118 protein-coding genes, 2 tRNA genes and 4 pseudogenes (2 of these 124 running past the window's edge) are annotated in these 111721 nt (G+C 61.6%); 49 read left to right on the top strand and 75 right to left on the bottom strand.

Translation table 11 applies throughout. From position 1 onward, the window contains the following. Positions 1-343, bottom strand: the start of a protein-coding gene (locus JEY66_RS04575) for a c-type cytochrome (protein ID WP_016845363.1). It extends 962 nt beyond the left edge of the window; only the first 343 of its 1305 coding nucleotides appear in the window; it begins with the start codon at positions 341-343; its stop codon lies beyond the left edge, outside the window. A gap of 390 nt (positions 344-733) precedes the next feature. Between JEY66_RS04575 and JEY66_RS04570 the strand changes: the two genes are divergently transcribed. Together JEY66_RS04570 and JEY66_RS04565 are read left to right on the top strand one after the other, a co-directional pair. Further along, on the top strand, positions 734-1942 hold the full coding sequence (locus JEY66_RS04570; protein WP_018269007.1) for an MFS transporter: 1209 nt from the start codon (positions 734-736) through the stop codon (positions 1940-1942). Positions 1943-1992: 50 nt separating this feature from the next. Further along, positions 1993-3117, top strand: a complete 1125-nt coding sequence (locus JEY66_RS04565; RefSeq protein ID WP_050994241.1) for an alkene reductase — start codon at positions 1993-1995, stop codon at positions 3115-3117. A gap of 39 nt (positions 3118-3156) precedes the next feature. On the opposite strand, the gene JEY66_RS04560 is transcribed toward JEY66_RS04565, so the two are convergent. Both JEY66_RS04560 and JEY66_RS04555 read right to left on the bottom strand, forming a co-directional pair. Then, positions 3157-4425, bottom strand: a complete 1269-nt coding sequence (locus JEY66_RS04560; RefSeq protein ID WP_016845367.1) for an adenylate/guanylate cyclase domain-containing protein — start codon at positions 4423-4425, stop codon at positions 3157-3159. Position 4426: 1 nt separating this feature from the next. Continuing rightward, the gene (locus tag JEY66_RS04555) at positions 4427-5332 is read right to left on the bottom strand and encodes a LysR family transcriptional regulator (RefSeq protein WP_016845368.1); all 906 of its coding nucleotides are present in this window, start codon (positions 5330-5332) and stop codon (positions 4427-4429) included. A 127-nt stretch (positions 5333-5459) separates the two neighbouring features. Between JEY66_RS04555 and JEY66_RS04550 the strand changes: the two genes are divergently transcribed. Next, entirely contained in the window at positions 5460-6398 is a 939-nt protein-coding gene (locus JEY66_RS04550) for a ring-cleaving dioxygenase (protein WP_016845369.1), read from the top strand. Then, on the top strand, positions 6395-7030 hold the full coding sequence (locus JEY66_RS04545; protein ID WP_016845370.1) for an alpha/beta hydrolase: 636 nt from the start codon (positions 6395-6397) through the stop codon (positions 7028-7030). The genes JEY66_RS04550 and JEY66_RS04545 overlap by 4 nt, the downstream gene beginning before the upstream one ends. Before the next feature lie 388 nt (positions 7031-7418). On the opposite strand, the gene JEY66_RS04535 is transcribed toward JEY66_RS04545, so the two are convergent. Genes JEY66_RS04535 through JEY66_RS04505 form a run of 7 tightly spaced genes read right to left on the bottom strand, consistent with a single transcriptional unit; the run spans position 7419 to position 13789 of the window. Further along, complete coding sequence (locus tag JEY66_RS04535; RefSeq protein ID WP_026191910.1) at positions 7419-8099, bottom strand: YoaK family protein; 681 nt, start codon at positions 8097-8099, stop codon at positions 7419-7421. A gap of 1 nt (position 8100) precedes the next feature. Further along, positions 8101-9522 carry an alginate export family protein gene (locus JEY66_RS04530; protein WP_016845372.1) on the bottom strand — a complete coding sequence of 474 codons (1422 nt, stop codon included), beginning with the start codon at positions 9520-9522 and terminating at the stop codon, positions 8101-8103. 15 nt (positions 9523-9537) lie between these two features. Continuing rightward, positions 9538-10470: a VOC family protein gene (locus JEY66_RS04525; protein WP_018269010.1), complete on the bottom strand. Its 933-nt coding sequence runs from the start codon at positions 10468-10470 to the stop codon at positions 9538-9540. Further along, positions 10467-10934, bottom strand: a complete 468-nt coding sequence (locus tag JEY66_RS04520) for a DoxX family protein (RefSeq protein ID WP_016845374.1) — start codon at positions 10932-10934, stop codon at positions 10467-10469. The genes JEY66_RS04525 and JEY66_RS04520 overlap by 4 nt, the downstream gene beginning before the upstream one ends. Position 10935: 1 nt before the next feature. Continuing rightward, the gene (locus JEY66_RS04515) at positions 10936-12822 is read right to left on the bottom strand and encodes an amidohydrolase (RefSeq protein WP_018269012.1); all 1887 of its coding nucleotides are present in this window, start codon (positions 12820-12822) and stop codon (positions 10936-10938) included. Continuing rightward, positions 12819-13112, bottom strand: coding sequence for a XapX domain-containing protein (locus JEY66_RS04510; RefSeq protein WP_016845376.1), 294 nt, complete (start codon positions 13110-13112; stop codon positions 12819-12821). Before JEY66_RS04510 ends, JEY66_RS04515 begins: the two co-directional genes overlap by 4 nt. A 26-nt stretch (positions 13113-13138) precedes the next feature. After that, a complete protein-coding gene (locus JEY66_RS04505; RefSeq protein ID WP_026191911.1) occupies positions 13139-13789 on the bottom strand; it encodes a hydrolase in 651 nt (216 codons plus the stop codon). A gap of 312 nt (positions 13790-14101) precedes the next feature. Here JEY66_RS04505 and JEY66_RS04500 point away from each other — a divergent pair, with 312 nt between their 5' ends. The 3 genes from JEY66_RS04500 to JEY66_RS04490 are packed head-to-tail and all read left to right on the top strand — an operon-like array spanning position 14102 to position 15562. After that, complete coding sequence (locus JEY66_RS04500; RefSeq protein ID WP_026191912.1) at positions 14102-14917, top strand: alpha/beta fold hydrolase; 816 nt, start codon at positions 14102-14104, stop codon at positions 14915-14917. Between the two features lie 13 nt (positions 14918-14930). After that, complete coding sequence (locus JEY66_RS04495) at positions 14931-15254, top strand: cysteine hydrolase family protein (RefSeq protein WP_244620908.1); 324 nt, start codon at positions 14931-14933, stop codon at positions 15252-15254. Further along, positions 15200-15562, top strand: a complete 363-nt coding sequence (locus tag JEY66_RS04490; protein WP_338075589.1) for an isochorismatase family protein — start codon at positions 15200-15202, stop codon at positions 15560-15562. The genes JEY66_RS04495 and JEY66_RS04490 overlap by 55 nt, the downstream gene beginning before the upstream one ends. 20 nt (positions 15563-15582) lie before the next feature. On the opposite strand, the gene JEY66_RS04485 is transcribed toward JEY66_RS04490, so the two are convergent. Together JEY66_RS04485 and JEY66_RS04480 are read right to left on the bottom strand one after the other, a co-directional pair. Next, positions 15583-16224 (bottom strand): helix-turn-helix domain-containing protein, encoded by a 642-nt coding sequence (locus JEY66_RS04485; RefSeq protein ID WP_244620909.1) that lies wholly within the window; start codon positions 16222-16224, stop codon positions 15583-15585. A 268-nt stretch (positions 16225-16492) separates the two neighbouring features. Next, a complete protein-coding gene (locus JEY66_RS04480) occupies positions 16493-16768 on the bottom strand; it encodes a hypothetical protein (protein ID WP_125459185.1) in 276 nt (91 codons plus the stop codon). A 3-nt stretch (positions 16769-16771) separates the two neighbouring features. Here JEY66_RS04480 and JEY66_RS04475 point away from each other — a divergent pair, with 3 nt between their 5' ends. Further along, positions 16772-17761, top strand: coding sequence for a LysR family transcriptional regulator (locus JEY66_RS04475; protein WP_016845381.1), 990 nt, complete (start codon positions 16772-16774; stop codon positions 17759-17761). Here JEY66_RS04475 and JEY66_RS04470 read toward each other — a convergent pair. Then, a complete protein-coding gene (locus tag JEY66_RS04470) occupies positions 17695-18618 on the bottom strand; it encodes a ring-cleaving dioxygenase (RefSeq protein WP_018269013.1) in 924 nt (307 codons plus the stop codon). The two genes, JEY66_RS04475 and JEY66_RS04470, sit on opposite strands and share 67 nt — an antisense overlap. Positions 18619-18918: 300 nt before the next feature. On the opposite strand from JEY66_RS04470, the gene JEY66_RS04465 reads away from it, so the two are divergent. The 3 genes from JEY66_RS04465 (at position 18919) to JEY66_RS04455 (ending at position 22599) form a co-directional block, all read left to right on the top strand. Beyond that, entirely contained in the window at positions 18919-19782 is an 864-nt protein-coding gene (locus JEY66_RS04465; RefSeq protein WP_026191914.1) for an alpha/beta fold hydrolase, read from the top strand. Between the two features lie 62 nt (positions 19783-19844). Then, positions 19845-20861, top strand: coding sequence for an MBL fold metallo-hydrolase (locus tag JEY66_RS04460; protein WP_016845384.1), 1017 nt, complete (start codon positions 19845-19847; stop codon positions 20859-20861). 82 nt (positions 20862-20943) lie between these two features. After that, positions 20944-22599 carry an MFS transporter gene (locus tag JEY66_RS04455; protein ID WP_016845385.1) on the top strand — a complete coding sequence of 552 codons (1656 nt, stop codon included), beginning with the start codon at positions 20944-20946 and terminating at the stop codon, positions 22597-22599. 276 nt (positions 22600-22875) lie between these two features. On the opposite strand, the gene JEY66_RS04450 is transcribed toward JEY66_RS04455, so the two are convergent. The 6 genes from JEY66_RS04450 to JEY66_RS04425 all read right to left on the bottom strand — a co-directional run bounded on the left by JEY66_RS04450 (position 22876) and on the right by JEY66_RS04425 (position 27690). Further along, a complete protein-coding gene (locus JEY66_RS04450; RefSeq protein ID WP_016845387.1) occupies positions 22876-23310 on the bottom strand; it encodes a DUF2721 domain-containing protein in 435 nt (144 codons plus the stop codon). Between the two features lie 28 nt (positions 23311-23338). After that, positions 23339-24355, bottom strand: a complete 1017-nt coding sequence (locus tag JEY66_RS04445; protein WP_018269014.1) for a SphA family protein — start codon at positions 24353-24355, stop codon at positions 23339-23341. Positions 24356-24570: 215 nt separating this feature from the next. Further along, entirely contained in the window at positions 24571-26004 is a 1434-nt protein-coding gene (locus tag JEY66_RS04440; RefSeq protein WP_018269015.1) for a DUF1254 domain-containing protein, read from the bottom strand. A gap of 92 nt (positions 26005-26096) precedes the next feature. Further along, a complete protein-coding gene (locus JEY66_RS04435) occupies positions 26097-26438 on the bottom strand; it encodes an HdeA/HdeB family chaperone (protein ID WP_016847530.1) in 342 nt (113 codons plus the stop codon). Between the two features lie 105 nt (positions 26439-26543). Next, entirely contained in the window at positions 26544-27212 is a 669-nt protein-coding gene (locus tag JEY66_RS04430) for a hypothetical protein (RefSeq protein ID WP_210291241.1), read from the bottom strand. A 106-nt stretch (positions 27213-27318) separates the two neighbouring features. Then, positions 27319-27690: a helix-turn-helix transcriptional regulator gene (locus JEY66_RS04425; RefSeq protein ID WP_240536801.1), complete on the bottom strand. Its 372-nt coding sequence runs from the start codon at positions 27688-27690 to the stop codon at positions 27319-27321. 219 nt (positions 27691-27909) lie between these two features. Here JEY66_RS04425 and JEY66_RS04420 point away from each other — a divergent pair, with 219 nt between their 5' ends. Further along, positions 27910-28959, top strand: a complete 1050-nt coding sequence (locus JEY66_RS04420; protein WP_018269016.1) for an AraC family transcriptional regulator — start codon at positions 27910-27912, stop codon at positions 28957-28959. A 347-nt stretch (positions 28960-29306) separates the two neighbouring features. After that, complete coding sequence (locus tag JEY66_RS04415; RefSeq protein ID WP_307724586.1) at positions 29307-30005, top strand: hypothetical protein; 699 nt, start codon at positions 29307-29309, stop codon at positions 30003-30005. Between the two features lie 823 nt (positions 30006-30828). Here JEY66_RS04415 and JEY66_RS04410 read toward each other — a convergent pair. The 8 genes from JEY66_RS04410 to JEY66_RS04375 form a co-directional block, all read right to left on the bottom strand. Beyond that, a complete protein-coding gene (locus tag JEY66_RS04410) occupies positions 30829-31191 on the bottom strand; it encodes a Rossmann-fold NAD(P)-binding domain-containing protein (RefSeq protein ID WP_240536799.1) in 363 nt (120 codons plus the stop codon). Continuing rightward, positions 31188-31766 (bottom strand): NAD(P)H-binding protein, encoded by a 579-nt coding sequence (locus JEY66_RS04405; protein ID WP_240536798.1) that lies wholly within the window; start codon positions 31764-31766, stop codon positions 31188-31190. Before JEY66_RS04405 ends, JEY66_RS04410 begins: the two co-directional genes overlap by 4 nt. A gap of 88 nt (positions 31767-31854) precedes the next feature. After that, a complete protein-coding gene (locus JEY66_RS04400) occupies positions 31855-32676 on the bottom strand; it encodes an alpha/beta fold hydrolase (RefSeq protein WP_016847957.1) in 822 nt (273 codons plus the stop codon). Positions 32677-32810: 134 nt separating this feature from the next. Further along, on the bottom strand, positions 32811-33821 hold the full coding sequence (locus JEY66_RS04395) for a nitrilase-related carbon-nitrogen hydrolase (RefSeq protein WP_016847956.1): 1011 nt from the start codon (positions 33819-33821) through the stop codon (positions 32811-32813). A 117-nt stretch (positions 33822-33938) separates the two neighbouring features. Beyond that, the gene (locus JEY66_RS04390) at positions 33939-34337 is read right to left on the bottom strand and encodes an AIR synthase-related protein (RefSeq protein WP_016847955.1); all 399 of its coding nucleotides are present in this window, start codon (positions 34335-34337) and stop codon (positions 33939-33941) included. Between the two features lie 163 nt (positions 34338-34500). Beyond that, entirely contained in the window at positions 34501-34875 is a 375-nt protein-coding gene (locus JEY66_RS04385) for a hypothetical protein (RefSeq protein WP_016847954.1), read from the bottom strand. A 42-nt stretch (positions 34876-34917) separates the two neighbouring features. Next, positions 34918-35352 carry a hypothetical protein gene (locus tag JEY66_RS04380; RefSeq protein ID WP_240536803.1) on the bottom strand — a complete coding sequence of 145 codons (435 nt, stop codon included), beginning with the start codon at positions 35350-35352 and terminating at the stop codon, positions 34918-34920. Between the two features lie 32 nt (positions 35353-35384). After that, positions 35385-36257 carry an alpha/beta fold hydrolase gene (locus tag JEY66_RS04375; protein ID WP_077231036.1) on the bottom strand — a complete coding sequence of 291 codons (873 nt, stop codon included), beginning with the start codon at positions 36255-36257 and terminating at the stop codon, positions 35385-35387. Positions 36258-36402: 145 nt separating this feature from the next. Here JEY66_RS04375 and JEY66_RS04370 point away from each other — a divergent pair, with 145 nt between their 5' ends. Together JEY66_RS04370 and JEY66_RS04365 are read left to right on the top strand one after the other, a co-directional pair. After that, positions 36403-37359, top strand: a complete 957-nt coding sequence (locus JEY66_RS04370) for a GlxA family transcriptional regulator (RefSeq protein WP_016847951.1) — start codon at positions 36403-36405, stop codon at positions 37357-37359. Positions 37360-37529: 170 nt separating this feature from the next. Beyond that, on the top strand, positions 37530-38561 hold the full coding sequence (locus JEY66_RS04365) for a GlxA family transcriptional regulator (protein WP_016847950.1): 1032 nt from the start codon (positions 37530-37532) through the stop codon (positions 38559-38561). On the opposite strand, the pseudogene JEY66_RS04360 reads toward JEY66_RS04365, so the two are convergent. After that, a pseudogene (locus JEY66_RS04360) lies at positions 38558-39915 on the bottom strand (tyrosine-type recombinase/integrase). The gene JEY66_RS04365 and the pseudogene JEY66_RS04360 sit on opposite strands and share 4 nt — an antisense overlap. 132 nt (positions 39916-40047) lie before the next feature. Here JEY66_RS04360 and JEY66_RS04355 point away from each other — a divergent pair. Beyond that, positions 40048-40140, top strand: a pseudogene (locus tag JEY66_RS04355). A 220-nt stretch (positions 40141-40360) separates the two neighbouring features. Here JEY66_RS04355 and JEY66_RS04350 read toward each other — a convergent pair. From JEY66_RS04350 to JEY66_RS04330, 5 genes are all read right to left on the bottom strand, one after another. Continuing rightward, positions 40361-41056, bottom strand: a complete 696-nt coding sequence (locus tag JEY66_RS04350; RefSeq protein WP_026191915.1) for a VIT1/CCC1 transporter family protein — start codon at positions 41054-41056, stop codon at positions 40361-40363. A gap of 49 nt (positions 41057-41105) precedes the next feature. After that, positions 41106-41660, bottom strand: a complete 555-nt coding sequence (locus JEY66_RS04345) for a cytochrome b (protein ID WP_026191916.1) — start codon at positions 41658-41660, stop codon at positions 41106-41108. A gap of 145 nt (positions 41661-41805) precedes the next feature. Continuing rightward, entirely contained in the window at positions 41806-43194 is a 1389-nt protein-coding gene (locus JEY66_RS04340) for a sensor histidine kinase (RefSeq protein ID WP_016847943.1), read from the bottom strand. After that, a complete protein-coding gene (locus JEY66_RS04335; RefSeq protein WP_016847942.1) occupies positions 43191-43856 on the bottom strand; it encodes a response regulator transcription factor in 666 nt (221 codons plus the stop codon). Before JEY66_RS04335 ends, JEY66_RS04340 begins: the two co-directional genes overlap by 4 nt. Next, positions 43857-44186 carry a PepSY domain-containing protein gene (locus tag JEY66_RS04330; RefSeq protein ID WP_016847941.1) on the bottom strand — a complete coding sequence of 110 codons (330 nt, stop codon included), beginning with the start codon at positions 44184-44186 and terminating at the stop codon, positions 43857-43859. A gap of 150 nt (positions 44187-44336) precedes the next feature. On the opposite strand from JEY66_RS04330, the gene JEY66_RS04325 reads away from it, so the two are divergent. Next, a complete protein-coding gene (locus JEY66_RS04325; RefSeq protein WP_016847940.1) occupies positions 44337-44576 on the top strand; it encodes a hypothetical protein in 240 nt (79 codons plus the stop codon). A gap of 116 nt (positions 44577-44692) precedes the next feature. Here the strand turns inward: JEY66_RS04325 and JEY66_RS04320 are convergent, their stop codons facing one another. Together JEY66_RS04320 and JEY66_RS04315 are read right to left on the bottom strand one after the other, a co-directional pair. Continuing rightward, positions 44693-45229 carry a Spy/CpxP family protein refolding chaperone gene (locus JEY66_RS04320; protein WP_016847939.1) on the bottom strand — a complete coding sequence of 179 codons (537 nt, stop codon included), beginning with the start codon at positions 45227-45229 and terminating at the stop codon, positions 44693-44695. Positions 45230-45326: 97 nt separating this feature from the next. Next, positions 45327-45896 (bottom strand): cytochrome b, encoded by a 570-nt coding sequence (locus JEY66_RS04315; RefSeq protein WP_016847938.1) that lies wholly within the window; start codon positions 45894-45896, stop codon positions 45327-45329. A gap of 127 nt (positions 45897-46023) precedes the next feature. Between JEY66_RS04315 and JEY66_RS04310 the strand changes: the two genes are divergently transcribed. From JEY66_RS04310 to JEY66_RS04285, 6 genes are all read left to right on the top strand, one after another. Next, positions 46024-47166 (top strand): AI-2E family transporter, encoded by a 1143-nt coding sequence (locus tag JEY66_RS04310; RefSeq protein WP_016847937.1) that lies wholly within the window; start codon positions 46024-46026, stop codon positions 47164-47166. Positions 47167-47233: 67 nt separating this feature from the next. Next, entirely contained in the window at positions 47234-47410 is a 177-nt protein-coding gene (locus JEY66_RS04305; protein ID WP_157183400.1) for a hypothetical protein, read from the top strand. A 220-nt stretch (positions 47411-47630) separates the two neighbouring features. Beyond that, positions 47631-48464 carry a universal stress protein gene (locus tag JEY66_RS04300; RefSeq protein ID WP_016847936.1) on the top strand — a complete coding sequence of 278 codons (834 nt, stop codon included), beginning with the start codon at positions 47631-47633 and terminating at the stop codon, positions 48462-48464. 11 nt (positions 48465-48475) lie between these two features. Beyond that, complete coding sequence (locus tag JEY66_RS04295; protein ID WP_016847935.1) at positions 48476-49111, top strand: hypothetical protein; 636 nt, start codon at positions 48476-48478, stop codon at positions 49109-49111. 25 nt (positions 49112-49136) lie between these two features. Beyond that, positions 49137-51689, top strand: a complete 2553-nt coding sequence (locus JEY66_RS04290; protein WP_026191917.1) for a cation-translocating P-type ATPase — start codon at positions 49137-49139, stop codon at positions 51687-51689. Between the two features lie 268 nt (positions 51690-51957). Further along, positions 51958-52548 carry a tetratricopeptide repeat protein gene (locus JEY66_RS04285; RefSeq protein WP_018269020.1) on the top strand — a complete coding sequence of 197 codons (591 nt, stop codon included), beginning with the start codon at positions 51958-51960 and terminating at the stop codon, positions 52546-52548. A gap of 44 nt (positions 52549-52592) precedes the next feature. On the opposite strand, the gene JEY66_RS04280 is transcribed toward JEY66_RS04285, so the two are convergent. The 8 genes from JEY66_RS04280 to JEY66_RS04245 all read right to left on the bottom strand — a co-directional run bounded on the left by JEY66_RS04280 (position 52593) and on the right by JEY66_RS04245 (position 63424). Continuing rightward, positions 52593-52916 carry a DUF3240 family protein gene (locus JEY66_RS04280; RefSeq protein WP_016847931.1) on the bottom strand — a complete coding sequence of 108 codons (324 nt, stop codon included), beginning with the start codon at positions 52914-52916 and terminating at the stop codon, positions 52593-52595. Beyond that, positions 52913-55990, bottom strand: a complete 3078-nt coding sequence (locus JEY66_RS04275) for an efflux RND transporter permease subunit (RefSeq protein ID WP_016847930.1) — start codon at positions 55988-55990, stop codon at positions 52913-52915. The genes JEY66_RS04280 and JEY66_RS04275 overlap by 4 nt, the downstream gene beginning before the upstream one ends. 2 nt (positions 55991-55992) lie before the next feature. After that, positions 55993-57111 (bottom strand): efflux RND transporter periplasmic adaptor subunit, encoded by a 1119-nt coding sequence (locus JEY66_RS04270; protein ID WP_018269021.1) that lies wholly within the window; start codon positions 57109-57111, stop codon positions 55993-55995. Between the two features lie 261 nt (positions 57112-57372). Next, entirely contained in the window at positions 57373-58968 is a 1596-nt protein-coding gene (locus JEY66_RS04265; protein WP_018269022.1) for an MBL fold metallo-hydrolase RNA specificity domain-containing protein, read from the bottom strand. Beyond that, the gene (locus tag JEY66_RS04260; protein WP_018269023.1) at positions 58965-59885 is read right to left on the bottom strand and encodes a ribose-phosphate pyrophosphokinase; all 921 of its coding nucleotides are present in this window, start codon (positions 59883-59885) and stop codon (positions 58965-58967) included. Before JEY66_RS04260 ends, JEY66_RS04265 begins: the two co-directional genes overlap by 4 nt. Beyond that, entirely contained in the window at positions 59882-61423 is a 1542-nt protein-coding gene (locus JEY66_RS04255) for a thymidine phosphorylase family protein (protein WP_026191918.1), read from the bottom strand. Before JEY66_RS04255 ends, JEY66_RS04260 begins: the two co-directional genes overlap by 4 nt. 83 nt (positions 61424-61506) lie before the next feature. After that, positions 61507-61890 (bottom strand): DUF302 domain-containing protein, encoded by a 384-nt coding sequence (locus JEY66_RS04250; RefSeq protein WP_026191919.1) that lies wholly within the window; start codon positions 61888-61890, stop codon positions 61507-61509. A gap of 175 nt (positions 61891-62065) precedes the next feature. Beyond that, the gene (locus tag JEY66_RS04245; RefSeq protein ID WP_018269025.1) at positions 62066-63424 is read right to left on the bottom strand and encodes a tyrosine-type recombinase/integrase; all 1359 of its coding nucleotides are present in this window, start codon (positions 63422-63424) and stop codon (positions 62066-62068) included. A gap of 585 nt (positions 63425-64009) precedes the next feature. Here JEY66_RS04245 and JEY66_RS04240 point away from each other — a divergent pair. Next, positions 64010-64492, top strand: a complete 483-nt coding sequence (locus tag JEY66_RS04240) for a hypothetical protein (RefSeq protein ID WP_157183401.1) — start codon at positions 64010-64012, stop codon at positions 64490-64492. Between the two features lie 536 nt (positions 64493-65028). Here the strand turns inward: JEY66_RS04240 and JEY66_RS04235 are convergent. After that, positions 65029-65223: a hypothetical protein gene (locus tag JEY66_RS04235; protein ID WP_018269027.1), complete on the bottom strand. Its 195-nt coding sequence runs from the start codon at positions 65221-65223 to the stop codon at positions 65029-65031. Positions 65224-65412: 189 nt separating this feature from the next. Here JEY66_RS04235 and JEY66_RS04230 point away from each other — a divergent pair, with 189 nt between their 5' ends. The 3 genes from JEY66_RS04230 to JEY66_RS04220 all read left to right on the top strand — a co-directional run bounded on the left by JEY66_RS04230 (position 65413) and on the right by JEY66_RS04220 (position 66492). Next, the gene (locus JEY66_RS04230) at positions 65413-65628 is read left to right on the top strand and encodes a DUF6894 family protein (RefSeq protein ID WP_026191920.1); all 216 of its coding nucleotides are present in this window, start codon (positions 65413-65415) and stop codon (positions 65626-65628) included. Between the two features lie 362 nt (positions 65629-65990). After that, positions 65991-66257, top strand: a complete 267-nt coding sequence (locus tag JEY66_RS04225; RefSeq protein ID WP_016841185.1) for a hypothetical protein — start codon at positions 65991-65993, stop codon at positions 66255-66257. Next, positions 66250-66492 (top strand): hypothetical protein, encoded by a 243-nt coding sequence (locus JEY66_RS04220; protein WP_075969383.1) that lies wholly within the window; start codon positions 66250-66252, stop codon positions 66490-66492. The genes JEY66_RS04225 and JEY66_RS04220 overlap by 8 nt, the downstream gene beginning before the upstream one ends. Here the strand turns inward: JEY66_RS04220 and JEY66_RS04215 are convergent. Both JEY66_RS04215 and rpsU read right to left on the bottom strand, forming a co-directional pair. Further along, the gene (locus JEY66_RS04215) at positions 66461-66697 is read right to left on the bottom strand and encodes a DUF6894 family protein (protein ID WP_016841186.1); all 237 of its coding nucleotides are present in this window, start codon (positions 66695-66697) and stop codon (positions 66461-66463) included. The genes JEY66_RS04220 and JEY66_RS04215 overlap by 32 nt on opposite strands. Before the next feature lie 479 nt (positions 66698-67176). Beyond that, positions 67177-67446, bottom strand: a complete 270-nt coding sequence (gene rpsU / locus JEY66_RS04210; protein WP_018269030.1) for a 30S ribosomal protein S21 — start codon at positions 67444-67446, stop codon at positions 67177-67179. A gap of 423 nt (positions 67447-67869) precedes the next feature. Between rpsU and JEY66_RS04205 the strand changes: the two genes are divergently transcribed. Then, entirely contained in the window at positions 67870-68079 is a 210-nt protein-coding gene (locus JEY66_RS04205; protein WP_026191921.1) for a cold-shock protein, read from the top strand. 16 nt (positions 68080-68095) lie between these two features. On the opposite strand, the gene JEY66_RS04200 is transcribed toward JEY66_RS04205, so the two are convergent. After that, positions 68096-68308 (bottom strand): hypothetical protein, encoded by a 213-nt coding sequence (locus JEY66_RS04200; RefSeq protein ID WP_157183402.1) that lies wholly within the window; start codon positions 68306-68308, stop codon positions 68096-68098. Between the two features lie 166 nt (positions 68309-68474). Between JEY66_RS04200 and JEY66_RS04190 the strand changes: the two are divergent. Next, positions 68475-68698: pseudogene (locus tag JEY66_RS04190) on the top strand (hypothetical protein). Positions 68699-69626: 928 nt separating this feature from the next. Here the strand turns inward: JEY66_RS04190 and JEY66_RS04185 are convergent. The 9 genes and pseudogenes from JEY66_RS04185 to JEY66_RS04145 all read right to left on the bottom strand — a co-directional run bounded on the left by JEY66_RS04185 (position 69627) and on the right by JEY66_RS04145 (position 75685). After that, positions 69627-69857, bottom strand: coding sequence for a DUF6894 family protein (locus JEY66_RS04185; protein ID WP_018269033.1), 231 nt, complete (start codon positions 69855-69857; stop codon positions 69627-69629). A 296-nt stretch (positions 69858-70153) separates the two neighbouring features. Then, a complete protein-coding gene (locus JEY66_RS04180) occupies positions 70154-70885 on the bottom strand; it encodes a hypothetical protein (RefSeq protein WP_018269035.1) in 732 nt (243 codons plus the stop codon). Positions 70886-71014: 129 nt separating this feature from the next. Continuing rightward, positions 71015-71195, bottom strand: a pseudogene (locus JEY66_RS45345) (ABC transporter transmembrane domain-containing protein); the annotation flags it as partial. A 272-nt stretch (positions 71196-71467) separates the two neighbouring features. Next, complete coding sequence (locus tag JEY66_RS04170) at positions 71468-71965, bottom strand: Hsp20/alpha crystallin family protein (RefSeq protein ID WP_026191922.1); 498 nt, start codon at positions 71963-71965, stop codon at positions 71468-71470. Between the two features lie 84 nt (positions 71966-72049). After that, positions 72050-72499: an Hsp20 family protein gene (locus tag JEY66_RS04165; protein WP_016844156.1), complete on the bottom strand. Its 450-nt coding sequence runs from the start codon at positions 72497-72499 to the stop codon at positions 72050-72052. 489 nt (positions 72500-72988) lie between these two features. Further along, positions 72989-73624 carry a MarC family protein gene (locus JEY66_RS04160; protein ID WP_016844155.1) on the bottom strand — a complete coding sequence of 212 codons (636 nt, stop codon included), beginning with the start codon at positions 73622-73624 and terminating at the stop codon, positions 72989-72991. A 37-nt stretch (positions 73625-73661) separates the two neighbouring features. Further along, positions 73662-73883, bottom strand: coding sequence for a hypothetical protein (locus JEY66_RS04155; RefSeq protein ID WP_016844154.1), 222 nt, complete (start codon positions 73881-73883; stop codon positions 73662-73664). 461 nt (positions 73884-74344) lie between these two features. Further along, positions 74345-74908 carry an NADH dehydrogenase ubiquinone Fe-S protein 4 gene (locus tag JEY66_RS04150; protein ID WP_075968948.1) on the bottom strand — a complete coding sequence of 188 codons (564 nt, stop codon included), beginning with the start codon at positions 74906-74908 and terminating at the stop codon, positions 74345-74347. 510 nt (positions 74909-75418) lie between these two features. After that, positions 75419-75685 carry a hypothetical protein gene (locus tag JEY66_RS04145; protein ID WP_075968947.1) on the bottom strand — a complete coding sequence of 89 codons (267 nt, stop codon included), beginning with the start codon at positions 75683-75685 and terminating at the stop codon, positions 75419-75421. Between the two features lie 1009 nt (positions 75686-76694). On the opposite strand from JEY66_RS04145, the gene groES reads away from it, so the two are divergent. Beyond that, entirely contained in the window at positions 76695-77009 is a 315-nt protein-coding gene (groES, locus tag JEY66_RS04140; RefSeq protein ID WP_016844152.1) for a co-chaperone GroES, read from the top strand. Positions 77010-77057: 48 nt separating this feature from the next. Further along, positions 77058-78680 (top strand): chaperonin GroEL, encoded by a 1623-nt coding sequence (gene groL / locus JEY66_RS04135; RefSeq protein ID WP_018269037.1) that lies wholly within the window; start codon positions 77058-77060, stop codon positions 78678-78680. 927 nt (positions 78681-79607) lie between these two features. Here the strand turns inward: groL and rpoH are convergent. Next, positions 79608-80552 (bottom strand): RNA polymerase sigma factor RpoH, encoded by a 945-nt coding sequence (gene rpoH / locus JEY66_RS04130; RefSeq protein ID WP_018269038.1) that lies wholly within the window; start codon positions 80550-80552, stop codon positions 79608-79610. A 725-nt stretch (positions 80553-81277) separates the two neighbouring features. Between rpoH and JEY66_RS04125 the strand changes: the two genes are divergently transcribed. From JEY66_RS04125 to JEY66_RS04100, 6 genes are all read left to right on the top strand, one after another. Continuing rightward, the gene (locus JEY66_RS04125; protein WP_018269039.1) at positions 81278-81733 is read left to right on the top strand and encodes an Hsp20 family protein; all 456 of its coding nucleotides are present in this window, start codon (positions 81278-81280) and stop codon (positions 81731-81733) included. A gap of 404 nt (positions 81734-82137) precedes the next feature. Beyond that, on the top strand, positions 82138-82452 hold the full coding sequence (locus JEY66_RS04120) for a hypothetical protein (RefSeq protein ID WP_041482610.1): 315 nt from the start codon (positions 82138-82140) through the stop codon (positions 82450-82452). Next, entirely contained in the window at positions 82449-82628 is a 180-nt protein-coding gene (locus JEY66_RS04115; RefSeq protein ID WP_018269041.1) for a hypothetical protein, read from the top strand. Before JEY66_RS04120 ends, JEY66_RS04115 begins: the two co-directional genes overlap by 4 nt. Before the next feature lie 16 nt (positions 82629-82644). Beyond that, positions 82645-82836, top strand: a complete 192-nt coding sequence (locus JEY66_RS04110; RefSeq protein ID WP_018269042.1) for a hypothetical protein — start codon at positions 82645-82647, stop codon at positions 82834-82836. Next, positions 82833-82973 carry a hypothetical protein gene (locus JEY66_RS04105; RefSeq protein WP_157183403.1) on the top strand — a complete coding sequence of 47 codons (141 nt, stop codon included), beginning with the start codon at positions 82833-82835 and terminating at the stop codon, positions 82971-82973. The genes JEY66_RS04110 and JEY66_RS04105 overlap by 4 nt, the downstream gene beginning before the upstream one ends. Positions 82974-83006: 33 nt before the next feature. Then, entirely contained in the window at positions 83007-83228 is a 222-nt protein-coding gene (locus tag JEY66_RS04100; RefSeq protein WP_016845482.1) for a hypothetical protein, read from the top strand. A gap of 639 nt (positions 83229-83867) precedes the next feature. Here JEY66_RS04100 and JEY66_RS04095 read toward each other — a convergent pair. The 12 genes from JEY66_RS04095 to JEY66_RS04040 form a co-directional block, all read right to left on the bottom strand. Beyond that, positions 83868-83943: transfer RNA gene (locus JEY66_RS04095), tRNA-Phe, on the bottom strand. Between the two features lie 139 nt (positions 83944-84082). Continuing rightward, positions 84083-84277: a DNA gyrase inhibitor YacG gene (gene yacG, locus JEY66_RS04090; protein WP_016841323.1), complete on the bottom strand. Its 195-nt coding sequence runs from the start codon at positions 84275-84277 to the stop codon at positions 84083-84085. Positions 84278-84646: 369 nt separating this feature from the next. Beyond that, positions 84647-85276, bottom strand: a complete 630-nt coding sequence (locus JEY66_RS04085; protein ID WP_018269043.1) for a Maf-like protein — start codon at positions 85274-85276, stop codon at positions 84647-84649. Positions 85277-85474: 198 nt separating this feature from the next. Then, entirely contained in the window at positions 85475-85939 is a 465-nt protein-coding gene (locus JEY66_RS04080) for an arsenate-mycothiol transferase ArsC (RefSeq protein WP_016841325.1), read from the bottom strand. 54 nt (positions 85940-85993) lie between these two features. Next, positions 85994-86500: a UPF0262 family protein gene (locus JEY66_RS04075; RefSeq protein WP_016841326.1), complete on the bottom strand. Its 507-nt coding sequence runs from the start codon at positions 86498-86500 to the stop codon at positions 85994-85996. Next, on the bottom strand, positions 86497-87792 hold the full coding sequence (hisD, locus tag JEY66_RS04070; RefSeq protein ID WP_018269044.1) for a histidinol dehydrogenase: 1296 nt from the start codon (positions 87790-87792) through the stop codon (positions 86497-86499). The genes JEY66_RS04075 and hisD overlap by 4 nt, the downstream gene beginning before the upstream one ends. Positions 87793-87913: 121 nt before the next feature. Beyond that, positions 87914-88342 carry a DUF2948 family protein gene (locus tag JEY66_RS04065; protein WP_016842465.1) on the bottom strand — a complete coding sequence of 143 codons (429 nt, stop codon included), beginning with the start codon at positions 88340-88342 and terminating at the stop codon, positions 87914-87916. Positions 88343-88587: 245 nt separating this feature from the next. Beyond that, positions 88588-89412: an alpha/beta fold hydrolase gene (locus JEY66_RS04060; RefSeq protein ID WP_018269045.1), complete on the bottom strand. Its 825-nt coding sequence runs from the start codon at positions 89410-89412 to the stop codon at positions 88588-88590. A gap of 126 nt (positions 89413-89538) precedes the next feature. Next, complete coding sequence (locus JEY66_RS04055; RefSeq protein WP_038376924.1) at positions 89539-90039, bottom strand: hypothetical protein; 501 nt, start codon at positions 90037-90039, stop codon at positions 89539-89541. Positions 90040-90219: 180 nt separating this feature from the next. Beyond that, positions 90220-90528: a UBP-type zinc finger domain-containing protein gene (locus tag JEY66_RS04050; protein WP_016848445.1), complete on the bottom strand. Its 309-nt coding sequence runs from the start codon at positions 90526-90528 to the stop codon at positions 90220-90222. 167 nt (positions 90529-90695) lie between these two features. Beyond that, complete coding sequence (locus JEY66_RS04045; protein WP_016848446.1) at positions 90696-92393, bottom strand: FAD-dependent oxidoreductase; 1698 nt, start codon at positions 92391-92393, stop codon at positions 90696-90698. 40 nt (positions 92394-92433) lie between these two features. Further along, on the bottom strand, positions 92434-92841 hold the full coding sequence (locus JEY66_RS04040) for a hypothetical protein (protein WP_016848447.1): 408 nt from the start codon (positions 92839-92841) through the stop codon (positions 92434-92436). 101 nt (positions 92842-92942) lie between these two features. Here JEY66_RS04040 and JEY66_RS04035 point away from each other — a divergent pair. After that, positions 92943-93017: transfer RNA gene (locus JEY66_RS04035), tRNA-Thr, on the top strand. Positions 93018-93072: 55 nt separating this feature from the next. Here the strand turns inward: JEY66_RS04035 and JEY66_RS45030 are convergent. Then, positions 93073-93198 (bottom strand): hypothetical protein, encoded by a 126-nt coding sequence (locus JEY66_RS45030; protein ID WP_256521266.1) that lies wholly within the window; start codon positions 93196-93198, stop codon positions 93073-93075. A 202-nt stretch (positions 93199-93400) separates the two neighbouring features. Here JEY66_RS45030 and JEY66_RS04030 point away from each other — a divergent pair, with 202 nt between their 5' ends. The 6 genes from JEY66_RS04030 (at position 93401) to JEY66_RS04005 (ending at position 103514) form a co-directional block, all read left to right on the top strand. Continuing rightward, the gene (locus JEY66_RS04030) at positions 93401-93721 is read left to right on the top strand and encodes a hypothetical protein (RefSeq protein WP_016848449.1); all 321 of its coding nucleotides are present in this window, start codon (positions 93401-93403) and stop codon (positions 93719-93721) included. Between the two features lie 226 nt (positions 93722-93947). Beyond that, positions 93948-94694 carry an outer membrane protein gene (locus JEY66_RS04025; protein WP_018269046.1) on the top strand — a complete coding sequence of 249 codons (747 nt, stop codon included), beginning with the start codon at positions 93948-93950 and terminating at the stop codon, positions 94692-94694. 251 nt (positions 94695-94945) lie between these two features. After that, positions 94946-97090, top strand: coding sequence for a methyl-accepting chemotaxis protein (locus tag JEY66_RS04020; protein WP_018269047.1), 2145 nt, complete (start codon positions 94946-94948; stop codon positions 97088-97090). Between the two features lie 321 nt (positions 97091-97411). Continuing rightward, positions 97412-98476 (top strand): MBL fold metallo-hydrolase, encoded by a 1065-nt coding sequence (locus JEY66_RS04015; RefSeq protein WP_026191925.1) that lies wholly within the window; start codon positions 97412-97414, stop codon positions 98474-98476. A gap of 184 nt (positions 98477-98660) precedes the next feature. Then, positions 98661-99890 carry a 5-aminolevulinate synthase gene (hemA, locus tag JEY66_RS04010; RefSeq protein WP_018269049.1) on the top strand — a complete coding sequence of 410 codons (1230 nt, stop codon included), beginning with the start codon at positions 98661-98663 and terminating at the stop codon, positions 99888-99890. 114 nt (positions 99891-100004) lie between these two features. After that, positions 100005-103514, top strand: a complete 3510-nt coding sequence (locus tag JEY66_RS04005) for a PAS domain-containing hybrid sensor histidine kinase/response regulator (RefSeq protein WP_018269050.1) — start codon at positions 100005-100007, stop codon at positions 103512-103514. 71 nt (positions 103515-103585) lie between these two features. Here JEY66_RS04005 and JEY66_RS04000 read toward each other — a convergent pair whose 3' ends face one another. Together JEY66_RS04000 and JEY66_RS03995 are read right to left on the bottom strand one after the other, a co-directional pair. Then, a complete protein-coding gene (locus JEY66_RS04000; RefSeq protein ID WP_050994283.1) occupies positions 103586-104764 on the bottom strand; it encodes a YncE family protein in 1179 nt (392 codons plus the stop codon). Positions 104765-104957: 193 nt separating this feature from the next. Next, positions 104958-105632 carry a response regulator gene (locus JEY66_RS03995; protein WP_016847047.1) on the bottom strand — a complete coding sequence of 225 codons (675 nt, stop codon included), beginning with the start codon at positions 105630-105632 and terminating at the stop codon, positions 104958-104960. A gap of 350 nt (positions 105633-105982) precedes the next feature. Here JEY66_RS03995 and JEY66_RS03990 point away from each other — a divergent pair, with 350 nt between their 5' ends. After that, positions 105983-107608, top strand: coding sequence for an MFS transporter (locus JEY66_RS03990; RefSeq protein WP_172649017.1), 1626 nt, complete (start codon positions 105983-105985; stop codon positions 107606-107608). A gap of 93 nt (positions 107609-107701) precedes the next feature. On the opposite strand, the gene JEY66_RS03985 is transcribed toward JEY66_RS03990, so the two are convergent. From JEY66_RS03985 to JEY66_RS03975, 3 genes are all read right to left on the bottom strand, one after another. Continuing rightward, a complete protein-coding gene (locus JEY66_RS03985) occupies positions 107702-108175 on the bottom strand; it encodes a secondary thiamine-phosphate synthase enzyme YjbQ (RefSeq protein ID WP_016847049.1) in 474 nt (157 codons plus the stop codon). A gap of 78 nt (positions 108176-108253) precedes the next feature. Further along, the gene (locus tag JEY66_RS03980) at positions 108254-108766 is read right to left on the bottom strand and encodes a hypothetical protein (RefSeq protein WP_016847050.1); all 513 of its coding nucleotides are present in this window, start codon (positions 108764-108766) and stop codon (positions 108254-108256) included. Between the two features lie 30 nt (positions 108767-108796). Beyond that, positions 108797-109420, bottom strand: coding sequence for a 2-hydroxychromene-2-carboxylate isomerase (locus JEY66_RS03975; protein WP_016847051.1), 624 nt, complete (start codon positions 109418-109420; stop codon positions 108797-108799). A 274-nt stretch (positions 109421-109694) separates the two neighbouring features. On the opposite strand from JEY66_RS03975, the gene JEY66_RS03970 reads away from it, so the two are divergent. The 4 genes from JEY66_RS03970 to JEY66_RS03955 form a co-directional block, all read left to right on the top strand. Continuing rightward, on the top strand, positions 109695-110066 hold the full coding sequence (locus tag JEY66_RS03970) for an AtpZ/AtpI family protein (RefSeq protein WP_026191926.1): 372 nt from the start codon (positions 109695-109697) through the stop codon (positions 110064-110066). Between the two features lie 72 nt (positions 110067-110138). After that, positions 110139-110888, top strand: a complete 750-nt coding sequence (locus JEY66_RS03965) for a F0F1 ATP synthase subunit A (RefSeq protein WP_016847053.1) — start codon at positions 110139-110141, stop codon at positions 110886-110888. Between the two features lie 55 nt (positions 110889-110943). Further along, the gene (locus JEY66_RS03960; protein WP_016847054.1) at positions 110944-111174 is read left to right on the top strand and encodes a F0F1 ATP synthase subunit C; all 231 of its coding nucleotides are present in this window, start codon (positions 110944-110946) and stop codon (positions 111172-111174) included. A gap of 113 nt (positions 111175-111287) precedes the next feature. Beyond that, on the top strand, positions 111288-111721 hold the 5' portion of the coding sequence (locus tag JEY66_RS03955; protein WP_016847055.1) for a F0F1 ATP synthase subunit B. Its footprint extends 133 nt past the window's final position; the window shows 434 of its 567 coding nt (coding positions 1-434); its start codon is at positions 111288-111290; its stop codon lies off the right edge, out of view.

Here is a 111721-nt window from a genome sequence, read left to right as displayed (position 1 = left end):
CGCGATCGACGCCGGATTGCAGAGCGCGAATGAACGCCTGCTCCGACCATCGCCCGATGCCCGTCTCCGGATCTGGCGTGATGTTGGTGGAGTAGATCGTTCCGAAGGGCGTTGGCATCGCAAGCCCTCCGGCATACGGGAGTCCGTCGGGCGCGGTATGGCATATGGCGCAGTCGCCAAGGAGGGCAAGACTCGCTCCACGGCGCAGCACGGCACGATCCGGTGCGCCGAGCGACCTCGGATCGATCGGAGGAATCGGTGATTCCCAAGCATACAAAAGTGCAGCCGTCCCACCGAACGTCCCGATGGCAAGCAGTGCGAGCAGAACGAACCTCAGCTTCATCACCCGCCTCTCCTGGATGCGAATGCCATATCAGGCGGGTCCGGGTGTCTTCTTTTCAGTTTCATGCGCGACTTGCACACCCCCCCGATCACAGTTCGACGAACCAATCCAAAGCGTGCGTATGGAATCCAAGACGTCCGTTCATCCGCAACGTAAGGATCGATCAAGACTCTCACGTCTGAAAAGCGAACGTGCGGACAAGATGTCATCGCGGCGATCACCAACATCGTTGCGGTCGCGCGCCGACGGAGCATACGCACATAGGAGCCATCCCTTTTTGGCGACACCTTGCTATTTATCGATTGATAATTAACTGTCGATCCTGCTTGAGGTCAAGAGCCGGGCGCGTCGAACCGAGACTGCGTGCCGACGAAACGAGGATTTGCCGCCATGTCGACGTCAACAATTGCGACGGACCAACAGGCGCCCGAACTCACGCGCGCACGCACGCTCGCCATGGCGATCTGCGCCGGGATCGCGGTCGCGAACATCCATTATAATCAGCCTCTGCTCGGCCTGATCGAGGCGAGTTACCCGAATTCATCGGCAATCGGTCTCATTCCCACGGCCACGCAATTCGGCTACGCCGTCGGCCTCCTGTTCCTGGTGCCCTTGGGGGACCTGGTCGAAAGGCGGCGCCTCATCGCCGCGCAGTTCGTCATTCTAGCGGCGGCTCTTGCATTCGCCGCGGTCGCCCCGTCCGCGCTCGCGTTGATCGCCGCGTCGCTCATGCTCGGCGTCGCAGCAACCGTGGCCCAACAGATCGTCCCGTTCGCCGCGACGCTTGCCGACGACCGGACCAGAGGTGCGGCAGTCGGAACGGTGGTCAGCGGAATTCTGGGCGGCATTCTCCTCAGCCGCACGATAGCCGGCTTCGTCGGGTCGCACTTCGGATGGCGCGAGATGTTCTGGCTCGGCGCGCCTTTGGCGCTCGGCGCCGCCGCGCTGGTCCGCCTGATCCTGCCGCGCCACCATGTGCCGCAAGGTATCGGATACCCTGCCGCGCTGCGCACGCTCGTCCACCTTCTCGTCGAGGAGCCGACGCTTCGACTGGCCGCAGCGACGCAAGCGATGCTGTTCGCCTCCTTCATCGCCTTCTGGACAGTCTTGTCCCTCCATCTGCGGGAACCGGCATTTGGACTCGGTCCCGAGATTGCTGGCCTGTTTGGCGTCATCGGCGCGTCGGGAATGCTCGCCGCGCCGCTGGCAGGTCGCGTAGCCGACAAGCGGGGTCCTCATCTCGTGATTGCGATCGCTGCCGCGGTCTCGCTCTCCTCCTGGGCTATTTTTGGAGGCTGGAACGCCGTCACGGGATTGATCGTCGGCGTCGTGTTGCTCGACGCGGGCGTGAACGCTGCGCTCGTCTCAAATCAGCACCTTATCTTCGCCCTGCGTCCCGAGGCGCGAAGCAGGCTGAACACCGTATTCATGACGGCGATGTTCGTCGGCGGTTCTCTCGGATCGCTCGGTGCGAGTTGGGCATATACGCACCTGTCATGGCTCGGCGTTTGTGGATACGGGGCCGCGCTTGCGACGGCGGGTCTGCTCTTGCAGCTACCGACGGTTTTGTCCCGGGCCGGCAAGACGTCACATCACTGACGTCACTCTCCTGTGAATGGATCATTTTGAAACTGGAAGGAGCGAGACACATGGCGGGTCTCTTTCATTCGACCGCTTTGGGCGATCTTAGTCTTAAAAACAGAATAGTAATGGCCCCAATGACGCGCTCGCGCGCCGACGAGCGCGGCGTCATCAATCCCTCCGCGTCGGAGTATTACGCAGCGCGGGCGAGCGCCGGCCTTATCGTGACTGAAGGCGTGAACGTGGGACCGATGTCCCGCGCCTTCGACCGGACGCCCGGTCTCTGGACGGAGGAACAGACCGAGGGATGGAAAGCGGTCGTCGATCGAATCCACGAAGAAGGAGGGCGCGTCGTCGCGCAACTCTGGCACGCCGGGCGGGCGAGCGCGCGTGGCCTGCTGTCCGACAAACAACCGCTATCTCCGTCGGGCGTGAACGACGATCTGGATCGGCTGCAGGTGTGGGCGCTCCTCGCCAACGACGCATACGTGCGGATCGCTGCTACATCGTCGCGCGCAATGACCCCTGCGGAGATCCGGGGCGTCGTGAGCGAATTCCGACTTGCGGCCGCCAACGCCGTGCGCGCAGGCTTCGACGGCGTCGAGATCCATGGCGCCAATGGTTATCTGATCCACCAGTTTCTGTCACCGACGATTAACCTGCGAACCGACGAGTATGGCGGGAGCGCCGAACGACGATCCAGGTTGCTTCTGGAAATCGTCGCGGCGATTTCCGATGTCGTGCCGCGTTCACGGATAGGACTGCGGCTATCGCCTTTCGCCGACTACAACAGCGTTCGGGACCCGAAACCTGAGGATACCTATCGGCAACTCGCGCATTGGCTGGGGACTGCCGGGCTTGCATATCTGCACCTTGCCGACACCAACGCCTGGACCGGAGCGCCCGACTACAAAAGGATGCTGCCGATATTCCGTGGACTCTATCGCGGGCCCCTCATCGTCAATGCGGGTATCACCCCCGAGCACGCCGCGCGGATCGTCGATTCCGGCGAGGCGGACGCGGTCGCTTTCGGCCGTCTCTTTCTCGCCAATCCGGACCTTCCGGCGCGAATTCGGGTTGGCGGCCCCTACAGCTCACCGCAGCCGTTCGGGATATATGGCGGTACGGATTCCGGATATCTCGACTATCCGACGCTCGACACTGGCAGCAGAGAGGCCGCTGAGCGAGCCTAGTGCTAGCCGGACCGTGGAACTGGCAGGCCAGTGCATCCATTAGCTCGCCAGTCCGTAGACGGACATCCGGGCGGAGACGCCCCGCAACTGGTGCTCACCGAGATGCTCGACATCATGAGAGAGATGTCGGGCGACGGCTTCCGTCATGAGCAAGTCCCGGCCTATGATCTTGGTGAGCGCTTCCACGCGGCAGGCCTCATTGACGGCGGCGCCGATGACCGTGAAGTCAAGGCGGTCCGGAGCGCCGATATTGCCGAAAAAAACCTCACCTTCGTGAAGGACGATGCCTGCCCGCAGCAAGGCGTGGCCTTCGGCATCGAACGCGACACAGACGTTCCGATTGGCGGCTTCGAGTCTGGCAATTGCCTCCCTTGCCGCCGAGACGGCCGCACGCGACGCTTCGGCAGTGCCGACCGTCACCGGAAAGACGGCGAGCATTCCGTCGCCGATGAACTTGAGAATTTCGCCGCCGTGAGCGGCCACGGCGCTCACCATCGCCTCGAAGTAGGCGTTAAGCAGCACCAGCATGTCGGTGGGGGCCAGTACGTCCGACATTGTCGTGAAATTTCGGAGATCCGAGACCCAGATCACGGCGCGGATCGAGTCTCCTGCGCCGCGCTTGATCGCGCCTTCGAGCACCTTGGCGGCGGCGCCGTAGCCAAGGTAGGCGCCCAATGCGTTTTCGGAGATCTTCAACTCGCTGTGCCGTTGCACGTGCAGGGCGAAGAGTCTGAATACGCGGGTCAGGACATCTATCTCCGCGTCGGCGAAGCCGCCGGCCGCTTTCGTCGCGATGGTGATCACGTTACGTGTATCCAGACCCGATAAGGGAATCGCCACGTAGTCGACCATTCCGGCGGCCGCGAGTTCGATCATGATGGGAAATTCCGCCTGCGCCGACGGTTTATTCGGAGCCCGCCGGATCGTCTTGCCGGTCTCCACGATCCGTTGTAACGGATTGAGTTTGTAAGCATCGGAATCGATCGCCGCGTCAGCGACCCGCACCTCGTCGCAGAAACCATCGTCGGCGTTCCAGACCCACGCGAACCCCACAAGTTGGGGGTGGAGCGTGCCGATGTGCAGGGTCAGTCGATCGATCGAAGAACCGGCGGCCTTCATCCGACGGATCAGCTTGACCAGGAGATCGATCATCCGCCGCTCGGCGGAGGCCTCTTCCAGGAGCCAGTTTTCGATCTCCACGAAGGTGTCCACGCCGCCGACGGCAGCCGTGATTGGCCCGGCTCGTCGCACGAACGTGACGGACTGGGGATAGGATCGAGGCGACGGATCGGCAGTCTCGGAAGCCATTTCAGTTCCCTTGGGCGTCGACTTCGCGCCCGAAGCGCTGGACCAGGAAGTCGATGAACAGTCTGACCTTCACCGACAAGTGTCTCGTCGGCGGATAGATCGCATACAGCGTCAGTGGCGGGGCCCAAAAATCCTTCAGGATCGTCTTGAGGCCTCCTTTCCGTAGCGCATCCGCGGCGATGAATTCGGGGATCAAGGCTATGCCCCTTCCGCTGACGGCGACGTCGCGCAGCACCTCGGCATTATTCACGCACAGTGACCAGGCGGGTTGAATCCAATGCTCTCCGTCTGCTCCGGTCAGCTTCCACTGGTTGCCGGTGAGCAGGAAGCCATACGTCAGCGAGACGTGATCGCGGAGATCCCGCGGGTGCGACGGCGCACCATGCTTTTCGAGGTAGTCGGGAGACGCGCAGATCACCCTTGGCATGGGCGTAATCTTGCGCGCGATCAGGCTGGACGATTCCAGGTCGGCGATGCGAAGGGTGACGTCGAAGCCGTCCTGTACGGGATCGACGAGGTCGTCGCTCAGCACAAGCTGGAGCTGCAGGTCCGGATACATCTGCATGAAGTCGGCGAGCGCCGGTCCCAGCCTCAAAGTGCCGAAGGACATCGGCGCATTGATACGCAGAAGTCCGCGCGGAGCCGACTGCAGATGCGTGACGGCCTGATCGGCCGCATCGATCTCCGAGAGGATGACCAGCGCGCGTTCGAAATAGAGCTGACCGTTTTCGTTCGGGCTCGCGTGCCGCGTGGTGCGGTTGAGGAGTTGGACGCCAAGACTTCCCTCCAGATCGCCCACGTATTTGCTGATAGCGGACCTGGACAGCCGCAGTTGACGCCCGGCCTCGGAGAAACTGCCGGTTTCCACAACCTTCACGAAGGCCTGCAGGCTGGCCACCTTATCCATAGATTGATCCCAATTGTCGCCAATTCGTAGACAGTAGTGTCATAGAAGCACGGATTGTTCTCTGATCAAAGCCGTTCGATATCTCCGGCCAGAGCCCGAGCGGCTCCTTCCAACCCCGGAGAGCAAGATGTCAGGCATCCACCACGTCACCGCCATCGCAGGCGAACCGCAGAAGAACTTCAGCTTCTACACGCGGGATCTCGGCCTGCGCTTCGTCAAGAAGACCGTCAATTTCGACGATCCGGCCACCTACCACTTCTACTACGGAGACGAGACCGGCCGACCGGGCTCGATCCTCACCTTCTTCCCCTGGGACGGAGCTCCCCCCGGACGACGCGGCGTCGGCGAAACCCATCAGACGACCTTCCGCGTCCCGCAGCGTTCGCTGGGCTATTGGACGCAGCGCTTCCTCGAGAAGGGCATCAAATACGAGGCGCTCGAGAAACGTTTCGGCGAATCCGTGCTTGCATTCTCCGACCCGGACGGCATGGCGCTTGCGCTCGTCGGCATCGCCGGCGCCGGGGAGGAACCTGCGTGGAGCAATGGCGACGTGCCGGTGGAGCATGCGATCCGCGGCTTCCAGGGCGTCACGCTCCTGCTCGACGATGCGGCCAAGACCGCGAATATCCTGACCGACGTGTTCGGCTTCCGCGAGACCGCACGAGAGGGCTCCGTGACGCGCTTCAAGGCGCCCGGCGACGCGCAGGGCAACGTCGTCGATATCTATGAGGCAAAGGGCTTTCTGCGCGGCAGCCAGGGACGCGGCTCCGTGCACCACATCGCATTCCGTGCAAAGGACGATGCCGAACAAGGGGTCATGGCTCAGAAGCTCGTCAGCAATCACGGGCTGCATCCCACCGAGCAGAAGGACCGCAACTACTTCCGTTCGATCTACTTCCGCGAGCCTGGGGGCGTCCTGTTCGAGATCGCGACGGACATTCCGGGATTTGCAGTGGACGAACCGGTCGAAACGCTCGGCCGCGACCTGAAACTGCCGAGCTTCCTCGAGCCGCACCGCAAAGAGATCGAGGGCGTGCTGCCCGAACTTCAAGGAGCGGTATCATGACCGCGAAGTCTCCGTTCATCTATCGCTTCGAACCCGGGAGCACCGCGAATGCCCCGCCGCTGCTGCTCCTTCATGGCACCGGCGGCGACGAGAACGATCTGCTGCAGCTCGGTGCCATGATCTCGCCGGGCTCCCCGCTCCTGTCGCCTCGCGGCCGCGTTCTCGAGAACGGGATGCCACGTTTCTTTCGCCGCCTCGCGGAAGGCGTCTTCGACGAGGAAGACGTCCGCCATCGCGCGCTCGAACTTGGGGACTTCGTCCAGGACGCTCGGGAGCGGTATGGCATCGGATCGCCGCTCGCCGTGGGCTACTCGAACGGCGCCAACATCGCCGCCGCGCTTCTCCTGATGAGGCCCCGGGTGCTGTCCGGAGCGATCCTGCTGCGCGCCATGGTCCCGCTGACGGACCCTCCGGAGGCGGATCTCGCCGGGAAGCCGGTCCTGATGCTGTCCGGACGTCACGACCCCATCGTGCCGGATGACAATGCCGCCGCACTTGCGGCCATGCTGTCGGCCGCAGGAGCCAAGGTGGACCATCGCGTGCTCCCGGCGGGCCATCAGCTTTCGCAGGCCGACATCGCTCTCGCCCGTACCTGGGTAGCCGAAACGAAGCACCGGGAGATGGTCCCCTGACGATCTCGCGCAACCTCCTGCGCACCCCGATCCACCGACCGGGGTGCGCCTCGGCGCGCCTCCGCTCTCCGCCGCGTGCATTCGTACAGAAACCACGGTCCTCGTTCGACCCTGTCGATCCAGTTTTCGATGAGGCCTGTCGATGCCATATCGTCATGCTCCTCGCACGCCGCGTGGGCCTCACGCAGCAAGGACGCACTCGGCGATGACGTCGGTCGTCGCGAATACCTGATCGCCCTGCTCGTCAAGCGGCAGCTAACCGTCGCAGAAGTGAGACCCGGTCCGGAGCGGGCCAGTCGCGTGGCTTCGGGTGAACGGTCCTGCATTCTCCCAAGGCCGATCGAAAGTTTTGCCGTCATGATCCCTTCGCCGTTTCCCTCCGGCGAGCTCACTTCGGCTCGGCGGCCGCCAGGAAGATGGCTGGCAACGCGACCAACGGAGGGATGACAAAACACCACGTCCCGAGCTTCGCGTAGAGAACCGCTCCGGCGGCGCACCCCAGCGCAAACACCGTCACGTTCGCTGCCATCTTCCCGAGACGCGGTTTGGCGACGGTCAATACCGGCACCGGCGCTCCCCTCAGAACGTCAGCGACGTCGATCATGATTTGGGTGGTGGTACCCGTCATGAGAGTGCTCGGGGGCTCCGTCCCCATGTGGATGCGATGCGCGGCGTTCTGAATGGCCATCGCAGCTACCAGGATCATCCCAGTGCAGATCGCCTGCCAGCTATCGCCTTGGACGAACGGTCCAAACCGGACGGCGCAGACCGCGCCGATCGCAAGCAGCAGCACCTTGAGGGCGAGCATCGAGCGGAAGATCGGTAAACCGATCGCGGGTAGAAAGAAGCTGAACAGCCGGGTACTGATCACGACCAAGCAGAAGACCGGCAGCGCCAATAGCTTCGCAAGGGCTCCGGAAGTCCCGAGCACCATGGCCGCGCCGAAGGTCACGAAGTTTCCGGTGACGTGCGCGGTGAACAAGCCCTGCAGCGCGAGATATCCCGCGGTGTCGACGAATCCCGCATTCAGGCTCATCAGCAGCGGAAGTAGGAGCATGTGCCGCGACATGTCACCAGCCGTACTGGAGTTGGACGCCGACATAGTTGCTGGTGTGTCCGCCAGCACGGATAATCGTGTCACCGACATCGAAATGCACCGCTTCGATAGCTCCCGTCAGATGGTCGTTGAAGGCGTAATCGACCCGGAGCTGGCCGTATGCCCCCGTCCAATTGCTGCCCTTGCCGGCGGTCCCCGCGATCGGCACATTGGGCTGGACGTAGATCGCGTCGGCCGTCGTCTCGCGCCATTGCAGGCCAATCGCTCCCATCACCTTCAGCCGGTCCGCCGGGCTGATGGTGATGGAAGGTTTGAGATGCACCAGGTTCACGTATCCCGTGTAACCGGCGAGCGTGAAGTAGTAGCCGTTCGGGAAGAGCGGGTTGAACGTGCCCAGCGTTCCGTCCGCGGGATGATGGTCTCCGGAGGCGGCGTCGAACTGGAGTCCCAGGCGAGGCTGCCATGGCACGCTCGCCAGCGTGTAGCCCGTTCGCGCGCCGACGGCCCAGGCACGAATGTCCTTGGTGCCCACCTGGCCCACCTGGCCCATGGCCTCCAGGTCCCAATCGAACTGCTGAGCCTTGCCAGCGAACCGTGCATCGAAGACGTGTCGGTGCTCCTCACCGAAGGCGTCGAGGTACTTGGCGTTGCTTCGTTCGTAGAGCGAATAGTAACCGGATAGCTCGTCGTCGCCGAGCACTTTGCGCTCGACCCTGAGCGTGCTGAATCGGAAGTTGTCGTTCGACGTATCGTCGAACGGACGCCCATCGAAATACTGCACCGGATGGCTGACGAAACCGATGAAACGCCAAAGGCCAGTCTCCCAATCGGCCCAAAGCGCATCGAACGACTGCCGAACGTTCGGTCCATCTCGCGATGACACGAAACGCTGCAGATCGAACGCGAAGTCCTGCCGGCCCACCCGAGCTTTGAGAGTCCCGTCGCCAAACTTGTCGACGTACTCGATGAATGCAAGGCGAAGGTCGAGCCTGTCCTGATCGACTGATGTGACGTTGAACTTATGGAACGCTCGGTCATCCTCCAACTGAACGAACGCTCGCCAGTTTTCATTGAAGTGGATATCGGCATGAACCTGCAGCCGCTGCAGGAAGTAGCTGTCCGAAGGCGTGCTGCCCGTACCGAAGCCCGCGGCGCCATTGCTTTCGAAACGCTCGCGCAACGTGGCTCCCAGCGAAATGTAGCTCTTCGGATCGGTGGCCCAAAGCGGAATGTATTTGAGGCCGTCGAACGGCTCCGTACGGAGCCTGGGATCGGCGAGAACCGACCAATCCTCCGCCCAGCGGTTCGCCTGAATCGCGGGCCGTTTGGGGAGCGTGGTGTCCCCATCGTCCGCCAGCGCGTGGTCGATACCGGCGCCTAGCGTGGCAAGCGCGAGGACGATCCCAAAACTCCACAGACCAGCCAGATCCGACATCGACCGTCGTCGCCCTTATTTACCACCGGCTCGGGCGGCACTCTTCGGCGCGAGCGAGTGGATTTCGGCGACGTAGCCGCCCGGAAACATGACGAACGCGATGGAACGGCCGTCCGACATATAAGGTTCGACGAGCACCGTCGCCCCGGCCTCCTTGGCCTTGGCGAGAGTGGCTGCGAGGTCTGCCACTTCGTAGCCCGTCGTCTCCCGTCCGTAGGGATAGGGCAGATGACCGTCCGTGACCAGTACGACCATCTTTCCGAACCCGGACTCGATTCGGATGCGCCTGTAGGTAGCGTCCGACCTACCGATCTCGGCGCCCGGCGCTCTCGCGTCGTCGGAGATGATCTTGCCACGGGAAAATGCAACGAAGCTCTTGGTGAACGCGGCCACCCGGTCGGGTGAGACGTAGACGCGGTTCTCCGGAATCCGCTCGAACGCGGCATAGGCGGGTTTCGTCGTGTGCCAGTAGATCTGGAGATTGACGCCGCCAGGCCACTGAATCACGGCATCCCGCCCGATGGGATCGGGGAAAGTGGAAACGATCACGTCGGCGCCCGCCGCGCGGGCCGCCTTGATTGCCTCGTCCATGTCGTTGACGAGGTAGCCGTTCCGCTCCGCGCCGAATGGATACGGGATCGGTGTCTTGAAGCCGAACAGGGATACCGTGCCAACAGGTGTTTGAAGCAGTTGCGACGTCGTGCTGCTTGGCGTAGGCGTGACGGTCGCCACCACCTGCTTGGTGCTCTTGCCGCCGAAGGTCGCCAGGAAGCTGGTCACGAACTTGTCCACGTCCTCGGGCGCTACATAGACGTGGGTCGTATCGTATTGAGGGGCGACGGCAACCACCGTCTCCTTGGACTTCGTCACTTCCTTTCCGGTGACCGGCGCAGCCGTCGCGATAGCCGCGGAAAACGCCAAAAGAGCGAGGATCCTTGTTGATTTCATTCCGATACTCCTTGAAAGGCCTGAGATCGCGCAGCTCGGCTCGAGCCGGAAGAAGCCCGGTCGGCAACGATCGATACGATGATGAGGCCCGAGATCAACCCGAGATGTTCGAAGAAGGCATTCGCGGCCATGAATCTCTCATGGCCAACCATTGTCCAGAACGCGTTGGCGGTGATCATCGCAACGAACGTCAGCACGCCGAGCCCGCCGGCACCGAGCCACACGAAGCGGTTGATGACGACGAGCAGAGAACCACCGAGTTCCACCACAATGGCAGTCGCGGCCCACAGCCACCCCGGATGCAGACCGAAATGTTCCTGCTCGGCCGCGGCACTCGCGAAGTCGAGCAGTTTGGTCAAGCCGCCAAGCAAGTAGGCCGACACCAGGGCGAGCCTGGCCGCATGCCACAGGAGTGGCCAACGAAGGATCGTGGAGATCAAGTTCGGCGAGCCCCCGGACGCCATGTCAGACCGCCCAGCAGGCACAGCCGAGCGCGCCCCAGAAACTCCTCAAATCGGAGACGGGCAACCGGCTGGACCACGCCGCGGCGTGATCGTGTCCATGCACTCCGCAGGAGTTTGCGCAGCCGCACATCTGCATGGCCTTCATCGCGAGGTCGCCTTGCTTCGTCTTCTCCTTCTCGTCCGCCCAAGCCGCATAGCCGCCGAAGCGGCGAACGGGCGACCAGTCCGGCATCGCCGGCGGCGGCGTGACCGCCTCTAGCCTGGAGAAGTCGCCTGCTCCGAACACGATCCTCCCGCCGACCATGGTCAGCAGAGACGTCGTATCCGCGATCTCGGCCTCGCTGCAGGAAAAGTAATCGCGATCTGGCACGATAAGATCGGCCAGCTGGCCCACCTGGATCCGGCCCTTGTTGCCCTCCTCGTTCGAGAACCACGTCACGTTCTCGGTCCACATGCGCAGCGCCGTCTCGCGATCCAGGCAATTGCGCTGCGGTGTGATCCGCAGTCCGCCCACGGTGCGGCCCGTGACAAGCCAGGATAGCGAGACCCACGGGTTGTAGGAAGCTACGCGAGTCGCGTCGGTGCCGGCCGATATCTTGACGCCCTTGTCGATGATCTTCTTGACCGGCGGCGTCGCCTCGGCTGCGCCCGCCCCGTATCGTTCGACGAAGTATTCGCCCTGGTAGGCCATGCGATGCTGTACGGCGATGCCGCCACCGAGCGCCGCGATGCGGTCGATCGATTGGTCGGAAATCGTCTCGGCATGGTCGAAGAACCAGTGAAGGCCGTCCAGGGGCATGTCCTGGTCGACCCGCTCGAACACGTCGAGCGCCCGCGAGATCGTCTCATCGTAGGTCGCATGGAGCCGCCACGGCCACTTGTTCTGGACAAGGACGCGAACGACCTCCTCGAGCTCGCCTTCCATCTCCGGAGGCATGTCCGGACGCGCGACGCGGAAATCCTCGAAGTCGGCTGCGGAGAACACCAGCATCTCGCCGGCACCATTGTGGCGAAAATAGTCGTCGCCCTGCTTGTACTTGGAGGTCTTCGTCCAGTTGAGGAAGTCCTCCTTCTCGCCTTTCGGCTTCTGGGTGAAGAGATTGTACGCGAGCCGGATCGTCAGAAGACCCTCGTCGCTAAGCTTCTGGATGACCGCGTAGTCCTCTGGGTAATTCTGGAATCCGCCACCAGCATCGATCGCCCCGGTCACGCCCAACCGGTTCAATTCCCGCATGAAGTGACGAGTCGAGTTGACCTGATAGTCGAATGGCAGCTTGGGTCCTTTGGCGAGCGTCGCGTACAGGATGTTGGCATTGGGCTTGGCCAGCAACAAACCCGTCGGGTTACCCTTCGCATCGCGCAGGATCTCGCCGCCCGGCGGCTCAGGCGTATCCTTCGCATAGCCAACGGCACGCAGCGCCGCACCGTTCAGGATGGCACGGTCGTAGAGATGCAGCAGGAAGACCGGCGTGTCGGGCGCGATGGCGTTGAGTTCGTCGATCGTCGGAAGCCGCTTCTCCGCGAACTGATGTTCGGTAAACCCGCCGACCACCCTCACCCACTGTGGCGGCGGGGTGACCGCAACCTGCCGCTTCAACATGTCCATCGCGTCGGCCAGCGAGCGCACCCCGTCCCACCGGAGCTCCATGTTGAAATTCAGGCCGCCGCGGATGATGTGAAGGTGGTTGTCGATCAAGCCGGGAAGCACGCGATGTCCCTTGAGATCGACGACTTTCGTGGCAGGCCCGGCGAGCTTCATCACCTCATGGTCGTGTCCGACGGCCACGAACCTGCCGTCGGCGATAGCGACAGCCGAAGCGGTCGGATTCGATCGATCGAGCGTCGTGAACAGACCGCGATGCAGGATGACGTCCGGTGCCATGCTCATGAGTGTTTCTCCAGGCCTTCTTCCAACGCAGCGGCGTTTCGTGATTGGTCGCTTTGACGTCCGGGCAGCATCCCGAACATGTGCGGAGCGCACTTTGCCTGCTGCCACGCGGATGCAAGCCCCTGCCCGGCCAGCAACTGGCGAGCAACGGGAACGATCTGCTCGCCGGCGAGAATGCCGAGAAGCCCGACCAGGGCAACCAGCGGGGGCGCCGGCGAACGCACATTGAGCAGGCTGTAGATGACGCCGACCAATAGGCCGGCGCCGAGCGACAACGCATAGATTTTCATCTCGGCTATCCGCTATTTGAGGAGGTCTAGCCGGCTTTCGCGCCGCCTTCGGAGGCGTGCTCTCCCAGCGCCCACTTCGAAAAGCGGATCTGGATTCCGTAGGGTGAATGCGCGCGCTGAATGTCCATCATTCCCTCGTAGGTCTCGCTGCGCGCCCAGTCCTGCTGAAGCTCGTAGGCATACTGCGAAGAAGTGATCGGAACCGCTCCTGCCTGGATGGCGCGCTCCATTGCGCGGTTGTGGGCTTCGAGCGAGAGGTCGCCGCAAGCATCGGCGGCAATGTAGATCTCGTAACCCTCCTTCAGCATGTCCAGCGTCGGAAAGATCACGCACGCCTCGGTCCAGAGGCCGGCCAGCACGAATTTCTTGCGACCGGTGGCAGCCACCGCCTTGCGGAAGTTTGCGTCGAGCCAGGAGTTCATCGACGTGCGGTCGATCACGTCATGTTTCGGAAACAGCGAGGTGACCTCCGGCATGAAGGGGCCCGAGAACGAATCCCTGGCCACCGTCGTCAGTACGGTCGGGATTTTGAAAAGTTTGGCGGCCTTTGCGAGGATCTGAACGTTGTTAACCGTGACCAAGCGGTCGTGCGATTGAACACCCTGGAACATCGCCGGCTGATAGTCGATCAGAGCGATCGCGCTGTTGTCGGGGGTGAGCATATCGAGTTTCGACATCGAGAAGTTCTCCTGCGATCGGCATCGGCGATCGAGCGAAAGGGACGGTGCAAGCGGCTGCATCGTGCCCCCCGAACGCCGGCCAACGCTTGGACGATTTCGTCGCGGCTTGGACTCCGGCCCGATGACTCGTCCAGCTGCGACAGATTGCCGACCGCCCGTCGGCGGCCTTGGCCTGAGACCGCCAGCATGTCCAAAGGGCGCGCAGATCATCCAAGCCAATCCGCGCTCCGTCCGCGACCTTGCGCGCAGGAGGGCCGGGCGATCGTGCCAAATGACGTCGCGGTCCTCATAACGTCACAGGATCGAACGATGCCTCTTCTCAGATTGCGGGACGGTACCGAGCTTTATTACAAGGATTGGGGAAGCGGAAAGCCGATCCTGTTCAGCCATGGCTGGCCGCTCAGCGCGGACATGTGGGACGCGCAGATGCCTTTCTTCGCCGAGCACGGTTACCGAACCGTGGCGTTCGACCGCAGGGGCTTCGGCCGGTCGAGCCAGCCCTGGACCGGCTATGACTACGACACCTTCGCCGACGACATCGCCGACCTCGTCAATCATCTCGACCTGAAGGATGTGACGCTCGTTGGATTCTCCATGGGAGGCGGAGACATCGCCCGCTACGTGGCGCGCCATGGAACGTCGCGGGTGTCGAAATTTGTCCTGCTCAGCGCCGTGACCCCGCTGTTCGTCAAGACCGCGGACCACGACGGCGTCGACAAGTCGGTGTTCGACGGCATCAAGGCCGGCCTGATCAAGGACCGCCCGCAGTTCCTGGATGACTTTAGCCCGCTCTTCTACGGCACGAACCACGGAATGAAGGTGTCGCAAGGCATATTCAAGCAGACGCTTCAGATCGCCCTTCAGGCGTCGGTCAAGGCGACGATCGATTGCGTGACCGCGTTCTCGGAAACCGACTTCCGGCCTGACATGGCCAAGATCAACGTGCCCACTCTGGTGATCCATGGCGAGGACGACCAGGTCGTGCCGCTCCCTTATACGGGCAAGCTGGCAGCCGAGATGATCCAGGGGGCCAAACTGAAGACCTATCCGGGCGCTCCGCACGCGACGGCGACGACACATGCCGATCAGGTCAATGCGGACCTCCTCGCGTTCCTGAAAGCCTAGCAGGAGAAAGTCGATGGCCGCGAATCCTCTTCATCTGCTCGAGCCCAAGGACTGCGCCCTGCTTTTGGTCGACCAACAAGCCGGTTTGGCCTTCGGAGTGGGTTCGATTGACCGGCAGGTTCTCTTGAACAATGTTGTTGCGCTCGCGAAGACCGCAACGGTGTTCGGCCTGCCGGTCGTCGCATCGACTTCGGCGACGAAGGTATACAGCGGGCCGCTGATGCCGGCGATCAAGTCGGCGTTGCCCGGCATTGAGCCGATCGACCGGCGCAGCATGAACGTGTGGGAGGACGACAAGGCGCGCGAGGCCGTCCTGCCACCGGTCGGAGCCGTTTGATCGTCTCAGGCCTGCTTACCGAGGCATGCGTAACGTTCGCCGTGCTTTCGGCACTGTCGGCCGGCCTGGAAGTCTACGTGGTCGGCGACGCCTGTGGAGCGCTTACGACAGCAAGCCACGAGTTGGCCCTCGGCCGGATGCAGGCCGCCGGCGCTCGCCCGGCGTCCTGGATCCAGGTCCTGCTCGAGATGCAGCGCGATTGGACAAGGCATGAAACCTACGATGGCGCACGCGCCATAATAGAGTCTCATGCAGGGGGATACGGGATCGGCTTGGCTTACGCTCGCGACATGATCCGACCGGCTTGAGACATGAGCATGCTCGCGTGTCAGCCTTCGGATCGCGCCCTTCGCCAAGCTCCGGGGCTCGTCCCGACATTGCGGGAGAACACCCTGGTGAAGTAGCTCTGGTCGCCAAAGCCGCAGATGAGCGCGATGTCCGCCAGCGGCAGCTTCGTGGTCAACATGAGGCGCTTGGCCTCATCGATCCGGAGCTGCGAGAGGAATTCGTGTGGAGCGACCCCGGTGCTGCGCCGGAATGATCTTGCGAAGTGGCTGGGCGTCAATTTGCACTCCGCGGCAACGTCAGCGATCGTGAGATTGCTGGCAAGCCGTGTCCGCATGATCTCCTTGGCGCGGCGCTCCTGCCAAGGGGCAAGGCCTCCACTTGAAACCCTCTCGCTCGGGCGCATGCCGCCATAGGTCTGCGCGAAATGGGCGAGCAGGCTCAAGCCGATCTGGTCGATGAAGAGTTGATTGGTCGTCGGATCCTGCTCCACCGCGCTGAGCAGAACGCTGGACAGCGTCGACAGGAAGGGATCACGCTGATCCCTGCTCCATTTGAGCGTCGAGATCGGCTTGGCCCCGTGCTCGCGCGCGAACTCGTCCAGAGCAATCCGCGGCACGTAATATTGGACCGCATCGAACGGACCTTTGAACTCGCACTGGGGATTGTCCATCAGATTGGTCACGCTGACGGTCCCCGCACCGAAAGCTCCCGAATACCTCGGCCGTCCCGCGAGCCAACAGGAATGCCGTTCGAGATCGCCGAGCTGGTGCAGGATACTGAAGGCCGGCTCGGAAGGAATGGCCGCGGTCCGCTCCCGAACGAACCGGGAGCAGGTCAGCCGGGTCATCGCGAGTGCCAACCGTCCTTCGCGGTTGATCCGTAGAAGGCAGTCACCTTCCATTCCCAGGTGCTGGCTCAGGCGACGACCATAGAAGCCGCCTACCGCACTATCAGACAGTTCCATCATCGGGGTGTTCAAAGCTATCCACCGTTGGATATGCCACCTCAGCCAATCCGAAGGACCAGGCGCCGATCACGTCCACCGCACCAGTTTTTCTCATAGTGCGATCGTCGTTTTCGTTCAAGTCATCGATCGGACAGCCACTGGCCGCTTCGAAACGCCGGATTGCAAAAGGAAACGATGACACACGATAGGTGACATTTGGAGGACTTGATAATCCGCTTAGAGTCCAATTTATCTGTGAAACGGTTTCATAGACGGACACACGATGGACAATCGCGTAGGCGAAATGCAGGTTTTCCTTCGGGTGGCGGAAGCCGGGAGCTATTCGGAGGCGGCGCGTCGGCTGTTGATGACGCCGTCCACCGTCAGCAAGCTGATCGGAAGGATTGAAGCCAGGCTGGGCGTCAGACTGTTCGAGCGTTCGACGCGGCGGCTGTCGCTCACGTCCGAGGGACGGACCTATCAGGATAAGAGCGTTGCACTGCTGGCCGAGCTCGATAGCATTGAACGCGACATTTCGCGCGGGGCAGCGACGGCGGGCGGAACGGTCCGGGTCAATACCACGGTTGCCTTCGGCGTTCTTGGCCTAGAGCCCCTGCTCCCCGCCTTTTGGAAAGCTCACCCCGCGATCGTGGTCGACATCTCACTTTCCGACGAAATCGTCGATATGTATCTCGACCGGACCGATGTCGCCTTCCGGGTCGGCCCCTTGCAGGCCTCCGCGATGGTCGCCCGACGCATCGGGGTCATCAAGCGAAGGATCGTCGCGTCTCCAGACTACATAGATCGCCTGGGCAAGCCCGAGACAGTCGACGATCTCTCACGTCACAACTGCCTAGGATTCAATTTCCGGCGCTCTGCTCCGGTTTGGCCTTTGAAGGAGAGCGGACGAATCGTCGATCGGGCGATCAGCGGCTCGCTACTTGCGAATAACGCTCAGAGCCTGCGACGAATGGCAATCGCGGGCATCGGCCTGGCGAGGCTCGCCGACTATCACGTTCGTGACGATATTTCGGCCGGCCGGCTGGTCGAAGTGCTCGAGGGCACGGCGGGTGATGAAGAACAAATACACGCGCTTTATCACGGTGGACCCCGGCTGCCGTTTCGCGTGAGAGCATTTCTCGAATTCATGTGCCCACGACTGACCGATTTCATGGAAGGCCGGATCCACGATGATCGGCAGTCAGTTCAAGCGAGCGGTGGCAGGATCGTCGCCAGTTCGGCACGGCGTTCTTCGAGAAAGGCCGGAAGCTGAAGTTGCTGGCCCAGCCGCTCCGGCGCCTCGTCGACTGCGAATCCAGGGCCGTCGGTCGCGATCTCGAAAAGCACCCCACAAGGCGCGCGAAAGCCTACCGCGTTCAGGTAAGTTCGCTCGATGGGATCACTCACCACGATGCCGTACGCCGATTGAAGTTTCTCGACCATCTCCGAACGATCGTCGAAATTCCTGGATCGAAAGGCGACGTGCCGGATGGTGCCACCGCCGAGGCGCCCCCGCGACGACTTTCCGATCATGCGCAAGGTGATCGTTCCGCCCGGGCCGTCATGAGCCACGAAGCGCATGGCCCCGTTTCTCTGAGAGACAAGTTGGAAATCGAAAACCTTCTGAAGGATGTCGATGGTCTCATCCTCCTCGCGGACATTCAGCGTGACACCATGAAGACCGCGCAGCGCACGATCAGCCGTGAAGTTCGGGCCGGTGCTGGCGGGTTGCTTCTCCCACGTCTCGACCAGCGAAAGCACTGTGCCATCTGGATCGGCAAAGCAGAGCATGCGCTCTCCGAAGGGCGACAATTCCAATCGATTGGGGATTCCCGAGGAACTGAGCCGATTCACCCACATATCGAGTGAATCCGGGGCAACCCGGAAGGCAGTCTGCACGACCTCGCCGACGCCGGTCATCCCCGGCGTCACGCAATTCCAGGCGAGCGTGCTTATCACGGAGCCCGGATTGCCGACGTCGTCGCCATAGTACACATGGTAACTGCCGGGGTCGTCATAGCAGACGGTCTTTTTGATCCGCCTGAGCCCCAGCACACCCGCGTAGAAGTCCGCAGCGCGCTGTACGTCGCCGATGATTGCTGTGACGTGATGAAGTCCCCGTGCGTTCACGCAGTTGCTGCCTAATCCTCGGTCCCGAGGCCTCCCGTCTGGGCTACCATATCCACCCCACGGGTCCTCGTTCTCCCTCCGGTCACTCGTCGTTTCGAACAGACAACCCCTAACATCGCCACGCGTCTTGGACTTTCTCCCGATATCGGAACCGCCGCCAGGGTAAAATTCGGTACCAAACCGGGCGTTCACGCAGCCGCAGCGACGCAATCGTACAAAGCGCCGTCAAAACCTGCAATCAGTCTCGACCGACTTGACGAAGAATGGCGGCCTGAAACCTTGCACCCGGGCATCAAATCGGTGACCACCATTCATCGGACGACGTGCCGGGCTAACGGCATCAGACAATTTTACCTCGAGGCCGGGGCCGGCCCACCGGTCATCCTGCTACACGGCTTCCCCGAGACCAGCTTCGCCTGGCGCTTTCAGATTCCGGCGCTCGCCCCCTACTATCGGGTGATAGCTCCGGATCTTCGCGGATACGGCGAGACCGACAAGCCGTCGGAAGGCTACGACAAGAGAACGATGGCCAACGACATCGTCGAGCTCCTGAAGACGCTCGGCGTGGGCCGCGTGGCACTGGTCGGGCACGATCGCGGCGCGCGGGTCGCGACCCGCCTCGTCAAGGATCACCCTGATCTGGTCGATCGCCTGGTCGTCATGGACAACGTTCCGACCCGCATCGTGGCGCGCGAGATGAACGCGAAGATCGCTCGCGAATACTGGTTCTTCATGTTCCACCAGATCGCCGACCTGCCGGAGGCCTTGATCGCAGGACGCGAATACATCTGGCTTCGCCACTTCTTTTCGGACTGGTGCCACGATCCGATGACGATCTCCGGCGAGGCGTTCGAGACCTACGTGAAGTCCTATAGCGCGCCAGGCGCCGTGCGGGGCGCGATGTCCGACTATCGCGCGAGCGCAGAAGACGTCGCTCAGGACATCGAGGACGCCGACAAGAAGGTCAAATGCCCCGTGCTTTCCCTTTGGGGTGAAGATTTCGGCGCCGTCGGCCGTCTCTTCGACATGAAGGCGGTCTGGAGCGAGATGGCTGAAAACCTCTCGGTGGCCGCGATTGAACGTTGCGGCCATCTTCCGCAGGAAGAACAGCCGGAAGCGGTCAACAAGCTTCTTCTCGATTTTCTGAAGGGCTGGAGCGGGTGAGATCGTCAACCGCACTGCGTCATGCCCGCGATTGCGCCGAGGCTCGAGATGAGGAGACGAGGATGAAGCGGATCTGCACTGCCGCGCTGTTGGCGTTGGTATCCCTGTTGTCTCATGAGCCGGCGCATGCCGGCGCTCCGCAGGTCCGCACCCAGGCGCCGGGCTTCTACCGCATCATGCTTGGCCGCGTCGAGATAACGGCTTTGCTCGACGGCACCCATCCCTTTCCCGTCCACGACGTGATGACGAGGAACGAAACGACAGCAGGCGGAGACCGGAAGGCCATCAAGCTCGCGGAAGGTCATCCCGGCAAAGCGGACGCTCTTCTCGCGGCGTGGGACCTCGCCGCTCCCGTGGAGGGCTCGATCAATGCTTTCCTCGTCAACACGGGCGATAGGCTCATTCTGATCGACAGTGGCGCCGGCAGTCTCTACGGCTCGTGCTGCGGACACCTATTGGGAAATCTTCGTGCGTCCGGATATGAACCGGAGCAGATCGACGAGATCTATCTGACGCACCTTCACGCAGATCACGTCGGCGGCATCGCCCCACAGGGAAAGCCTGTCTTTCCCAACGCGACCATCAGGGTCAACCAGAAGGACCTCGACTACTGGCTCGACGCCAAGAACGAGAGCGAAGCGCCCAAATTCCTCAAGCCGATGTTCGAAGGCGATCGCGCCTCGTTGAAGCCCTACGGAGACTCCGGCCGGCTGAAGCCCTTCTCGGAAGGCCAGGAACTTTCACCGGGGATTCGTGCAATTCCTACTCCCGGACACACTCCAGGCCACACGTCCTACGAAGTCTCGAGTGAAGGAAAGACACTTTTGGTGTGGGGCGACCTCGTTCATGTCGCTCCGATCCAGTTTCCCGACCCTGCCGTCACCGTGACCTACGACAGCAATCCGCTCGCAGCAGAGGCGGAACGCACAGCGATCTTCGCTCAGGCCGCGCGGACTTCGACGTGGATCGCGGCGGCTCACATCGCCTTTCCGGGAATCGGGCATATCCGCTCGGTCGACGGCCGGTTCGAGTGGTTACCCGCAAACTACACCACCGTATTGAAACCAACGAATGACTGACGCGACGCTCGGATTCGCGAGCATGTTGGTCTAGCGACGCTGGCCTTTTGCGGGCAGAGTTCGATCGATTGAGTGAATTTCGATGCCCCTATTCAACGAAAAGCCGGATCCATCCGCAGTGCGCAACGCTTCCCCGTGGATCGCGTTTCGGCATACCACGTTCACGGTCATCTGGATCGCAACCGTCGTCGCCAACGTCGGCACCTGGATGTACAACGCGGCGTCAGGATGGCTGATGACCAGCCTCGATGCCAACCCGCTCACCGTCTCGTTGGTTCAAGTCGCGAGCAGCCTTCCGATGTTCCTGTTCGCGCTGCCGGCCGGCGCGCTGGCAGACACCGTCGACAAACGCCGTTTTCTGATTGGTTGTGAAATCGTCCTTACAATCATCGCGGCAGCGAGCGCGGCGCTCGTCGGACTCAACCTCGTCACTCCACCCATCCTTCTGCTGTTCACATTTCTACTCGGCGCCGGCGCTGCATTCACCGCGCCCGCATGGCAGTCGGTTGTCCCGCAGCTTGTCCCGAGACAGGACTTGGCCGCGGCCGTCGCCAGCAACGGCGTAGGCGTCAACATCAGCAGAGCTATCGGGCCGGCGCTGGGTGGCGCCGTCATCGGCGGATTGGGCATCGCGGCACCCTTCTGGATCAACGCGCTGAGCAATTTCGCCGTGATCGGAGCACTCCTTTGGTGGCGCCTCGCATCCTCGCAAGGCAACGCGCTGCCGCCGGAGCGTCTCGCCGGCGCCATGGTGGTCGGCTTCCGCCATGCGCGATTCAATCCCAAGCTCCGTGCGACCCTCGTTAGGGCGGCGACGTTCTTCTTCTTCGCGAGCGCCTATTGGGCCCTGCTCCCACTCGTCGCGCGCAATCAGATCGCGGGCGGTCCGGCGCTCTACGGCATCTTGCTCGGCGCGATCGGCGTCGGCGCAGTCATCGGTGCGTTCATGCTGCCTTGGATGAAGTCCACCTTCGGACCCAACGGGCTCGTTGCGGCCGGCACCGTCGGCACGGCGCTCAGCCTGATCCTCCTGGGCATCGCGCGTTACCCGGAGATCGGACTTGCGGCCTGCCTGATCGCAGGCGTCTCATGGATCGCCGTCCTCGCGACGATCAACGTCTCAGTTCAGGTCTCGCTGCCGGATTGGGTGCGGGGCCGCGGATTGGCTATTTTCGTGACCGCGTTCTTCGGAGCGATGACCGCCGGCAGCGTACTTTGGGGACAGCTTGCCTCTGGACTCGGCTTGCCTGCGGCACATTTCCTCGCCGCCGCGGGTGCCCTCGCGGGGATCGCGCTGACCTGGCGTTGGAAGCTTCAAACCGGTGCCGGAGTTGATCTTGCACCTTCCATGCATTGGCCGGCCCCGATCTTGGCCATTGACGCCGATGCAGATCGTGGTCCGGTATTGATCACGGTCGAGTATTTCATCGCTCCGGAAAAGCGCGACGCGTTCCTCGCCGCCGTCACGGAATTGGGTCGACAGAGGCGAAGCGACGGCGCTTATTCCTGGGACGTTTTCGAGGATGCCGCCGAGAGCGGGCGCTTTCTGGAGACGTTCATGGTCGCTTCATGGCTCGAGCACCTCCGGCAACACCAGCGCGTGACCAACACCGACAAGGTCGTTCAGGACGCGATCCGCGAGTATGGCGCTGCGGCCGAGCCCAAGGTTACCCACTTCATCGCCGCTAGTTTTCGGCAAGCCGGCTTAGGCACGCGCAGCAATCAGTCGTTGCCGTAGATGCCGATCATGCCGACAATGTTGGGGGCTACCATCAGGCGTAAGAAATCGCACAAAATCGTTGTCTGGTGCACAAAAGCGTAGTTTTGGTGCCCAGGGAGGGAATCACGCGCAACCACCAACAGGACGAACCGCTGCTTGTCCTTTGCATAGTAGCATGAGCGCGAAGCAAATTCGCTGCATTGCAAGACTCACAATCCCGGAACCCCACCCAAGGCCGCCGACACTGTCAGAATTGATGTTTGCTTAAGGTCCTGGACAACGACCAGGACGAACTCAGCCGTAATGGTCATGCTCGCTCAGAGCAATTCGGACCTCTCGCGCGAAATCCACCAATGACACGATGAAAGCCGCTACCGAAACAATGAAGAGAATGGCGACGCCTCGCTCGTGCTGGATCTGAAAGAACGCGCTCACGAAGCCGACGACTATTACGACGCTGATCGAGATGCTTCCGATGATGGACCAGAAGATCGCGCGATTGATCATGGCGGCGCGCCGAACTAGACGCGGCAAGTCTGATTTGAGCCGGCATCTCACCTGATCCTCATCAGAAATTTGGTTCAGGTAGATTGATCTGTCGATAATCCTGTTCTGGCGGGATATCAGCACCGCGATGAAGGCCGCCAATGCGCCAAGAAGAAACGCGGGCGCGGCCGCTTGGGAAATAACGTGAGAGAGCTGACTGACCGATGGCGTATCTGGCAACATTGGCTCTGTCGCTACCGTGACCGCCTGACTATTTCGTGATTGGCCGGCGAGTTGACGCCACGGTCGTTGGCGCCATCGGCGAAATCGAGAACGTCAGCCACGTATTCCACCCGGCCGGGCGGTTCTCCGCGGCAAATTCGCCATATCCTTTCAGGTTCAAGTACCCCTGCATGTCGCCGACAGGAAACAGAAAGCCGATCTGCGGACCGACGCCAAGCACCCGGGAGCGGAAGCCACCCAGGATAGGATGCTGGCCAAAGTCATCGGTGACTTGTTGATAGGCATAGCCCACCAGGCCAACGAAGAACTGCTTGGACAGAAACTGGGATGCGCCCCAATCCAGATGGAAGTCAATGCCGTTCTGGTACTGCGTATCCTGATCCTTGAAATTGTAGGTGAAGCCGGCGACCGCAGAAAACTCGCGGCCGGTCTGCGGATTGAAGTAGGTATAGCCGCCGCCGCCGTCGATGGCTGCGTGCCCGATGCCGAGATTGGCGAGGCGGGTCGGGCTGTACGCCCCAACGGGAATATCGCCCGTCACATAGGTCATGAAATTGTGGACGCCAGCGTTCCACTTGAGAGTCGCCTGCGGGTAGAGGTCGCCGACCGACGTGATCGAATCGCCAAAACTTCCCGCGCGCGTTGCCGCCAGCGGGCCGACCGCCGCCGTCAGCGTGCCGTCAAGATTTGCGCTCGACCGCCCGAACAGTCCGGTTACGCCAATGGCGAGTTGCGCGCCCAGCACCGGCGTTGCGAACGTGTAAGTGGGATTGAGCAGCACGAGATCCGCCTGTGCGTTCAAATGCAGGTTCAGATCGACGTTCACTGCGGCAGGGATTCTGCCGACCTGGATTTCCCTTGCGGCGGCGGCATTGCCGAAGGCACTAACGCTGGTGTGATAGTAAACCTCCGCCATCGACCAGCCGGGGACCTGAGGAGTCGCTGCAAGGCTGCCGAAGCGGCCGGGAAGCCAATATGAAACTCCGCCTTCGTCGGCATGGACGGTTGCAGACCAGACTGACATTGTCAGCATTGCCGTGGCCATGACTGAGGCCCCGAACGGGAAACGGATTCCTCGCTTTGTTTTACCTCGCCTGGTGGCGTGTCCGTTTCTCCGAAGAACAATAATGCCCATCTCACACCCCGCGCACTTTTAAGCGACCGCATAACGATCCGTTCTGCCGCACAATGTTCGTTCGACGGCGCAAGCTCACTTTGACTGATGCCGACCCTTTGTGGGCCGGCATCAGTTCAATCCCCTCAGGCCCCGATCTTCTTGGCGGCCGGAACCGTCCAGGTGCCGTTGATGATCGAAGGATCGGTTTCCTGCGGCCAATACATGCGCAGCATGAGTATGAAATCTCCCTCGGGCGCAGGAAGCCAGTTGGATTCCTTGTCTTTGCCGGGCGAGTCCTTCTGAATGTAGAGATCGGTCGAGCCGTCCGGATTTTCCTTCAGATTTTCCCGCGCACTGATCGAATATCGGTTGAGCGGATTGTTCACGAAGAAGTAGCCGCTGTCGTACATCGTGAGCGACCAGAATCCCTCGGCCGGAGGCAGGTGGCCTTTGGGAAACCGCATGACGTACTTGTTCGCACCATTGTACTTGCGGTCATCCGCATCCTTTTGCGAGGTCGGATAGACCGCATCCTGCGGGCGGTTGGCGCCGAGTCCGATCGCGGTTACCAGGGCCCGCATCAGATAGTCGGTCCCGTAGATGCCGGTTTTCGTCGTGAACGCAAAGCCGTTCTCGTCCTTGACGGCCTTGTTGACCTTGAACTGAAGCATGATCCTGTCGAACGACACCTCGGGGACACGCTTCAGGAAGTCCGCCTTCAGCTTGGTCTCGTCAAAGTCGCGTCCGGGTACGATGCCGATGCGGGCAAATTTGGCGAGCTGGGCCGCGTCTGCCGCGTATGGCGGGTTGGTTTTCATGAGTTCGCAGAGCAGCTTGAAATAGGACACCGCGTCCATGCGATTGACCTGTTCGCGGACAGCCGTCTTCATGTCGATCGACGGATCGACCTTTCCCGGAGGTGGTGTGTACGGCTTGCCGTAAGCGCTGAGCGGAACGAGCTTGCACTCGTCCTGCAGCTTGTGGACGGCTGCGTAGTCCTCCGGCGTTCCGGTGCAATAGATGCGGCCGAGCAGCCACACGATATTGGTCTGCGATTTGTATTCCTTCACCCCGTCCGGCAGTTTGCCTTTCCAGCCGGGTCCGGTGATGGCGTAGGTCTGCGCGCCGGTGCCGGTGGTGCGCTTGCCGGGTACCTGGAACACCGTCGTCCAGCCATCCAGCATCGGCATCAGGAAATAGCGTCCCTTCATGTCCGGAATGCTGAGGACCCACGGCTCTTTCCCGACGTCGAAAAAGGAAGTCGTATAGAGCGTGTCTGCGTTCGGCGCCGTGACGTCCCTGAAGGCGGCGTCCGGATATTGCCGCAGCTTGATGATCTGCCCCATCGGCGCCTTCGTTCCCACGGGTTCGGCAACATTGGTGAGGACCCGGCGGGTCATCTCCATCGTCACCAACGGATAGCCAAATATGTAGGCGTCGCTCGCGAGCCAGAAATCCTCCAAGCCTTGACCGATCCCCAGGAAAGAACCCTCCTGGGCGACGGCCGACCGGCCTATCGCCGCTCCCGTGAGCAGACCCATTCCGCCAAGCGCAAGATTGCGACGAGTGATCTCCATTGTTCTCTCCTTGTGTACAATTCGAATGGTCTTCAAACGATCGTCTGGCTGCTCCGACTGTCGGTCTGCCATGAAAGGCATCGGATCCGCCGTTAGGGCTGCATCCTGATCCCGAGCGCAGCTCTCATATCCTTGAAGACCACTGCGATCGCCTCGATGATGAGCTGGTCAGGATGAGCCTTGCAGTGCTGGATCACTTCGTGTTCGGCCTCGCGGGACTTCTTGATGTCGAGATAATGCTTGCGCGCGAGGCCGTTGTACCAGCCGCTGTACCAGGCAGTGAGAAGATCGGCGTCTCCCTGCCACGTTCCGGCGAGCTGTGCGCATGTCAGCTTCTGAACATCCAGATAGCCTTCGGCATTGGCGTAAGCGCTCAGGTCGGTCTGCCCATGCGCTGACTGGATGCCGGCGATGATCAGCGATGCTGCGATCATAGCGGCTCGTCCCATGATCCCCTCCTGTGAGCTCGTATGTTCGGCTTAAATCCGGCCCACCTGCATCAGTCGGCCCGGAGGCTGCGACGTGGCCGGTCGCGTTGCTCAGTAGCAAGGCGGATACGGATAGAATCCGCACCGCGGGGCGTAATAGGGATAGGCTGCCGCAGCTCCAAGGGCGGCCGCACCAGCGACGGCAGCGCCGCGATAATAAGCCCCTCGCCAGGCGGTGCGGCGCGCAACGCCGGCAAAGGACAGCGGTGTGAACGGGCGACCGATGATGTCGATGAAGATCGACGCCGGTCCATCAGCTCCTGCAAGGTCACCTTCGAGCAGATCGACATCGAAAGTCAGCCTGTCGCCGTCGAGCTTCGGCGATTTCAGGACGACGACGGCGTCGGCTACCGACGATCCGTCTTTCCTGAACCCGGACACAGTGGCATTTGGAGGGTCTTTCGCGAAATTGTCACTGCCATTGCCCCAATCCTCAACAATTCGCGATGTGAGATCGTGACCAGCCGCCCTCACGGGCCGATCGGCGAACACGATGGCATTCGGTGAAACCCCCGTCAGCACGAGCTTCCCGTCCTTCAAGCTCGCCCCGCGCGAGTTGAGGACGAAGAGCGACGGCACGACTTCAGGCTTTGCCTGGCCTATCGATTTCTCAAGCGGTACGTGTGGTTTGCTCTCGGGTGCGGACTGGGAAAGCACCTTATGGGGAACGGCAATCAATCCGGCGACACAAAATACCAACAGAGCTGAGCGAAGGGTCATGTTCAACATTCCTTTGGGCAGCGCAATCTCGGCAATCAGCTTCGCTAAGCATTTCGCGCCAATTCAGATCGCGCGTCTTGCCATTTCGCGCCAATGATCGGAATTGTCATGGCCCAGCGGCGTGAGATTTCTTGCCATGGCTCGCTTGGCTCTGCCGATCGGCAAGTTGCCGCTGCCGGTAAGTGATGGGTTGGATTTTCATCAAACGCACGAAAGTACGGCTGAAGCTGCTGGCGTTGCTGTAGCCGACGAATTTCGCGATTTCCGACAGTCGCTTGCTTGAGTCCACGAGCAAGCGGCAAGCGATGTTCAAGCGAACTTCCGCGAGCATTTCGCTGTGGCTGGTGCCCATGCGACCAAGGTGACGCTGCAACGTGCGCGAGCTGACCTTGAGGGCGCGAGCGGTGCTATCAAGGGTTGCGTCACCGTGTCGCAGCGACGCGACAATGACTTCACGGACCGCCTGGGCCGAAGGCAATCGGACAGCTCTCATCGGTTGGTTTGAGGCGTGAAGCCCGTGCTCCTGCGAGAGAAACGACGCTTCAGGATAAAGCAGCTTCGGGCACCGATCTGGCCATCAGCCGCCAAAACTTTCGTCAAGCGAGATCGTCGGACCTGGCTGCCCGATAAAGACAACGCAAGACGAGTTCCGACCTGCTAAGCTGCGATCGCGGCAAAACTTCTTGGGCAGGTAGTAATGACCGTCATTCCATTGACCCGTTGTCAGTTTCTGATCCCATTCGCTGAACTTCATTCTGAGATAGGCGGCCCGACGGCAGCACTTCTCGCCAAATTTCAACTCCCGACGTCCTTTGAAGAAAAAGCGGATCATTACGTACCTTTGCTGCCGGCCGTTCGGTTCGCGACCGCAGCTCAGCAAAAGCAGGGTCTGTCAGAAATTGCCTTTCGCGCAGCCCAGCGACTCTCGTTCGAACATTTGAGCGAAGCCCTGCGGGCGCGAGTGCGCCATGCGCCAACCCTATTGGTTGCCCTGCAGCAAATATGCCGGTGGGCACCGTGCGAAGATACAATCCTCCAACTATGGCTCGAGCCAAGCGGCGAGAGTTTGAAGATTTGCAGTAAGCTCATTGGAACGGAGGGCATTTCCCATCTTGAGATATCCCAGTGGCTTCAGAACATATTCGTCCTTCACATCGTCCGTCAGTTCGCCGGAGCGAGTTGGTCTCCAAGAGTGATTGCGTTTGAAGCGCTCTATGCGCCGAGCCCCGAGGTCCAGTCGCATTGGCCGAACACGCGCTTTATGTCGGGTCAAAAGGCCTCATGGATCGAAGTGCCGGTAGGGCTCCTCAGTCTCGCAAATCCCGCAAATGACTTTCGGCCGACGCCGGCTGATCACGAGCCGCAGTCATTCGGCAAGGACGTCGTCAGCGCACTGAAGCTGAGCTTGCCCTCCTACCTTGATCAAGGAGGCCTCACGATAATGCAGGCGGCCGAGATGATGGGAGTGAGCACCAGGAGTCTGCAACGGAGGCTTTCACTCGCTGGGCTGACATATTCGGCCCTGCTTGAGCAGGCCCGCTTCAACAATGCGGCCAAGCTCCTGGGCGACACTGACATCAAGATCATCGACGTGGCATTCGCATCGGGCTATGCCGACCCTGCCCACTTCACGCGCGCTTTCCGCCGGATCTCAGGCTGCACCCCGCGGGAGTTTCGGGAGAGGTCGAGGAACGGACAAGTTGCGATCGATCGGCCCGCCTCCCGACCCAATGGCAATCGCGCCTAGAGCATGATCCGGAAAAGTGTGAAGCGGTTTTCCCTCGCGACAAACGCGGAACGCGTTTGCGCGGAGATCATGCTCAAACAAAGAGCTAAAGCGCGATGATGATTCAACCTAATCTCATCGCGCTTTAGGGAAGGTTATCGCCTTGAACGCGCCGTCACGTAACAGCACAGGGCTCCCGGCTCTCGGATCGATCTTGAGCGCTGCATTGTGCGCAATCCTTATCGTCCCGGTTGCGAAGGCCTTTGCCGCAAATGATGATGGCGTTGCCAATGCTTCGGTGCCGGCGATCTATCTCGACCTCAGAACGATCTACGCGCAGGTCCCGGCAGGATCGCTCGCGTTCGCCTTTGGACATCCAACGCTGTTCAATACGCAGACGCTTGCGACATCGGGCGGCGTGGCATTTCCGGTCGGCCTGCCATCAGCGAAATCCCTCAATACCGCTGACGGTCGATGTCACCGAAAACGTCTCGCTCTATGCCGGCGTCTCCGGCAGCTCGACGAACTTCGGAAGCGCCGGCTTTTCGTCCTTTCAAATCACAAGCTGGAACATCGGCTTCCAGGCGGATCTTTACCAGCAGAACGGCGGGACCTTTCCTACGGTGACGCTGCAATCGACCATCACACAGTCGATTCCCAATGGCCCGCTGGGTACAACCTCCTTCAACAACATTCTCGAATTTGACTATGCGCTCGATTCCGATGAGACCAGAGGCCTGCTCAGCGGCTTCCAACACACGCGAACCGACGTCGGCAATGCGTTGGGAAGGATCAACCCGAACACGATTGCCTATGTCGGCGGCTACTATCAATGGCCGAACAATTGGAAATTTACCGGCCGCGTGGGCGTGCAATCCTTCGAGGGCGCGCAGCTTCTGACCCTCACGTCCATTCAGCCCTTCACACAACCGATTGTGCGGCTCGATCTCGATCGCATGGACGACAACGACAATCGGCTGTTTGGCATCACAGCCGAAATCATGTGGGTGCCGAAGCCCGCCTATCAACTGACGGTCAGAACGCCTCTGTACGCAGTCCGCAACTAGCCGGTCCTTCTGACGCGCGAACCGAGGCAGGCACCAAGAAACCTGCTCAATATGACGAGATCTGGTTCCGGGGGCGGGGATTTGAGCGTAGGTAAATCTATCGAGCCCTAGGGAGAGAAATCCGCGAGTGCCCTTCGCGCCGATCATCCAGCGAACGCAATCGTAGAAGATCGTGCTCTAGCGTGGAAAAGCGCAGTTTTGGTGCCCAGGGAGGGAATCATACGCAACCACCGACACGAGGAACCGCTGTTTGTCCTTAGTATGGTAGCGTGAGCGCTTGGCACTTTGGCGGAGGTTCGCTGCATCGCGAAATCGACAATCGCGGGAGCTGCCGCCTCTTGTCCCAACCCTGGCTAGGTCAAATCCTGGAGGCGTGACACCTGGTCTTCGCGAAATGCCGCGAAAAAAGCGAAGGCGACCCTTCCGGGTCGCTGCGCCGATATCGCAATAGCCGGTGGTCGTGGGGGGCACGCAACACCCGATTCTTGCGATTGGTGGAACTGGTCCGCGATTGGCGGAATAGATCGAGCTGTGCCCTCCGAAGGCAAAGGTCACACGTTCGAATCGTGTCGGGTGCGCCAGATTTTCTTTGTTTTACAGCGCGATATGCGCGTCTGAACCGAAATTACGATTCCGTCTCATTCGAACGAGTAAGCAAATCGCTGAAAAAGTGATTGTCGATTGCAGATACATCGCGTTCGGGACGCGAGGAACTCCCCCGAGGGGCCATCTTGGTCAGATCGTGACTTGAAGTGAATGTCGGTATCGGTGGTTGCGTGTGCCCGCAACCACGCTCCTTTGCGAACCCGTGTCTACGATGCGTTTATTCAGCCGCGCTCGAAGGCGCGACCGGTGCGAACGTATGCGCGTTCTTCTGCACGAATTCCCGAACGCTCATCGGACGTATGCCGGTCAGCCTTTCGACATCGTTGCTGAACCGATCGTACCGGTTGTCCTGATGTAGCCCCGCCATGGTCGCCACGTGCGCAACGACATGCTGCGGCATTCCGAAGGCGGCGAGTTGCCCCTTCATGACCTCAAGTGGAACGTTGACATACGAGATCGTGCGACCAAGCGCGGCCGAGAACTCGCGTGCAACCGCGTCCATGTCCTGCGAAACCGGGCCGGTCAGATGGTAGGTCTGGCCGATATGCTCGGCGGGCTCACTCAGTATCTCGGCGATCACCCGAGCGACATCGGCTGCAGCGATGGAGAGTTCTTGCCCATTCCAAAGGGGGCCATGATTTTGTCCTGCAAGGAGACGGTTTTCGCCGTTTGAAGCAACAACCCTTCCATGAAGGCCGTTGGTCGTACTTCCACCACTGGCAGCCCGGACCAGGATAATATCTGCTCCGCCAACCAATGCTGCTTTTGCTGTGGGCTGGGGGTCGTATTGAAGATGTCCATCTCGTTGACGGTCATCTGGGAGAGATTGACGAACGCCTTTACGCCGTGGTGCTTCGCGACGACGGCGACGTTGACAGCCGCTTCGAGATAGGTCGGCGCGACCGACATTGCGAAGCAGAGACGTTCGCACCCTTCGATCGCCCGATGTACCGCCATAAGATCGAGCAGATCGCCAACCACGACTTCTGCACCGAGCGCACGCAACCTTGCGGCCCGCTCGTCGTCCACACGAACCTGCGCCCGTACCTGGAATCCACGGGCGAGAAGCAGCTCCGTCACGGTGCGACCCACCGAGCCGATCCGTCCAGCCGCGCCGGTCACGAGAATCGGAAGTTCGCGTTGTGCCTTGCTCATTTTTCGCCTCACTCAGAATGAATATGCTTTGCCGCACGACGTATCCGCTTTGCCGCTGGTCGATCGGGCAGGAGGATTTCGTCCCCCGTCATCCTTTGAGGAAGGCCAGCAGGTCTGCGTTCACTTGATCGGCGTGGGTGACGCACATGCCATGTGGAGCACCTGCATATTCCTTCAAGTTCGCGTTTGGCAGGATCTTCACCGAACGCCGGGAGGCGATGTCGATTGGAACGACCTGATCGTCATTACCCTGCAGCAGCAGGGTTGGGATCGTCATCTTCCTGAGATCATCCGTGAAATCGGTCTCGGAGAAGGCCTTGATACAATCATACTCTCCTTGGAGGCTCCCCATCATGCCCTGAAGCCAGAAGGAGTCGATCTGGCCCTGCGAAACCTTCGCATTGGGACGGTTGTAGCCAAAGAACGGCATCGCCAGTTCTTTGAAGAACCCCGCCCGATCGGCAACCAGGCTCGAGCGCAGACCATCGAACACGCTCATCGGCGCACTGTTGGGGTTCGTCGGCGTCTGCGCCATGTGCGGAGGCACCGCGGAAATCAGGACTGCTTTCGACACGCGCGATGTGCCGTGGCGGCCAACGTAACGCGCGACCTCGCCGCCACCGGTCGAATGGCCGATCATCGTCGCACCCTTGACGTCGAGCGTCTCAAGCAGGGTGGCGAGATCGTCGGCATAAGTATCCATGTCGTTGCCGGTCCAGGTCTGATCCGACCGGCCATGGCTGCGTCGATCATGCGCGATAACGCGGTAGCCGTGGTTCGCCAGGAACAGCATCTGGGCGTCCCAGGCGTCTGCGGTGAGCGGCCATCCGTGAGAGAAGGTCACGACCGGACCGGCGCCCCAGTCTTTGAAGTAGATCTTCGCGCCGTCTTTCATTGTCGCGGTCGTCATGAGCTTTGATCCTTTGTGAGCGGGTTGGTGGGCTGGCGGTCTGGCGACCTCCGTCGCGTCTGCAAGCCCCGCTTTCGGGAGGCCGAGCGCGGCGACGAAAGCGCCGCCAGTGAGAAGCAGATGCCGGCGTGAGGTCATGAGATTGCTGCCATTACCGGACGCGAGCCGACTTCTTCCAGCGGTTCGCCCGAGTCGAGGAATTCCAGCGCTGGATGCGCGTTGCGCTCAAGCACATGGGACTTTGGCGTGCGATCGATCAGGAGGCTGAGCAGTTCCGGGCGACTGTAGTGACCGCGCGAGTCCATCAAACGCTTGCGCTTGTCGATGGCCCAGAAATCGAGATCGGCAATGACCTCGCCTTCGCGGGATCTCAGCGGCGCGCCCATTAGCTCGCCTTCTGGAGAAACGATTGCGGTAAAGCAGCCGCTGGAGATTGGCTCGATTCTGCTGCCGGTGTCCGTCATGATCCGGGCTTGCTGCTCGGCATCCAGCCAGGCTGTCGCACAGACCACGAAACATCCGGCCTCCAGAGCGTGCTGGCGGATATTGACTGAGATCTGCTCGGAGAAGCCGTCTCCGGCGAACGAGCCGGGATACATAGCTGAGTGAATCTGTTCGCCGTCGGCCATCAAGGCGTAGCGGGCGAGTGGGTTGTAGTGCTCCCAGCACGCCAGTTGACCGATGCGTCCCACAGCGCTGTCCACACATCGCAGCCCGGAGCCATCGCCCTGCCCCCAGACCATGCGTTCATGATAGGTCGGGGAAATCTTGCGACGGTGCTGGATGAGCATGCCGTCGGCATCGAACAGAATTTGCGCGTTATAGATCGTGCCACCATCGCGCTCGTTGACGCCGATGGAGACGACCATGCCAGCTTGCTTGGCGGCCTCGCCGATGGCCCTGGTCACGTCAGACGGCACGGTTACCGCCTGATCAAGTAACTTGTAGTGCTCCGCGCCCATCAGGTAGGGCGCTTCGACGAAGGAAAAATACGGGTAGTAGGGAATGACCGTTTCCGGGAAGGTCGCGAACTGGACGCCTTGGCGCCCAAGCTCGATAATTTTCTTGACCACTTTGCCAACAGTGCCTTCCCGGCTGTAGAGAACGGGACTGATCTGCACGGCCGCGGCTTTGATAACAGGCATCGTGGCGGGATCCTTTTTGGCGGGTTGTTGACGTAATCTTTGGTCCGCCGCGGCGTGGCTTCACCATGCCCGGTCGACCTCGATCGGTTGGCGATGGAGCCTGGAGTGCTACCAAGCTCACAACGAGGTCCGCGGATCGCATTGCGAACGCGGAGGTTCGCCGATGAGCACGGCGAGCGGCGCAAGCGGCCCGAGAGCGATCAGCTCGAATTCCATCATTCCGGCGACGCCGAGTGGAAGCTTCTCCAGGAGTTCGTGCGCCTCTGCCGTGCTGGTGGCGTTCACGATGAAGACAACGCCGCGGCCCTCCGTCTGGGAGAACCACTGCTCGATTTTTCCAGCGAGATGATTGCGAACCGTGGCGCGAACCTCGTGGGGACTGACCGAGGCGATCGCCTCGGGTGTGCCCTTCGCCGTGACCGAGCCGATCGCCAGGATCTTGGTTGTCGGAGCGACAACGGCGGCGAGCGCGGGCAATATCTCGGCATGGACGCGCGGGTTCTTGACTTCAGGCATTTTGCTATTTTCTCTCGCCGCATCGGTGTCGGGGCCGAGAATTACTTTGCCGTATCCCTCAAAAGCACCCGAAGCGGTGCGATCGGGCGGTTACGAAACTACGAAGGCGGTCCGATAGAGCCTGGAGCGCGACCAAACTCACAGTCGAGGCCCGCGGGTCGCATTACGAACGCGGAGGTTCGCCGATTAGCATGGCGAGAGGCGCGAGCGGCCCGAGAGCGATCAATTCGAATTCCATCATGCCGGCTACGCCAAGTGGAAGTTTCTCCAGGAGTTCGTGCGCCTCTGCGGTGCTGGTGGCGTTCACGATGAAGACGACGCCGTAGCCCTCGGTCTGGAAGAACCACTGCTCGATCTTGCCGGCGAGATGGTTGCGAACCGTCGCGCGGACTTCGTGAGGCAGGACGGGAGCGATCGCCTCGGGTGTTCCCTTGGCCGTAACCGAGCCGATAGCCAGGATCTTGGTTGTCGGACCAACAACGGCGGCAAGTGCGGGAAGTATCTCAGCATGGACGCGCGGATTCTTGTTCTCAGACATCGATGTTTCCTTGTCGTTGGATTGGTGTGAGGCCGTCGCGAACTACTTCGCGGGATCGGTCAAAAGCACGCGAAGCGGAGCGATTGGGCCAAGTGGGATGATCTGGAATTCCATCAGCCCCGCCTGGCCGAAAGGAAACCTGCCTAGCAGTTCCAGAGCCTCCTTCGGATCTGTGACGCTCATGACGAAAACGACCCCGCTCTGGTCCTGCTTGAGGTACCACTGGTCAATTTTCCCAGTGAGATAGAGGCGCACCGTGTCGCGCACTTCAGCATCCAGGAGCGGCTTCCATCGCTCCGGCGTCCCCTTGACTGTAAATGTGCCGATCGCCAGCAGTTTGGTCGTAGGGACGTCGAGGCTCGATGATGGCGGCGGAGCGGCCGGCATCGCCGATTGAGCGAGCGAAGCGGTCGGGTTGATCGCCGCCAGTACCGCGGTGAGGCCAATGGCGCGGGCGAGCTTGGCCAAGCGGCCCACGCGAACGGTGAGCCTATCGAGAACGCGGGGACTCATGACAGCATCGCCTTCGCGACTTGCGCGGGCTCATCGGCCTGCAGCCAATGGCCCGCCGGTATGACGGCGAGAGAGGCATTTTTGAGCTGAGATTGACGCCGCTCGGCCATGGCGACGGGGAAGTAGGGGTCGTATTGTCCCCAGATCAGCTTGACCGGAATATCTAGCGTCTTGAGCGCGGTCAGATGCTTGGCGTTTCGGGCGTGTTCATCGAAGAATTCCGCCGCCAACTGCACGAAGGCCGGACCGGCGCCGGGTTGGGCGATGAAGTTGTCGCTGATCAGCGGACCGATGAACGCGCTGAAATGGGGTCTTTGCGCCTCAGGCAAGGGGTCCAGGAATTTCTTCTGCTGCCATTTCAGCAGCCAGCCAAACTGTTCGGGGCTCTGGGCGATCGCTATTGAAAGGGCCTGCATGCTCCGAGTCGCAAAGAGCGTGATCATCTCGGGCCAAAGAACCGTGGAGTCCTCGCTATAGGCCGAGTTGAGCATGATCGCGGAGTCGACGCCTCCCGGATGGGCGAGCGCGTAGTTGAGCGTCGCCATCCCGGAGGAATCGTGAGCCACCGGAACGATCTTTCCCAGGCCCAGCCCCTCGACGACCGCTTCAAGGTCGCCCAGTTGCTGCTTAAAGCTATAGGTAGCGCCAGCGGGCTTGTCCGAGGCGCCGAAGCCCAGGAAATCGAACGTCACCACGCGCCGGCCGCTGGCAACCAGGAACGGGATCAGGTCATCCCAGATATGCAGGTTGTCAGGGAAGCCGTGCATCAGCACAAAGGCCGGACCAGAACCCGCATAATCTCGAGCGTAGACTTTTCCTTCGCCCCTAGAAATGCGATGCTCGACGAAGGCGGCGTGATCAGAAGACATGCATCATTCTTTCTTCCTCACGGAAGCGCTGATGGGGGTCGCTTAGCGGCGAGGAGCCAGTGCGAGATTTGTTGCCTGGACTCTAGCGATTACGGCGGGGCCGACGTAGGTCGTTCTTGCCACCATTCGTGCCACAGGAGCGAAAATGCATCGGGTCGGTTTCATCGTGCCGCAACGGTTTCAGTTGATGAGCCTTGCGGCCCTGACCGCATTTGAAATCGTCAATCTGCCTCCCGCCGACCAGCGCTACGACATCCATTTGCTTTCGGAGCATGGCGGTCCGGTTCGATCTTCCTCAGGCATGACGCTGCAAACCGAACCGTTCGGAGATCCTGCCTTCGATACAGTCATCGTGGGTTCGATCACCGAGATGGACATGCCTTCCTCCGACGCGACGACGATCGCGTTCGTACAGGCAGCCGCCAAGGCGTCGAGGCGGGTCGCCTCGATCTGCAGCGGAGCGTTTGTACTGGCTGAAGCGGGCCTTCTGAGTGGTCGACGCGCGACGATGCACTGGGCCCATGCCGCTAGCTTCAGGGCCCGGTTTCCGAATGTCAGGGCGGAGGAGGACCGGATCTTCATCAATGACGGTCCGGTCTGGACGTCCGCGGGAATGACTGCGGGGATCGACCTCGTTCTGGCGTTGATCGATAATGATCTTGGTCCCGAAGTCGCGAAAATGGTCGCCAGACTTCTGGTCATGAACCAACGTCGGATGGGGGGACAAAAGCAGCATTCCGCACTCCTTGATATGACGCCGAAGTCCGATCGCATCGAATTGGTGCTGGCGCACATCCGTCAAAATTTGCGGAACCCATTGACGATCGAAGAGCTTGCGGCGGTCGCCAACCTGAGCCCCCGCCAGTTCAGCCGCGCCTTTCTGGCCGAAACCGGCCAGTCTCCAGCAAAAGCCGTGGAGCGGCTTCGGCTGGAGGCCGCCAGGTTCATGATCGAAGAGGGGCGGCACACGGTCAATGTTGTGGCGCAGGAAACAGGATTCGTGGACCGCGAACGCATGCGTCGCGCGTTCCTCCGGACCTTCGGTGTGCCACCGGAGATATTACGCCGGAACGCTCGACGGGAGGCGGAAGCGGCTGCCTGACTTCGGGCTGTCAAGAAATACAGGCTTTTGAGTCTAGCTCTCAATGCGGTGCCGAACGGCGCTTTCGGCCATCTGGCTCGTGCGTGAGCATCCGGGTTCGACATCAGAGCATGCCTCTTGGATGATATTCGTCTGGACTATCATCCACATTTCGGACAGTAGGAGCAGCCATGCATCGGGTAGGTCTCATTGTCCCGCACGACTTCCAGCTCTTGAGTCTTGCGCCCATGACGGCATTCGAAATGACGGGATTCGGGCTTGCGAAGCCGCCTCCGACCGATTCCCACTATGACCTCCATCTGTTGTCGGAGCACGGCGGTCCCGTTCGATCTTCCTGTGGTTTGACCGTTGACACCGAAGCATTCGGCGATCCGGCTTTTGATACAATTATTGTCGGCGCGGTCACCGCGTTCGAAATGGCTCCATCGAGCGCAAACCTGATCGCCTTTGTGCAAGAAGCTGCCAAGGTATCAAGGCGCACTGCTTCATTTTGCAATGGCGCGTTTGTTCTCGCCGAAGCCGGACTTCTCGATGGTCGCCGTGCGACGACGCATTGGATTCAAGCGACAAGTTTCAGGGCTCGGTTTCCCGATGTCAGGATGGAGGAGGATCGGATCTATATCAATGACGGTCCGATCTGGACGTCAGCTGGAATGACCGCAGGAATCGATCTTGTTCTAGCGATGATCGATAGGGACTTGGGTTCCGAAGTTGCGAAGGTTGCTGCCAAACTTATGGTCATCAATCAACGTCGGATGGGCGGACAAACGCAGCATTCCGCGCTCCTCGACATGACACCGAAATCCGATCGCATCCAGTTGGTCGTGGCGTACATCCGCCAAAATCTGCGGAATCCGCTCACAATCGAGAACCTTGCGGCGGTCGCCAACCTCAGTCCTCGCCAGTTCAGCCGCGCCTTTCTGGCCGAGACAGGCCAATCACCGGCAAAAGCAGTGGAGCGGCTTCGGCTGGAAACGGCCAGGTTCATGATGGAGGAAGGGCGGCACACGGTTAATGTCGTGGCGGAGGAAGTGGGTTTTGCTGACCGCGAGCGCATGCGGCGGGCGTTCCTCCGGACCTTCGGTGTGCCCCCAGAGGTGTTACGCAGGAATGCTCGACGGGAGGCGGTGACGACTGCCTGCCAAGATGACCGCCAATTATACAAGAAGTTGCCAACCGCGAGTGATGGAAGACCGGACTAGGCCGCCAAGCGGCGTTCTTCTTCGCCGCCTTCGTGGTCGCCGTTGGAAGCCCGCTGTAGGAAGCGGGCCAGCGCGGCTTTTCGCGAATCCCTGTCCAACGCGTAGGCAGTCTGCTTGAACTCTATGCCATCAAGGAGCCCTTGAATGTAGCCAGCGATCGTGTCCGCAGCCATGATGAGCGCTGTGTCAAGTGTATGGATGTATTTACTCGTTACTGAACCTTTGGCATGACCGACCAGCGCCGCGATGGTCACCTCGGTGAAGCCGAGATCGTTGGCGATGCTCGCGAAGCTGTGGCGCAGGACGTGAGGAGTAATATCGGACAGCGCAGAGTCCTCGAAGAGATGCTTCCAATGGTTCGGAAAGCTACCGAACGCGTTGTCTTCGCCGTTCCCGGGAAATACGTATGTGCCGACACTGTTCGTGCGCCGTCGCTCGAGATATTCGACGACAGGCAGGCCGATGGGACGAATGGATTCTCCCTCCTTGCTGTCCTCCAACCGCAAGCAACTCGACTCAGTGTCAGCTTCCGCCCATTTCAACCCGATCATCTCGCTACGCCGGCAGCCGGTCAGCGCAATTTGACGAACAATGTCTACGATCGTGGTGTATTTCTCCTGCGTAGCGGCGTCGCGAAGCATCCGACCCAATATTCGATATTCCGCCTCCGACAGCCGTCGCTTTCTCACGTTGTCCTTTGGCTTGCGGATGCCGTGCGACGGGTTGCTTTCGATGATACCGGCCTCGACGGCGTAGGTGAGGACGCCCCCGAGAAGACCAACGGTGCGAGTGGCCGTTCCGGCGCCGCCTCGGACGATGGCCTTTCCCCGCAGCTTCTTGGTCTTGACCGAGACCCGCGTCTTTCCGGCCATGATGTCCTTGAGGACTTTGTTGATGTCGGTCTTGGTGAGATCCTTGACCCGCCGGGTTCCTATGAGGGGAATGATGTGACGCTCGATACGACCCGTATCGGTGATGATCGTTGAGGCCTTCTTCGGTCGTCCGCCCTTCCCCAGGATGAGACCGGCCTGGAGATCAGCGAAATAGCGGGCGCATAGCTCCTTCACGGTGATCGCCTTGTGATCGAGCTGTCGATCCTCGACGGGGTCGTCACCCCCAGCGACCCGACCGAGCTGCACCTTTGCTTCTCGGCGTGCAGTCTCGGGCGCCCAGGCTCCATGAAGTCCAATTGTGTATCGACGTGAGCGACCACCTATTCGATACTGGATAAGTAGCTGCGCTTGCCTGAACTAAAGACCCGCAGTCCGAAGCCGGGCAGCTCGTCGTCCCAGATCAGGTAGTCCTTTTCTTGGGCCTCCGCCGCCTCGACAACCCTCTTCGTGATCTTGACCATGACATTCCTTCGTTCCGGGCACCCTCCCTCGCGTAAGCGATACGTAAGCAGGCGGGAGAAGATCGATGCGTGTTTTCGGATAGGAACGTCGCTTGTGTGTGTCAGAATATCCAGTTGCTTCAGCTGGATAGCGTAGCGTTGCGTGCCCTATCGCATTTTTCGGATGGGCACGTTATCTTGCTCCGAAGGCAAAGGTCACACGTTCGAATCGTGTCGGGTGCGCCACTTTTTCTTTATTTTACAGAGCGATGTGCACGCCCTAACCGAAACTCCCGGCTCGGTCTGATTGGCACGAGTAAGCAACCCTGAAAAAATGGTCTCGTCGCAAGGCGGAACGCGCGGTTCGCTACCCCCGAGATCTTGTTCGGCGTCCAGGCCTCATGAGTCAGGCCGGGCTTGCCCTTGCCACCCCGAGCTTAAGGCCTGCTGAGCGAACGCGATCGAGCTATCCAAACAAATGCGCGAGCCAATAAGCTGCACCTGCAGCGAGCCCGCCGACCAGAAGCGTCTGCAGCGCAGACTTGACCTTGTTGACGCCGGTGAAATGCCCCTTGATTGCCCCGAAGCAGAGCAGAGCGAAGCCCGTGGCCGCGACCGAAATCTGCAATGCCGTCGTGATGTTGTGCGCCAGCATGTAAGGGATCAGCGGAATTAGTCCGCCGACGATGTAGGAGCCGCCGATGGTGGCGGCGCTGATCGAAGCACGCTTCGGGTCGGGTCGCTCGAGGCCCAGTTCGAAACGCATCATAAAGTCGACCCATCGTCGCCGATCAGCGGCGATCGCGTTCACGACGTTCTGCAAGACGTTTCCTTCCAGGCCATATTCACGGAAGATCGTCTCGACTTCTTCGATCTCCTTCTCGTGCAGGTGATCAATCTCGTAATTCTCGCGGTTCTCTTCGGCCGTGTAGTGCTCGGCATCGGTGCGTGCCGCAAGATAGCCGCCGAGACCCATGGCGATCGCGCCGGCCACAACTTCGGCAAGTCCGGCCGTTACGATCACATCCGTGCTGACGACAGCGGCCGACAGGCCGGCCGCCAGCGCGAACGGCACCGTCAGGCCATCGGCCATTCCGATCACCACATCGCGGACCGACTCCGATGCCGTGAAATGCTTCTCGATGTGTGGCGTGGCAGGCATGATGATCTCCAACGGCCGATCGGGTTGCGGCTATCCTGCTTCCGAGGGCTCAGGATCGTGTGACAGGCAGCATCCGCAACAGCGTCCGATCCCTAAAAATGAAATGATGGACGAGCGCCGCGGCCGCGTGAAGGCCGATCAGCGCCAGCATGCCGTTGGCGAGCACTTCGTGAACTTCCTTGACATCATGCGCAAAAGCGCGGTCGGCCGGCCATGGCGAAGCGATTTCGAACAAGCCAAAGATCGGTAGCGCATGCCCACGCGCGAACTGCAGCACGATTCCTGCAATCGGCACCGCAATGAGCGCCACGTAGATCAGATAGTGGACCGCTTTGCTCGCCCTCTTGCCCCACGAGCCTAGCGGCGACTGTTCCGGCGGCGGCGGCGGATCGCGCAGACGCCAGAATAGGCGGGTGATCGCGAAGGCGATAACGGCAAGGCCGAGCGACATGTGAACAAACAGACCGGTTTCGCGCGGCGCGCCGCGAGGCAATTCGTCGCCGAATTGCCCGATGAGCCACGCGCCCAGAACGAGCACGACGACCGCCCAATGCAGCGCCATTGCAACCGCACCATAACCTCGGGACGAGTTTCGAGCACGCATGTTGAACACTCCATTTCAAGCACTAATGACCGACCTGTCGCCGTTGATGCGGTCGAGCGAGATCGGCCGATGCAGGATTGATAGCTCAAACGCGCCGTCGGCAACCTGACTGAAATTGTCAGCAAATTGTCAGGATCAAGACAGGTCAGGCCGTTGCTCGGTTACGTTTTATGCGGGAGTTGGGGTCGGTATCGGGAGCAATTGTCACCCGTGCGCCGCCAAGTTCCGAGCGGGTGATCTGAAGGTGCCATCTGTACGCTTCGAGGACATCCTGGACAATTGCGAGGCCCAGCCCCGAGCCCGAACCCTGTTCGTCCAGTCGTCCGCCCCTTTCGAGTACGCGCGCAATCTGGTCTTCGGGAATGCCCTCACCATCGTCCTCAACGACCACCGATAGCGGGTCGGCAATGGCCGCGATGCGAACTCTCGCTTTGGCGTGACGCGCGGCGTTCTCAAGAAGATTGCCGAGCACCTCGGCAAGATCAGTGCGATCAAGCGGAATGCGCAACCCTTCTGGAATTGAACGTTCAAACAGGATTTTTTCCCCACTGGACGTCCGTGCGAGCGTGGTCAGAAGCGAACTCACGAGGGGACGAAGCTCGCTCATCGCGGCCCCGGTGCTGCCCGTCCCGCTGCGCAACCGAGCGAGCGCCAGCTCCCGGTCGACATGGCGGCTCATTGCGTCGGCAACCGCTTCGATATCCTCGGCCGTTTTGTCGTCGCCCCGCTCGCGGAGACGGGCCGCGTCGGAAGTTAGCGCCGCAAGCGGCGTCTTGAAGCCGTGAGCGAGATCGGCCGCACGACCGCGAGAGCGCGCGATCTCCCGCTCTTGGGCGTCAATCAGCGCATTGACTTCCTCGACCAGTGGGCCCACCTCGCTCGGTACAGCAGCAGGAAGGCGCTTCCTGTGACCCGCCCTGATCTCGGAAATGCCGCGGCGGAGAACGGCAAGCGGCCGCAGACCAAGGCTGACCTGGACCGAGGTCGCGATCGCCAACACGGCTGCGAGCAACGCGAGCGCAACGAATAGATCCTTGGCGAAGGCTTTCACCGCTACCGCTGCCCGCGACAAATCCGACGCAACCGCCGTCCGAACGCGCACGCGCCGATCGCCAACCGTCATCAGCACGCCACGTTCTGCGACGAGCACGCGGGCGTCGCCCGGCCCATTGACCTCATGCTGATGCACTTCGCTCGGGCCGGGTTCATCAGGTGGCAAGCGAAGCGTCGTATCCCACAACGAACGCGATCGCAGCATCTGTTCGCGATCGTCGGTCACCTGCCAGTAAAGGCCGGACAGCGGCTCTTCGAACCTGGGATCGGCAGGTTGCCGGTTAATTATGAGGTGCCCATCAGAACCGACGTCGATGCCGGCAAGTAGTTGCCGGAGATGGACGTCGAGATCGGCCGCCATCGCGCGCGACACATGACGCTGAAATAGCACGACAAAGCCTGCACCGGCCACGCCAAGTGCGACCAGGATGGCGATCATGCCACCGGCCACCAAGCGAAGCCGCAAGGAGGTCCATTTCATGGATGTGGCCCCGGCACGGAATACCCGAACCCGCGCCGTGTCTCGATCACTTCTTGTCCCAGCTTCTTGCGCACCCGGCGCACCAGGACCTCCAGCGCGTTCGAGTCGTGCTCCTGCCCGGGACCATAAACGTTCTCGTCTAGCTCGTGCTGTGGCACCACACGACCCCGGTGCCGCAGCAGATAGGCGACGAGGCGGTATTCGAGCTGCGACAACGCGACGGGGATCCCGCGCAAGCTAACCTTCATCTGACGCTCGTCCAGGGTCAAATCGCCGGCGCTCAGGACTGAAGACGCGTGACCAGAAGACCGCCGGACAATCGCGCGCAAGCGCGCGAGCAGTTCCTCGGTCCGGAACGGCTTTGGTAGATAGTCGTCGGCGCCGGCGTCGATCCCGTCGACGCGCTCCGCCCAACTGCCGCGCGCCGTCAGGATCAGGACCGGCATTTGGCGAGCGTTGGCCCGCCAGCGCTTGAGCACCGAAAGTCCATCCATTTCGGGCAAGCCAAGGTCGAGAATGACAGCGCCGTAATCTTCGGTGTCGCCGCGAAACCAAGCCTCCTCGCCGTCGCGAACGATCTCCACCACGTAGCCGGCAGCTTCGAGCGCACGTGCGACGTCTGAGGCAATCCGGCGATCATCCTCGACCAGGAGCACGCGCATCTATTTTTCCTCGATCTGTTCAATGTTGCCGCTGCGCGCGTCAACGTGCACTTCGAGCACACGGCCGCCACGATCGATCACTCGGAACTCATAAAGCCAGCGGCCCTCTTCACGATTGATTTCAATGCCTGTGATATCACCGGGCACCTTTCCCCGAACCCGTTCCAGGATTTGGGAGAGCGGCAAGACCTCGCCGGCCTCCACGGCACGGCGTACCGCGTCCCGGCGTTTCGGATCGTCGTCACGCGCGACGGTTGGCGCTGCTGTCGACGCAAATGTCACGAGCAGAAGTGCTATCCGGGCCACGGTGAAGGGGTGGTGCAGGCGCATCTGTTTCTTACCTAGTTTCGGCTCGAATATGCCGGAAGCGACCTGACATTTGGCTGATATGAATCAACAGGGGAGCGTCAGCGCCTTTGCGTCATGTTTACGATCGGCGCGGCCGAATGACCGGCCGGCTCAAAGATAGGAGAACTGACGATGCGTAAGGCAATGATCCTGACGACTGTGGTGGTCGGGATTGGCGGTCTGGTGGCCGCAGCCCATGCCGGCCAAGACAGGATGCCGGAGAAGGACAGCTCCCAGGTAACGGCCCAGACGGAAAGTCTCCACAAGGACGGCGAGCATCTGGGCACGCCACGCGACGAGCGGTCCCGCGAAGCCCACAAGCGGTATCGTGAGGAGCGCAGGGAAGCTCATGAGGAGGACGATCGGGACTAACGAACTGTGTAGCATGCCGGAGCTGGAATGCCGGCTCCGGCATTACGCGGACGAAATTGGGAAATACGCCAGAACCAAACCGCTGGAACGGCGCACCCTTTTTTCTGTTCCCTCCGTCACATCATGCCCATTGGACCCCAGAACAACTGATCTGCTGCCTTCTTCTGGCCGTCGCTCAGCGCTGCATAGAGCGGCTTCAGCGTCCTATCCATGGCACGCACGGCCTCGAGTTGCGCGGCCATTAACTGCTCATTTTGATCAAGGCGGTCGGGCAAGCTTACTGGAGAGTCCGGCTTGCCCATCATAGTTGTACAACGGGCACTCATCGCTTTCGCGTTGTCGCGTGCGGCGACGGCGTAAGCGTTCCAGAGCGGCTCTTGGGCATCCGTCACCTTGAGCTCCGCTTTGACATAAGCGAGACGGCCATCGATATGGCTGGCCATCGCACTACACATCGCTTCCGCCGATCCGCTCCGTCCCATGATCCAAGGGCCCATAGCACCATGGCCCATCATGCCAGGTCCCATGAACCCGTAACCCATCATACCGCGGGGACCCCAAGTCTGCGGGGACTGGTCCTGGGCAACGGCCGTGCCGACGATTGCTGACACGATAGCAAGCGCAACCACGGTACTCTTGACCACCGATCTCATGACGCGCTCTCCTCATAGAAATGAGCGAACACGCGCATGATCGCATCAACCGCAACCGGCGCCTTGATATGGGTCAACTGACTCGAGTCCAGATCTTCTACATCTGTTTGCGCATTCGCGGCAGCATGCGCTTCAGGGTGCTGTCGCCAAAAACGATGTGATGCACGAGAGCAGCGGCCATATGGAACACGGCCAGGATTACGAGAAGGTTAGCAAGAATTTCATGCACTTCCTTGAGGTTGTGCGCGAACGCCTTGTCAGCGAGCCACGGCGATGGAATCTCGCCAATGCCGAATAGCGGCAGCGAATGACCTTCTGCGAACTGCAGCGCGATGCCGAAAGCTGGTACCAGCACCAGCAATCCATAGAGCACGTAATGCATCAACCGGGATGCGGGATCGGTCCATTCGACCAACCATCTGCCGAACTCGGTGGGAACGATTTTCGGTGGCGGATTTGCGATGCGCCAAGGAATTCGGACGACTGCGACAACCAGAACGGCCAGTCCGATCCAGATGTGCGTCAACAATCCTGATTCTTGTGCCGCCCCTTCAGAAAGTTCTTCGCCGAACATGCCCAACGTCCAGGCAATGATGACGAGAAGAACCGTTATCCAATGCAAGGTCTTGGCAACGGGGCCGTAGTCATCGCGCGCTATGGTCTTCATGGCTTTGACCCTCCCATCGCAAAATAGGCCGGACCGAGCGTGCGAAGTTGATCTGAATCAACGGGAAAACCCTCATTCCGGCTTGATGTGTCGCTTGCGATTTGCGCGGCTCCTGGAACGAGCGAGCATGGGAAAGCTGGACATTGTCGTTACACCTCAGGCTAGGGAGCGGACCAAACCAACAGCTCCATCATTTGAGCGCGCCCTCTTGGTGCTGTCCGTTGTCGGTGTGGCGGGTTTTGCCGTTTGGAAGCTTTCGGACGTGCTGGTTCTCGCTTTGGGGGCGGCTCTTCTGGCCTTGCTGTTGCGCGGCCTTGCCCATGAGCTAAGCCGCCGGACGCGAATACCTGAGGCTTGGGCCGTCGTGCCGGTCGTTCTCTTCCTTTTCGGATCCATTGTCGCTGTCGGCTGGCTGTTTGGCTCGCAAATCGCATCGCAGTTCAACCTCCTCGCAAAGGACTTGCCGCAAAGCCTCACGCAGCTCGTGCATGAATTCGGATCGAGTTCGTGGGGTGCGTGGTTTCTCGGGCACGCGCAGGACATCAACCTTGGTACCGCGACCGCGCCAGTTGCGAGCTACGTTGCCGCACTGTTTGGTTCCGTGTTCCGGACTGCGGCTTACATCGCCGTCTTGTTGTTCGCCGCGTTGTACTTTGCCGTGCAGCCCACTCGTTATCTTGACGGCTTGTTACGGTTGGTGCCGGCACCTCGGCGTGACGGCGCGAGGGAAATGCTTGAGCTTCTTGGAACCACGCTCAAGCGCTGGATCATCGGCCAGTCGATCACAATGGCGGTAGTCGGTACGTTGACTGCAATCGGCTTGGCATTGCTCGGCGTCACCGCACCCATAGCATTAGGTTTGATTTCCGGCATGTTTGCCTTCGTTCCCTATGTCGGCCCGATCCTAGCCTCAGTGTCGGGGATACTGGTGGCTTCAATGCAAGGGCCAGTGCTGGTAGGCTATGTCGTTGCCCTTTATGCCGGCATTCACTTCGTTGAGGGCAATCTCATTACGCCGCTGGTCCAGGCCGAGGCCATCGAACTGCCCCCTGTTCTCACCCTTTTCGCAACTTTGGTCTTTGGGCTTCTATTGGGCCCGGTCGGCGTGTTGTTGGCGGCGCCACTCGCGGTCGTTCTGCTCGTCGCGGTGAACGCACTCTATATCGAGGGGATACTCGGCGAACGCCGCGCATGGCCGTCCGCCCCGCTCAATAAACCAGCGTCCGATGAAGCCGCCGAAGAGTGCGCCGGTCCACGCACCCGCGATTAGGAAGATCAGCCCAGGCACGACGCGAAGAGCGAAAGCACGGCTCCCACTGGTCGACGCGACGGTGATCTTGCTGATCGTGTTCGTTGACGGAGACGGCAGCAGCATGAGTATCGACAAGCTCTGCGATTGCGGCACCGATCATCAGGCCGCTTTCTCCGAAGGCCTCGCGCAAGCTCGCCGATATCAGCATTATCAACAGTCGAGAGAACAGCGCCGGCTACGGCTCGCGCCCCCATGGAACTAATTGTTGCGATGCTTGAGATGAAGCCAGACGCAAGCCCCGCTATTGCAAGCCCGGCGCGTGAGCCAAGAGCGAAGCAGTCGCTGCACAGTTCATGGATCGGGCCGAACGGGCAGCCGGGTCAATCGGAGCGGCGAAAATCGGCTGCTGGTGGCTGCGATAGATCAATAATGCCCTGCAAACTGCAAGCTAGGCTCAAGGGGACATTCTGCCGGAGAGTCCAATGGCGATTAGAGATATGCTCCTCACCCTCACGAGCTACCCTGAGCCGACGCCCGCTTCGGTCATTGACCGGGCGGTGTCATTCGCGTCGTCGCTTGGTGCACATATAGCCGCGATCTGCTGCGAAGTTCACGTCCAGGTCCCTGGCAGCTTGATTTCCTTTGGAGCCGCTGGGGCGATCGCTGCCAGTGAGGCACACCGAAGCCGTGACAGTGCGCAAGCCCTCCTTGCCGCTTTTGAGGCGGCCGCGCAGAAGGCTGGCGTGTTGCATGAGATCATCCGTGAGAAGAGCTTGAGCCATCGCGTACCGGAGCGGCTGGTCGAGTACGCGCGGCTGCGTGACCTCGCGATCGTTTCAGTGCCGGAATCCTATGATCAATGGAACGCCGAAGCGATCATCTTCGGATCCGGACGGCCGACCCTGGTATTGCCGGAAAGCGCGCCTTCCGGGCCATTCGAGTTGAACACCGTCGTCGTCGCATGGGACTTCAGCCGTTCGGCCGCCCGGGCAGTTGCCGACGCTATCCCGATGCTGGAGAAGGCAAAGAGAGTGCACGTCGTCACGGTGACGAACGAGAAGGTCATCGATACTGAGCACTCGTCCGAGGAACTTGCGAAGAACCTGTCGAGACACGGCGTCGATGTCACGCTTGACAGGGTAGATGCGGCGGGCCGATGGATCGGCGATGTTCTCACACGGGAGGTGGCTTCCCACAACGCGGACATGCTTGTGATGGGGGCCTATGGGCACTCGCGCTTTCGCGAATTCATCCTTGGCGGCGCAACCAAGAGCATGTTGTCGAAGCCGCTGCTTCCCATTCTGTTCTCGCACTGACGGTGACAGATGTGGCGTTTGAGGGACCGACGATAAACCGAGGTGGGATTGGAGAGCGAGATAGCGGTATAAGCGCTGGGACGATTGAAGTTCGCGTCGATGACATCGCACAACTCTTCCATACGCTTGATCCATTTCCGTTTCGCGAGAAGGATCTCGACCGGGAAGCTGAGGAATATATTGTAGGATGGGCCAGAGAACTCCCTGCGGACCACCCATTCAGGATCGTTGTCCACTTTCCGGATGATCAGTCGCAAACAGACCTGTCGCGAGACCTGCCGGAAGCCCTTGGCAAATACTTCGCTAGTCGTGCAGGTGTCATTCAGGGCGACCTGAACGAGCTGTTCCGAATCGGCCGCCGATCTCTTGCAATAGGCGTGGCGATTCTCGTCGCTTGTTTGCTCGCATCAAACCTGGCATCTGGATTTCTCGCCGACGCCTCGTTCAAAAAGATGGTCGAGGAAAGCTTCCTGATCCTGGGATGGGTCGCCAATTGGCGGCCGCTTGAAATCTTTCTTTATGACTGGTGGCCAATCGCGCGACGACGCGATCTTTACCACAGGCTGTCGGCTGCAACGGTTGACAGGAAGCCATACCAAGGAGCGGCTCGAGCGCGTACCACATCGCGTTCGACCAGCGCACCGTAGCTAAGCGAGCCTAAAATCAACAGCCATGAAAGTCGATGACAGCTTACCCGGACACCTGGCTGGCCTCAGCGAAAACGAGGCTCAAGTGCGATTCGCCGCCGAAGGACCAAACGAACTGCCGCAGCCGGATCGTCGAACACCATTCCGCATTGTGCTGGAAGTTCTGCGCGAGCCGATGTTCGCCCTGTTGCTTGGCGGCGGCGCCATCTATCTGCTTCTCGGAGATATCAAGGAGGCACTGATCCTCCTTGCTTTTGCTCTGCTGTCGATTGGAATTACGGTGGTTCAGGAGACCCGCACCGAGCATGTGCTCGAAGCGCTACGTGATCTGGCAAGCCCGCGCGCGCTGGTCATTCGGGACGGCGTGCGCAAGCGGGTCTCCGGACGCGAAGTGGTGCGGGGTGATGTTATCCTTTTGGCTGAGGGTGACCGTGTTCCGGCCGACGCACTGCTGCTCGAAACGCGTGACTTGCAGACCGACGAGTCTTTATTGACCGGTGAGTCCGTAGCTGTCCGCAAGCTGATGTCGCCCACCGCAGCGCGGGCTGTGGCAGCTCCGGGCGGTGAGGATTCGCCTTACGTCTACTCCGGCTCATTGGTGGTTCGCGGCAGCGGCACGGCAGAGGTCATCGCTACGGGCGCCAACAGCCAAATGGGCAGGATCGGTCAACTGCTGCACGGCCTCCAGCCAGAGGCGCCGCGACTGCAGACCCAGACCCGCAGTCTGGTGCGGGTGGCGGCGATCGGCGGCGGGACCGTCAGCGTGATCGTCATGGTGCTCTACGGACTCTTCCGCGGCGGATGGCTGGAAGCGCTGCTGGCGGGAATTACCATCGGCATGTCGATGCTGCCGGAAGAGTTTCCGGTAGTGCTCACGGTGTTCATGGCGATGGGCGCATGGCGAATCTCACGCGCCCGGGTCTTGACCCGGCGCTCAGCCGCGATCGAAACCCTTGGATCGGCGACCGTGCTGTGCACGGACAAGACCGGCACGCTGACCGAAAATCGGATGTCTGTCGCTGAACTAAGGACGGCAGAAGGTGAATGGCGTCGCGGCGACACTGGTCCGGCCGCGCAGAGCTTCCGCGACGTCGTCACCTACGGCGTTCTGGCTAGCGCTCCGGAAGCATTCGATCCAATGGAAAGGGCGCTCCGCGACCTCGCGGACAGCCTATCCGGACAGGAAAGTCATTCACGGATTTCCGGCGCAAAGCTGGTGAAGACTTATGGACTAAGGCCGGAGCTTCTCGCGGTCACGCAAGTCTGGGCGCCGGAGGGCCGCGAGCCGTCGATCGTGGCAGCCAAGGGAGCTCCCGAGGCCATTGGTCGGCTGTGCCGGCTCTCGAAAAGTGAAAGCACCGATCTCGAAGCTTCCGTGGTCGCCATGGCGGCCGAAGGGTTACGTGTCCTGGCTGTCGCGCAAACTCAGCATATCGGGCAGGGCCTGCCCGACGCTCCCACCGAATTTACCTTCACACTTCTCGGCCTTATTGGCTTCGCCGATCCGCTGCGTGCAAGTGTTCCAGACGCGGTGCAGCAGTGCCAGTCGGCCGGCATCAGGGTCGTTATGATCACCGGCGATTATCCGGCGACCGCCCTTGCCATCGCGCGCCAGGCCGGCCTTGCGGCAAATGAGGTGGTGACGGGTGATACGATTGGCAAACAGGACGATGCTGCGCTGATCTCACGCACGCGGAACTCGTCGGTATTCGCGCGGATCGTGCCCGAACAAAAGCTGCGGATAGTTGAAGCGCTGAAAGGCGACGGGCAAATCGTCGCAATGACCGGCGACGGCGTCAACGACGCGCCGTCGTTGAAGGCGGCGCATATCGGCATCGCCATGGGCGGCCGCGGCACGGATGTCGCGCGTGAAGCCTCCTCCATCGTGTTGCTCGATGATGATTTCGGATCGATCGTCACCGCGATCCGGCTGGGCCGTCGGATCTATGACAATCTCCGCAAGGCAATGAGTTTCATTGTTGCGGTCCACGTGCCGATTGCTGGCCTCGCCATACTACCGCTTGTTCTGGGATTGCCCATCATTTTCAGCCCTATCCACATCGCTTTCCTTGAATTGGTCATCGACCCGGTCTGCTCCCTGGTCTTCGAGGCCGAAAAAGAGGAGGAAGATGTGATGCGTCGGCCGCCACGCTCACCGGCCGAACCGCTATTGCCGCTTCCATTGATCGGTTGGGGAGCGTTGCAGGGCGGCCTTGCCTTTGCAATGGCCGGGGGCATTTTCGCCTTCGCGCTCAAGAACGGTATGCCCGACGACGAAGTGCGCGCGCTCACATTTGTGGCGCTCATCCTTGGCATCTTCAGCCTGATCTTTGTGAACCGCTCTTTCGGTTCGTCCCTAAAGCTCGCGATGGTTCGCCCAAATATGGCGCTACTGTCAATCCTGCTCGCGGTTTGCGCGATGCTTGGTCTGTGCCTGAGCGTTCCGGCCTTGCGCGAGCTGTTCCGGTTCGGCGTGCTACATCTCGACGATCTTGCGCTGACGACGGGATCGGCGCTGCTGATCCTTGTCGCGCTGGAACCGCTGAAGCCCTTCTGGCGCACGCGACTTAGGACCTGAACAACCAAGTCTGCAAAGCTGTCTTGACGCTGGCTTCAGCCCCGATGATCGGTAGCGAACGATTTGAGTCGGGCGACGGGAGCCTGTTCATGTGTGTCAGCCAACTGTCAGCTGCGACCTGCCATATTGGATGCACCATCAAAATCAGCCAAACTCGTGTGCTTTCTAAACTAGAGGGCGTTTGCGTTGTCTACTTTCGACGTTGATTGGACCGATCTCGGGACGAACGGCTCGCGCGAGGGTCGGTTTGATCGTAGCTGGCGCAACCATGATTGCGATGCTGGCAGCGCCTTCACTGTCGTCGGCCTTAGCCTTAAGCGACGAAGACTGGGACTCTTGCGCGCGCGCTGCCGAGTTCTTGTCTGATCGTCCGATCCGAGGTTGCACCGCCATAATCAAGGCAGGTGAGCGGGTCCTCGCCCAACTCGTCGCTGCATACAACAATCGGGGTCTGGTCTTCAGATCGAATGGCGAGATCGACCGAGCCATAGAGGATTATGATCGGGCGATCCGCCTGATGCCGGATTATTACGTCGCCATCAACAATCGCGGCGTCGCTTTGACGGCCAAGGGCGACTTCGATCGTGCCATCGCAGATTTTGATCGTGCCGTTCAATTGAAGCCCGACTATCTCGCGGCATTCGGTGCTCGAGTGACGGCTTACGCACGCAAGGGCCTGTTCGATCGCGCGATCGCCGACCTTGACGTGGTTATCAAAGCTGATCCGAAGAATGCGGCTTTGATCCGAGAAGGCGGAGCATTGAAGTTGAAAATCGGCGACCGGGTCGGCGCAGAGGCGGATTTTGGCCGAGCCGAAGCGCTTACCTCCGGCCGTGTCCCGCCAGAGCGCCCCAGATGATGCCCGCTCCGATCTGAGGGGAGCGGCCACGGGTCGGCGGCCCCTCATCGATTGGGGACATCGATCACGCCAAAGTCTGAGACGGGCATAATCCAGTAGACAATCCTCGACCCGGCGAAGGCGGTCTTCAGCCGTTCGATCAACTGTGCTCCCTCTTGCGCCTGAAGAATTGTCCGCACCATCAACTCGTCGGCATGCCCTTTGACCCGCTCGGCCGATGTCTGCAATCGGATATCGGGACCGTGTCCAGCGGCATCGGAGGCGGTGAAGCCGGACACGAGATCGCGTTGTTCGCTGAGAAAGTCGAACAACTCGTCCCGAAGCGAACGTGCGGCGATGAGTGTAAGGCAGACGAATTCGGCACTCATTTGGTCGCCTTCACGATACCGCCAAACCGACGATACAGGATTGGCAGAAGGATCAGCGTTAAAGCCGTCGACGAAAGCAGTCCGCCAACGACCACGATAGCCAGGGGGCGCTGGACCTCCGATCCAGGCCCGGTCGCAAACAGAAGCGGAACCAGGCCCAAGGCTGTGATGCTCGCCGTCATCAGAACTGGCCGGAGTCTGCGCTTGGCGCCGTCAATGACAATGCGTCCCTCGGGCACGCCGTGGGCACGGAGCTGGTTGAAATAGGAGACCAGCACGACGCCGTTGAGCACAGCGATGCCGAGCAGCGCGATGAACCCGACGGACGCAGGAACCGAGAGGTACTCGCGAGTGAGAACCAGCCCAAAGACGCCGCCAATGACGGCGAACGGGATATTGACCAGCACCAGCAGCGCCTGCCGGATCGACCCGAAGGTGGTGAACAGCAGCACGAAGATGAGCCCGATCGCAACCGGCACCACGATCGAGAGGCGCGCCGCGGCGCGTTGCTGATTTTCGAATTGGCCGCCCCAGGTAAGCCGGTAACCCTGGGGCAGCAGCAATTCCGCCACGACCTTCTGCTTGGCCGCCTCGACGAAGCCGACCATGTCGCGGCCACGCACATTGGCCCGCACGATGCTCATTCGGTACCCATTCTCCCGGCTGACGATGACTGGGCCGTCGACCCGATGAATTCGCGCCACCTGCGAGAGCGCGACGTGCTGGCCGTTGGCGAGCGTTAGCGGCAGGCTCGCCAGAAGCGTGGGCGCTTCACGCGTCGTTTCGCTGCCCCGAATCAAGATTGGAGTGCGGCGTCCTTCTTCCAGCACGGTGCCGATCGCGCGGCCTTCGATCTGGGTGCGCAACGAGTTGGAGATGGTGTCGACCGTCAGGCCGAGACGTCCCGCTTCCATACGATTCACGGCAACCGTGTAATATTGCGCGCCCTCGTTGAGGGTGGTGTAGACGTCTTCGGCGCCATCGATGCTGGACAGAATGCCCGACAGCTTGCTCGCAATCTCGTTGAGCTTGGAGATATCGGGTCCGAAGATCTTCACAGCGACATCGCCGCGTACACCGCTGATCATCTCCTGCACACGCATGTCGATTGGCTGAGTGAAACTGAGCGACAGGCCGGGGAAATTGGCCAGCACTTGCCGGAGCTCTTCGATCAGGGCTGATTTGTCGGCGTTCTTCCGCTCTTCTGCGGATTTCAGAACCAGGAACGTATCAGTCTGATTGGGTCCCATCGGGTCCAGCCCGAGTTCGTCTGATCCGGTTCGGGCGACGATGCCTTTGACGTCGGGCACCTTCGCGAGGATGGCGGATTGAAGCCTGGCATTGATTGCAATCATTTCGTCGAGATTGATGGATGGCAGCGCCTCGACGCTGACGATGGTGTCACCTTCATCCATGGTTGGCATGAACGTCTTGCCGAGCTGCGTGTAGGCGAAGCCTGCGGCAACCAGCGCGGCCACCGCGGCGACGATCACCTTGCGCTCATTGCTCAGCGCCCAGTTGAGAGCTGGTGCATACAAGCGTGATGCGATCCGGATCAGCCACGGCTCATGATGTGACGCGTTCTTGAGGAGAAATGAGGTCGCGACCGGAATTACGGTGAGTGCCAGAAGAAGAGAGGCGCCCAGTGCAAAAATGATCGCGAGCGCGACGGGAATGAACAACTTTCCTTCGAGCCCCTGTAGCGTCAACAGCGGCACGAACACGATCATGATGATCAGCACGCCCGACGCGACCGGCTGGAGCACCTCGCAGACCGAGCGGAATATGATATGAACGAGCGGCGCGGCCTTTCCCTGCTGTTCCTTGCTGAGATTTCCCACCACATTTTCGACGACCACGACTAGCGCATCGATCAGCATGCCGATGGCGATGGCAAGGCCCCCTAGGCTCATGAGGTTCGCCGACATACCGACGATGCGCATGACGATCAGTGCGATAACGATCGCGAGCGGGAGGCTCAAGGCGATCACCAGCGAGGCTCGCCAGTTGCCGAGGAACAGGAGCAGGAGGACGATCACCAAGACCGTTGCCTCGCCAAGCGCGCGGATGACGGTTCCGACGGCGCGGTCGACGAGCCGACTGCGATCGTAGAACACATTGATGGAAACACCTTGGGGTAGCCATGGCTTCAGCTCGTCAAGGCGAGCGCGCACATCGCTGACGAGCTGGCGGGCGTTGGCGCCGCGCAGTCCAAGGACAAGTCCCTCGACCGTCTCGCCGCGACCATCGGCCGTGACGGCCCCATAGCGTGTCAGTGATCCCACCTGGACCCTGGCAACATCCTTGACCCGGATCGGAATTCCGTCCTTCGTGTCGATAACGATCTGCCTGATGTCCTCGATCGTACGGATGCTGCCCTCGATCCGCACCAACGCGCTGTCTTCGCCCTGGTTGACGCGACCGGCGCCATCGTTGCGGCTGTTCGCATCGATCGCGCGCCGAAACAGGTCGTAGGAAATGCCGCGTGCCGCAAGTGCATCGCTGAGGGGCCCGATCTCGAACGCCCGGACATGGCCGCCCAGCGCGTTGACGTCCGCGACACCCGGAACCGTCCGCAGCGCGGGTCGGATCACCCAATCGAGCAGGCTGCGTCGCTCAGCCAGCGACAAATCCGGACTGTCGATGGTGAACATGAACATTTCGCCGAGGGGGCTCGTAATCGGGGCCAGCCCGCCGGTTACACCTTCGGGCATGTCGCGCGAGATGTTGGACAGGCGTTCGGTGACCTGGTTCCGCGCCCAATAGATGTCGGTGCCGTCCTCGAAGTCCACGGTGATGTCCGCGAGCGCGTATTTCGTGGTGGACCGAAGGATCTTTTTGTTTGGCAACCCAAGCAGCTCAAGCTCGATCGGAACGGTGATCCGCTGCTCGACCTCTTCCGGGGTGAGACCCGGCGCCTTCATGATGACCTTGACCTGGACGGGCGAGACATCCGGAAACGCGTCGATCGGCAGGCTCGGCAGCATGACTAGCCCGGCGCCGATCAACAGAAGCACGCCAAGCGAAACGAACAGCCGCTGGGAAAGCGCAAATGCGACAAGGCGCTTGAGCATGACTAACCGGCTCCGAGCTTAAGCAGGATTCCACGCAACGCGGAGATGCCGCCGGCGGCGACCTCGTCCTTGTCGGTGATCGGGCCGGAGACCACGACGTGGTCCTGGTCCTCCTCAAGGAGCTTCACCGCGACCAAACGAAAACCGCCGGGTATCGCCACGAACACAGTAGCCTGCTCGCCACGCCGGATCAGCGCGCTATAGGGAAGCTCCCAGGCGCTTTCAGTCGAGGAAGCAAAACCTATCCGCGCCTGGGCTGTCTGCCCGGGCCGCAGCTCGCCCGTATTGGGGACTTCCGCGCGGACAAGGATGGTCTGGGTCGCGGCATCGGCAGTTTCCGAGATCAGCACGACCTGGCCGGGCACTGTATAACCCTCAACCTCGACCTTCGCGCCCGGTCTGATGGCGCGGATGTTCGATGCCGGAACGGCGATCTCGATCCATAGCGGAGACAGCTGCGCGAGCTTGATAAGCGAAGCCGTTTGCTCCACCCGTTGGCCGGGCGAGACGACTATATCGACGACAGTCGCCGCCCGCGGTGCGAAGACCGAAAGGGTTGCGTTGATCGCGGCCTCGCTGGTCAGCTTCGAGATTGCATCATCCGAGAGGCCACTGAGCCGCAGCATCTGCCGCCGCTCCGCTAGCAGAATGCTGGCCTGCCGGGCTTCGGTCTGGCTGGCCTCAAGAACTCGTTGTGCGACAGCATTTGTCTGGAAAAGCTGGGTGTTCCGGTTGAGTTGCTGGGTGGCCAGAATGTCCTGCGCGACTGCCTGCATGTAATCGCGTTGCTGCGACACGAAACTTGGGCTCTCCATGACAACGAGCGGTTGGCCCGCGCTCACCCGGTCTCCTCGCGCGACTGAAAGGCCGGTCACCATGCCGGCTACAGGACTACTCACGACCCACAATTGCGGTGTGGGAATCACGATCTGCGCGGGATAGGGCAGCGTCTTGTCGGTCGGGCTCGCAACCGGATGAACGACGCGAACACCGAGACTCGTTGCCTGTTCGGGGGTGAGCTTTATGGCGTCCTCGGCCATCGCGAAGGACGGCAGGCCGATTAACGCCAATGCGAGTATGATTCGAGCTCGGCTCGACCACGACGTCAAACGCGGGCCCATGCGACAAGATTCTGTCATTAGTCTCTCCACGCAGCCAGCGCGCAAGGCCTCCGCGAAGCGGAGACTCAGCACGCACTGCACCGGCAGGGCGGAGACATACTACTCTCCGGCTTACGGGAGGCTGTTGATCTATGTCAGCTATTTGTCAGGTGGCCATTGGGTCGACCGGCATGGTGGCCAGAGCAGGTATCGCGGGCGTCAAAGTGACGATCGCGTAGAGGGGCATGGATCTCAGCCGACATGTGTTTGCAGGTGCGCGCTTCACACCTGTTCGAGAGCTCTTCGCAATCTCCGTATGATCACGCCACGCGCCCGGTCGTCCGCCGCTGCCTCGATCTGCTCGTTGATATCGAGAAGTAGCCTGGACATATCGTTGTGCCAGTCGAGATTGACGACGGCATCGGGAGCCAGCCGGCGCCGGCGCACGACGTCGAGAGGCGTCGGTGCGGCCGTGGAAAGCTCATAAATGTCATCGAGTACCGGATTGAAGATGCTTGCCGTCGGGATTGTTCGCTCGGCTATTCGTTCGACAAGACCTTTGAGTGCGGGCTCCTCGCCGTGGGTGATGAACACGCCACGATGAATCGGTCGCCGCGAGGCAATCCAGCGAGCCAGTTCGGGGCCGTCGGCATGGCCGGAATATTCATCGAGATACCTTATTCGCGCAGCGACCTTGACTTCGTCGCCCTGTATCCGGACGGCCTTGGCGCCATCGTGCAGGAATCGTCCAAGCGTACCCTGCGCCTGGAAGCCGACCAGCAGCACGGTAGCTTCACGCCGCCACAGCCAGCGCTTCAAATGATGCCGGATGCGACCGGCCTCGCACATCCCGCTAGCCGCGATGATGATGTGAAAGCCGGATAGCCTGGCTATCGATTTGCTCTCGTCGACGGTCTCGGTGAATCGCAATTGCGGCGAAGCCAGGAGCCGATCGACGTCGACCTCCGCGTCGAAACTGGCCGCGTGTTTGCGGAACACCTCAGTCGCGCGGATCGCCAGTGGAGAGTCGAGAAAGATCGGCGCGGTCGGTATCTCTCCCCGTTCCATCAGGTAGACAAGGTCGACGATCAGCTCTTGCGTTCGCTCAACGGCAAAGGCCGGAATAAGCAACGCGCCCTTGGCGGCCGCGGCGTCGCGCACCTCCTGTGCCAGGTGTGCGCGCCTGAGTGAAGCGGTTGTCGCTGGGCGGTCACCGTCGCCATAGGTGGACTCTGAAATGACATAGTCGAAACCGGCCGGAGCCTCCGGGTCCGGCTCCAGTAACTTGGCGTCCGGTCCGAGATCGCCGGATGCGAGTACGCGCAACGGCATTCCGCCCGCACCCTGGCCGGCAAATTCAATCTCGATCGAGGCAGAGCCAAGCAGGTGGCCGGCGTTCCAGTAACGGGCGCGGACGCCTGGCATCGCTTCGAACCATGTCCGGTATTCGACCGGCCGAAAGGCATCGAGCGTGGCAATTGCGTCGGCCTGTGTGTAAATGGGCTTGACCTCATCACGACCGCGAGCGGTATTTCTCCGATTTAGCGCGGCCACCTCCGCCTCTTGTATGTTTCCCGCATCGGGAAGCATGTAGGAACACAGGTCGATCGTGCCGCGTGTTGCCATAATGGGGCCCGAAAAGCCCTCGCGTCTGAGCTTTGGCAATAGGCCGCTGTGGTCGATATGCGCGTGCGTCAGCAACACTGCGCCGATCTCCTCCGCAGGAAATGGAAACGGGGCGTAGTTCAATCCCTTCAGCGTTTTCGGCCCCTGAAACAGGCCGCAATCGACCAGGAGGCGCCCTGTGGGCGTGTCGAAAAGGTAGCAGGAACCGGTGACGGTGCGGGCTGCGCCGCAAAACTGGACGGTGATGCTCACACTCTATTCTCCGCGATCGATGTGCCGACCACCTCTCGCCGCAATGCGTCGGCGAGAATGTGATCCATGGCGATGGCGTTGGTCGGATGGGGCACGCTGTTGGTGGACCGTAACGAGCGGATGCCGGCGCGATTGAACTCGTTCAACAGCTCCGGCGGGAACAGCGCGTGAATCACCACGGCATCGATTGAGCTGACGCCGGATGATGCAAGCGCCTCAGCGCAGCCGATGAGCGTGCCGCCCGAGGAGACGATATCGTCAACGAGGACCACTGGACGCTGCAGAAGCGGTGCGGGATCGGAGAAGACGATCTGCACAGAACGATCGCCGCGACGGATCTTTTCGCCCACGGCAAAGGCCAGCCCGAGCCGGCCGGCGAGATCGCTCACCCAGGGCCGGGATTCTGTGTCGGGACCGACGACGAGAGTGGTGGGGTCTAGCGTATCAGCGCGAAGCATCGATTCGATCACCGAGGCCGCGGTGAGATTGTCGGTCTCAATTCCGGGAAATACGTGGTTCAAGGTCGCGGTGCGGTGCAGATGCGCTTCCACGGTAATCACACGGTCGACGGTCTTCGCGAAGAGATCACCAATGGCGCGCTGGCTGATGGCTTCGCCGGCGTAGAACGCAGCGTCCTGACGCATGTAGCCGAGATACGGCGCAACCAGCACCAGCCGTCGGGCTCCTCCACGCCGTAATGCTTCCGCCGCGAACAACAGCGCAATCAGCTTCTCGTTCGGATCATTGAGCGAACAGCAAATGATGGTCGTCGGTGCGGCCGGCCCGACGGTAACGCGCAGCTCTCCGTCGGGAAATCGGTGCAAGACAATCTCATGCCCGGGGACGCCAAGCCGCTCGGCGAGCTGTCGGCCAATGGCGACGGAGGTCGGCATCCACTGGATCGCGGCGCAGGTCATGCTCTGACCCCGCCAGGCGAGTCGTGACCGTCGATCAAATAGCCGGGGTCGTTCTGAGCCATGGCGACCGCAAGCTCAAACTGGGACGGTTCAAACGCGTGAACGCGGTAAAGTGGCTCGCCTTGATCGACACGGTCGCCGATCTTCCTGAACAGCTTGATTCCGGCCCCCTTGTCCAGCGGCGCGCCAGCCGTACGCGCCACCCGGTTGAGGCGAAGGCAATCGATGGTGGATACAACGCCATCGACCGCCGCGGGAATGTCGGCTGTCAGGGTGCCCACTTCGGCTCGATACGGCGTGGGCCCCTGGGCTTCGATGATCTTCTGCATCTGTCGAAGTGCGGCACCGCTTTCCAGCAGTTCGCGTGCGCGGGCGTAGCCAGCGCCGCCCCGCAGCGCCGGGTCACGTTCCAGAAGATGGGCAGCAAGCCTCAACGACTTTTCGAGCAGATCGCGCGGCGCGAGAGGTTCGTTGGCAAGCACCGCCATGACATCCTGGGCCTCAAGCGCCGGGCCTATGCCGCACCCTATCGGCTGCCGGCCGTCGGTCGTCACTACCTCCGTTTCAATGCCGAAATGATCGCCGACGAACTCGAACAGCTTGCGCAGCCGCATTGCTTCCGACGCGCTGGTGAGCTTTGCATTGGGTCCAATCGGCAGATCGATGAGAAGATGGGTCGAGCCTGCTGCGAGCTTCTTAGACAGGATGGAGGCAACCATTTGCTCATGAGCGTCGAGCGAGAGCGGCCGTTCGACACCGATCAGAATATCGTCGGCCGGCGACAGGTTGACGTGACCTCCCCAAACGAGGCAGCCATTACAAGCCGCAACGACCTCCTTCATCGCCTCCACACTGAGATCAACTCGCGCCAGCACCTCCATCGTATCGGCCGTTCCGGCAGGCGAAGTGATCGCGCGGGATGAGGTCTTTGGGATGGTCAGGCCATGCGCTGCCACGATCGGCACTACGATCATGGAGGTGCGATTGCCGGGAATACCGCCGATGCAATGCTTGTCGACAATGACGTTCGCATTCCATTTGAGCTGTGTGCCGGCTTTGGACATGGCCCTGGTGAGTGCAAGCAATTCTCCTGATGTCATGAAGCCAGCCGAACTGACCAGGAACGCGGCGATCTCCATGTCCGAATAACGAAAGTGCGTGAGGTCTTCGACGATTGCGTCGATATCGGAAGCCCCAAGCGTCCGTCCCTGGATCTTTGCGCGCACGGCGTCCAGGCTCGCCGGGGACGGTGCGGGCGTGACCGAGACATAAGTGCCGACCGGTTCTGCAAAACGGTGGAAAGCAGGCTCCGCCAGCCCGAGCTCGTTTGGTCCCACCAGGCTATCGTCGTCGGTCAGCAGCAGGGTCGCCAGCAACACTTTCGAGTTGCTGCGCAACTCGACCCTGCTGAAGCCACGAAACACTTCCGGGCGCAGGGCAGTCGAGCGCCGCGAAATCACGGCTACGTTTTCGCGCCCGGTGTCGAGATTGATCCGGCGTGATTTAAGCTCGTGGCGGGTCGGCTTTATCTCGATCATATGCGGCAGGATACCGGTACCGCCGTGGGTCATATTGACCCAAATCATGTCCCTTGCCGGTAGGGCGAACGCGCGAGCCGGACTTAGGTCGCCTGAACGGCCGCCTTGAGGTCCTCCCGAACTTTGACGGCGATGGCTTCAAGCGCTGGATTTTGAATCGCCTGCATTGACGCGACCGGGTCCACAGCAGCGACTTCAGTCTTGCCGTCAACTTCCTGAACAATGACGTTGCATGGAAGCATCGTTCCAATCTTGTCTTCGGCCTGGAGCGCCTGATAGGCCATCTTTGGATTGCAGGCGCCGAGGATCACGTAAGGATGAAAGTCGATCCCGATTTTGTCCTTCAGCACGGATTGAACGTCGACCCTCGTCAATATACCGAAGCCGCGTGACTTCAGTGCATCGACTGTCCTCTCCACTGCCTCGGAAAGGGGAACGTTTAGGGATTTCGAGAAGTAATAGGACATGTCTGTTACTCCCATTGCGCGGTCCAAGTCAGCTCGAACAATTAAATCCGATCTCGCGTTCGGGATTGATTTGCGTCAACCTGCGAGCCCGGCTGTTGGCTCTTACCGTCAGTTGACGATGAACTCCATCGTTGCGTGATTGAAGTTCGATAAGACGTTTGGCACAACACCTCACCTAGGCAGCCAGGTTAAACTTTTCTTCGATGGCGTCCTGCTGACCAGCTGAAGCCCTCTTCAGGAAGCGGGCCAGCGCGGCTTTTCGTGAGTCGCGATCCAGCGCATAGGCGGTTTGCTTGAACTCAATGCCGTCAAGAAGCCCCTGAATGTAGCTGGAGATGGTGTCCGCAGCCATGATGAGCGCTGTGTCGAGCGTATGGATGTATTTGCTCGTCACCGAACCCTTGGCATGGCCCATGAGCGCCGCGATGGTTACTTCGGTGAAGCCAAGGTCGTTGGCGATGCTCGCGAAGCTGTGACGGAGGACGTGGGGAGTAACATCGGAAAGCGGGGAGTCTTCGAAGATGTGCTTCCAATGGTTCGGGAAGCTGCCAAACGCGTTGTCGCCCCCCTGCCCCGGAAAGACGTACGTGCCAACTTGGTCGGTGCGCCGCCGCTCGAGATATTCGACGACAGGCAACCCGATGGGACGGATGGAATCACCCTCCTTGCTGTCCTCCAACCGCAAGCAGCTCGCCTCGGTGTCGGCCTCCGCCCATTTCAAGCCAATCATTTCGCTGCGCCGGCAGCCGGTCAGCGCAAGCTGGCGAACGATGTCCACGATGGTGCTGTATTTCTCCTGCTTGGCGGCATCGCGGAGCATCCGACCCAATATTCGGTACTCCGCCTCCGAGAGCCGACGCTTTCGCACATTGTCCTTTGGCTTGCGGACACCATGCGCCGAGTTGCTCTCAATGATGCCGGCTTCGACGGCGTAGGTGAGAATGCCGCCAAGGAGACCAACGGTGCGCGTGGCCGTTCCAGCGCCGCCTCGGACGATGGCCTTTCCGCGCAGCTTCTTGGTCTTGACCGAAACGCGCGTTTTTCCGGCCATGATGTCCTTGAGGACCTTGTTGATATCGGACTTGGTAAGATCCTTCACCCGCCGGGTCCCTATGAGCGGAATGATGTGCCGATGGATACGGCCCGTGTCGGTGACGATCGTAGAGGCCTTCTTCGGTCGCCCGCCTTTCCCGAGGATGAGGCCGGCCTGCAGATCGGCAAAGTATCGGCCACACAGCTCCTTCACGGTAATCGCCTTGTGATCAAGCCGGCGATCTTCGGCGGGATCATCGCCCCCAGCAACCCGGCCGAGTTGCACCTTTGCCTCTCGGCGTGCAGTCTCCAGCGTCCAGGCTCCGTGAAGCCCAATTGTGTAGCGACGTGAGCGACCTCCTATTCGATACTGAATGACGTAGCTGCGCTTGCCGGAACTGAACACCCGGACCCCGAAGCCGGAAAGTTCATCGTCCCAGATGACGTAATCCTTCTCTTGGGCTTCCGCTGCTTCGACAACCCTTTTGGTGATCTTGACCATGACGTTCCTTTGTTCCGGGCACGGTCTCTCGCGTAAGCGGTGCGTAAGCACGCGGGAGAAAGTCAGTGCGTAGTCGCGGATAGGAACGTCGCTTCTGTTGTTGAGAATATCCAGTCGTCTCAGCTGGATAGCGTAGCGTGGCGTGCCCTATCGCATTCTTCGGATGGGCACGTTATCTTGCTCCGAAGGCAAAGGTCACATGTTCGAATCGTGTCGGGTGCGCCATTTATTTCTTATTCTACAGCGCGATATGCGCCCGCGGCTGGAGCTCCCGGTCCGTCCGGCTCGGGCGAGTAAGCAATCGGGACGAAATTCGTCAGCTCCGCTGAGCGGTCCAATACCCCGAGCAACGCGCCCTCCTGTGACCGGAATCGCTCGAGACCGGACCTGAGCCAGACGCACATTTGTCCGGAAGGGCCACCGAGGTGTCAGTCGGCTTGCAAATTTTGCAGGCCGAATGACACTCCCGACCACCAAACCGAACAACGGGTCCGTAACCAGGGTTGGTGGGCAGCAAGCCGGAACTATCTCCGCCGTAGGCGGTAACGAGATCAGGAACGGAATGCCTAGGCACGACTTGGATTCATGAGATCGTCGCTCGCCGTCAACTACACGGCGCATGTCGCGGATAGCCAAACGCTCCTACAACTAGACCCGCTGTTCGCAAATACAAGCGCTCGCGCAGATAGCAAAAAGTTCCGGTCTCCGGATCCATTGATTGAGCAGCCGTGCTCGCCGGCGAAAAGCCAGCGGGAGGGGCAGGCGCTTTTCTCTGTGCCGAAAGGAGACTTCGCTATGCCCCACCGCATTGACATAGACCACAAGCACAGCCGAGCCATTCTTAAAGTCGTTGGCCAGCAACTGCGCGCGTCGTTGAAGCTTGAGCTGGAACAACCGGAAAGTCTCAGAGCGCAAATCGAACGGCTTCGGGCATTGGAGGAGCCTCACCAAATCCTTCCCGTTGACGAGCGTGAAGAAGCAGTGACGCAAAATAGACATCATGGCATCGAGTCGAATTCAGCCGGCACCCTACCTGCTCGAAAGAACACAGTCGGCTGGTCGTCGTAGTCGCCCGTCTCGGTATCCGAGCTTGTCGAGAACCTGTACACGGACGCTATATGGCTAGCTTGATGGTGCAAAGGGCGTTCTGCTCTGCGGCGGGCTGCGCACGCAGACTGTCACTCGTGTCGTGAACGCTGCTGGAGAGGGATTGCGACAGTTGGCTACTTCCACTGCTTATCGGATAAAGTCCTCGACAATGGGCCGCTTTGCGAAGCGCGATGTGGCAGGCCCCGTCACCGCCGGTCAGCGCGACAGCTACCCCCACGAAACACTCCTCCGCAGTGTGCAATTCGCGAAGAATAGCGATGGCCCGCTTGTCGCTCATTCGCGGCAGCAACATCACGGTATTAGCACCTGACATTTCGAGCACTGAAAGCTGCTGGTCTCCGGATCAATGCAGGCGAACCCGGCCGGCACATGGTCGGCGCGTGTAGCAATGTCCCCCCTCACATAGGCGTAGCCATCCGCCTGTGAGAGCCGCGACACGTCCAGCCTCCCACAACGTGGACACTCAAGGTCTACGGTCCATTCGTCGCGCGTGGTCATTCGCGGCTTTTGGGGACAGAACCACGCAACCCCAGCTCATCGGCCTGGCCAGAATCAATGAATTCCTGGGCCTGCGCCTTGGTGGCGAAGGTGATGAGTCCATTGCCGACTACACCACCCTCGAGGAGTTCGGCCACTGCGTAGTTGCCGCCAATGGAGGGGCAAGTCGTCCAGCCGATGCGGTTTTTCATTCGTCGAGTATGCGCCGTGGCCGGTCAACATACCAGCCCCAACCTCACCACCATCCGAACTGACCCATCGTCCAAGATTGAGGAATGCTTGGAAGTCGGCTAGCTTGGCAACCATCACCGATCCGACCTGGGCATTTTCCGGTGACAGAGAGACGCTACAGCGCTCCCGCCTTATTCGGGAGCACTTGCATGCGTAGGTACTTTTTCGATCAGCGCGAAGGTGACGAGATGATCCCCGACGAACAGGGGATCGATCTCGTTTCGTTGGTGGCCATGCAGCACGAAGCAACCTTGGCGCTGGCACACTTGGCCAAGGATGAAGTTCGACGCTGCACTATCGATGCTCCTGAAGATGGACCGGTCTTACGGGCGACGTTCACCTTCGAGATTAGACGTTTCCAGTGAGGCCCTATATCCGCCTCTCGCTCGGTGCGAGGGGCATAGAGCTATCACAGTAATCAAAAGCAGGAGAAACAGTGGGGCGACCACCGGCGGCACAATAAAGTCGACCTAGGCGAAGCTATGAAAATGGACGCTCGTCGTCTTTGGCGGGAGCAAACTTAACTCTCAGTGACCGATGGATGCCGACGAATTGGCGGTTATGGGACGTCATGACGCGTCCTCCGGCGGAACAACGAACGCTTGAGGCGTTCCGCGCCGCGACATCGGACGGTGAGAAAGCGGTAGCTAATGCGGCCGAAAGAGCGCATGGTTGCTTATGGGCGAGCCGACAGCGGCGCCCGAGCATTGGCAAAAGGCGGGCGTACATGAAAACTCGCTCGCGACGGGAAGTCGTCACCTTCAAGCATTTGTTTCAGATCAGAGGCATCGATCACCCTCTCCCTGCCGGACGCTACGAGGTCATCACTGACGAGGAGATGATCGAAGGACTTTCCTTCGCGTCTTATCGCCGCGTTGCGACCATGATGATCGTGCCGGCAGCCTCGCACGGCGCCAGGATGGAGATGTTTTCCATTGGCCCGGTCGATCTGGCGGACGCCCAACGGATCGACGCGAGCATGCCAGATGAGTGACGAACCGCTCGATCTCGACAAGCATCGCGGGATGGCGGCGCAGAAGGCGACGGAAATCCGCCGCGCAATGACGGATGTCGAAGGCCGTGCGCGGGAGCTGCGCGAACGGCAAAGCGTGCTGGAAAGCAGACTAATGTCGGTCGCCGCGACCTCTTGGCCGGAAGCCGCCGCCAAAGCGAGCAACGCCGCCAGCTGCAGCGCCGTTACTGCTTCGTCTCGCTTCTGTCGAAAATGAGGGCGGCTTGGAATACGCGTCCAACAACGGTTCTCACCTCAACCGAGAGGTCCGGTCGATCGTCCAGAGTGGCGAGGTCACGCGCTAGGCCCGCCAGCGATTCGGCTGCCTCGACTTCAGCTTCACGCTGCGTTGCAAACTCCATCCCTTCCTCATCGGGATAAATACCGTTGTCGTCTCTGATGTCGAAGTAGTAGCGGATCATCCGCGTTTCCTTTCGCCGGCAACAGATGGTATGCGGATTTCGCTCCTCGTTATTGACACGGTCAGACGTCTTCTCCCTCGCAATGCCTTTTCAATGGATCTGGCGCGCTGGTTGGAGTCCTGGACGCTTAGCAGTCATTTGACGGGTCCCACAGAGAGCATGGCGAATAGAGCGTCATCCCCCTCGATTTGTGCCGTTTCTCGGCTGGTCGCGTACCCGGAGGCCAGCTCAACGTTTGCTTCGGAAACGTGCCATTTCCAGCGCGTGGGCGCTTGAGGCGTCACGGTGACCTCTAGCAAGCGAGGGGTGAAATAGGTTTTCATTTCCTCAATAAGCGCCCTAACCCATCCGATTCCCAGACATATCCAGCTGCCACAATCCAACTGAACGAATTGAAGGTCATCCGGCTTCGATAAGTCTCACGTGCCATTCTGACCGGTCGTTTTACCTCAGCGGAGTCAACCCGGCCGATATCCTTGCTAGGTGACGGTGACCTGCGGCAAAGGCGGCTTGCGCTCTGGAAGCTTTTTCTTCGGAGGCGCCGGCAGCAATCCTTCGCGGATCGCCTGCTTCCGAGCGAGCTTGCGGGCCCGACGAATGGCCTCCGATCTTTCTCGCGTCTTTCTTTCCGAAGGCTTCTCATAGGCGCGGCGTTGCTTCATCTCCCGGAAGACGCCTTCGCGCTGCATCTTTTTCTTCAGGACTCGAAGTGCCTGGTCGATATTGTTGTCGCGAACAAGGACGTGCATCAAAACTCCTCGGTGGCTGCGAACTGGAACAGTCCTGCACGCAGCCTTCGCGCAGGGGTCGTCCACGAATATGAGGATGAGAGTGACGGCGTAATTCTTCGCCGGCCTCGAACAAGCCGGCCCGCTCGCCATGCCGATACGGTTGGTAGAATGACCGGATCACTACCGCACGGCCGTGTCAATCGATTAGGCTTCCCTTGGCGGGCCCGTTCGAAGCTCTCGATCAGCAGCCGAGGCCCCGAACTGAAACCAATCAGCCCTCTCCCTTGTAAGTCCTGCACTTAGTGTGTATATGGACACTATTCGATTAGCCGCTGTGCCTTGTTGAACGCGCCCGCGGGCTCCTTTTCCAAAGACATCGACGAAGTTGAAATTATCGCGTGACTGTCACGCGGTACGCGCTCGTGCGCTTTGGAGATCAAGATGACGACAGGTACTGTTAAGTGGTTCAATAGCCAAAAGGGCTTCGGGTTTATCCAGCCGGAAGACGGCAGCAGCGATGTGTTCGTTCACATCAGCGCGGTCGAACGAGCCGGTCTTTCGGGTCTCGCCGAGGGCCAAAAGGTCCACTACGAGGTCAAGACCGACAAGATGCGGGGCAAGGTCAGCGCCGAGAGCCTCTCGCTGGCGTGAGCTTCGTCGTGTCGTTTCACGGATGTACTGAAACGACCATGCTGCCCGCTCGATCTCCGGATTGAGCGGGTTTTGCCTGTTGAGCGGTGGTGAACATGAGCGTCAGGAAGCCGGCAGAATTATCACCGGAAAGCATCGCGCGTGCCAACCGAAAGCGATTGGCCGCTGAAGAAGGAGCGCGCGCGATGGTGGATGTCGGAAGGCAGGCCATCGAGGTTCGCAAAAACATGGCGCGACTTCGAGAGCTCCGCGAGACCAGGGACGCCGCCGCTGCAACGCGTCTGGCACAATTGCCGGCGCTTCCGCCAAAGAAGCGCACCAGGAAGTTGCCGCGATAGTCAAGTTCGGCAGCGGTCGATGATTGTGTCGAGGACCAAGCCTGGCCAAGCCGGGGCATGCAGATCGTGCGTAGAGCCAAGTCACTCGGCGACGGAACAATAACGTTCTCACTTGCGCTCGGCGCAACTCGACAGACGTGCCGGCTCACAACGACGTTTCAAACGGACAAGCAAGCCCTTAGTTACCTTAAAAGTACCGGACAGAACTGGAGCAGATGGCGCGGGCGCGCCTTGCCTTGGGGCAGCTTGAAGACGGGATCGTCGTGCTCTCGATGCTCTAGCTTTGGCCGGGACCACGATGCCACGCTATTTGCTCCCAGCGTCTTGCCTGAAAGGTCGTTCCTAACGAAGCCAAATGTGGCACCATACCTCCGAGTTTGTACCACCCAGCGGAACGGCCGTCATCTGGCGCCCGCTCGGCGGTGGGCCGGTTCCAGTTTAGGGTCGCCTCGGTTGGCGAGCCTCTCGTCGCTCTCTTCCAGAGAGCCGCGTAAGCTTCAAGCGGCTCAGCAGACGCTTTGGCATCTCCTCCCAATCACGGCCGAAAAGCGACTATTCGATCCTCATCCAATGCACCCCTCATTGCGCCCGGCCAGGCTGGTCCTCATGTTTCACAGACCCAACACGTGTCATCGCAGCGGATGCAGTGAGCCATCATGACGACCCGGCGGGCACACGGAATGATTGCCAATCCGAATAACTATAAGGGCTCGACCATTGGCGCACCAATCTAGAGCAATGAACGCAGTGAAACTGCCCGCTTCGATTGTCGTGATCTTGTGAGGCGTTATATGTGGCGCCACAGCTCTGGCAGGAAAAAAATACCGAGATTTGAGGCAAACTGATCATTTGACCGTGCGTGGGGCGAAAGCGCGATCGGCGTTCTCATCACCGATAGAAGCCACGGGCAGAGCGGTGATGTACAAAGCATACGCCGAACCGGCTGGCAGCGATAGGCCCACAATTGAAACACATGAAGTGGAACATGCGGTCCGAACTCCCGGTCAAACGCAAGACCTGCGAAGGTAAGAGCAAAGTCACGGACAACAACTGAGGGGTTTGAGCAAAGCAACGTCGCCCGTTTGAAAATCTTACAGGCGGCGCGGCCTTGCAACCGAGAGGGAACCAACAAAATCCCGGATATTGATCCGTCCGGCTGGGACGAGAAAAGGTTCAGCCCTTTTCGAACTGGCCGCGATTGAGGCAGCCTTACTGCTTCAATCCGTGGAACACGAAGGCGGCCTGAAACAGCAGCCCCTTGCCTGTTCGAACTTCGATTGTCACGTCATGGTCGTCGCCAGAGCGCCCCGCGTCTCGCGCGATGTCGGCCATTGTGTGTGCTGCCTCCATCTTGGCGTCTCGCAGATCATTCAAATCCAGGCCCTCTTCGTCAGGGTAGAGATGTCCATCGTCTCGGATGTCGAAGAAATAACGGATCATGGTTGGCTCTCCCGTTCCGTTAGAGGCGGGAGCGCATCGCGTCGCTCAGCCACCAGCGCCCAAAGACTTCGTGCCGGTGATGTCCCTACAACGAAACTCTCGCGGGTTCGTTTCTAGCAACCGATTGCTCGAACTCCCGAAACTGGGATGTCGGCCCATTCTTCCCATTTTCCGCCAACTGAGGCGGCCTTACTTCTGTTCGGGATGCAATTCGCGCTTCTGATCTTCGTAATGTTTGGTCAGAAGGGCCATCCCCGCTAAGGTCAGCTCATCGGTTACATTCGGGGACAGCGCTTTTAAATGCGCAATCTTGCCGTCAAGTTCGACGCATTTTTCGCACATGACACGCTCCCAGTCCGTGAAAGGCGGGAGCGCAAATGGGTCTCTCGGCCACCGGCGCCCGGTTGTCGTTGTCGGTGATACCGGGATAACAGGGGCCGCCATGGATGCGTTCCTGTAGAATTCGTCTGGCCAGCAAGGGTTTGACCGGAACTCCGTTCACCCATGGAGAACTCCCGGAGACATACCTTGCTCCAATGGGTCATCGGCGGCGATATCGAACCGATCACGCGCATATCCTCACTGCGGACAGGGACGGCGCGCCCCGTCTCTCGTGCGATCTTCCGGGCGGCCCTCATGGCGGCATCTTCATCAGTGTATTCGAGCACGATGATGCTGCCTTTCTGCTCCCCGTCCAGCAGCCTGGCAATGAACTTCAGTCGTTCGTCCATGGGTTTACACGCCTTCCAGGGCATTCTGCGCTCCCCGCAAAAGGCCCCATTGTGTAACCCATGTCTCCGGAATGAACTGTCACCCCTCTCTAAGGAAGGGCATACAAAACCACGAAGATTTCCGTTCTTGCCGGCAATGGCGGCTTGGAGGATGTCCTTGTCGCCGATGATCCAGACGGCCTGGTTGCCGACCTCGACTGCGTCGATCATCGCGCGGATATAGCCTCTGCGGTGGTGGCGTCGCCCGCATCCCAGCTTCGCATTCATCAGTTGCGCGAAGGCGTCGATCGTCTTCACATTGACGGCAGCCGCCGTGCCGAATTGAACTCGGGGCGATCGAGGGCCACCTGAGCCCGCTCCCGTGGACCGGCGCGCCCGATAAGATGTCCGCCGCCTTGCCGTGAGCCAGAGTGTCGCAAGCGAAGGGAAGCATCGGTGCGCAACCAGCGTCCGCGCCGAGCTGGTTAGGAAATTACGGATGTTCTCGAGTGCCCGCACCCGCGCAACCGAATCTCCCGCCCTCCGCGCCGCGAAATAGGCGATCGGCAGCGCGATCAAATGCCTGGAACAAGCGGGCGCCAAGCTCGACGTCGATCCATTCGGGAGTCGCAGGAAGCGCAAACGCAATGCCCCTCAGAAGCGAGGGTCCATTGATCGCGCGCGGCGGTACGCGCTTCTCGTCTGTCGAAAGCCGCGCGTCGTGCAATACATCTCCGGGTGAATTGTAGTGAGATACCGGATGGAAAAGGGGATCAATGATGTTGGCATTGCGATTGACCTGGCTCATGTCGTGTCTCCTATTTCTCCTTTCGTCCAGAGACGGGTTGATGCGGGTTTAGGATGAGGTCGGCGACGTTTACGCGCCGCCGACCTCAGATGTCAGTTGCTATTGATCGCAATACGCTTGACGCTCGATCTCGATTGCTCGGACTTCGGTAGCGTGACGGTGAGGACGCCGTTCTTGAATTCGGCTTTCGCCTTGTCTTCTTCGACGCCATCAAGCGAAATCTGACGCTCGAAGGATCCGTAATATCGCTCGCTGACGAACTTGGAATCGTCGCTGTGTTCAGCTTTCCTTTCACCGCGGATCGAAAGGACGCCATTGACGATTTCAACCTGGACATCCTTTTCGCTGAGGCCCGGGAGTTCGGCAGAAACCGAGACCTCCTTGTCAGTCTCGCTCAGTTCCAGGCGCGGCCAGCTGAACTGGCCTTCCATCAGCGGAGTGTTGACGCGACCCAAAGAGCCAAAGCCGCGGAAGGCGTCATCGAACAGGCGGTTCATCTCGCGGTGGAGCGTAAGAAATGGATCAAATCCCTCGCGTCTGGTTGAGAGTTCTTGACCTTTCGTCCAGGGAACAAGATCGCGAATACCCATGATATCCTCCTTAACTTGACATGCAGCTGGTCAGCGCACGGGCGGCTATCGTCCGTGCGTGATTTGACCCAACATGAAGCGGGCTCAGGCCGCCTTCTGCGTGAGTTGCGCGGCAGGAGCGTCGCTTTCGATGGCGATGCGCCGCGGCTTCATGGCCTCGGGGATTTCGCGCACGAGTTCGATCCGCAGCAGACCATCGTCGAACATCGCCGTCTTTACTTGGACGTAATCGGCGAGGTTGAACTGCCGTTTAAAGGGACGCGCCGAGATGCCCCGATAGAGGAATTCGTGCTGGTCCTTCTCGCCCTTGCGCCCCTCTACTGTCAGTACGTTCTGCTCGGCCGTCACGGAAATCTCATCCTGACTGAAGCCGGCCAGTGCCACCGAGATCTGGTAACGGTCCTCGCCGAGCCGCTCGATGTTGTAAGGCGGGTAATTGTCTTCGGACCGATGCTGGGTTTCGTCGAGAAGATCGAAGAGGCGGTCGAACCCGATGCTCGAACGCCACAGGGGGGTGAAATCGTATGTCCTCATAGCCAAGTCCTCCTGAGAGCAAGATGGATACGAAGGAGCGCAAGACACACGGTGCAAGACACCGGTCCGGCGCCCTGTTCGCTCTGCCGAGCCCAACCTGGCGCCCGGCACCGCCCGAAAGCGGCAAAAATCCAATTAGAAAAGCGGCATTCAGTTTCAAGGGTGGCTGCAAAAATTTTGGGTTGGTTTGGCCCGGATATTCCGGCCCGCACCGGAACCGAGTTCGGTCAATTTGCCCATCAAGCGCACGACGAGCGATCCACGATGAGCCCACTCAGTGCGGGCATTGGTCCCTCGGGTACCAAACAGGAATGGAGGCACGTTGTACTTTGTTCGAGAGGTATAAATTCCTTGATCCAGGTGAAGGGTCGGGACGACCAGAGAACGGTGCCATCCCGGCTAGGTCACTGGCAGCGGGAGCTGAGCCTCCCCCCGGGAGCGGCACCGGCTGGGCTCGGAGCCCCTGCCGGCAGCTGCCGCGGCAGAAGCTCAGCCCGCCAGTCCGGGCAATTCGCTCCGAAGGCCCGTCATTATGAAGTTCACGCCTATCGCCGCTACGATGAGCGCCATGATGCGGGTTATGACGTTAATTCCGGTCTTTCCCAGGAACCGCTCAATCGCCGCCGCCGTCCAGAGGGTCACCCCGATCAGGAATGTTGCACTGAGCGACGCCGCGGCAAGCAGCGCCTTCGATAGCCAGCCAGGATTATCATTGGAGAGGGTGATGATGATGCTCACTTCGGCTGGGCCGACCAGTAACGGGAATGCAAACGGCGTTATCGCCATTCCATGAATATCCACCTCACTGCTGTCCACTCCGCTGGGTAATTGTATGAATTTCCCATACCGGGCCTGAAACATCTCGAGCGCGATGACCAGCGCGAGCATCCCACCCGCGATACGGAAGTCGTTGAGACCGACGTTGAAAAAGCCCAGGATTTCCTTGCCGAGCACGGCGGCCCCCACGAAGAAAACCGCGACCGCCGTGCCGGCCAAAACGATGATACGATGGATATTTGCGCTTCCGGCTTGCCGCGTGATCGCCAGAAAGATTGGAATTGCACCGACCGGATTCGTCAGCGCATAGAGCAGCATCGTGATTCCGATGAACTGATTCCAGAGCATGGTCGTGGTCTACCGTGGACAGGGCGCTCCGCAGTCCTCAATCCTTTTCGATGACAATCTGCGACTCAGCCGCGAGGCCGGCCAGTGATCTCATCATCGTACGACGCAACGCCTCGTCTGCAACGTCGGCGGATTTCCACACGATGATGCGTGGCGCCTCGCTACGGCCGGCCCAAACCAGGCTGTATCTGCGGATCAAACCGCCCGACTTGATGCTTTCAAGTGCCTCAGTGAGTAGATCGTGAAGCTGTACCGTCATGACGAGATCTCTGGCGAAATGCCCGACATCCGTAGTCCAGGTCAGTCGATTCCAATCCGCAACATCGCGCGAGCGAGTTCGAGTTCACTGATTGCTTGGCGCAGTGCCCTGCGGGCCGCGCTCTTGTCACCGTTCGCACAAGCTGCGCTCAGCTCGGCAAGGTACCGGCGAGCCGCCTCAGCGTGCGCCACAAGATCTCCGGCACCTGCAAAGCTCGATCCCCGTTTCGTGTCCATAGTCAATTGCCTCCGACCGAAGATCCGTCAGCAATGTGAAGCTTGCTCACAAAAGACGATAGGAGCAAACTCGGGTATTTCAAGGTTTCTCGGAAGGGAGTTAGCCTGGAGAGCTTGTCGCGGCAACAGAGTGTCTGGCTGTCAGGTCATCAATCGCAACGGCACGGCTGCCGTGCCAGCGCCGCACGGGTACGCCCGGCAACTCTGTGTTCGGATTCGTCAGAGTCAGCGGGTGACGCATCCTGCATGACGCCCCTCTGACGCCCAGCCTCGTCTCGGATGAAGACGCCCTGATGACGGAAGTCCTGAACACCGGTTCGCGCTCGACGTCCAAGCAGTGTTCGATTGCAAGCCTCTTGAGATCACCGAAACCGAAATCCTCGGAAAGGGCATCATACGGCGAGTAATGGTTCGCGGAGCTGCCCTCATAAGCGTTTCAGACGTCCGTCGCAGATCCGGCGCTGCTGGGCCCGCAGGTACGCCATGAGGCGAGACTAGCCCGGGGTCTTGGTCACGTGCTGGACGATCCAGAAGCAGGTACTGCAACTCTTGTCCGCGAGCGTAGGCGATCGCCGCCTCTGCTGAGGGAAATGAGAGCTCGAGTTGGGCGAGCGGATCCTCGTCCTCCGTCCAACCCATCAATGGCTCGATGCTTAGCGGCGTGCGACGCTCAAACTTAAGTTTCCATTCCTCTTTCCGCCTTGGCGCTGAAGTCATGACTGAACGCGCCACCCTGTATATGACGGCTTGAGCATCAGCTGGAAATGTAGATCGGGCGTTGGCCGGCATCTCCGCCTCCGCGGTAGGTGTTGAGTTGCCTAATTCACATTCGTTGGTCTCCGCTTTTCTTCCAGCGGCAGCGCGGCGCGATGGCCGCTAATGACACCGTCCTCGAATGCGGCGGGCGGGCATTTTGCTCGGTCATGATCGCAAACGCGGTGACCGCAGGCGAGCAATTACTTGTTTGTGCCGAGCCAACTTAGAAGCGACCTTTGACGTTTCAAGTCCCTTGCCATCTCTTGCAGACGCGCCGTGTGCCATCCCATCTCTACTTGCCGTCTCTGTGGAAAGTCATGCGTGGATCGATTGCATCGCAAGGGGGCGCGGCGCCCCCTCGGGGTTCACAGCTCCGGTAGTGCACCAAACGAGCGAGGCGTCAGCTCCTACGAGCTATGGCGAGACGAAGCGCGTCGTGCCTCACCTAACCGAAGAGTTGGTGCGGGCAATCCGTCCATCAATGGCGTCTTTCGAGCTGAATGAACGAACGGGGCCCTCGGGGCGGCCCCGCTGTCCTCGTCCTCACCACCAATGATGCCAATGCCAGCGGCGATGCCACCACGGCGGGGCCACGTAGAAGCGCGGCGGCGGCGGATAGTAGGCGTATGCGCCATACAAGTTCGGGCGCCACCAGCATCGTCCCCACGGGTTGCAGATCCAGCGAACTTGCTCAACATTGGGCTCAACGTTAGAGGTCTGCTGCGCTCGCGGCAGACCATTCGGCATGGCCACTGCGCTCGACGTGAAAGCCAAAGCCGCAAGGGCCGTCAGAGCTGCTTTTCCTTTCATCGGATCCTCCTTACCAAACAAGAATCGTGAATAGGCTGCGCGATTGACGATGACGCGCTCGCGCGCGTTATGTCGGGCGGCCGAACACGTCGTGCGGCATCTATCCGCGCGATGGCATCCTAGCGGTTGCCACGCGAGTCATCCAATTCCATCGCCGGCTCAGGAAGAGCATCCCTTGCAGATATCGGGAATGAGCTCTTCAGCGCGGAAGTCCGGAGTGGCGCTGAACTGACGCTCGAGGCGGCTCCCGCTCCATTCCGGAGACCTGGCTTGTGCTGACCACCAGCATCGACAAGGCAAACGCTACGTAAAAGCCACGCATGGTTCGCCCTCCAGTTCAAGTCCTGTTTCTCCAAGCCGAGAGCCTGGTGCGCCAATTTCTGAATGGGCCGGCGAACCAGCGAACAAGTCGGTTGAAGCTTCGTTCGATGATCGCACCACAGTGGGGTGCAGACGGAAGATGATAAAGCTTCATAGCCACATTCTCCTGCAAGCAACGCGGTTATGCCGAAACGCCAGATCCTCGCGGCATTTGGCGTGCCGTTCCCTGCAATAGGGCCTTGGCGGCAATTGATTTAGATGAGCTGCTCGATCTTTCAAGAAGCGCCTGATCTTCGAATCTATCGCTTCCGAACTGGTGGACCGCGGCTCACGATAGAGCGGCTTGCCTCGCAGGATTCACCTTCACGGAGATGTTGGCCACAGGGGTACTCATGACCAGGGCGGCCAGTGGGACAGTCCATCGGCCCTTTCGTTGACGCCAGATGGCAAATGGGTCGTGCGAGTGGTTCATTGAAAGCCAACGTTTTCGCGGTTCGGAAAATAGCGGTCGTCAGGGAAGCGCAAAACAGGGTTCAACGAGATGCCCGGCAAACGACGAACCCGGATCGTCAAAAAGTTTTGGTCAACCTCTTGAATGGTCCTTCTGCGATCCTAATTGGATTTTCCGCCGGGGCTGGGATCCGGCCCCCGGTCAAGTGACATCGCTAGATTGCAAAGGAGGATGTGCATGCATTTCCGTCCGCTGCACGATCGTGTGCTCGTGCGCCGCCTTGATGCCGAGGAAAAAACCGCCGGCGGCATCATCATTCCCGACACCGCAAAGGAGAAGCCGCAGGAAGGCGAAATCATCGCCGCCGGTCCCGGAGCGCGGAATGAACAGGGACAGTTGATCCCGCTCGATGTGAAGGCTGGGGATCGGGTTCTGTTCGGCAAATGGTCGGGGACGGAGGTGAAGATCGACGGCCAGGATCTCCTGATCATGAAGGAGAGCGACCTTCTTGGTGTCGTCGAAGACAGCGGCAAGCTGAAGAAGGCGGCCTAAAGGCCGCTGGTAGGCTGACAGTCATTGAACAGAAAGGAGATCGCTATCATGGCTGCCAAGGACGTAAAATTTTCGACCGAAGCCCGCGACCGCCTGCTGCGCGGCGTGGACACACTGGCAAACGCAGTGAAGGTCACGCTCGGTCCCAAGGGACGCAACGTGGTGATCGAGAAATCGTTTGGCGCGCCGCGTATCACCAAGGACGGTGTCACCGTCGCCAAAGAAATCGAGCTTGAAGACAGATTCGAGAACATGGGCGCCCAGATGGTCCGCGAAGTGGCATCGAAAACCAACGACCTCGCCGGCGACGGTACCACCACCGCGACGGTGCTGGCGCAGGCCATCGTCAAGGAGGGCGCGAAATCGGTGGCTGCTGGCATGAATCCGATGGACCTCAAGCGCGGCATTGACCTTGCGGTGGAGACAATTGTCTCCGATCTGAAAATTCATGCGAAGAAAATCACGTCCAACGACGAGATCGCGCAGGTCGGCACCATCTCCGCCAATGGCGACACCGAGATCGGCCGCTTCCTTGCGGACGCGATGCAGAAGGTCGGCAACGAAGGCGTAATCACGGTTGAGGAAGCGAAGCACCTCAACACCGAACTCGAGGTGGTCGAGGGCATGCAGTTCGATCGCGGTTATGTCTCGCCCTACTTTGTCACCAACACCGAGAAGATGCGGGTCGAGCTCGAAGACCCCTACATCCTGATCCACGAGAAAAAGCTGTCCGGACTACAGACCATGCTGCCGCTGCTCGAAGCAGTGGTGCAATCCGGCAAGCCGCTCCTCATCGTGGCGGAAGACGTCGAGGGCGAAGCGCTCGCGACGCTGGTTGTGAATCGGTTGCGCGGTGGGCTGAAGGTCGCTGCCGTCAAGGCGCCGGGCTTCGGCGATCGCCGCAAGGCGATACTGGAGGATATTGCGATCCTCACCGGCGGCACCGCGATCTCCGAAGACCTCGGCATCAAGCTCGAGAACGTCACCCTCAACATGCTCGGCCGCGCCAAGAAGGTGGTGGTCGACAAGGAGAACACCACGATCGTCAACGGTGCCGGCGCCAAGAAGGACATCGCGGCGCGCGTCGCCCAGATCAAGATCCAGATCGAGGACACCACCTCCGACTATGATCGGGAGAAACTGCAGGAGCGGCTGGCCAAGCTCGCCGGCGGCGTCGCCGTGATCCGCGTCGGTGGTGCCACCGAGGTCGAGGTCAAAGAGCGCAAGGACCGGGTCGACGACGCCCTTCATGCGACCCGGGCCGCGGTCGAGGAGGGCATTCTTCCTGGCGGCGGGGTCGCCCTGCTGCGCGCGCTCAGAGCGCTCGACGGCATCAAGACGGCCAACGCCGACCAGAAGGCCGGCATCGACATTGTGCGTCGTGCGATCCAGGTGCCGGCACGGCAGATCGTCCAGAACGCGGGCGAGGATGGCTCCCTGGTTGTCGGCAAGCTCCTTGAGCACAGCGACTACAACTGGGGCTTCAATGCCGCGACCGGCGAGTACCAGGACCTGGTCAAGGCCGGCGTGATCGATCCCGCCAAGGTCGTACGCACCGCGCTCCAGGACGCATCCTCGGTTGCTTCGCTGCTGATCACGACCGAGGCGCTGGTGGCCGACAAGCCCAAGAAGGCGGACCCGGCTCCGGTCGCGCCATCGATGGACTTCTGACCAGGTCGGTGCCCGGGCGTGGCGCCCCGGGCACCGCTCGCCCAATGTAGGAGGGAGGTAGCAGATAACGAGCAAGAATCTCACGATGAGCATGCAGTTTCCAGGTGTGTTGCGTCGAGGCGGAGCTGCGCTCGCGTCGAGCTTTCGCAACGATCGCACTGGCAGGTTTTCGAACGATAGGAGGATTAGATGATCTTGGATCGAATCATTGGCTCCGCTCGTACGGAGCATCGAAGCAACGGTTCCGCCGCACCCCGTACCACCCGTGCGCTGCTGACGGGATTGCTCGCAGCCGTCCTGAGCCTACCGTCGCTCGCGGCGTGGGGAGCTGACAGCCCGCAACGGACAAATGGTCCACCGACAACGAAGGTGGACCCACTTCCGCTCCCGCCGATCTCATATTCCTACTCGATGCCCTGGATGAGGTGGAGCACGACATCACCGACAATGAGAATTGACACTCTCATAATACCGTGCCTTGATCCATCGCGGGCCTTCGAGGTTTCGCCAGATTGCGTGCACGGAGAGCCGACGATCGGCTAACCCTGCCACAATGCCCGGTGCGCACCGCGACATCGCGATGGCCACCGAGCAGTGCCAATCAGCCGTGTAGGTGCGGACCCTCATCGCGCACGATCGCGGAGAGCCAGACGGTTCCGTCGCCTGCAATACCATCCCCACGAACGCGCCGCCTGGCATAATTGTCCGAGAGGACTACGGAAGAAGCGATTGAACCTGTCGACCGGCGGCTTGATGGATCGCGCCAGTAGATTGATCTCCAATTGTGGTTGGCTCACACGATGAAGCCAGGAACTAAAGGCGCCCACGCTGCCGCGCTGAATAAATTTGCAAAAGCGATAGCGATTACGACCTCGGTAATCATGCTTGCGTCTCCCAATAGCGCCGAGAGCTTGTGGGGCAGAGTTATCAAGATCTCGCGTAGCGAGGAAACTTGGGTTGCAGCGAGGGCTTTCCCTTCAGCCCGGCTGTCGAGCGTGCTTGGGTATCGGCGATGCGGGCCTGGACCGCGCTCCTGATCAGCTCGACGGCACGCCCTTCGATCTGGCGGATCCGCTCGCGTGAAACGCCGTGCTCCCGCGCCAGTTCGTCCAAAGTCTTCGGTTCATCGGCGAGCAGGCGCGCCTCGACGATGGCCCGCTGGCGCGCTGACAGGGTGTTGAGCGCTTCCGTCAGTGCGACCTGGCGCCGATGATAGTCATCGATCTCGCTGAGGCGACTTTCCGGATCTGGGGTAGGATCTATCAAGCGGTCCTGCCATTCTTCTGATGCCTCCGTATCGCCAATCGCAACGTTCAACGAATGATCACCGCGCAACCGACGATTCATTTCAATAACGTCAGGCGGGCTCACCCTGAGCTGCTTGGAGATATAATTGACGTGCTCCGGTCTCAAATCACCTTCGTCGGCAGCGGCAATTCTGGTCTTAAGCTGCCTTAGCTTGAAGAACAGTTTTTTTTGCGCGGGCGTGGTGCCCATTCGCACAAGCGACCACGATCTCAGGATGTATTCCTGGACGGACGCCTTGATCCACCACATGGCATAAGTGGCCAGCCGAAAACCCCTCTCGGGCTCAAAGCGCTTGACGGCTTGCATCAAACCGAGATTGGCCTCTGAGACGATGTCGGCAATTGGCAGGCCGTAATGGCGGTAACTTATTGCGATCTTTGCGGCCAGACGCAGGTGGCTTGTCACGAGGCGGTATGCCGCCTGCCGATCACCGTGATCTCGCCAGCTCCTTGCGTAAGCGACCTCTTCGGAAGCTTCAAGAAGCGGGAATTTTCGAATCTCAGTTAGGTACCGAGAGAGCCCGTCCCTCGAGGATAGGGAGGGCAGCGCAGCGATGATAGGCATGATGCTCGCTCCTTTCTGTTCCTATCAACCACACAGAAATCAAGCAGATAAAACTCAACGTAGGGTTTTCGACTACGCGACGTGAGAACCGCGATGCGACCTAGCGAAGATGACATCAACGTCGCGCGAAATCCCGCCAGGAATGTCGACACGTCGCATATCCAAGTCAACACCCGGTAAGCGTCTGGTAGACCCGTCCAGACGTTGACTAAAACGGAGATGGCGAGGTTTTGTTTCCAGTGGACCAGATGGATAATAGTCGGCGCGCTCGCTCACCGGGAGCCACGCGAAGCGTTGCAATCGCAGTTCTTGGAGTCGAAAAGCACTACGCCCGCTAGTCGCTGCCGGTGGCACGTTTACTTACAGCATCTGCAGGGCCGATCTTCGCTGCTAAAGGTCGCACGAACTGCCGGCATGTAGGTCACCACGCCCACAACTTGCCGACGCCACGTGCCGCATTGCAACAAATCTGGAGAAAGCGCGGTGCCGAGCTGCTGCGCGGCTCCGCGATGCTTCCGCTCGTTCACCATTGGCGGGCCGGGTCGAAGGCAGGTCGCAAATTTTTCTCAGAGCGACTCTTGACGCCGTCACTCTGTTGCATAATTTTTGCCGCGCCAGTCCCGCTTTGGGGCGGTGTCTGGGCGCCCATTCGGGCCCAGGCGAGACGGGCGCCGGTTGTGTCCCGGTGCCGTTCATATCCATCTTGCTCTCTGGAGGATTTGGCTATGCGCACATACGACTTCTCCCCTCTCTTCCGCTCGACGATCGGCTTCGACCGTCTTTTCGATCTTGCCGAGATGGCCAATCGGGCCGGCGGCGACGACAACTACCCCCCATACAATATCGAACGGGTGGCCGAAGATCGCTACCAGATTGCGCTTGCAGTCGCAGGCTTCTCACCTGACGAGATTTCGGTGACGGCCGAGCAGAACGTCCTCACGATCGAAGGTAACAAGCCCGAAAAGGACGAGCGCGAATACCTCTACCAGGGGATCTCGACCCGGAGGTTCAAGCGGCAGTTCAGCTTGGCCGATCACGTTCAGGTAAAGGGTGCTGCATTCGACAACGGGCTTCTCAAGGTCGGGCTTGCGCGCGAGATTCCCGAGGCCATGAAGCCGCGGCGGATCGCGATTAACGCAGCGTCGACGAAGGCGCCCCGACGGCTCGAATCTGCGGCCTGACCCGGCGTAGCCGCGTGCCGGAAATCCGGCACGCAGCCTTCACATCGATATCGTCTTCAGAACGGAGGCAACCATGCGGCCGACGACCGCGTATACCAATCTGGACGCTTTGAAGTCATTGATCCCAAACGAGCGACGGTTCGAACGTTCGCGGGATGTATTCTCGGATCCCCCCACTGATCATGGCCAAGAAGCGGGCCATTCTGGCGCGCCGGGCTTCCAAACTCGCCGCCATTCCATCTCATCGTACCTCGCGCGCGCCGATGGGACATTCAGCTTCCCTTCGCGTCGACGTGATCCTGCCTTCACTTCGTGGTCTGGACGGCGATCCACGCCGACCGTCGGGAAGAAAGTCAGCGCGCCGACGCTCGACGGCGCGTCCTCTTGCAGCATAGGAGTGTGTCATGACCGACATCAAGCTGCCTAAGCAAGTCGTGGACAGGATTGAAGCCCGCTGGACCTCAAGATACAGCCCGATGGAGAAACGACACTCTAGATTGATCGACAGACGGCTCGAGCAACTTCGAGCGCACCGTAACAACATCTGGCGTTATCGGCGGCTTCTGAAAACCCAGCTTTCCGAGTTGGAGCGTCAATTCATCGAAAGACGCCTCGCCGAGGAGCTCGAGGCCGTGGAACGCGTGGCGTCTGACGTACCCCCCATCGGTACGTGCCGGTCAATCCCGGCCGCCACAACATCGGGAGAAAACCACCTATGATCGACCTTCAAGAGACACTAATTCGCGGCAGCGAGAAGATCATCGGCCACTACCAGTATCTCCTCGCTACCGCGACCTCGGAACAGGAGCGCGAGCGCTTTCGCGAGCGCATCAACCAAGAGCAACAGCTGCTGGACAAGCTTCGGCAGCCTGAGCAACCCGCTCGCGCAGCGTAAAAGGATGACCTGCTGCATGAGTGAATTGAAGAGCTTGCCACTGGATGAAGCTATCCGACTTCGCTGGGTCTTGCGGGACATCAGGGCCAGGCGCTTCATCGTCAGCCCGCTCGATCCGGCCGACGTTCAGAAGCTCACCCAGATGGGTTACGTCGAAATCCGGGACGCGCTCCCCGCACTTACGACCAAGGGTATGGATGAGACTTGAAGAAATTAGCTCAGCATAAGCGGACTCGCTTAGTCAAAAAGGCGGTTGCTAAGCTGACGGTCATCGTGCTTAGCGAACCAAAGGAAGGCGTGGCAATGACTGTGAAATTCATCGTTTTCCGCGAGCAAGAAAATTGACTTTGACCACCTACAAGGGCTCGGAGGGTAAAAATGTCTACCTATCTGCATACGCAAATCCGGCAAATGAAGCCGACGGAGATTAGCCGCATTGTGACCGCTTACGAGCGCACTCTGCATGCGCTCTCCGTCAAGGATCGTGACGACCCACTCACGGAAATGGTCGCGAAGACAATCATCAAGGTCGCACAGACCGACATCGCTGATCCCGCAGAGATTTCGGCTCAGGCGATCAAGCAATTGGAAGTCCGGTGACAAAATGAGATCTTCAGGCGAAGGAACGCCCCGCATGATACTCACCGGCGCTGGGGTCTCGGCGAATAGGCGCTCGTTCATCGTTTTGGAAATTGCCGATGAAGATCGGGCTTTTGAGGTGGCACGGAGAATCGCTGAGCGCACGGGGCGTGAGGTGACGGTGCGTGATGTGAGCTGGGTAGAATTGACCACAATTCCGGGTGGGAAGAGGCACTGAGACAGGGTTCTTATGCATGATGGTTGGCGGCAGCACGGCGCCTTCCGCACGCCTTTACAGAGCCATTTGCGACGCGGCTGTTCCTCATCAATGCGAGGGCAGCCCGCGAAGCTATGCGGTGCTTATATCCTCGAGACCGTCGAACCCGCCGAGCTGGACAATCTTCTCGAGATCGCCAAGCGTGACCGACTTTAAATCAAGAATGCCCTGCGAACGGAAAGCCTGAGGGACTCGGTTGACATGCACGACGCTTAATCCAAGTGCGTCGGCGAGTCGAGGGAGGCGTTAGTTGCGGGGACTGGATTTGAACGTACGTAAACTTTGCGAGCCTTAGGGAGGGAAATCCGCGAGCGCCCTTCGCGCCGATCGTCCAGCGAACACTATCATACAAGAGCGTGCTCAAGCGTGGAAAAGCGTAGTTTTGGTGCCCAGGGGCGGGATCGAACCACCGACACTGCGATTTTCAGTCGCATGCTCTACCAACTGAGCTACCTGGGCATACCCGCGGGGCCGAAAGGCCGGAGCGAGCGGGCGGTTTATAGAGAGGTCGGGGCGTCGTGTCCACCCGCCTTCGCCAAAGGCTTCGGCGCGGCGAGCCCGCCTGGCACTCTTTCCCCAACTTGTTGGGAAATCTTGGCTATTCCGGGTCCTCTTCGTCGTCCTCGCGGCCGGGAACGACATAGCGGCCGGTCAGCCAGCGGTTGAGGTCGACGTCGCGGCAGCGCGCCGAACAGAACGGGTGGAAGGCCTGCTCGACGGGCTTGCCGCAGATCGGGCAGGCGCGCCGGGTGGCAGAGGGTGTGGCCTTGGGCGTTCGGGCTTGGTCGGTCATGGCTGGGCCGGAGTTTACATCATCTGCCGCATGTTCCGCTGCGCTCCCTCTCTGCTTGCGGGCAGGGCAATCGCACATGGTCTTCGCCGGCCGCGCAGGTGCCTGGCCTCGTGGCTCGAGACGGCGACCTCGCCCGCAAGCACAGGGCGATAGCCTCGGAGCGAGGGGCGTCTCCGCGATTTCTGGATAATGGAAGAATGCCGCTGAGTTGCCCGACGCGTCAAGTTGCCGTGTCGAAGTTGCCCTGTCGAACGCCGCCAGCCGCCGGCTCCTTTGCATGGGGTTGTTTTCGATATTTTGGCAGCGTGGCGTTGGGAGGAGCTATCGCATCCGGCTATCGACGGCCGTCGCCGCGCGAAAGTGGATACCTCACACCGCGACGGAGTTGAGCCAGCCGTGGCGGATCGGAAAGCCCTCGCCGCCGAGCAAGGTCACGGTCTCGTAGAGCGGCAGGCCGACCACATTGGTGTAGGAGCCGACCATCTTGACCACGAACGATCCGGCAATGCCCTGCACCGCGTAGCCGCCGGCTTTGCCGCGCCATTCGCCGGAGCCGATATAGGCCTGGATGTCGTCCTCGCTGAGCCGCTTGAATCGCACGCGCGTCTCGACCAGGCGCTGACGGAATGCCTCGCGCGGCGTGACCACGCAGATCGCGGTGTAGACGCGGTGATTGCGGCCCGACAGCAGCCGCAGGCACTGCGCGGCCTCGTCGACCAGATTGGCCTTGGGCAGGATGCGGCGGCCGACCGCGACCACGGTGTCGGCGGCAATGATGAAGGAGCCGCGCAGGTCGTCGTCAAGATGCACCGATTTCAGCGCGGCGTCGGCCTTGGCGCGCGCCAGGCGGTTGGCGCAGGCGCGCGGCAACTCGCCCCGCCGCGGGGTCTCGTCGACATCGGCCGGGCGCAGCGCATCGGGCTCGATGCCGGCCTGGTTGAGCAGGGCCAGCCGCCGCGGCGAACCGGAAGCAAGAACGAATTTGGGACGGCCTAGCATGCGGGCTTTTGGGCTGAATCGGAGGGACGGACGCGGGCGGAACCTATCGGATGGGGCATGGATGCACAACCTTGGAACCGGTCGCGAATCGCGCCCCCGCCTGGAGACAAGGCCCCATAAGCACAGCTGTTTGTCAGTCTGGCGACAAGCGGCGGTTCTGCGAATCGGAACACGCCGGTCCCCTCGCCTCGCCGTGCCTCACAGGTTTGCCGCGCCAGCCTTGGCAAAGCGGCGGCGGATGCGCAGCAGAAGACCATCGCAGACCTCGCGATAGGCGGCCAGCTTCTGCTCGCGGTTGCCGCTGGTGCCGGTCGGATCCTGCGTCGGCCAGTATTCGACATCGGCGGCGAGCGTGCGGGTGAGATCCAGCGCCTTGTGGTGCGCCTCCGGCGACAGCGTGATGATGAGATCGAAGTTCAGCCCCTCCCAGTCCTCGAGTTCCTCGAAGGTTTGCGGCTTGTGGCTGGAAATGTCCTGGCCGAGTTCGGCCATGACCGAGACGGCGAACGGGTCGAGCTCGCCCTTCTTGACGCCGGCCGAGCGGACATAGAGGCCTTGCGGAAACATCTGCTGCAGCAGGCTTTCGGCCATCGGCGACCGCACGCTGTTCAGGCCGCATGCGAACAGCACGGCCTGGGGGTTGCGCGCGCGCGGCGCTTCCATGCGATCAGGCTTTTTTCGATCGGGGTACGCCCCCGTCAATCACCGCTTCACCGATCATGCGCCTTCACCCTTCCAGTGCAGCACGGTGATCAGCGTGAATAGCCGCCGCGCGGTCTCGAAATCGACGCGCACCTTGCCCTTGAGCCGCTCCTGCAGCGTGCGCGAGCCCTCGTCATGGATGCCGCGGCGGCCCATGTCGATCGCCTCGATCTTGTCCGGCGTCGCGGTCCGGATCGCCTGATAGTAGCTGTCGCAGATCATGAAGTAGTCCTTCACGACGCGGCGGAACGGGGTCAGCGACAGCAGATGCGCGACCACCGGCGCGCCGTCCTCCTTGCGGATATCGAACATCAGCCGGTTGCCGGTGATCGCGATATGCAGGGTGTAGGGCCCCGGCCCGGCAGCGCCCTCGGGCGCGAACAGGTTCTGCTCGATCAGATCGTAGATCGCGATCGCGCGCTCATGCTCGATATCGGGCCCGGAACGGCCGATCGATTCCTCGTCGAGCGTCACCGCGACGATGCGATTGTTGGAATCCTCGTCGTCTGGTGGCTTGTTCATGAGAGGTTGAGGCGCAATCCGACGGAACGTGAATGGGCATCGAGACCCTCGGCCTGGCCGAGCGTCATCGCGGCGGGCCCGAGCGCACGCAACTGATCCGGCCCGCACCGCAGGATCGAGGTTCGCTTCATGAAGTCAAGCACCCCGAGGCCGGACGAGAACCGCGCCGAGCGCGCGGTCGGCAGCACATGGTTGGAGCCGCCGACATAATCGCCGATCGCCTCCGGCGTATGGGCCCCGAGGAAGATCGCCCCGGCGTTGCGGACCTTGTTCGACAGGCCCTCGGCGTCCGCGGTCATGATCTCCAGATGCTCGGCCGCGATCGCATTGGCGAGCTCGACCGCGTCGTCGAGTTTTGCCACCTTGATCACGGCACCGAAATCGTTCCACGAGGTGCGGGCGATCTCGGCGCGCGGCAAGGTCGCCAGCTGCGCCTCGACCGCGCGCTCGACGTCGGCGGCGAGCCGTGCACTGTCGGTGATCAGGATCGACTGCGCGCTGACATCATGCTCGGCCTGCGCCAGGAGATCGGCCGCGATCCAGTCGGCATTGCCGGTGTCGTCGGCGACGACCAGCACCTCGGAGGGACCGGCGATCATGTCGATGCCGACCTTGCCGAACACCAGCCGTTTTGCCGCGGCGACATAGGCGTTGCCGGGGCCGACGATCTTGGCGACCGGCGCGATCGTTGCGGTGCCGTAGGCCAGCGCCGCCACCGCCTGGGCGCCGCCGACGCGGTAGATTTCCGAGACGCCGCCGAGATGAGCGGCCGCGAGCACCAGCGGGTTGAGCTTGCCGTCCGGCGCCGGCACCACCATCACCACGCGCGGCACGCCGGCGACCTTGGCCGGCACCGCGTTCATCAGCACCGAGGACGGATAGGCCGCGGTGCCGCCGGGCACATAGAGTCCGACCGCATCGACCGCGCTCCAGCGCCAGCCGAGCTCGACGCCGGCGGCATCGGTGAAGCGCTCGTCCTTCGGCAACTGGCGGCGGTGGAAGGTCTCGATCCGGTCGCGCGCGAACCGCAGGGCCTCGACGGTCTTGGGGTCGCAGGCCGCGACCGCGGCATCGATCTCGGCTGCGGTAATGCGCAGGCCGGCCGCGTCGATCTCGAGGCGGTCGAACTTTTTGGTCGCCTCGAGCAGCGCCGCATCGCCGCGGGCCGCCACGTCGTCGACGATCGCGCGGGTGGCGCGCTCGACGTCGGCCGACGCCTCGCGCTTGGCCGCCAGGAAATCGCGGAATCGCTGCTCGAAATCGGCGCTCTGTCGGTCCAGGCGAACGGGCATGACGGCTTTCTTAGGAGGAATTCGGGTCCCTGCTCAATGGCGCGACGGATAATGGCCGTCAACCCTTGGGGATGTCATTCCGGGGCGGTCCGCAGGACCGAACCCGGAATGACACGCCCAATCAGCCCGGCGCCATCCCAAGGTCGTCTTCCCCGAGATCGGTCAATTCGCACTCCAGGCACTCGACATCGAGCCGCAGCGCCCCGCCATGGCCGAACATCAGGAGCGCGCTGCCGCCCGGCGGGTCGGTGGCATAGAACTCGATCCCGAGCAGTTCCAGGGTGGCTTCCGGGGCCTCCAGGTCGATATTGCGCGACTTGCATGCCAGCACCCGGTCGAACCTCAATGCGGCGATCAGCCGGCGCGAGCAGGTGCCGCCCGACAGGGTCTGCTCCCAGTCCAGCCGGTTCAGGCCGACCACGAGGCGCTTCTCGTCCTGGCGCCAGACGATGTCGGAGGGCTGGACGCGGGCGTCCTGCACATGGGCCGAGATGACCGCGAGGTCATCGGCGTCGAGGGCGATCAGTTTCAGCGGCGCGGGCGGCGACATGACGGTGGTTATAACGCCTCGCGGCCCGGGAGGTACCAGACGGTCAATGGAATTCGAGCCGGAGGAACCGGCTCCGCCCAAACGGCACCTTCGCCGCCCGGCAACCGCATATTGGATCGACGGAGTTCCGACATATCGTCATGGCCGGGACAAGCCCGGGCATGACGAGTTCGTGGACGTCCAGAGCGAACCTCATTCGCCGAGGACGCGTTAGACCGGCGCGGCGGAGAATGCAGCCCCGCGCCTCAGCCCTTGATGAACGCCAGAAGATCCTTGTTGATCGTCTCGGCCTCCGTCGTCGGCATGCCGTGCGGAAAACCCTTGTAGGTCTTCAGCGTGCCGTTCTTCAGGAGCTTGGCCGAGAGCGGCGCGGAGTCGGCGTAGGGCACGATCTGGTCGTCGTCGCCATGCATCACCAGCACCGGCACGTTGATCTTCTTCAGATCCTCGGTGAAGTCGGTCTGCGAGAACGCGACGATGCCATCGTAATGCGCCTTGGCGCCGCCCATCATGCCCTGCCGCCACCAGTTCTGGATCACGGCTTCCGACGGTTTTGCGCCGGGCCGGTTGTAGCCGTAGAACGGCCCGGCCGGCAGGTCGCGGTAGAATTGCGAGCGGTTGGCGGCGAGCTGGGCCTGCAGGCCGTCGAACACCGACTTCGGCAGGCCGCCGGGATTGTTCGCGGTCTGCACCATCAACGGCGGCACCGCGCTCAGGATCGCCGCCTTCGCTACCCGGCTCTCGCCGTGGCGGGCGATGTAGTGCACCACCTCGCCGCCGCCGGTGGAATGGCCGACATGCACGGCGTTCTTCAGATCGAGATGCGCGGTGACGGAAGCGAGGTCGTCGGCGTAGTGATCCATGTCATGACCGTCGGCGACCTGGGCGGAGCGGCCGTGGCCGCGGCGGTCGTGGGCGACGACGCGAAAGCCGTGCCCCACGAAGAACAGCATCTGCGCGTCCCAGTCGTCCGACGACAGCGGCCAGCCGTGGCTGAACACGATCGGCTGCCCGGAGCCCCAATCCTTGTAGAAGATCTCGACGCCGTCTTTGGTGGTGATGGTGGGCATTTGATCGCTCCTCTTCTGCCAAATGTATCGGTTCTCGGCGCGTCAGGCATGAGCGCCCGACGCCGCACGATCGTGCATCGTGTTCTATGCCGCGTGTCGCCGCGAAATGATGTCGCGCGCGTCAGATCAGGCGAACGTGACCGGCCTGAACCGGCGCCAGGCGCCGATGATCACCACGGCGAAGAACACCAGCACGATGCCCTGCACCGCCGCAAACACCGGCCCGGACGGCGGGTTCGGCGGCACGGCCGGCGCCAGCGCCTGCAACGCCGGCACCTTGAGGAAGCTCTGGATGACCAGCACGAAGACGTTGAGATAGAGCGAGACCATCGCGGTCACGACATAGATCGGACGCCAGGCGCCCTTGAGCTGCATCGCATAGAGCGCAATGCAGGCGATCGCGAGCAGCACCAGCGAAAGCCCGCCGATGATGTGCGACGGCAGCAGCTTCTCGGTCACCAAGGGCGGGATCACGAAGCCGGTGGCGCTGGTCAGGATCGTGAGCACGAGGAAGATCGCGGTCAGCCCCGGCATCGCGCGCGAGCCGAGCAGCCCGAACATCACGAGTACACCGGCGACGATTGCAATCAGGCTGATAATGACGTGCACAAGCACCAATGTCGTCATGTGGCGCACTCCCCGCTGAGACCCGCATGCGAGGTTACGATGCGTGACGGAAAATTGCTACATGCTTCGATGGCAGGACGGCCGACATCTCATCTAAAATTTTGCCGGCGCCGGCGATTGCTGAAAATTTTCGCACGTATGTCACACGATGCGGCATCGTGCGCCCTGCGCGAAGCTGTATCAATCATAGCGCGGGATCGGTCCGTCATGCGGCGTCTTGCGCTTCGACAGGTCGAACAGCACCTCGTCGACATAGCACCAGCCCCAGCCTTCCGGCGGATCGTAGCCCTCGATCACGGGATGACCGGTGGCGTGGAAATGCGCCGTGGCATGCCGGTTCGGCGAGTCGTCGCAGCAGCCGACATGGCCGCAGGTCCGGCAGATGCGCAAATGCAGCCAGCGGCTGCCGCTCTTCAGGCACTCCTCGCAGCCGAGCGCGCTCGGCGTGACGTCCTGGATGCCGGCGATATGGGTGCAGCCTTTTGTCATTTGCGACCTCTTACCTTGTGCGCCTCTCTAACCCGTCATCCTGAGGAGCGCGGAACGCGCGTCTCGAAGGATGCACGGCCGCACTCTGGCCGATTCATCCTTCGAGGCTCGCTCCGCTCGCACCTCAGGATGACGGGAAACGTTTGCGTCTACCTCGTCAATCGTACTTACAGCGTCGGACTGCCCGCGTCGGCGAGATAGCCGTGCAGGGCCGCGACGACCTGCGCGCCCTCGCCGATCGCGCCGCCGACGCGCTTTACCGATCCGGAGCGGACGTCGCCGACCGCGAACACGCCGGGCACCGTGGTCTCGAGCAGCGGCACGGCGCGCGCGCCCTCGCCGGTCTGCACGCCGGTCATCACGAAGCCGCCGCGGTCGACCTGCACTCCGCAACCCTCGAGCCAGCCGGTCGCCGGATCGGCGCCGACAAACAAAAAGAGATTGCGGATATCCATGGTGAACTCGTCGGGCGCGAGCCGGCTGCGCCAGCGCACCCGCTGCAGCGTCTCGGCGCCGTCGAGCCCGATCACCTCGGTGTTGAACATCAATTCGATGTTCGGCGTCGCCTCGATGCGCTCGATCAAATAGCGCGACATGCTGGCCCCGAGCCCGCCGCCGCGGATCATCATGTTGACCCTGCGGGCATGTGCCGACAGGTACACCGCCGCCTGCCCCGCGGAGTTGCCGCCGCCGACCAGCACGACATCCTGGTTGGCGCAGAGTCGCGCCTCGATCGGCGAGGCCCAGTACCAGACGCCGCGGCCTTCAAAGGCATCGAGATTGTAGATCTCGGGCCGGCGATAGCGCGCCCCGCTGGCGACCACCACGGATTTCGCACGCAACGTATGCCCGCAGGCGGTGTCGAGCACGAATGCGCCGGACGCTTTCGTGCAGTCGAGCGATTTGATCGAGACCGGGATCAGCATCTCGGCGCCGAATTTCTGCGCCTGGTTGAAGGCGCGCCCGGCCAGCGCCTGGCCGGAGATGCCGGTCGGAAAGCCCAGATAGTTTTCGATGCGCATGCTGGCGCCGGCCTGGCCGCCGAAGGCGCGGGAATCGAACACCGCGACCGACAGGCCTTCCGAGGCCGCATAGACCGCGGTGGCAAGCCCGGCCGGGCCGCTGCCGACCACGGCGACATCGTAGAGTTTTTCATGCGCGCTGTTGCCGATCATGCCGAGCGCCATCGCAAGCGCGGTCTCTGACGGATTGCGCAACACGGTGCCGTTGGGACAGACCACCAGCGGCAGCTCGGCGCGTGTCGGCGAATAGCGCGCGACGAGGTCGGCGGCATCCTTGTCGGTCTCGGGGTCGAGGAAGTGGTGCGGCTGGCCGTTGCGCGCCAGAAAATTCTGCAGCGACGCCATGTTGCCGACCGAGGCGGGGCCGATCAGCACCGGCCCGCCGGCGCCGCCCTGGATCAGGCTGACCCGGCGCAGGATCAGCGCGCGCATGATGCGCTCGCCGAGATCGGCCTCGGCAACCAAAAGCGCGCGCAGCCGGTCGGGCGGCAGCAGCAGCGCCTCGACCACCCCGTCGGCATGGCCGTCGACCAGCGCCGGGCGGCCGGAGAGCTGGCCGATCTCGGCGAGAAACTGCCCCGGTCCCTGGTCGATGATCGGCGCGACATGGCCGAGGCCGTCGCGCTGGGTGATCGACACGCTGCCCGACAGCACCACGAACATGCCGGGACCTGGCTTGCCGGTCTCGAACAGCGCCTCGCCGTCCTGGTATGAGCACCGCTCGCCGAAGCGGCGCATCCGCTCGATCTCGTGCGCGGTCAGGGTCGGAAAGGTCTGCTCATGGCGCGGGAAGGCATAGGCGGTTGCGCTCAGCCGATCGATCGTCGTCTCATCTACAGCCATCTCGGCGACCCGCTTCCTTTAACAATGCGCACGAACCGGGTTAACGGCGCGGCTCGTTTCCGCCGGCGTCATCTACCGAGCCATCGGCTGGTTCGGAAGCCACATCCTCGCGACCGCGCGCCTGCGATTTCCGCCGCTTCAGGTTTTCGCGCAACGCCAGCTTGAGACGATCCTGTCGTGAATCCTTCACGCGGGCTCCGGCCTGCCCGCCGCCTCTGTCCTGATCGCCTGTCATTGCAAAACTCTCGAACCGCCATCGCCCGGCGCGAGCCGAGCATAGCCAATGGCGGATGTCCGCGCACCCTGCCCGGTCGGCCAGTTGCGGCGATATGATTCGGCGGCAAGCGCGGATCGGGATGGTTTCGGCGCGATCGGGAACCCAATCCGGCCAAAATCGGCCGAATTGGCCAAAATCATCGGCGAGGCCGTCGATTTCTGCCGATTTCAAGGGCGACCGGGGCGCTGTTTCGCTTGCGCCAAAGGGAGGCCTGTGGCAAGAACCGCCCGCTTGGACGGGCCCTTGGGGCCGATTCAATTTTTCCCGGGCATGCTGCCGTAGCTCAGTGGTAGAGCACTCCATTGGTAATGGAGAGGTCGACAGTTCAATCCTGTCTGGCAGCACCAGGATCTTCGCAAACAATGGCAATCGCAGGCACGCGGGGCGCCCGCATGCGCTGGATCAATGCGCCAGCAGCGCGCCCATCCCGCCGATCGTCAGCACGACGTAGAACGCGAACACACTGCCGACCCATTTCCAATCGATCTGATCGTGTTCGGGGCTGAGGCTTTCGATGATGCCGTGCATGATGGTGTCCTCCAGAAGCGTTTTCGAGCGAAGCGGGTACCGGTTCGCGTGATGAAAACGCGTCAAAACAAGAATCCAGAGCCGCGTTCCGATTCAATCGGAACGAAAAAAGCTCTAGAAGTCGCATGCGCGGTGTATAGCCCGCACCTCGAGCACGTCATGTGACTCACTTCACATTTTGCCATCGCGGAGCGGACCCAGCGTGACCGGCCCAGAACTGAAGAAATTGCGCGAACATCTCGGCGAGGCGCTGGGCCGCGAGCTGACGGCGGCTGACATGGCGAAGCTGTGCGGGTTATCGGCCGCCGACGGCGCCGAGAAGCTGCGCCGATGGGAAGTCACCGGCCCGACCCCGAAGGTTGCCGCCCTGCTGCGTGTGCTGGCGATGGCGAGCGAGCGCTATCCGATCCTGGAGAAGTTCGACGTGTTCGATCGCCACGACGTTCCGGTCAAAGATCGCGCCGCGCGCCGCCAGGCATTCCGCGAGCAGATGCGCGACGACGTGCGCAAGCGACTAGCGTAGCAGGCGGCTTGGTTAACAGGAAACGCGCGTCGCGCGCACCGTTAAGCCTTGCTTCATTCAGCCTTAAGCGTTCGTTAGGCACAACAAAACGTTTCGCCGCAAAGGCTGCGACTTAACGCTCCGAACAGCCTTCCGGTGACTGCATTTTATTCAAATGCGGTCTAACCCATCGCCGTGGATGGCGCCATTCACGCTGCGCCTCATGACTTGTCCGGAGACTGCCCCCATGAAGAAGTTCCTGCTCGCAACCGCCGCCGTCGCGGCGGCCGTCGCCGCCTTTGGCGCGACCGCCGAGGCTGCCGACCTCGGCTCCCGCGGCTACTATCAGAAGGCGCCCGCGCCTGTTTACGCCGCTCCGCTCTACAACTGGACCGGCTTCTATCTCGGTGGCCATCTCGGCGGCGTGTTCTCCCAGAACAACAGTTTCAACGGTCTCGCGCTCTCTGACTCCGACGCCCGCTTCATGGGCGGCGTGCAGGGCGGCTACGATTGGCAGCTGTCGCCGATGTGGGTGATCGGCGTCGAAGGCCAGTATTCCTGGGTCGGCGGCCACCAGCTCAACGCGATCTTCCCGGGCGGCTACGTCTACAACAACAACCAGCGCGGCATCGGCTCGATCACCGGCCGCGTCGGCTACACCTGGGGCCCGGGCCTGATCTATGTGAAGGGCGGTTACGCCTATTCCGACAACAACGAAACGGTGACGCTCGGCGGCGCGCCGGTCGGCTTCGCGCTCAGCGACAACCACAGCAACGGCTGGACCATCGGCGGCGGCGCCGAATACATGTTCGCGCCGAACTGGTCGGCCAAGGTCGAGTACCAGTACTACGACTTCGGCGACAGCCGCTTCACCGCGCCGGGCGCGCTGGTGCCGGTCGGCAGCTTCCACAACGACGAGCACACGGTGAAGGCGGGCCTCAACTACCGCTTCAACCTCGGCAACCTCGGCGGCCCCGCCTACGGCCGCTACTGAGAATACTGCCCACAACCGATAGTGGAAAAGGCCGGCGCACGCCGGCCTTTTTGCGTCCGATCACGTGCATCGATTCCGCACAGCGAACCAGGACGGCGCTGCGGCGTGGCCGCCCTGAAAAATCCCGCAGATGGTCGCAATTTTCCCGATTTTGTTAACCGGCCGCACCGATACTCCCGCGCCGGGGAAACATCCAAGAGTAGTGGCCAGGATAGTGGCCAAGCGTAGTGGGGCCAGGGGGCACGGGGGCAATGGCGTTTCGGTTCAAGCTCGGCAAACCAAATCTCAAGCGTATCCATCTGCCGCAGATGGGCGTCAGGGGCAGCCTGTTCGCAGCGTTCGCTGTCATCGCAGGCATGGCACTGGTGATCAGCGCAGGCGCCGGCGTCGTGCTGCATCAGCTCGGCGGCACCATGACCGATCTTTCTGGCCGCGACATTCCGCGGCTTGCCGCGAGCCTGCAACTTGCCGCGCAAAGCGCCTCGCTCGCGGCGCAAGGCCCCGGCCTGCTCGCCGTGCAGAGCGAGGACGCGCTGAACGATCGCACCAAGAAGGTGCAGGACGTCGCGCGGCTCACCAATGCGAAGCTCGGCGAGATCATCGAGCTCGGCGCCGACAAGTCCGTGGTCAGCGCGCTGCAGGAGAACGTCAAGAACACCGACGAGGCGACCAAGAGCCTGATCTCGGCGGCGCGCGAGCGGCTCGAGGTCGGCGCGCTGCGCGACAAGCAGTACAACGCGCTGCGCAAGGCGCAGGCGGCGTTCGTCTCCGCCGCAAGTCCGGCGATGCTCGACGCGCAGACCCGGCTCAACGCCATCCTCGCCGCGGCCGAGGTGTCCGCGGACGACGCCACCGAAGCGGCCCGCACCGTCGGCCAGATCAGCAACGTGCTCGCCGCCGGCAATCTGATGGCCGCCGACATGACCGCGGCGCTGTCGGCCAATTCCAGCGAAACCCTCGATGCGATCGAGGCCGAGTTCAAGGCCGGGCGCGAACGCGTCAAGTCCAACCTCGAGGACCTGCCGAACAATCCCGCGATCGTTGCGGTGCGCGACACCGCCTCGAGGCTGCTCGTGCTCGGCGAAGGCAAGACCGGCGTGTTCAAGATCCGCCAGAAGGAGCTCGACGCGATCGACTACGGCCAGACCATCCTGGAAGAGACGCGCAAGCTCAATGTCGGGCTCGGCATCAGCGTCCAGCAGCTGGTCGACGCGGTGCAGAAGGAGACCGACAGTTCGACCTTCCAGGCGCGGCAGCAGATCTCGCTCGCCACCATGGTGATGATCGGCCTCGGCGCGCTGACGCTGGTCGGCTCGTTCCTGTTCGTCTGGCTCTATGTCGGACGCAACATCCTGCGCCGCATCCGCGGCCTGCAGCGCTCGATGCAGCTGCTGTCCGACGGCGACCTCGACACCGAGATCCCGCAGAGCCGCCAGCGCGACGAGATCGCCGTCATGGCCGACGCGCTGCAGGTGTTCCGCGAGAGCATGGTCGAGAGCCGCGAGCTCACGGAAAACCAGAACAAGGACCGCAGCGCCAAGGCGGAGCGCGCCTCGCGCATGGAAGCGCAGATCGTCACGTTCGAATCCAACGTCCGCAGCGCGCTCGGCAGCCTGCAGACCGCGGCGAACTCGATGCAGTCGACCGCGCAGAGCATGTCGGCGACCGCCGACCAGTCGAGCGCCCTGGTCAACGCCGTCGCGTCGGCCGCCGAGGAAACCTCGGTCAACGTGCAGACGGTGTCGGCCGGCACCGAGGAGCTGTCGTCCTCGATCCAGGAGATCGGCCGCCAGGTCGTCACCTCGGCGGAGATCGCCCGCAAGGCGGTGGAGGAAGCCAGCGCCACCGACAGCACGATGCAGGGGCTCGCCGACAATGCCGCACGCATCAGCGTCGTGGTCGACCTGATCCAGACCATCGCCTCGCAAACCAATCTGCTCGCGCTCAACGCCACCATCGAGGCGGCGCGCGCCGGCGAGGCCGGCCGCGGCTTTGCCGTGGTCGCCTCCGAGGTGAAGAACCTCGCGAGCCAGACCGCAAAGGCGACCGAGGAAATCCGCCAGCAGATCGTCAGCATGCAGGAGGTGACGACCACGGCGGTCTCCGCCATCCGCAACATCTCGAGCACGATCGGCGAGATCAACGACGTCACCACCGCGATCGCCGCCGCGGTCGAGCAGCAGGGCGCGGCGACCCGCGAGATCGCCCGCAACATCCAGCATGCGGCGGGCGGCACCAGCGAGGTGTCGAGCAACATCGTCGGCGTCTCCACCGCCTCGGCCGAAGCCGGCACTGCCGCCGGCGAGGTGCTGAGCGCCTCCGACGCACTGCGCCGCGAGGCCGACGTGCTGCGCTCGGAGATCGACGGCTTCCTGTCGAACATCCGCGCGGCGTAGCAACGATATTCCGTAGCCCGGATGGGGCGCAGCGAAATCCGGGACCACCGTTTGTCTTCCCCTTCCCCCTGAAGGGGGAAGGTCGGGATGGGGGTCAGCCGCAGGCGACGCTCTATGTGGAGAGAGCAGATCCCCACCCGCTTTGCTCTGCGAGCAAAGCGACCTCCCCTTTTCAAGGGGAGGTTTGACAAAGTGACCTGTCCCGTATTGCGCTTCGCTTCATCCGGGCTACGGAATTCCGGCGATCTCCCGTCCCATTCTCCGGACGACTATCTGATTTTTCGGCTGGCGCGGCGGCCCGTGTGCCGCTAAGCCGGTAGCATGCATACGAAGACCGACCCCGTGCACTCCTCGGCGGAGGCACTGCGATACCCTTGGGAGAACCATCCCGGCCACGACCAGGTCGTGGAGGTGGCTCCCGGCGTGCTGTGGGCGCGACTGAAGCTGCCGTTCCGCCTCAACCATGTGAACATCTATCTGCTCGCCGACGGCGACGGCTGGACCATGGTGGATGCCGGCTTCGGCAATGAGGAATCGATCGCGGCCTGGACCACGCTGTTCGAGGGGCCGCTGAAGCACGTCAAGGTCACCCGCCTGATCGTGACGCATTCGCACCCCGACCATGTCGGTCTCGCCGGCTGGATCACCGAGCGTTTCGGCTGCCCGCTGTTCATGTCGCAGGTGGAATATCTGCAGTCGGTCTATCACCAGAACCGCGGCACCGAGGAGCGGCGCAACGCGCAGCGGCTGTTCTTCCGCCGCCACGGCATGGACGAGGACCTGACCGAGAAGCTGCTCGGCCGCGGCCAGGATTACCTGAAGCGCGTCTCGGTGCTGCCGCCGTCCTATCACCGCCTCACCCATGGCGACGAGGTCGTGATCGGCACGCGGCGCTTCAAGGTGATCACCGGCGGCGGCCACGCGCTCGACCAGGTGATGCTGTATTGCGCGGCCGACAAGCTGTTCCTGTCCGCCGACCAGGTGCTGAGCAAGATCTCGCCCAATGTCAGCGTCTGGGCGGTCGAGCCCGAGCAGAACTCGCTCGGCGAATATCTGGCGTCGCTGGCGAGCCTGACCACCACCCTGCCCTACGACGTGATGGTGCTGCCCGGCCACGGCGTGCCGTTCTACGGGCTGAAGACCCGGATCAAGCAGCTCGCCGATCACCATGAGGAGCGCTGCCGGCTGATCGCCGAGGCCTGCCGCGAGGTGCCGCAGACCTCCAAGGAGCTGGTGCCCGTGGTGTTCCACAAGCACGTGCTGGACGAGCACCAGATGGGTTTTGCGGCCGGCGAGTTGGTCGCCCATGTCAACTACATGCTGGTCGAGGGCCGCCTGACGGCCGAGATGCATGCCGACGGCATGCTGCGCTTCAAGACCACCTGAAGGCGGCCGGGCGGCAAGGTATCGCCCGGCGATTTGACCGAAATCAAGCCGAACGGCCCCGGCTAGGGCAATTTGCCCAACTGCGACGCATGCCCAGATGTGGGTCAATGCATGGACATTAGAGCTGGAAAAGCTCTAAGAAGAAGCAGTCATTCCGGTCAGGTTCCGCTTTTTGGGTTTGCCGATGGATTACAGCCAGTTCTTCAATACCGCCCTCAACCGCCTGCACGACGAGCGGCGCTACCGGGTGTTCGCCGACCTCGAGCGGATCGCAGGCCGCTTCCCGCACGCGACCTGGCATTCGCCGAGAGGCAGCCGCAACGTCGTGATCTGGTGCTCCAACGACTATCTCGGCATGGGCCAGCACCCCAAGGTGGTCGGCGCCATGGTCGAGACCGCGACCCGGGTCGGCACCGGCGCCGGCGGCACCCGCAACATCGCGGGCACCCATCACCCGCTGGTGCAGCTCGAGGCGGAGCTCGCCGACCTCCACGGCAAGGAAGCCTCGCTGCTGTTCACCTCGGGCTATGTCTCGAACCAGACCGGCATCTCGACGCTCGCCAAGCTGATCCCGAACTGCCTGATCCTTTCGGACGCGCTGAACCACAATTCGATGATCGAGGGCGTGCGCCAGGCCGGCTGCGAGCGCCAGATCTTCCGCCACAACGACGTCGCACATCTCGAGGAGCTCCTGATCGCCGCCGGTCCCGACCGGCCGAAGCTGATCGTCTGCGAGAGCCTTTATTCGATGGACGGCGACGTCGCGCCGCTCGGCAGGATCTGCGATCTCGCCGAGCAATACGGCGCCATGACCTATCTCGACGAGGTGCATGCGGTCGGCATGTACGGCCCGCGCGGCGGCGGCATCGCCGAGCGCGACGGCGTGATGCACCGGATCGATATCGTCGAGGGCACGCTGGCAAAAGCCTTCGGCTGCCTCGGCGGCTACATTGCAGGCCGCGCCGAGGTCATCGACGCGGTGCGCTCCTATGCGCCGGGCTTCATCTTCACCACCGCGCTGCCGCCGGCGATCTGCTCGGCCGCGACGGCTGCGATCCGGCACCTGAAGACCTCGAACTGGGAGCGCGAGCGCCACCAGGACCGTGCCGCCCGCACCAAGGCGATCCTGACCGCCGCCGGCCTGCCTGTCATGTCGAGCGACACCCATATCGTGCCGCTGTTCGTCGGCGATCCCGAGAAGTGCAAGCGGGCCTCCGACCTGCTGCTCGAGGACCACGGCATCTACATCCAGCCGATCAACTATCCGACGGTCGCCAAGGGCACCGAGCGGCTGCGCATCACGCCCTCGCCCTACCACGACGACGGCCTGATCGACGCGCTGGCCGAGGCGCTGCTCCAGGTCTGGGACCGGCTCGGCCTGCCCCTGCGCCAGAAGTCGCTGGCCGCCGAGTAACCCTATCCGCTTCCGACCCCGAATTTGGGCCGGCCGTGCATCGCGCGGCCGGCCCTTTGCGTTATATAATCCGGCATCCGGCCCCTTCCCCGGCCTGGACGGAGATAAGCAGCGATGCTGCACGACTGGGGCGTAATCGCCACGGCGTTCGCCTACATCGGATTGTTGTTCTTCATCGCCAGCCGCGGCGACCGCACGTCGCCGGGCGAGCGCGGCCGCGCCAGCCAGTGGATCTATCCGCTGTCGCTGGCGATCTACTGCACCTCCTGGACCTTCTTCGGCTCGGTCGGCTTCGCCACCCGCACCAGCATCGACTTCCTGGCGATCTATGTCGGCCCGATCGTGATGGTCGGATTGTGCACGCCGCTGCTGCGCCGGGTGATCGCGCTCGCCAAGTCGCAGAACATCACCTCGATCGCCGACTTCATCGCCGCGCGCTACGGCAAGAGCCAGGCGGTGGCGGCGACCGTGGCGCTGATCGCGATCATCGGCTCGGTGCCCTACATCGCGCTGCAGCTGAAGGCGGTGGCGGCGTCGCTGGAGACCATCCTGAGCGAGGACCAGGCGTTCTCGAAAATCCCCGTGATCGGCGACATCGCGCTGATGGTGACGCTGGCGATGGCGGTGTTCGCAGTGCTGTTCGGCACCCGCCACACCGACGCGACCGAGCACCAGCACGGCCTGATCCTGGCGATCGCGGCCGAGTCCATCGTCAAGCTGGTCGCCTTCATCGCCGCCGGCGCCTTCGTCACCTTCTGGATGTTCTCCCCGGTCGAGCTCTACGAGCGCGCCCTGAAGACGCCGGAGGCGGCGCGCGCGATCGAATATGTGCCGTCGATCGGCAATTTCCTGATCATGACGCTGCTGTCGTTCTGCGCGGTCATGCTGCTGCCGCGCCAGTTCCATGTCAGCGTGGTCGAGAATTCGACGCCCGCCGAAGTCACCCGGGCGCGCTGGCTGTTCCCGCTCTACCTCATCGCCATCAACCTGTTCGTGATTCCGATCGCGATCGCCGGCCTCGTCATCTTCCCGTTCGGCGCGGTCGATGCCGACATGTTCGTGCTGGCGCTGCCGATCGAGGGCAATTCGCAATTGCTCAGCCTCGCCGTGTTCGTCGGCGGGCTGTCGGCGGCGACCGCGATGGTGATCGTCGAATGCGTCGCCCTGTCGATCATGGTCTCCAACGACATCGTGCTGCCGCTGGTCTTGCCGCGCAGCGACGACGCCAGGGCCGGCCAGAAGGACTTTGGCGATTTCCTGCTGAAGGCGCGCCGCTTCTCGATCTTCGCCATCATGGTGCTGGCGTATTTCTACTATCGCGCGCTCGGCAACACCCAGCTGGTCGCGATCGGCCTGTTGTCGTTTGCCGCGATCACCCAGCTGGCGCCGGCGTTCTTCGGCGGCCTGTTCTGGCGCAGGGCCACCGCACGCGGCGCCATGGCGGGCATGCTGGTCGGGTTCGCGACGTGGCTCTACACGCTGTTCATCCCGAGTTTCCTGGAAACCTCGACCGCCGGCCTGATGCTGCTGCAGCACGGGCCGTTCGGGGTCGAGGCGCTGCGGCCGCAGGCGCTGTTCGGCGCCGACCTGCCGCCGCTGCTGCACGGCGTGCTGTGGAGCCTTGCGCTCAACATCCTCACCTATGTGCTGTTCTCGCTGGCGCGCGCGCCGTCCTCGATCGAGCTGTTGCAGGCCGACGTGTTCGTGCCCAACGCGCTGGCCCCGATCGCGCCCAGCTTCCGGCGCTGGCGCACCACGGTGACGGTGGAGGACATCCAGAGCACGGTGACGCAATATCTCGGCCCCGACCGGACCCGCGAGGCCTTCGCCTCCTTCGCCGTCGACCGCAACATCGTGCTGCTGGCGTCGGCTCCGGCCGATTTCGAGCTGCTGCAGCATGCCGAGCGGTTGATCGCCTCCTCGATCGGGGCCGCATCCTCGCGCCTCGTGATGTCGCTGCTGCTGCAGCGGCGCACGGTGTCGGCCAAGGCCGCACTGAAACTGCTCGACGACTCCCACGCCGCCCTGCACTTCAACCGCGAGATCCTGCAGACCGCGCTCAATCACGTGCGCCAGGGCATCGCGGTGTTCGATGCCGATCTGCAGCTGATCTGTTCCAACCGCCAGTTCTCCGAATTGCTGGGGCTGCCGCAGCATCTGGTGCAGCTCGGCATCCCGCTGTCAGAGATCCTCGAATTCATGGGCGCGATCAGTCCGCCTGCGTCCGGCGACGGCGATGGTCTGCTGCAGGCCCGTCTGCGCGCCTACACCACCGAGGGCGAGCCCTATCTGGAACGCTTCACGGACCGCCATCTGGTGATCGAGGTGCGTGCCAACCGGATGCCGGGCGGCGGGCTCGTCATCACCTTCTCCGACGTCACGCCGAGCTTCGAGGCGGCGGAGGCGCTGGAGCGCGCCAACGCGACGCTGGAGAAGCGGGTGCGCGACCGCACCGAGGAGCTGACGCGGCTGAACTCGGAGCTCGCGCTCGCCAAGGGCATCGCGGAAGACGCCAACGCCTCCAAGACGCGATTCCTGGCGGCCGCCAGCCACGACATCCTGCAGCCGCTCAACGCGGCGCGCCTCTATGTCACGAGCCTCGTCGAGCGCCAGAACGGCGGCGAGGATTCCCGCCTGGTCGAGAACATCGACGACTCGCTCGAGGCGATCGAGGACATCCTGGGCGCGCTGCTCGATATTTCCAGGCTCGACGCCGGCGCCATGACGCCGGCGATCACGAGCTTCCGGATGGCCGACCTGATGCGCTCGCTGGAGATCGAGTTCATGCCGATCGCCCGCGACAAGGGCCTCGACCTGCGCTTCGTGGCCTGCTCGCTGCCGGTCGAATCCGACCGCTCGCTGCTGCGCCGGCTGCTGCAGAACTTCATCTCCAACGCGATCAAATATACCCCGCGCGGCCGCGTCCTGATCGGCTGCCGCCGCCGCGGCGCCACGCTCCAGATCAGCATCTTCGACACCGGCGTCGGCATCCCCGTGCAGAAGCGCGGCGAGATCTTCAAGGAATTCCATCGCCTCGAGCAGGGCGCCCGGATCGCCCGCGGCCTCGGCCTCGGCCTGTCGATCGTCGAACGGCTGGCACGGGTGCTCAACCACCGCATCGCGATCTCGGCCAATGTCAGCGGCGGCTCGGCGTTCTCGGTCACCGTGCCGGTCGCGACCGCCGTGAACCATACCGCGGCGGTCACCACCGCCACGCCGCTGTCGAAGACGCCGATGAGCGGCTCGCTGATCGTCTGCATCGAGAACGATCCGGCCATTCTCGACGGCATGAAGACGCTGCTGACGGCGTGGGATGCCGAGGTGATCGCGGTGCTCGACGCCGACGGCGCGATCAGCGCGATCGAGGCCGCCGGCGGCCGCGTCACCGGCGTGCTGGTCGACTACCATCTCGACCGCGGCAACGGCGTCGCCGCGATCCGCGAGATCCGCCGCCGCTTCGGCGACGGCATTCCGGCGATCCTGATCACCGCCGACCGCAGCCCCGCGGTGCGCGCCGCCGCGCGCGAGGAGAACATCGCGGTGCTGAACAAGCCGGTGAAACCCGCCTCGCTGCGCGCCCTGCTCGGACAGTGGCGCACCCAGCAGATGGTGGCGGCGGAGTAGCGCGCGCCGGCGCAATCCGGGCGCCTCAACCCAAAATCACATGCTCCAGCGCAAGATCGCCAAGCGTCGGTTTAGTTCGGTCCCATTCCGGCCGACGCCGGGTGTCCTGGCACCTGAAAGCGCTTGCCTGTGTCGGTGACGTTAGTTCCGTCGACCTTGAGGATCGAGAAATCCTGGCTGAGGTAGTTCCCGACCAGGATGTATTTTCCGTCGGGCGTGAAGACCGCGGCCTCAGGCAGTCCGCCGACTTCGATATCTCCGGTCTTGGTCACTTTCTTGCCGTCGATCTTCAGGACCGAGACGCTGCCGTTCTTCTCATGGAAGAACGCATTCTTCATGTTCGAGCCGCGCAGGATCACTGAGACTGCGAGATCCCCCTTCGGGCTGACGCCAAGCCCCTCCGGTCCATCGCCGACCACCACGCGATCGATGATGCGCGGCGGCTTCGCTTCGAGATCGATGACGCTGGCCGTGTCGACGCTGCCGTCCGACGCGCCTGAGTTGCCATTGTCCGACGTCAATGCGATCTTGCTGTTCGGGGTCACTGCGACGTTGTAAGGCCATTGGCCGGCCGGCAGGTCTATCTTGGCGTAGGTGACTTTGTCGCCGGCGATATCGAGCACCGATATCTTGTGCCCGGGAAAACGCGCGACCAGCGCGTGCTTGCCGTCTGGCGCGAACGCGACATGTGCGACACTGTCAGGCATCGATATCGTGTCGGTGATCTTGACGTCAGTGCCGTTGACCGAAAGTACGCTGATCGAACTGTCCCCGCGGTTGGCGACCAACGCCATCTTGCCATCGGGACTGAAGCTCAGGCCTGATGGCTGCTTTCCGCCGGCAATGGTCGCTGCCAGCTTGGGCGGGGTCGCCTTGAGATCGATCACATAGATCTTGTTGTCCGGTACCTGCTTCAGGGCGTCGCCTTCCTTCACCACGTCGACCGAATCCGCGACCAGCGCCACGGTTCCGGTCGGATCGATAGCGACGTTGACCGGGGGGCCGACGACCGAGTTCTTCAATGGGAGAGAAGCCGCAATCTTCGGGTTCTCGGGATCGGCGAGATCGACGATCAGCACTTGATCCTTGCCGGGCGCTGACAGCACCGGCTTGCCGTCGTCGTCCCACAACAGCTTCTCGTCCAGGCCGACGATCATCAGGGGCTTGGCCTGAGCGCAATTGAAAGAGCTGGTACCGAGAAGGATTGCCGCAGCCAGAGATAGTCCGGCGACGCGAGTCACTGAAGTCATGGCGTTCTCCCCAAAAGCACGCGGCCTCTCACGGGCCGATGCCGGACAGGATACTCGGTTTTCGACCGATGCGCAGTTTGAATGGGATCAGGATGGCTTCGCGGAAGCGTGCCATCGGGCGTGCTTTCGCGCCACCCGTCGGCTCGCAATGCCGTGCCCTGAGCCCGGCAATCATGGCCGGAGTTGCTCGGGACTACGTCGGCGGCGTGCCCTGGCGCCACTGGCCGCCGGCGATCTTGGCGGCGGCGATCACGGCCTGGGTGCGGCTTTCGACGCCGAGCTTCTGCAGGATCGCCGAGACATGGGCCTTGATGGTCGCTTCGGAGACGCCGAGCTCATAGGCGATCTGCTTGTTGAGCAGCCCCTCGGACAGCATCATCAGCACCCGCACCTGCTGCGGGGTCAGCGTGACCAGGCGGTCGCGCAGCCGCGTCATGTCGGGATCGCCGGCCGCCGACAGATCGGTGTCCGGCGGAACCCAGACGTCGCCTTCCATCACCTTCATGATGGCATCGCGCAGGGTCTCGACGCCGAAGCGCTTGGGGATGAAACCGGAGGCGCCGAAGTCGAGCGAGCGGCGGATGGTTCCGGCATCGTCACTGGCGGAGACGATGACCACCGGGATCGCCGGGTATTGCGCCCGCAGATAGATCAGGCCGGAGAAGCCGCTGATCCCGGGCATGCTCAGGTCGAGCAGGATCAGGTCGACCTCGGAGTCCCGTTCCAGCAACGCGGTCAGATCCTCGAACGATCCGGCCTCGCTGATCGTGGCCGAACTCACGACGCTCGAAACCGCCTGGCGCAATGCATCACGGAACAGCGGATGATCGTCGGCGATGACAAGATGAGTATTGGCAGCAGTAGTCATCTCAGTCCCACAAGCGGGCTTTCAAAGCCCGCGCCGTTCGGTTGTCGCCCGCGCGGCAGTATCACGCAAGGGCTCGATAATACCAGATGCCAACGCAGTTAATCCGCCGAGCTTGTGCGCTGCAATAGACGCATGTGAGGGCGCTCCTTTTGGCTCTCTGCCTGAAGATAAGTTCAACCCTGCAAAAGCCAAAAGTCTTATTGGGGCGGGTTTCACTGCGATGTTACCTTGAATCAAGCTTGAGGCTTATTCGAGCCTGACCCGGCAGGCGGGACGAGCATGGCAGCAATAATTCGGGGGGAGCAATCCAGATGTCCACAATGACGGCAACTTCGGCGCGGCCCGCCGGCATGACGAAGGATGAGCGGTTCGTCATCCTCGCTTCGTCGCTCGGCACCGTGTTCGAGTGGTACGACTTCTATCTCTACGGTTCGCTGGCCGGGATCATCGGCGCGCAGTTCTTCTCCGACTATCCGCCGGCGACCCGCGACATCTTCGCGTTGCTGGCCTTCGCCGCGGGCTTCCTGGTGCGCCCGTTCGGCGCGATCGTGTTCGGCCGGGTCGGCGACATCGTCGGCCGCAAATACACCTTCCTCGTCACCATCCTGATCATGGGTCTGTCGACCTTCATCGTCGGCCTGTTGCCCAACGCCAAGACCATCGGCCTCGCCGCGCCGATCATCCTGATCTCGCTGCGCCTGCTGCAGGGCCTCGCGCTCGGCGGCGAGTATGGCGGTGCTGCGACCTATGTCGCCGAGCACGCGCCAAACGGCAGGCGCGGCTATTACACCTCGTTCATCCAGACCACCGCAACGCTCGGCCTGTTCCTGTCGCTGCTGGTGATCCTGTTCACCCGCTCGATCACCGGCGAGAAGGATTTCGCGGACTGGGGCTGGCGCATTCCGTTCCTGGTGTCGGTGCTGCTGCTCGGCATCTCGGTCTGGATCCGGCTGCGGCTGAATGAATCGCCGGTGTTCCAGCGCATGAAGGACGAAGGCAAGAGCTCGAAGGCGCCGCTGACGGAAGCCTTCGCCAACTGGGGGAACGCCAAGATCGTGCTTCTGGCACTGCTCGGCGGCACCATGGGTCAGGGCGTGGTGTGGTACACTGGCCAGTTCTATGCGCTGTTCTTCCTGCAATCGATCCTCAAGGTCGACGGCTACACCGCGAACCTTCTGATCGCCTGGTCGTTGCTGTTCGGCACTGGCTTCTTCATCGTGTTCGGTGCGCTGTCCGACCGGATCGGACGCAAGCCGATCATCCTGGCGGGCTGCGCGATCGCGGCGCTGACCTTCATTCCGATCTTCAAGATGATCTCCTCCAACGCCAACCCGGCGCTGGAGAGGGCGATCGAATCGACCAAGGTCGAGGTGGTTGCCGATCCCGCAGGCTGCGGCGACCTGTTCAACCCGGTCGGCACCCGCGTGTTCACCGCGCCCTGCGACACTGCCCGCGCCTTCCTCGCCCAATCGTCGGTCAAGTACTCGACGACCTATGGCGCGGCCGGATCCGGCGTGAAGGTCGTCGTCAACGGCAAGGACGTCCCCTACGCCAACGCCAAGGACGGCAATGCGGCAATCACCACCGCGGTGGCCGCCGCCGGCTATCCGAAGGCGGGCGATGCGGGCATCGTGAAGATGTCGCATCCGTTCGACATCTTCCGCCCGCAGGTCGCGGCCGTGATCGGCTTGCTGTTCATTTTGGTGATCTTCGTCACCATGGTGTACGGCCCGATCGCCGCGATGCTGGTCGAGCTGTTCCCGACCAAGATCCGCTACACCTCGATGTCGCTGCCCTATCACATCGGCAACGGCTGGTTCGGCGGGTTGTTGCCTGCGACCGCGTTCGCGATCGTGGCCTCGACCGGCGATATCTATGCCGGCCTCTGGTATCCGATCATCTTCGCCGCCATCACGGCGGTGGTCGGCCTGATCTTCCTGCCGGAGACCAAGGACGTCGACATCAGCAAGACCTGACCCGTCGACATCGCGATCAAAATGCATCGGCCGCGGAGCGATCCGCGGCCGATGTCATTTGGAGGCCACGTCTTAAAAGACAGGTCCAGCGCATCAGCGCGTGGCGCCGACGAATTGCAGCACGATCTCGCGCCGGTGCGGACGGGCGCGATGCTCGATCAGATAGATGCCCTGCCAGGTGCCGAGCGCCATCTCGCCGTCGAGCACGGGGACTTGCAGCGAGGTCGCCGTCAGCATGGTCTTGATGTGCGCCGGCATGTCGTCAGGGCCTTCGGTGTCATGACGCCAGCCGCCGTCTTCGGGCGCCGCACGGTCGAGCGCCGTCTTCAGGTCGACCAGCACGGTCGGATCGGCATTCTCCTGGATCGTCAGCGAGGCCGAGGTGTGGCGGATGAACAGCGTGACCGCACCCTCGCCGGCGCGCACCTCGCGCAGGAATTTGGCGACCTCGCGCGTGATGTCGGTAAAGCCGGCGCCCGACGTTTCGACCGCCAGGCGCGACGACACGATGCTGGTTGCCGCGACGGAGGATGGCGCCGAGTGCGTGATGGTCCTCGATGAATTCATCTGTAACTTTCACCATGTCGTCCCGGCCTAGTGCGCAATTGCGCACGGGAGCCGGGACGACATTGGAGCAGCGTCACCTCAAATCTTGCCGCCATTGATGTCGCGCTGCACGCGGTTGGCCATCTCGATCAGCCGCCGCCAGGCTCGCTCCACGAACGACATCATGCGATCCATGTCGCGGTCGCTCGGCAGCGGGATCTCGATCTTGCGCTCGCCCTCGGCGCTCTTCGGCTCTGGCTTCTTCAACGAATCCGATTTCGGCAACGCCTCGTCGGTCTTGGCCGACGGTGCGCGCGCGGCGAGCTCGCCCTTGAGCTTGTCATTGTCGGCTTGCAGACGCCCGATCTCTGCATCCAGCGCCGCCCGCTCGTCCGGCACCATGTAACAGGCCCAGCCGGCGCTGGAATTGGTGCAGGTCGACACCGCGCCGGTGCGCGTGTCGAGCCGCAGGAAACCGTCGCCGGCCGGAGACAAGGCGTAGCGGCCATTCTCGGTGTCCGGTGCGGTTTGCGCGATCGCCGCGCCGCCGCTTGCGATCAGGATGGCAGCAATTGCGATGGACAATTTCGACGGCGACATCGCGATGGGCATGGCTTGCTCCGCCTCGACCTGATTCCTGCCCTAGACCACAGAGCTATAGGGCTTGCGGCCTGACTTCAACGCGTCTTCAAGCAATTCAATCCGGTCCTGGCCCCAGAACACCTCGCCATCGAGCACGTATCCGGGCGAGCCGAACACGTCGGCGTCCAGTGCATTCTGGCGATTCTGCTCATAGGCCGCGCTGATCGCTTCAGTGCCGGAGCGCTCGACCAGCTGCCGGCCGGGCAAACCGGCATCGTCGGCGAGCTTCACCAGTGTCGCAGGATCGGCAAGATTAAGCTGCTGCTCCCAGACCGCAGGATAGGCCCGTTGCAGGAACGGCTCGGGGTCGAGGCCGGCCTCGAGCATCGCGATTACTACACCATCGGCGAGGCGCCCGTTGAACGGCCAGTTGGCCGGCTGCAGATGAAAATTCAGCCCGCGCTTGTCGCGCCAGCGCTGCAACTCGATCATCCGATAGCGCTGCCGCACCGGATGGCGCTTGGCGAGCGGCAGCCCGCCGGTCTCCGAAAACAGATCGACCAGCAGCACAGGTCGGTAATTTACCTTGAGATCGTAAGTGCTTACGAGTCGAACGAAAGGCTTGTGGCCGATATAGGCCCAGGGCGATTGCAGCGAGAAGTAGTAGTCGATCTGGCGCGGCATGCGGAATCTGACTGGGTGAGAGGACGGGACTTTCGGCGATCCCAGCAGAGCGGGAAAAGCCACGCAATATCGCTCAATGCCACGCAAGCTGTTGCACTGCGATCACTGCGTCACTCTGACCTTGAATATCTTCCAATAAAACCAGCAGAATCAAAGCAATAACTGGTCACGACGCAATCTTGACTTGATTAGACGCGGTAAGTATGGTCCGCGCGGCTTTTGACGGGGACGGGCGCAATTTCCATCATCCGCGGCATCGGTTAGTGTTTGCAGCATGGCTGAGAACACCAACGACGGCGCAAATGGAAGTCGCGATCAATCGCCTCCTGACGAAGCTGCGCTTTCCGCAAGGCTCGGAAGTCTCGATCATCGGTTGTCAGAAATTCGCGACAGCCGCAGGAGCAAGACTGATCAATCCGGAAATGAAAGCGGGGACAGTGCGGCCAGAGCTTCGGCGATGGCGCTCGGTTTTCGTCTTTCCTCGGAGCTGATCGCGGGCGTTGCCGTCGGAGCGGCGATTGGCTGGGGGGTCGACCGTTTGCTGTCGACGTCGCCATTCGGCTTCATCGTGTTAACGCTGCTCGGCTTCGTCGCCGGGGTGGTCAACGTGGTGAGGTCCGCGGGCGTGGCCTCGGGCAAGCGCTGAGCGCTGGCGGGAAGTCACGACATTTGAAATTCGATTACCGGCACGATAGCCGGTGGACCAAGAGCCGCGCGGATGAAAATCGACCCGATCCACCAGTTCAATATCGAGCCCCTCTTCACGCTCGGCCACATCGGCAATCACACGATCGCCTTCACCAATTCCTCGCTCTTCATGCTCATCGCGGTGCTGCTGATTGCGCTGCTGATGCTGGCGAGCGGCCGGGAACTGGTTCCGGGACGGCTGCAGTCGGTCGCCGAAATCTCCTACGAGTTCGTCGCCACCACGATTCGCAGCACGGCCGGCGCGGAAGGCATGAAGTTCTTCCCGCTGATCTTCTCGCTCTTCATGTTCCTCTGCGTGTCGAACCTGGTCGGCGTCATCCCCTACACCTTCACGATCGCGAGCCATCTGATCGTCACCGCGGCGCTCGCCCTTCTGGTGTTCTTCACCGTCCTGATCTATGGCGTCTACAAGAACGGCCTGAAATTCTTCAGCATCTTCGTCCCCCACGGCGTTCCGATCTACATCCTGCCGCTGGTCATGTTCATCGAGATCCTGTCGTTCTTCCTGCGGCCGGTCTCGCACAGCGTTCGTCTGTTCGCCAACATGCTGGCCGGCCACATCGCGCTGAAGGTGTTCGCGGGCTTCGTCGCGATGCTCGGCTTCTCGCTGGGCGCGCTCGGCTGGGTCGGCGGCGTGCTGCCGCTGGCGCTCACGATTGCGCTGTACGCCCTCGAACTGCTGGTCGCGTTCCTGCAGGCCTACGTGTTCGCGATCCTGACCTGCATCTACCTCAACGACGCCATTCATCCGGGACACTAAGCGGTCCGGGGAATCTCCACCCACCAATCTGTCTATCTTTCTCAAGGAGCTACATATGGAACCGGCAGCAGCAAAACTTATCGGCGCGGGCATCGCGTGCATCGGCATGGGCGGCGCGGGCGTCGGCGTGGGCATCATCTTCGGCAACTACCTCGCCGCTGCGGTGCGTAACCCGTCGGCCGCTCAGGGCCAGTTCGGCAACCTGATCTTCGGCTTCGCCGTGACCGAAGCGCTCGGCATCTTCTCGCTGCTGATCGCGCTGCTCCTGCTGTTCGTTCCGCTCTGAGCGGCACCCCGGTTCCGCTCTGCGGCAACCCGGTTCCGCACCAGCGGTAACCTCTTCGCGCCGCCCAAAGGTCATCCCAAGGGCGGCGCGCATGACAGCAACAGGAGAACACCATGGCTGAGAGTCATGGCGAGGCAAAAGGCCAGAAAGCCGGCGCCCACACCGAGACCGACGGCGGACATCACGGCGGAGCCTTTCCGCCGTTCGATTCGTCCAATTTCGCCTCGCAGCTGGTGTCGCTGGCGATTGCCTTTGTCGCGCTCTACCTGATCGTGTCGCGTTTCGCCCTGCCGCGGGTCGGCGGGACGATCGACGCACGTCAGAACAAGATCGAGGGCGATCTGGCCGAAGCGCAGAAGCTGAAGGACGAGTCCGACGCGGCGCTGAAGGCCTACGAGACCGAGCTGGCGAATGCGCGCGCCAACGCGCAGGCGATCGGCAACGAGACCCGCGAGAAGCTGAACGCGGCCTCGGAAGCCGAGCGCAAGGCGCTGGAAGAGAAGCTGGCGGCAAAGCTCGCCGACGCCGAGAAGCAGATCGCAACGAC

Origin of the sequence: Bradyrhizobium elkanii USDA 76 (genome assembly GCF_023278185.1) — a bacterium.
Taxonomy (GTDB): Bacteria; Pseudomonadota; Alphaproteobacteria; order Rhizobiales; family Xanthobacteraceae; genus Bradyrhizobium; species Bradyrhizobium elkanii.
The sequence above is the reverse complement of the archived record's forward strand: the minus strand, read 5'-3'. Positions and strand labels throughout refer to the sequence as shown.

Coding starts and splice junctions, on each gene's coding strand:
- JEY66_RS04570 (WP_018269007.1), top strand. CDS start 734: ATGTCGACGTCAACAATTGCGACGGACCAACAGGCGCCCGAACTCACG.
- JEY66_RS04565 (WP_050994241.1), top strand. CDS start 1,993: ATGGCGGGTCTCTTTCATTCGACCGCTTTGGGCGATCTTAGTCTTAAA.
- JEY66_RS04560 (WP_016845367.1), bottom strand. CDS start 4,425: ATGGCTTCCGAGACTGCCGATCCGTCGCCTCGATCCTATCCCCAGTCC.
- JEY66_RS04555 (WP_016845368.1), bottom strand. CDS start 5,332: ATGGATAAGGTGGCCAGCCTGCAGGCCTTCGTGAAGGTTGTGGAAACC.
- JEY66_RS04550 (WP_016845369.1), top strand. CDS start 5,460: ATGTCAGGCATCCACCACGTCACCGCCATCGCAGGCGAACCGCAGAAG.
- JEY66_RS04545 (WP_016845370.1), top strand. CDS start 6,395: ATGACCGCGAAGTCTCCGTTCATCTATCGCTTCGAACCCGGGAGCACC.
- JEY66_RS04535 (WP_026191910.1), bottom strand. CDS start 8,099: ATGTCGCGGCACATGCTCCTACTTCCGCTGCTGATGAGCCTGAATGCG.
- JEY66_RS04530 (WP_016845372.1), bottom strand. CDS start 9,522: ATGTCGGATCTGGCTGGTCTGTGGAGTTTTGGGATCGTCCTCGCGCTT.
- JEY66_RS04525 (WP_018269010.1), bottom strand. CDS start 10,470: ATGAAATCAACAAGGATCCTCGCTCTTTTGGCGTTTTCCGCGGCTATC.
- JEY66_RS04520 (WP_016845374.1), bottom strand. CDS start 10,934: ATGGCGTCCGGGGGCTCGCCGAACTTGATCTCCACGATCCTTCGTTGG.
- JEY66_RS04515 (WP_018269012.1), bottom strand. CDS start 12,822: ATGAGCATGGCACCGGACGTCATCCTGCATCGCGGTCTGTTCACGACG.
- JEY66_RS04510 (WP_016845376.1), bottom strand. CDS start 13,112: ATGAAAATCTATGCGTTGTCGCTCGGCGCCGGCCTATTGGTCGGCGTC.
- JEY66_RS04505 (WP_026191911.1), bottom strand. CDS start 13,789: ATGTCGAAACTCGATATGCTCACCCCCGACAACAGCGCGATCGCTCTG.
- JEY66_RS04500 (WP_026191912.1), top strand. CDS start 14,102: ATGCCTCTTCTCAGATTGCGGGACGGTACCGAGCTTTATTACAAGGAT.
- JEY66_RS04495 (WP_244620908.1), top strand. CDS start 14,931: ATGGCCGCGAATCCTCTTCATCTGCTCGAGCCCAAGGACTGCGCCCTG.
- JEY66_RS04475 (WP_016845381.1), top strand. CDS start 16,772: ATGGACAATCGCGTAGGCGAAATGCAGGTTTTCCTTCGGGTGGCGGAA.
- JEY66_RS04460 (WP_016845384.1), top strand. CDS start 19,845: ATGAAGCGGATCTGCACTGCCGCGCTGTTGGCGTTGGTATCCCTGTTG.
- JEY66_RS04455 (WP_016845385.1), top strand. CDS start 20,944: ATGCCCCTATTCAACGAAAAGCCGGATCCATCCGCAGTGCGCAACGCT.
- JEY66_RS04450 (WP_016845387.1), bottom strand. CDS start 23,310: ATGTTGCCAGATACGCCATCGGTCAGTCAGCTCTCTCACGTTATTTCC.
- JEY66_RS04445 (WP_018269014.1), bottom strand. CDS start 24,355: ATGGCCACGGCAATGCTGACAATGTCAGTCTGGTCTGCAACCGTCCAT.
- JEY66_RS04440 (WP_018269015.1), bottom strand. CDS start 26,004: ATGGAGATCACTCGTCGCAATCTTGCGCTTGGCGGAATGGGTCTGCTC.
- JEY66_RS04435 (WP_016847530.1), bottom strand. CDS start 26,438: ATGATCGCAGCATCGCTGATCATCGCCGGCATCCAGTCAGCGCATGGG.
- JEY66_RS04430 (WP_210291241.1), bottom strand. CDS start 27,212: ATGACCCTTCGCTCAGCTCTGTTGGTATTTTGTGTCGCCGGATTGATT.
- JEY66_RS04420 (WP_018269016.1), top strand. CDS start 27,910: ATGACCGTCATTCCATTGACCCGTTGTCAGTTTCTGATCCCATTCGCT.
- JEY66_RS04405 (WP_240536798.1), bottom strand. CDS start 31,766: ATGAGCAAGGCACAACGCGAACTTCCGATTCTCGTGACCGGCGCGGCT.
- JEY66_RS04400 (WP_016847957.1), bottom strand. CDS start 32,676: ATGACGACCGCGACAATGAAAGACGGCGCGAAGATCTACTTCAAAGAC.
- JEY66_RS04395 (WP_016847956.1), bottom strand. CDS start 33,821: ATGCCTGTTATCAAAGCCGCGGCCGTGCAGATCAGTCCCGTTCTCTAC.
- JEY66_RS04390 (WP_016847955.1), bottom strand. CDS start 34,337: ATGCCTGAAGTCAAGAACCCGCGCGTCCATGCCGAGATATTGCCCGCG.
- JEY66_RS04385 (WP_016847954.1), bottom strand. CDS start 34,875: ATGTCTGAGAACAAGAATCCGCGCGTCCATGCTGAGATACTTCCCGCA.
- JEY66_RS04375 (WP_077231036.1), bottom strand. CDS start 36,257: ATGTCTTCTGATCACGCCGCCTTCGTCGAGCATCGCATTTCTAGGGGC.
- JEY66_RS04370 (WP_016847951.1), top strand. CDS start 36,403: ATGCATCGGGTCGGTTTCATCGTGCCGCAACGGTTTCAGTTGATGAGC.
- JEY66_RS04365 (WP_016847950.1), top strand. CDS start 37,530: ATGCATCGGGTAGGTCTCATTGTCCCGCACGACTTCCAGCTCTTGAGT.
- JEY66_RS04350 (WP_026191915.1), bottom strand. CDS start 41,056: ATGCCTGCCACGCCACACATCGAGAAGCATTTCACGGCATCGGAGTCG.
- JEY66_RS04345 (WP_026191916.1), bottom strand. CDS start 41,660: ATGCGTGCTCGAAACTCGTCCCGAGGTTATGGTGCGGTTGCAATGGCG.
- JEY66_RS04340 (WP_016847943.1), bottom strand. CDS start 43,194: ATGAAATGGACCTCCTTGCGGCTTCGCTTGGTGGCCGGTGGCATGATC.
- JEY66_RS04335 (WP_016847942.1), bottom strand. CDS start 43,856: ATGCGCGTGCTCCTGGTCGAGGATGATCGCCGGATTGCCTCAGACGTC.
- JEY66_RS04330 (WP_016847941.1), bottom strand. CDS start 44,186: ATGCGCCTGCACCACCCCTTCACCGTGGCCCGGATAGCACTTCTGCTC.
- JEY66_RS04325 (WP_016847940.1), top strand. CDS start 44,337: ATGCGTAAGGCAATGATCCTGACGACTGTGGTGGTCGGGATTGGCGGT.
- JEY66_RS04320 (WP_016847939.1), bottom strand. CDS start 45,229: ATGAGATCGGTGGTCAAGAGTACCGTGGTTGCGCTTGCTATCGTGTCA.
- JEY66_RS04315 (WP_016847938.1), bottom strand. CDS start 45,896: ATGAAGACCATAGCGCGCGATGACTACGGCCCCGTTGCCAAGACCTTG.
- JEY66_RS04310 (WP_016847937.1), top strand. CDS start 46,024: ATGGGAAAGCTGGACATTGTCGTTACACCTCAGGCTAGGGAGCGGACC.
- JEY66_RS04300 (WP_016847936.1), top strand. CDS start 47,631: ATGGCGATTAGAGATATGCTCCTCACCCTCACGAGCTACCCTGAGCCG.
- JEY66_RS04290 (WP_026191917.1), top strand. CDS start 49,137: ATGAAAGTCGATGACAGCTTACCCGGACACCTGGCTGGCCTCAGCGAA.
- JEY66_RS04285 (WP_018269020.1), top strand. CDS start 51,958: ATGATTGCGATGCTGGCAGCGCCTTCACTGTCGTCGGCCTTAGCCTTA.
- JEY66_RS04280 (WP_016847931.1), bottom strand. CDS start 52,916: ATGAGTGCCGAATTCGTCTGCCTTACACTCATCGCCGCACGTTCGCTT.
- JEY66_RS04275 (WP_016847930.1), bottom strand. CDS start 55,990: ATGCTCAAGCGCCTTGTCGCATTTGCGCTTTCCCAGCGGCTGTTCGTT.
- JEY66_RS04270 (WP_018269021.1), bottom strand. CDS start 57,111: ATGGGCCCGCGTTTGACGTCGTGGTCGAGCCGAGCTCGAATCATACTC.
- JEY66_RS04260 (WP_018269023.1), bottom strand. CDS start 59,885: ATGACCTGCGCCGCGATCCAGTGGATGCCGACCTCCGTCGCCATTGGC.
- JEY66_RS04255 (WP_026191918.1), bottom strand. CDS start 61,423: ATGATCGAGATAAAGCCGACCCGCCACGAGCTTAAATCACGCCGGATC.
- JEY66_RS04250 (WP_026191919.1), bottom strand. CDS start 61,890: ATGTCCTATTACTTCTCGAAATCCCTAAACGTTCCCCTTTCCGAGGCA.
- JEY66_RS04245 (WP_018269025.1), bottom strand. CDS start 63,424: ATGGTCAAGATCACCAAAAGGGTTGTCGAAGCAGCGGAAGCCCAAGAG.
- JEY66_RS04240 (WP_157183401.1), top strand. CDS start 64,010: ATGAGATCGTCGCTCGCCGTCAACTACACGGCGCATGTCGCGGATAGC.
- JEY66_RS04235 (WP_018269027.1), bottom strand. CDS start 65,223: ATGAAAAACCGCATCGGCTGGACGACTTGCCCCTCCATTGGCGGCAAC.
- JEY66_RS04230 (WP_026191920.1), top strand. CDS start 65,413: ATGCGTAGGTACTTTTTCGATCAGCGCGAAGGTGACGAGATGATCCCC.
- JEY66_RS04225 (WP_016841185.1), top strand. CDS start 65,991: ATGAAAACTCGCTCGCGACGGGAAGTCGTCACCTTCAAGCATTTGTTT.
- JEY66_RS04220 (WP_075969383.1), top strand. CDS start 66,250: ATGAGTGACGAACCGCTCGATCTCGACAAGCATCGCGGGATGGCGGCG.
- JEY66_RS04215 (WP_016841186.1), bottom strand. CDS start 66,697: ATGATCCGCTACTACTTCGACATCAGAGACGACAACGGTATTTATCCC.
- rpsU (WP_018269030.1), bottom strand. CDS start 67,446: ATGCACGTCCTTGTTCGCGACAACAATATCGACCAGGCACTTCGAGTC.
- JEY66_RS04205 (WP_026191921.1), top strand. CDS start 67,870: ATGACGACAGGTACTGTTAAGTGGTTCAATAGCCAAAAGGGCTTCGGG.
- JEY66_RS04200 (WP_157183402.1), bottom strand. CDS start 68,308: ATGTTTTTGCGAACCTCGATGGCCTGCCTTCCGACATCCACCATCGCG.
- JEY66_RS04185 (WP_018269033.1), bottom strand. CDS start 69,857: ATGATCCGTTATTTCTTCGACATCCGAGACGATGGACATCTCTACCCT.
- JEY66_RS04170 (WP_026191922.1), bottom strand. CDS start 71,965: ATGGGTATTCGCGATCTTGTTCCCTGGACGAAAGGTCAAGAACTCTCA.
- JEY66_RS04165 (WP_016844156.1), bottom strand. CDS start 72,499: ATGAGGACATACGATTTCACCCCCCTGTGGCGTTCGAGCATCGGGTTC.
- JEY66_RS04160 (WP_016844155.1), bottom strand. CDS start 73,624: ATGCTCTGGAATCAGTTCATCGGAATCACGATGCTGCTCTATGCGCTG.
- JEY66_RS04155 (WP_016844154.1), bottom strand. CDS start 73,883: ATGACGGTACAGCTTCACGATCTACTCACTGAGGCACTTGAAAGCATC.
- JEY66_RS04150 (WP_075968948.1), bottom strand. CDS start 74,908: ATGCCGGCCAACGCCCGATCTACATTTCCAGCTGATGCTCAAGCCGTC.
- JEY66_RS04145 (WP_075968947.1), bottom strand. CDS start 75,685: ATGAAAGGAAAAGCAGCTCTGACGGCCCTTGCGGCTTTGGCTTTCACG.
- groES (WP_016844152.1), top strand. CDS start 76,695: ATGCATTTCCGTCCGCTGCACGATCGTGTGCTCGTGCGCCGCCTTGAT.
- groL (WP_018269037.1), top strand. CDS start 77,058: ATGGCTGCCAAGGACGTAAAATTTTCGACCGAAGCCCGCGACCGCCTG.
- rpoH (WP_018269038.1), bottom strand. CDS start 80,552: ATGCCTATCATCGCTGCGCTGCCCTCCCTATCCTCGAGGGACGGGCTC.
- JEY66_RS04125 (WP_018269039.1), top strand. CDS start 81,278: ATGCGCACATACGACTTCTCCCCTCTCTTCCGCTCGACGATCGGCTTC.
- JEY66_RS04120 (WP_041482610.1), top strand. CDS start 82,138: ATGACCGACATCAAGCTGCCTAAGCAAGTCGTGGACAGGATTGAAGCC.
- JEY66_RS04115 (WP_018269041.1), top strand. CDS start 82,449: ATGATCGACCTTCAAGAGACACTAATTCGCGGCAGCGAGAAGATCATC.
- JEY66_RS04110 (WP_018269042.1), top strand. CDS start 82,645: ATGAGTGAATTGAAGAGCTTGCCACTGGATGAAGCTATCCGACTTCGC.
- JEY66_RS04100 (WP_016845482.1), top strand. CDS start 83,007: ATGTCTACCTATCTGCATACGCAAATCCGGCAAATGAAGCCGACGGAG.
- yacG (WP_016841323.1), bottom strand. CDS start 84,277: ATGACCGACCAAGCCCGAACGCCCAAGGCCACACCCTCTGCCACCCGG.
- JEY66_RS04085 (WP_018269043.1), bottom strand. CDS start 85,276: ATGCTAGGCCGTCCCAAATTCGTTCTTGCTTCCGGTTCGCCGCGGCGG.
- JEY66_RS04080 (WP_016841325.1), bottom strand. CDS start 85,939: ATGGAAGCGCCGCGCGCGCGCAACCCCCAGGCCGTGCTGTTCGCATGC.
- JEY66_RS04075 (WP_016841326.1), bottom strand. CDS start 86,500: ATGAACAAGCCACCAGACGACGAGGATTCCAACAATCGCATCGTCGCG.
- hisD (WP_018269044.1), bottom strand. CDS start 87,792: ATGCCCGTTCGCCTGGACCGACAGAGCGCCGATTTCGAGCAGCGATTC.
- JEY66_RS04065 (WP_016842465.1), bottom strand. CDS start 88,342: ATGTCGCCGCCCGCGCCGCTGAAACTGATCGCCCTCGACGCCGATGAC.
- JEY66_RS04060 (WP_018269045.1), bottom strand. CDS start 89,412: ATGCCCACCATCACCACCAAAGACGGCGTCGAGATCTTCTACAAGGAT.
- JEY66_RS04055 (WP_038376924.1), bottom strand. CDS start 90,039: ATGACGACATTGGTGCTTGTGCACGTCATTATCAGCCTGATTGCAATC.
- JEY66_RS04050 (WP_016848445.1), bottom strand. CDS start 90,528: ATGACAAAAGGCTGCACCCATATCGCCGGCATCCAGGACGTCACGCCG.
- JEY66_RS04045 (WP_016848446.1), bottom strand. CDS start 92,393: ATGGCTGTAGATGAGACGACGATCGATCGGCTGAGCGCAACCGCCTAT.
- JEY66_RS45030 (WP_256521266.1), bottom strand. CDS start 93,198: ATGCACGGCATCATCGAAAGCCTCAGCCCCGAACACGATCAGATCGAT.
- JEY66_RS04025 (WP_018269046.1), top strand. CDS start 93,948: ATGAAGAAGTTCCTGCTCGCAACCGCCGCCGTCGCGGCGGCCGTCGCC.
- JEY66_RS04020 (WP_018269047.1), top strand. CDS start 94,946: ATGGCGTTTCGGTTCAAGCTCGGCAAACCAAATCTCAAGCGTATCCAT.
- JEY66_RS04015 (WP_026191925.1), top strand. CDS start 97,412: ATGCATACGAAGACCGACCCCGTGCACTCCTCGGCGGAGGCACTGCGA.
- hemA (WP_018269049.1), top strand. CDS start 98,661: ATGGATTACAGCCAGTTCTTCAATACCGCCCTCAACCGCCTGCACGAC.
- JEY66_RS04005 (WP_018269050.1), top strand. CDS start 100,005: ATGCTGCACGACTGGGGCGTAATCGCCACGGCGTTCGCCTACATCGGA.
- JEY66_RS04000 (WP_050994283.1), bottom strand. CDS start 104,764: ATGACTTCAGTGACTCGCGTCGCCGGACTATCTCTGGCTGCGGCAATC.
- JEY66_RS03995 (WP_016847047.1), bottom strand. CDS start 105,632: ATGACTACTGCTGCCAATACTCATCTTGTCATCGCCGACGATCATCCG.
- JEY66_RS03990 (WP_172649017.1), top strand. CDS start 105,983: ATGACGAAGGATGAGCGGTTCGTCATCCTCGCTTCGTCGCTCGGCACC.
- JEY66_RS03985 (WP_016847049.1), bottom strand. CDS start 108,175: ATGAATTCATCGAGGACCATCACGCACTCGGCGCCATCCTCCGTCGCG.
- JEY66_RS03980 (WP_016847050.1), bottom strand. CDS start 108,766: ATGCCCATCGCGATGTCGCCGTCGAAATTGTCCATCGCAATTGCTGCC.
- JEY66_RS03975 (WP_016847051.1), bottom strand. CDS start 109,420: ATGCCGCGCCAGATCGACTACTACTTCTCGCTGCAATCGCCCTGGGCC.
- JEY66_RS03970 (WP_026191926.1), top strand. CDS start 109,695: ATGGCTGAGAACACCAACGACGGCGCAAATGGAAGTCGCGATCAATCG.
- JEY66_RS03965 (WP_016847053.1), top strand. CDS start 110,139: ATGAAAATCGACCCGATCCACCAGTTCAATATCGAGCCCCTCTTCACG.
- JEY66_RS03960 (WP_016847054.1), top strand. CDS start 110,944: ATGGAACCGGCAGCAGCAAAACTTATCGGCGCGGGCATCGCGTGCATC.